The organism is Pseudomonas sp. LBUM1643 (assembly GCF_059716215.1).
In genome coordinates, this window is record NZ_CP166813.1 from 1889085 (window position 1) to 2004427 (window position 115343).

The 115343-nt window shown below is 58.7% G+C and carries 105 protein-coding genes, 1 tRNA gene and 1 pseudogene (2 of these 107 cut by a window edge); 77 read left to right on the forward strand and 30 right to left on the reverse strand.

Features of this window, described 5'->3' with window-relative positions; genetic code table 11:
• From rfbD to rfbB, 3 genes are all read right to left on the reverse strand, one after another.
• On the reverse strand, positions 1-244 hold the start of the coding sequence (rfbD, locus tag ACA063_RS08505) for a dTDP-4-dehydrorhamnose reductase (protein ID WP_497665488.1). 629 nt of this gene lie to the left of the window's left edge; 244 of the gene's 873 nt are visible here — the first part of the coding sequence; the start codon lies at positions 242-244; its stop codon lies off the left edge, out of view.
• Positions 241-786 (reverse strand): dTDP-4-dehydrorhamnose 3,5-epimerase, encoded by a 546-nt coding sequence (gene rfbC / locus ACA063_RS08510; RefSeq protein WP_497665489.1) that lies wholly within the window; start codon positions 784-786, stop codon positions 241-243. Before rfbC ends, rfbD begins: the two co-directional genes overlap by 4 nt.
• Before the next feature lie 133 nt (positions 787-919).
• Complete coding sequence (rfbB, locus tag ACA063_RS08515; protein ID WP_497665490.1) at positions 920-2002, reverse strand: dTDP-glucose 4,6-dehydratase; 1083 nt, start codon at positions 2000-2002, stop codon at positions 920-922.
• Between the two features lie 226 nt (positions 2003-2228).
• On the opposite strand from rfbB, the gene kdpF reads away from it, so the two are divergent.
• From kdpF to ACA063_RS08545, 6 genes are all read left to right on the forward strand, one after another.
• Positions 2229-2318 carry a K(+)-transporting ATPase subunit F gene (gene kdpF, locus ACA063_RS08520; protein ID WP_007899818.1) on the forward strand — a complete coding sequence of 30 codons (90 nt, stop codon included), beginning with the start codon at positions 2229-2231 and terminating at the stop codon, positions 2316-2318.
• A gap of 8 nt (positions 2319-2326) precedes the next feature.
• The gene (gene kdpA / locus ACA063_RS08525; RefSeq protein ID WP_497665491.1) at positions 2327-4021 is read left to right on the forward strand and encodes a potassium-transporting ATPase subunit KdpA; all 1695 of its coding nucleotides are present in this window, start codon (positions 2327-2329) and stop codon (positions 4019-4021) included.
• 25 nt (positions 4022-4046) lie between these two features.
• The gene (gene kdpB / locus ACA063_RS08530) at positions 4047-6104 is read left to right on the forward strand and encodes a potassium-transporting ATPase subunit KdpB (protein ID WP_497665492.1); all 2058 of its coding nucleotides are present in this window, start codon (positions 4047-4049) and stop codon (positions 6102-6104) included.
• 223 nt (positions 6105-6327) lie between these two features.
• Positions 6328-6873: a potassium-transporting ATPase subunit KdpC gene (gene kdpC / locus ACA063_RS08535; protein ID WP_162436137.1), complete on the forward strand. Its 546-nt coding sequence runs from the start codon at positions 6328-6330 to the stop codon at positions 6871-6873.
• A 174-nt stretch (positions 6874-7047) separates the two neighbouring features.
• A complete protein-coding gene (locus ACA063_RS08540; protein ID WP_497665493.1) occupies positions 7048-9699 on the forward strand; it encodes a DUF4118 domain-containing protein in 2652 nt (883 codons plus the stop codon).
• A gap of 49 nt (positions 9700-9748) precedes the next feature.
• Positions 9749-10447 carry a response regulator gene (locus ACA063_RS08545; RefSeq protein ID WP_497665494.1) on the forward strand — a complete coding sequence of 233 codons (699 nt, stop codon included), beginning with the start codon at positions 9749-9751 and terminating at the stop codon, positions 10445-10447.
• Between the two features lie 472 nt (positions 10448-10919).
• Here ACA063_RS08545 and ACA063_RS08550 read toward each other — a convergent pair whose 3' ends face one another.
• Complete coding sequence (locus ACA063_RS08550) at positions 10920-11966, reverse strand: patatin-like phospholipase family protein (RefSeq protein WP_497665495.1); 1047 nt, start codon at positions 11964-11966, stop codon at positions 10920-10922.
• A gap of 222 nt (positions 11967-12188) precedes the next feature.
• Between ACA063_RS08550 and ACA063_RS08555 the strand changes: the two genes are divergently transcribed.
• From ACA063_RS08555 to ACA063_RS08565, 3 genes are all read left to right on the forward strand, one after another.
• A complete protein-coding gene (locus ACA063_RS08555; protein WP_497665496.1) occupies positions 12189-12467 on the forward strand; it encodes a hypothetical protein in 279 nt (92 codons plus the stop codon).
• Between the two features lie 45 nt (positions 12468-12512).
• Positions 12513-13280, forward strand: coding sequence for a CHAD domain-containing protein (locus ACA063_RS08560; protein WP_497665497.1), 768 nt, complete (start codon positions 12513-12515; stop codon positions 13278-13280).
• Positions 13281-13554: 274 nt separating this feature from the next.
• The gene (locus tag ACA063_RS08565) at positions 13555-14352 is read left to right on the forward strand and encodes an acyl-CoA thioesterase (protein WP_497665498.1); all 798 of its coding nucleotides are present in this window, start codon (positions 13555-13557) and stop codon (positions 14350-14352) included.
• Here ACA063_RS08565 and ACA063_RS08570 read toward each other — a convergent pair whose 3' ends face one another.
• Both ACA063_RS08570 and ACA063_RS08575 read right to left on the reverse strand, forming a co-directional pair.
• Positions 14353-14718 (reverse strand): Mpo1-like protein, encoded by a 366-nt coding sequence (locus tag ACA063_RS08570; protein WP_497665499.1) that lies wholly within the window; start codon positions 14716-14718, stop codon positions 14353-14355.
• A gap of 303 nt (positions 14719-15021) precedes the next feature.
• Positions 15022-16503, reverse strand: coding sequence for a methyl-accepting chemotaxis protein (locus ACA063_RS08575; protein WP_497665500.1), 1482 nt, complete (start codon positions 16501-16503; stop codon positions 15022-15024).
• Positions 16504-16680: 177 nt separating this feature from the next.
• On the opposite strand from ACA063_RS08575, the gene ACA063_RS08580 reads away from it, so the two are divergent.
• The 7 genes from ACA063_RS08580 (at position 16681) to ACA063_RS08610 (ending at position 22127) form a co-directional block, all read left to right on the forward strand.
• Complete coding sequence (locus ACA063_RS08580) at positions 16681-17211, forward strand: hypothetical protein (protein WP_497665501.1); 531 nt, start codon at positions 16681-16683, stop codon at positions 17209-17211.
• 81 nt (positions 17212-17292) lie between these two features.
• Positions 17293-17484 carry a PLDc N-terminal domain-containing protein gene (locus tag ACA063_RS08585; protein WP_028622263.1) on the forward strand — a complete coding sequence of 64 codons (192 nt, stop codon included), beginning with the start codon at positions 17293-17295 and terminating at the stop codon, positions 17482-17484.
• A 220-nt stretch (positions 17485-17704) separates the two neighbouring features.
• The gene (locus tag ACA063_RS08590) at positions 17705-17938 is read left to right on the forward strand and encodes a hypothetical protein (protein WP_162440601.1); all 234 of its coding nucleotides are present in this window, start codon (positions 17705-17707) and stop codon (positions 17936-17938) included.
• A 212-nt stretch (positions 17939-18150) separates the two neighbouring features.
• Positions 18151-18492 (forward strand): ribonuclease E inhibitor RraB, encoded by a 342-nt coding sequence (locus tag ACA063_RS08595; RefSeq protein ID WP_162440592.1) that lies wholly within the window; start codon positions 18151-18153, stop codon positions 18490-18492.
• Between the two features lie 456 nt (positions 18493-18948).
• Positions 18949-20358, forward strand: a complete 1410-nt coding sequence (locus ACA063_RS08600; RefSeq protein ID WP_497665502.1) for a circularly permuted type 2 ATP-grasp protein — start codon at positions 18949-18951, stop codon at positions 20356-20358.
• A gap of 12 nt (positions 20359-20370) precedes the next feature.
• Positions 20371-21321 (forward strand): alpha-E domain-containing protein, encoded by a 951-nt coding sequence (locus ACA063_RS08605; protein WP_162440590.1) that lies wholly within the window; start codon positions 20371-20373, stop codon positions 21319-21321.
• Positions 21318-22127 carry a transglutaminase N-terminal domain-containing protein gene (locus tag ACA063_RS08610; RefSeq protein WP_490145630.1) on the forward strand — a complete coding sequence of 270 codons (810 nt, stop codon included), beginning with the start codon at positions 21318-21320 and terminating at the stop codon, positions 22125-22127. The genes ACA063_RS08605 and ACA063_RS08610 overlap by 4 nt, the downstream gene beginning before the upstream one ends.
• A gap of 181 nt (positions 22128-22308) precedes the next feature.
• On the opposite strand, the gene ACA063_RS08615 is transcribed toward ACA063_RS08610, so the two are convergent.
• On the reverse strand, positions 22309-23130 hold the full coding sequence (locus tag ACA063_RS08615; RefSeq protein ID WP_497665503.1) for a c-type cytochrome: 822 nt from the start codon (positions 23128-23130) through the stop codon (positions 22309-22311).
• A gap of 684 nt (positions 23131-23814) precedes the next feature.
• On the opposite strand from ACA063_RS08615, the gene ACA063_RS08620 reads away from it, so the two are divergent.
• The 3 genes from ACA063_RS08620 (at position 23815) to ACA063_RS08630 (ending at position 28011) form a co-directional block, all read left to right on the forward strand.
• Complete coding sequence (locus ACA063_RS08620; protein ID WP_497665504.1) at positions 23815-25020, forward strand: acetyl-CoA C-acetyltransferase; 1206 nt, start codon at positions 23815-23817, stop codon at positions 25018-25020.
• A 24-nt stretch (positions 25021-25044) separates the two neighbouring features.
• Entirely contained in the window at positions 25045-27189 is a 2145-nt protein-coding gene (locus ACA063_RS08625) for a 3-hydroxyacyl-CoA dehydrogenase NAD-binding domain-containing protein (RefSeq protein ID WP_497665505.1), read from the forward strand.
• Positions 27190-27282: 93 nt separating this feature from the next.
• Positions 27283-28011 (forward strand): amidotransferase, encoded by a 729-nt coding sequence (locus ACA063_RS08630; RefSeq protein ID WP_162440585.1) that lies wholly within the window; start codon positions 27283-27285, stop codon positions 28009-28011.
• 46 nt (positions 28012-28057) lie between these two features.
• Here ACA063_RS08630 and ACA063_RS08635 read toward each other — a convergent pair whose 3' ends face one another.
• From ACA063_RS08635 to ACA063_RS08645, 3 genes are all read right to left on the reverse strand, one after another.
• Entirely contained in the window at positions 28058-29032 is a 975-nt protein-coding gene (locus ACA063_RS08635) for a magnesium and cobalt transport protein CorA (protein ID WP_162440584.1), read from the reverse strand.
• Positions 29033-29179: 147 nt separating this feature from the next.
• Positions 29180-29902: a 1-acylglycerol-3-phosphate O-acyltransferase gene (locus ACA063_RS08640; protein WP_497665506.1), complete on the reverse strand. Its 723-nt coding sequence runs from the start codon at positions 29900-29902 to the stop codon at positions 29180-29182.
• A gap of 402 nt (positions 29903-30304) precedes the next feature.
• Positions 30305-30994, reverse strand: coding sequence for a crotonase/enoyl-CoA hydratase family protein (locus ACA063_RS08645; RefSeq protein ID WP_497665507.1), 690 nt, complete (start codon positions 30992-30994; stop codon positions 30305-30307).
• 308 nt (positions 30995-31302) lie between these two features.
• On the opposite strand from ACA063_RS08645, the gene ACA063_RS08650 reads away from it, so the two are divergent.
• The 9 genes from ACA063_RS08650 (at position 31303) to ACA063_RS08690 (ending at position 35959) form a co-directional block, all read left to right on the forward strand.
• Positions 31303-31392, forward strand: a tRNA-Ser gene (locus ACA063_RS08650).
• A gap of 338 nt (positions 31393-31730) precedes the next feature.
• Entirely contained in the window at positions 31731-32003 is a 273-nt protein-coding gene (locus ACA063_RS08655; protein WP_497665508.1) for a BrnT family toxin, read from the forward strand.
• A complete protein-coding gene (locus ACA063_RS08660) occupies positions 31963-32244 on the forward strand; it encodes a BrnA antitoxin family protein (RefSeq protein WP_497665509.1) in 282 nt (93 codons plus the stop codon). The genes ACA063_RS08655 and ACA063_RS08660 overlap by 41 nt, the downstream gene beginning before the upstream one ends.
• Before the next feature lie 244 nt (positions 32245-32488).
• Entirely contained in the window at positions 32489-33820 is a 1332-nt protein-coding gene (locus ACA063_RS08665) for a serine hydrolase domain-containing protein (protein ID WP_497665510.1), read from the forward strand.
• A gap of 143 nt (positions 33821-33963) precedes the next feature.
• Entirely contained in the window at positions 33964-34152 is a 189-nt protein-coding gene (locus ACA063_RS08670; RefSeq protein WP_162440578.1) for a hypothetical protein, read from the forward strand.
• Positions 34153-34461: 309 nt separating this feature from the next.
• Positions 34462-34833 carry a bacteriocin gene (locus tag ACA063_RS08675; RefSeq protein WP_497665511.1) on the forward strand — a complete coding sequence of 124 codons (372 nt, stop codon included), beginning with the start codon at positions 34462-34464 and terminating at the stop codon, positions 34831-34833.
• Between the two features lie 113 nt (positions 34834-34946).
• Positions 34947-35408, forward strand: coding sequence for a glycine zipper domain-containing protein (locus ACA063_RS08680; protein WP_497665512.1), 462 nt, complete (start codon positions 34947-34949; stop codon positions 35406-35408).
• Positions 35409-35435: 27 nt separating this feature from the next.
• A complete protein-coding gene (locus ACA063_RS08685) occupies positions 35436-35651 on the forward strand; it encodes a hypothetical protein (protein ID WP_497665513.1) in 216 nt (71 codons plus the stop codon).
• Positions 35652-35746: 95 nt separating this feature from the next.
• Positions 35747-35959, forward strand: coding sequence for a hypothetical protein (locus ACA063_RS08690; RefSeq protein WP_497665514.1), 213 nt, complete (start codon positions 35747-35749; stop codon positions 35957-35959).
• Between the two features lie 643 nt (positions 35960-36602).
• Here ACA063_RS08690 and ACA063_RS08695 read toward each other — a convergent pair.
• Positions 36603-36998: a hypothetical protein gene (locus ACA063_RS08695; protein WP_497665515.1), complete on the reverse strand. Its 396-nt coding sequence runs from the start codon at positions 36996-36998 to the stop codon at positions 36603-36605.
• Positions 36995-41860 carry an RHS repeat-associated core domain-containing protein gene (locus ACA063_RS08700; protein WP_497665516.1) on the reverse strand — a complete coding sequence of 1622 codons (4866 nt, stop codon included), beginning with the start codon at positions 41858-41860 and terminating at the stop codon, positions 36995-36997. Before ACA063_RS08700 ends, ACA063_RS08695 begins: the two co-directional genes overlap by 4 nt.
• A gap of 261 nt (positions 41861-42121) precedes the next feature.
• On the opposite strand from ACA063_RS08700, the gene ACA063_RS08705 reads away from it, so the two are divergent.
• Entirely contained in the window at positions 42122-42817 is a 696-nt protein-coding gene (locus ACA063_RS08705; protein ID WP_497665517.1) for an HAD-IA family hydrolase, read from the forward strand.
• A 364-nt stretch (positions 42818-43181) separates the two neighbouring features.
• Here the strand turns inward: ACA063_RS08705 and ACA063_RS08710 are convergent, their stop codons facing one another.
• Entirely contained in the window at positions 43182-43928 is a 747-nt protein-coding gene (locus tag ACA063_RS08710) for a 3-oxoacyl-ACP reductase family protein (RefSeq protein ID WP_497665518.1), read from the reverse strand.
• A 125-nt stretch (positions 43929-44053) separates the two neighbouring features.
• Between ACA063_RS08710 and ACA063_RS08715 the strand changes: the two genes are divergently transcribed.
• The gene (locus ACA063_RS08715) at positions 44054-44977 is read left to right on the forward strand and encodes a LysR family transcriptional regulator (RefSeq protein WP_497665519.1); all 924 of its coding nucleotides are present in this window, start codon (positions 44054-44056) and stop codon (positions 44975-44977) included.
• Positions 44978-45183: 206 nt separating this feature from the next.
• On the opposite strand, the gene ACA063_RS08720 is transcribed toward ACA063_RS08715, so the two are convergent.
• The 3 genes and pseudogenes from ACA063_RS08720 to ACA063_RS08730 all read right to left on the reverse strand — a co-directional run bounded on the left by ACA063_RS08720 (position 45184) and on the right by ACA063_RS08730 (position 48779).
• Complete coding sequence (locus ACA063_RS08720; protein ID WP_497665520.1) at positions 45184-45912, reverse strand: aspartate/glutamate racemase family protein; 729 nt, start codon at positions 45910-45912, stop codon at positions 45184-45186.
• A 59-nt stretch (positions 45913-45971) separates the two neighbouring features.
• Positions 45972-47514 (reverse strand): annotated as a pseudogene (locus ACA063_RS08725) (NCS1 family nucleobase:cation symporter-1).
• 524 nt (positions 47515-48038) lie between these two features.
• A complete protein-coding gene (locus tag ACA063_RS08730; protein WP_150800675.1) occupies positions 48039-48779 on the reverse strand; it encodes a phosphoadenylyl-sulfate reductase in 741 nt (246 codons plus the stop codon).
• Between the two features lie 173 nt (positions 48780-48952).
• Between ACA063_RS08730 and thrH the strand changes: the two genes are divergently transcribed.
• Complete coding sequence (gene thrH, locus ACA063_RS08735; RefSeq protein ID WP_497665521.1) at positions 48953-49570, forward strand: bifunctional phosphoserine phosphatase/homoserine phosphotransferase ThrH; 618 nt, start codon at positions 48953-48955, stop codon at positions 49568-49570.
• Positions 49571-49739: 169 nt separating this feature from the next.
• Here the strand turns inward: thrH and pabB are convergent, their stop codons facing one another.
• The 4 genes from pabB to rloA all read right to left on the reverse strand — a co-directional run bounded on the left by pabB (position 49740) and on the right by rloA (position 54366).
• Complete coding sequence (gene pabB / locus ACA063_RS08740) at positions 49740-51077, reverse strand: aminodeoxychorismate synthase component I (RefSeq protein ID WP_497665522.1); 1338 nt, start codon at positions 51075-51077, stop codon at positions 49740-49742.
• A 225-nt stretch (positions 51078-51302) separates the two neighbouring features.
• A complete protein-coding gene (locus ACA063_RS08745; protein WP_497665523.1) occupies positions 51303-52289 on the reverse strand; it encodes an alpha-L-glutamate ligase-like protein in 987 nt (328 codons plus the stop codon).
• Positions 52289-53824, reverse strand: coding sequence for an osmotic stress tolerance membrane protein RloB (gene rloB / locus ACA063_RS08750; RefSeq protein WP_497665524.1), 1536 nt, complete (start codon positions 53822-53824; stop codon positions 52289-52291). The genes ACA063_RS08745 and rloB overlap by 1 nt, the downstream gene beginning before the upstream one ends.
• A gap of 5 nt (positions 53825-53829) precedes the next feature.
• Positions 53830-54366, reverse strand: coding sequence for a retropepsin-like aspartic peptidase RloA (gene rloA, locus ACA063_RS08755; protein WP_497665525.1), 537 nt, complete (start codon positions 54364-54366; stop codon positions 53830-53832).
• A gap of 301 nt (positions 54367-54667) precedes the next feature.
• Here rloA and ACA063_RS08760 point away from each other — a divergent pair, with 301 nt between their 5' ends.
• From ACA063_RS08760 to prpD, 6 genes are all read left to right on the forward strand, one after another.
• Positions 54668-55390, forward strand: coding sequence for a GntR family transcriptional regulator (locus ACA063_RS08760; RefSeq protein ID WP_162438308.1), 723 nt, complete (start codon positions 54668-54670; stop codon positions 55388-55390).
• On the forward strand, positions 55387-56277 hold the full coding sequence (gene prpB, locus ACA063_RS08765; RefSeq protein WP_162438309.1) for a methylisocitrate lyase: 891 nt from the start codon (positions 55387-55389) through the stop codon (positions 56275-56277). The genes ACA063_RS08760 and prpB overlap by 4 nt, the downstream gene beginning before the upstream one ends.
• A gap of 178 nt (positions 56278-56455) precedes the next feature.
• Complete coding sequence (gene prpC / locus ACA063_RS08770; protein ID WP_497665526.1) at positions 56456-57583, forward strand: bifunctional 2-methylcitrate synthase/citrate synthase; 1128 nt, start codon at positions 56456-56458, stop codon at positions 57581-57583.
• Between the two features lie 207 nt (positions 57584-57790).
• Positions 57791-60388, forward strand: coding sequence for a Fe/S-dependent 2-methylisocitrate dehydratase AcnD (gene acnD / locus ACA063_RS08775; protein WP_497665527.1), 2598 nt, complete (start codon positions 57791-57793; stop codon positions 60386-60388).
• 55 nt (positions 60389-60443) lie between these two features.
• On the forward strand, positions 60444-61634 hold the full coding sequence (gene prpF, locus ACA063_RS08780; protein ID WP_497665528.1) for a 2-methylaconitate cis-trans isomerase PrpF: 1191 nt from the start codon (positions 60444-60446) through the stop codon (positions 61632-61634).
• 290 nt (positions 61635-61924) lie between these two features.
• Positions 61925-63409 carry a 2-methylcitrate dehydratase gene (gene prpD / locus ACA063_RS08785; protein WP_497665529.1) on the forward strand — a complete coding sequence of 495 codons (1485 nt, stop codon included), beginning with the start codon at positions 61925-61927 and terminating at the stop codon, positions 63407-63409.
• Positions 63410-63526: 117 nt separating this feature from the next.
• Here prpD and ACA063_RS08790 read toward each other — a convergent pair whose 3' ends face one another.
• The gene (locus tag ACA063_RS08790; protein ID WP_497666491.1) at positions 63527-64414 is read right to left on the reverse strand and encodes a DMT family transporter; all 888 of its coding nucleotides are present in this window, start codon (positions 64412-64414) and stop codon (positions 63527-63529) included.
• A 135-nt stretch (positions 64415-64549) separates the two neighbouring features.
• Here ACA063_RS08790 and ACA063_RS08795 point away from each other — a divergent pair, with 135 nt between their 5' ends.
• Positions 64550-65959 (forward strand): aminotransferase-like domain-containing protein, encoded by a 1410-nt coding sequence (locus ACA063_RS08795; protein WP_497665530.1) that lies wholly within the window; start codon positions 64550-64552, stop codon positions 65957-65959.
• A 77-nt stretch (positions 65960-66036) separates the two neighbouring features.
• On the opposite strand, the gene ppsR is transcribed toward ACA063_RS08795, so the two are convergent.
• Positions 66037-66855, reverse strand: a complete 819-nt coding sequence (ppsR, locus tag ACA063_RS08800; RefSeq protein WP_162438315.1) for a posphoenolpyruvate synthetase regulatory kinase/phosphorylase PpsR — start codon at positions 66853-66855, stop codon at positions 66037-66039.
• 175 nt (positions 66856-67030) lie between these two features.
• Between ppsR and ppsA the strand changes: the two genes are divergently transcribed.
• The 8 genes from ppsA to ACA063_RS08840 all read left to right on the forward strand — a co-directional run bounded on the left by ppsA (position 67031) and on the right by ACA063_RS08840 (position 75212).
• A complete protein-coding gene (ppsA, locus tag ACA063_RS08805; protein ID WP_497665531.1) occupies positions 67031-69406 on the forward strand; it encodes a phosphoenolpyruvate synthase in 2376 nt (791 codons plus the stop codon).
• 213 nt (positions 69407-69619) lie between these two features.
• Complete coding sequence (locus ACA063_RS08810; protein ID WP_497665532.1) at positions 69620-70609, forward strand: alpha/beta fold hydrolase; 990 nt, start codon at positions 69620-69622, stop codon at positions 70607-70609.
• Positions 70610-70730: 121 nt separating this feature from the next.
• Entirely contained in the window at positions 70731-71222 is a 492-nt protein-coding gene (gene rraA, locus ACA063_RS08815) for a ribonuclease E activity regulator RraA (RefSeq protein WP_194690527.1), read from the forward strand.
• Positions 71223-71257: 35 nt separating this feature from the next.
• Positions 71258-72253 (forward strand): divalent cation transporter CmaX, encoded by a 996-nt coding sequence (cmaX, locus tag ACA063_RS08820; protein WP_497665533.1) that lies wholly within the window; start codon positions 71258-71260, stop codon positions 72251-72253.
• A gap of 63 nt (positions 72254-72316) precedes the next feature.
• Positions 72317-72565 carry a CrfX protein gene (locus ACA063_RS08825; protein WP_162438320.1) on the forward strand — a complete coding sequence of 83 codons (249 nt, stop codon included), beginning with the start codon at positions 72317-72319 and terminating at the stop codon, positions 72563-72565.
• A gap of 2 nt (positions 72566-72567) precedes the next feature.
• Positions 72568-73392 carry a mechanosensitive ion channel family protein gene (locus tag ACA063_RS08830; protein WP_162438321.1) on the forward strand — a complete coding sequence of 275 codons (825 nt, stop codon included), beginning with the start codon at positions 72568-72570 and terminating at the stop codon, positions 73390-73392.
• An 87-nt stretch (positions 73393-73479) separates the two neighbouring features.
• Positions 73480-74070 carry an RNA polymerase sigma factor SigX gene (sigX, locus tag ACA063_RS08835; protein ID WP_028621383.1) on the forward strand — a complete coding sequence of 197 codons (591 nt, stop codon included), beginning with the start codon at positions 73480-73482 and terminating at the stop codon, positions 74068-74070.
• A gap of 107 nt (positions 74071-74177) precedes the next feature.
• Positions 74178-75212 carry an OmpA family protein gene (locus ACA063_RS08840; protein WP_162438322.1) on the forward strand — a complete coding sequence of 345 codons (1035 nt, stop codon included), beginning with the start codon at positions 74178-74180 and terminating at the stop codon, positions 75210-75212.
• A gap of 173 nt (positions 75213-75385) precedes the next feature.
• On the opposite strand, the gene cobA is transcribed toward ACA063_RS08840, so the two are convergent.
• The 5 genes from cobA to ACA063_RS08865 all read right to left on the reverse strand — a co-directional run bounded on the left by cobA (position 75386) and on the right by ACA063_RS08865 (position 81284).
• Positions 75386-76147, reverse strand: a complete 762-nt coding sequence (gene cobA / locus ACA063_RS08845) for a uroporphyrinogen-III C-methyltransferase (RefSeq protein ID WP_497665534.1) — start codon at positions 76145-76147, stop codon at positions 75386-75388.
• Between the two features lie 51 nt (positions 76148-76198).
• Entirely contained in the window at positions 76199-77869 is a 1671-nt protein-coding gene (locus ACA063_RS08850) for a bifunctional protein-serine/threonine kinase/phosphatase (protein WP_497665535.1), read from the reverse strand.
• A gap of 7 nt (positions 77870-77876) precedes the next feature.
• Positions 77877-79088 carry a nitrate/nitrite transporter gene (locus ACA063_RS08855; RefSeq protein ID WP_162438325.1) on the reverse strand — a complete coding sequence of 404 codons (1212 nt, stop codon included), beginning with the start codon at positions 79086-79088 and terminating at the stop codon, positions 77877-77879.
• 393 nt (positions 79089-79481) lie between these two features.
• A complete protein-coding gene (locus tag ACA063_RS08860; protein WP_162438326.1) occupies positions 79482-80057 on the reverse strand; it encodes an ANTAR domain-containing response regulator in 576 nt (191 codons plus the stop codon).
• A 15-nt stretch (positions 80058-80072) separates the two neighbouring features.
• Positions 80073-81284 carry a CmpA/NrtA family ABC transporter substrate-binding protein gene (locus ACA063_RS08865; protein ID WP_497665536.1) on the reverse strand — a complete coding sequence of 404 codons (1212 nt, stop codon included), beginning with the start codon at positions 81282-81284 and terminating at the stop codon, positions 80073-80075.
• Positions 81285-81538: 254 nt separating this feature from the next.
• Here ACA063_RS08865 and ACA063_RS08870 point away from each other — a divergent pair, with 254 nt between their 5' ends.
• The 28 genes from ACA063_RS08870 (at position 81539) to ACA063_RS09005 (ending at position 105272) form a co-directional block, all read left to right on the forward strand.
• A complete protein-coding gene (locus tag ACA063_RS08870; protein WP_497665537.1) occupies positions 81539-82252 on the forward strand; it encodes a helix-turn-helix domain-containing protein in 714 nt (237 codons plus the stop codon).
• Between the two features lie 4 nt (positions 82253-82256).
• Positions 82257-83912, forward strand: a complete 1656-nt coding sequence (gene sctC, locus ACA063_RS08875; RefSeq protein ID WP_497665538.1) for a type III secretion system outer membrane ring subunit SctC — start codon at positions 82257-82259, stop codon at positions 83910-83912.
• Positions 83909-85024: a type III secretion system gatekeeper subunit SctW gene (sctW, locus tag ACA063_RS08880; RefSeq protein ID WP_497666492.1), complete on the forward strand. Its 1116-nt coding sequence runs from the start codon at positions 83909-83911 to the stop codon at positions 85022-85024. The genes sctC and sctW overlap by 4 nt, the downstream gene beginning before the upstream one ends.
• 6 nt (positions 85025-85030) lie before the next feature.
• Positions 85031-87085: an EscV/YscV/HrcV family type III secretion system export apparatus protein gene (locus tag ACA063_RS08885; RefSeq protein WP_497665539.1), complete on the forward strand. Its 2055-nt coding sequence runs from the start codon at positions 85031-85033 to the stop codon at positions 87083-87085.
• Between the two features lie 13 nt (positions 87086-87098).
• A complete protein-coding gene (locus tag ACA063_RS08890) occupies positions 87099-87506 on the forward strand; it encodes an InvB/SpaK family type III secretion system chaperone (protein WP_497665540.1) in 408 nt (135 codons plus the stop codon).
• Positions 87503-88789: a type III secretion system ATPase SctN gene (gene sctN / locus ACA063_RS08895; RefSeq protein ID WP_497665541.1), complete on the forward strand. Its 1287-nt coding sequence runs from the start codon at positions 87503-87505 to the stop codon at positions 88787-88789. Before ACA063_RS08890 ends, sctN begins: the two co-directional genes overlap by 4 nt.
• On the forward strand, positions 88773-89228 hold the full coding sequence (locus ACA063_RS08900; protein ID WP_497665542.1) for a SpaM family type III secretion system protein: 456 nt from the start codon (positions 88773-88775) through the stop codon (positions 89226-89228). The genes sctN and ACA063_RS08900 overlap by 17 nt, the downstream gene beginning before the upstream one ends.
• Positions 89225-90112, forward strand: a complete 888-nt coding sequence (locus tag ACA063_RS08905) for a hypothetical protein (RefSeq protein WP_497665543.1) — start codon at positions 89225-89227, stop codon at positions 90110-90112. Before ACA063_RS08900 ends, ACA063_RS08905 begins: the two co-directional genes overlap by 4 nt.
• Positions 90109-91020, forward strand: a complete 912-nt coding sequence (locus ACA063_RS08910; RefSeq protein ID WP_497665544.1) for a FliM/FliN family flagellar motor switch protein — start codon at positions 90109-90111, stop codon at positions 91018-91020. The genes ACA063_RS08905 and ACA063_RS08910 overlap by 4 nt, the downstream gene beginning before the upstream one ends.
• Positions 91013-91672: an EscR/YscR/HrcR family type III secretion system export apparatus protein gene (locus ACA063_RS08915; RefSeq protein WP_497665545.1), complete on the forward strand. Its 660-nt coding sequence runs from the start codon at positions 91013-91015 to the stop codon at positions 91670-91672. Before ACA063_RS08910 ends, ACA063_RS08915 begins: the two co-directional genes overlap by 8 nt.
• Positions 91673-91681: 9 nt before the next feature.
• Positions 91682-91936: an EscS/YscS/HrcS family type III secretion system export apparatus protein gene (locus tag ACA063_RS08920; protein WP_194690514.1), complete on the forward strand. Its 255-nt coding sequence runs from the start codon at positions 91682-91684 to the stop codon at positions 91934-91936.
• Positions 91937-91940: 4 nt separating this feature from the next.
• On the forward strand, positions 91941-92741 hold the full coding sequence (sctT, locus tag ACA063_RS08925; protein ID WP_497665546.1) for a type III secretion system export apparatus subunit SctT: 801 nt from the start codon (positions 91941-91943) through the stop codon (positions 92739-92741).
• Positions 92716-93750 carry an EscU/YscU/HrcU family type III secretion system export apparatus switch protein gene (locus ACA063_RS08930; RefSeq protein WP_497665547.1) on the forward strand — a complete coding sequence of 345 codons (1035 nt, stop codon included), beginning with the start codon at positions 92716-92718 and terminating at the stop codon, positions 93748-93750. Before sctT ends, ACA063_RS08930 begins: the two co-directional genes overlap by 26 nt.
• 120 nt (positions 93751-93870) lie before the next feature.
• Positions 93871-94353 carry a type III secretion system translocator chaperone SicA gene (sicA, locus tag ACA063_RS08935; RefSeq protein ID WP_497665548.1) on the forward strand — a complete coding sequence of 161 codons (483 nt, stop codon included), beginning with the start codon at positions 93871-93873 and terminating at the stop codon, positions 94351-94353.
• Between the two features lie 2 nt (positions 94354-94355).
• Positions 94356-96125 (forward strand): type III secretion system translocon subunit SseC family protein, encoded by a 1770-nt coding sequence (sctE, locus tag ACA063_RS08940; protein ID WP_497665549.1) that lies wholly within the window; start codon positions 94356-94358, stop codon positions 96123-96125.
• A gap of 20 nt (positions 96126-96145) precedes the next feature.
• A complete protein-coding gene (locus tag ACA063_RS08945; RefSeq protein WP_497665550.1) occupies positions 96146-96688 on the forward strand; it encodes an IpaC/SipC family type III secretion system effector in 543 nt (180 codons plus the stop codon).
• 162 nt (positions 96689-96850) lie between these two features.
• A complete protein-coding gene (locus ACA063_RS08950) occupies positions 96851-97246 on the forward strand; it encodes a hypothetical protein (RefSeq protein ID WP_497665551.1) in 396 nt (131 codons plus the stop codon).
• A gap of 12 nt (positions 97247-97258) precedes the next feature.
• Positions 97259-98344, forward strand: coding sequence for an IpaD/SipD/SspD family type III secretion system needle tip protein (locus ACA063_RS08955; RefSeq protein ID WP_497665552.1), 1086 nt, complete (start codon positions 97259-97261; stop codon positions 98342-98344).
• Positions 98345-98444: 100 nt separating this feature from the next.
• Complete coding sequence (locus ACA063_RS08960) at positions 98445-98702, forward strand: acyl carrier protein (RefSeq protein ID WP_497665553.1); 258 nt, start codon at positions 98445-98447, stop codon at positions 98700-98702.
• A 272-nt stretch (positions 98703-98974) separates the two neighbouring features.
• Positions 98975-100537: a winged helix-turn-helix domain-containing protein gene (locus ACA063_RS08965; protein ID WP_497665554.1), complete on the forward strand. Its 1563-nt coding sequence runs from the start codon at positions 98975-98977 to the stop codon at positions 100535-100537.
• On the forward strand, positions 100534-101070 hold the full coding sequence (locus tag ACA063_RS08970; RefSeq protein WP_497665555.1) for a transglycosylase SLT domain-containing protein: 537 nt from the start codon (positions 100534-100536) through the stop codon (positions 101068-101070). Before ACA063_RS08965 ends, ACA063_RS08970 begins: the two co-directional genes overlap by 4 nt.
• A gap of 42 nt (positions 101071-101112) precedes the next feature.
• On the forward strand, positions 101113-102276 hold the full coding sequence (locus tag ACA063_RS08975) for a PrgH/EprH family type III secretion apparatus protein (RefSeq protein ID WP_497665556.1): 1164 nt from the start codon (positions 101113-101115) through the stop codon (positions 102274-102276).
• A gap of 10 nt (positions 102277-102286) precedes the next feature.
• Positions 102287-102556, forward strand: a complete 270-nt coding sequence (gene sctF / locus ACA063_RS08980; RefSeq protein ID WP_497665557.1) for a type III secretion system needle filament subunit SctF — start codon at positions 102287-102289, stop codon at positions 102554-102556.
• 55 nt (positions 102557-102611) lie between these two features.
• Complete coding sequence (sctI, locus tag ACA063_RS08985) at positions 102612-102920, forward strand: type III secretion system inner rod subunit SctI (protein ID WP_497665558.1); 309 nt, start codon at positions 102612-102614, stop codon at positions 102918-102920.
• Positions 102917-103639 (forward strand): EscJ/YscJ/HrcJ family type III secretion inner membrane ring protein, encoded by a 723-nt coding sequence (locus ACA063_RS08990; RefSeq protein ID WP_497665559.1) that lies wholly within the window; start codon positions 102917-102919, stop codon positions 103637-103639. The genes sctI and ACA063_RS08990 overlap by 4 nt, the downstream gene beginning before the upstream one ends.
• Positions 103623-104192 (forward strand): OrgA/MxiK family T3SS sorting platform protein, encoded by a 570-nt coding sequence (locus tag ACA063_RS08995; protein ID WP_497665560.1) that lies wholly within the window; start codon positions 103623-103625, stop codon positions 104190-104192. The genes ACA063_RS08990 and ACA063_RS08995 overlap by 17 nt, the downstream gene beginning before the upstream one ends.
• Positions 104164-104841, forward strand: coding sequence for an oxygen-regulated invasion protein OrgB (locus ACA063_RS09000; RefSeq protein WP_497665561.1), 678 nt, complete (start codon positions 104164-104166; stop codon positions 104839-104841). Before ACA063_RS08995 ends, ACA063_RS09000 begins: the two co-directional genes overlap by 29 nt.
• Before the next feature lie 11 nt (positions 104842-104852).
• A complete protein-coding gene (locus tag ACA063_RS09005; RefSeq protein WP_497665562.1) occupies positions 104853-105272 on the forward strand; it encodes a hypothetical protein in 420 nt (139 codons plus the stop codon).
• A 54-nt stretch (positions 105273-105326) separates the two neighbouring features.
• Here the strand turns inward: ACA063_RS09005 and ACA063_RS09010 are convergent, their stop codons facing one another.
• On the reverse strand, positions 105327-106865 hold the full coding sequence (locus tag ACA063_RS09010) for a hypothetical protein (protein WP_497665563.1): 1539 nt from the start codon (positions 106863-106865) through the stop codon (positions 105327-105329).
• 165 nt (positions 106866-107030) lie between these two features.
• On the opposite strand from ACA063_RS09010, the gene ACA063_RS09015 reads away from it, so the two are divergent.
• Positions 107031-108050: a quinone-dependent dihydroorotate dehydrogenase gene (locus ACA063_RS09015; RefSeq protein WP_497665564.1), complete on the forward strand. Its 1020-nt coding sequence runs from the start codon at positions 107031-107033 to the stop codon at positions 108048-108050.
• A gap of 320 nt (positions 108051-108370) precedes the next feature.
• On the opposite strand, the gene rmf is transcribed toward ACA063_RS09015, so the two are convergent.
• Positions 108371-108586 carry a ribosome modulation factor gene (gene rmf / locus ACA063_RS09020; protein ID WP_003223300.1) on the reverse strand — a complete coding sequence of 72 codons (216 nt, stop codon included), beginning with the start codon at positions 108584-108586 and terminating at the stop codon, positions 108371-108373.
• A gap of 529 nt (positions 108587-109115) precedes the next feature.
• Between rmf and rlmKL the strand changes: the two genes are divergently transcribed.
• Both rlmKL and ACA063_RS09030 read left to right on the forward strand, forming a co-directional pair.
• Positions 109116-111386 carry a bifunctional 23S rRNA (guanine(2069)-N(7))-methyltransferase RlmK/23S rRNA (guanine(2445)-N(2))-methyltransferase RlmL gene (gene rlmKL, locus ACA063_RS09025; RefSeq protein WP_497665565.1) on the forward strand — a complete coding sequence of 757 codons (2271 nt, stop codon included), beginning with the start codon at positions 109116-109118 and terminating at the stop codon, positions 111384-111386.
• A gap of 226 nt (positions 111387-111612) precedes the next feature.
• Positions 111613-114003, forward strand: a complete 2391-nt coding sequence (locus tag ACA063_RS09030) for a sensor domain-containing diguanylate cyclase (protein WP_497665566.1) — start codon at positions 111613-111615, stop codon at positions 114001-114003.
• Positions 114004-114122: 119 nt separating this feature from the next.
• On the opposite strand, the gene dacB is transcribed toward ACA063_RS09030, so the two are convergent.
• Positions 114123-115343, reverse strand: the 3' portion of a protein-coding gene (gene dacB / locus ACA063_RS09035; RefSeq protein WP_497665567.1) for a D-alanyl-D-alanine carboxypeptidase/D-alanyl-D-alanine endopeptidase. 240 nt of this gene lie beyond the right edge of the window; only the last 1221 of its 1461 coding nucleotides appear in the window; its start codon lies off the right edge, out of view; it ends in the stop codon at positions 114123-114125.

Sequence of the window (115343 nt, forward strand, 5' to 3'; positions counted from 1 at the left end):
CTGGTGCGACACCGTTGATGGCATACGCAACTTCTGGCTCGCTTTCCGCCAGGTCCACCGCCGTGTGGGCCGCCGCGTTGATGATCAGGTCGGGACGCACCCGTTGAACCTGGTGCCGAATCTGATCCGGTTGTGCCAGATCCAGCTGATCTCGTCCCAATACGACCAACTCACCCACTGCTCCAACGCGCTGCTGCAATTTCCGGGAGACCTGACCGTACTGGCCAATGATGAGTATTCTCATGGGAACACGTCAGCCTCTAGAAAGAGGTGGCCATTTTGATCCTTGGACGACAGCTGAGGGGCTTCGTCCAGCTGCCAATCGATTGCAAGGGTTGGATCGTCCCAACGAATGCAGCGTTCGGCGGAGGGCGTGTAATAGTCCGTGGTCTTGTAGAGAAACTCGGCAAATTCGCTCACTACCAAAAACCCATGGGCAAAACCTTCAGGTACCCAGAGTTGCCGATGGTTTTCGGCGGACAAACGCACGGCCTCCCATTGACCGAAGCTCGGCGAGCTGCGACGTATATCCACCACGACATCGAGCACTTCACCGGCAGTCACACGCACCAGTTTTCCCTGCGTGTTTTGCAGTTGGTAGTGCAAGCCTCGCAGCACTCCCTTCTGGGAGCGGGAGTGGTTGTCTTGAACGAACCGGGTGTTCAAACCGGTCGCTTTATGAAACGCCTGGGCGTTGTAGCTTTCGTAGAAAAACCCGCGTTCGTCACCGAACACTTTCGGTTCGATGATTAATACACCGGGCAGTGTGGTTTCAATTACATTCATTGTTCTTTCCCTGCGAACATGGAGGGGGGCTGGCTGTAGCCCGTTTTGCCGAAGTAACCGGAGTTCGAGCAGAAACTCACGACTGATCCGAATCGGGCGTCGGCGGACCCGCCAGCCAGAACGATTCCTACCATCATGCCAGTAGCTCCCGAGGACTGATGGCGCCGAGGCGTTCACCCTGATAGCTGCCATCTTGAACGCGGCGGCACCATTCCAGATTGTCCAGATACCACTGAACGGTCTTGCGCAGACCGGTTTCGAATGTCTCTTCAGGCACCCAGACTAACTCGCGTTCGATTTTGCTGGCGTCGATTGCGTAACGCTGGTCGTGCCCCGGGCGATCCCGGACGAACGTAATCAAGTCTGCGTACTGCGCAACACCTTCAGGTTTATGCGGCGCCAGTTCTTCGAGCAGGGCGCAAATGCCACGCACCACGTCAATGTTCTTTTGTTCGTTATGCCCACCGATGTTGTAGGTCTGACCGACTGTGCCTTCGGTTACGACCTTCAAAAGTGCGCGTGCGTGATCCTCGACAAACAACCAGTCTCGTACCTGCAGACCGTTGCCATACACCGGGAGTGGTTTGCCGGCCAGGGCGTTCAGGATCACCAGCGGAATCAGTTTTTCCGGAAAGTGGAACGGTCCGTAGTTGTTAGAGCAGTTGGTCAGCAATACCGGCAGCCCGTAGGTCCGCTGCCAGGCGCGGACCAGATGATCGGAGGCTGCCTTGCTGGCAGAGTAGGGGGAGCTGGGGGCGTAGGGTGTCGTTTCCGTGAAAAGGTCATCGACGCCATGCAGGTCGCCATAGACTTCGTCGGTAGAGATGTGATGGAAGCGGAACGCGCTTTTTTCAGGTTCCGCGAGGGACTGCCAGTAAGCGCGGGTAGCTTCCAGCAGGCTGTACGTGCCGACGATGTTGGTCTGGATGAAATCCGAAGGACCGTCGATGGAGCGGTCGACATGAGACTCCGCCGCCAGGTGCATGATTGCGTGAGGCTGGAAGCGCAAAAGTATTGCACTCACGGTCGCCTGATCAACGATATCGGCCTGAACGAATTCGTAGCGCGTGTCTGTAGCAATGCTGCTCAGCGATTCGAGGTTGCCGGCATAGGTCAGCTTGTCCAGGTTGAGCACTTCATGTCCGGTGTGCCGAATAAGCTCGCGAATCAGTGCCGAGCCAATGAAACCGGCGCCGCCGGTGATGAGGATACGCATGTAAGCCAGCCTTTTTCCTGTAAATCGAAGACGCGAATGCGCATAGCTTGTCGGCAGGAGCGAGGTGGCGCAAGCGTGCAGTGGGGCGCAGCTGTGTAACACCCCCATAAACCCACTCTTTACACCTTCTTTACGCCCCGCCACACCCCTCGATCTCGCACCTTTACACCCTCCCTCCCGACAATACCTCCACACGCGGCAATACGCCGTAACACGGAGAATTTCCATGAGCGTTCTGGACGGAGTGTCGCTGCTGCTGGCAGTGGGACTGTTCATTTATCTGTTGGTTGCGCTTTTGCGCGCGGACCGGAACTAGGAGCGGCTATGCACAGTTATGACTATTGGCTGATCCTCGCCTTCTTCGCCATCGTGCTGATACCGGCGCCGTTTCTGGGGCGTTTCTACTACAAGGTGATGGAAGGGCAGCGTACCTGGCTGACTCCGATTCTCGGTCCGGTGGAGCGCGGCTGTTATCGCGTGGCGGGCGTTGATCCGCAGGTCGAGCAGAGCTGGCAGAAGTACACCCTGGCCTTGCTCGCCTTCAACCTCGCAGGTTTCTTGCTGTTGTTTGCGATTCTGTTGTTCCAGGATTACCTGCCACTCAACCCTCAGAACCTGCCGGGCCAGGAGTGGACGCAAGCGTTCAATACCGCCGTCAGCTTCATGACCAACACCAACTGGCAGTCGTACAGCGGTGAAGCCACGCTCAGCTACCTGAGCCAGATGGTCGGCCTCACCGTGCAGAACTTCGTCAGCGCCGCCACCGGTCTCGCTGTGCTGGTTGCGTTGTGTCGCGGTATCGGTCGCAAGTCGGCTCAAACCCTGGGCAACTTCTGGGTCGACATGACCCGCGCCACCCTCTACGGCCTGCTCCCGCTGTGCCTGCTGCTGGCGCTGTTTCTGGTCTGGCAGGGCGTGCCGCAAACCTTCGCTCACTACGTGAATGCCGTGACGATGCAAGGTGTCGACCAAGTGATTCCGCTCGGTCCGGCTGCGAGCCAGATTGCGATCAAGCAACTGGGTACCAATGGCGGTGGCTTCTTCGGGGTCAACTCGGCGCACCCGTTCGAGAACCCGACGGCGTGGAGCAACCTGTTCGAGGTGTCGTCGATCATCCTGATTCCGGTCGCGCTGGTGTTCACCTTCGGTCATTACGTGAAGGACCTGCGTCAGAGCCGCGCGATTATCGCCTGCATGCTGGCGCTGTTCCTGATCGGTGGCGCCACGTCGTTGTGGGCGGAGTACCAACCCAATCCAACCCTGAACAACGTCGCCGTCGAACAGACTGCGCCGCTGGAAGGCAAGGAAGCACGCTTTGGTACAACCGCTACGGTGCTGTGGTCGGTGACCACGACGGCGGCATCCAACGGCTCGGTCAATGGCATGCACGACAGCCTCAACCCGCTGAGCGGCATGGTTGCGATGGTCAACATGATGGTCGGCGAAGTGATCTTCGGCGGCGTTGGCGCCGGGCTCTACGGCATGTTGCTCAACGTACTGATCGCGGTGTTTCTCGCCGGCCTGATGATCGGTCGCACGCCGGAATACCTCGGCAAGAAACTGGCGGCCCGGGAAGTCCAGTTACTGGTGGTGACCTTGCTGGTAATGCCGGTGGGTGTGCTGGTGCTTGGCGCTATCGCGGCGAGTCTGCCGGGTCCGGTCGCTGCGGTGAGTAACCCTGGCGCTCACGGATTCAGCCAGTTGCTTTACGCCTACACCTCGGCCAGTGCCAACAACGGCTCTGCATTTGGCGGTTTTGGAGCTAACACCGCGTTCCACAACCTGATGCTTGGCCTGGGCATGTTGATCGGTCGTTTCGGCTACATCCTTCCGGTGCTGGCGTTGGCTGGCAGCCTGGCGATGAAGAAATCCGCCCCGATCGGCCAGAACAGCTTTCCGACCCATGGCCCGCTGTTCGTGACCTTGCTGACGGTGACCATTTTGCTGGTGGGCGGCCTGACGTTCCTGCCAACCCTGGCGCTGGGCCCGATTGCCGAACACTTGAGCATGGGCTTCTGAGCCTGGTTTTTTTAAGGAGCTGATGATGAATATGCCCGCAATCAAACCGGCCGCCGCCAAGGCACCGGAACAACCGAAAACCGCGATCTCGGCCCTCTGGCGCCCGGCGCTGGTGCAAGCTTTCGTCAAGCTCGACCCACGCCAGCTGCAGCGTGCGCCAGTGATGCTGGTCGTCGAACTGACCGCGATCCTGACCACCTTTCTGTGCTTCATTCCAGATGCGGCGGTGCCCACTTTCGTCGCGGCGCAAATCGCCTTGTGGCTGTGGTTTACCGTGCTGTTCGCCAACTTCGCAGAAGCCTTGGCTGAAGGACGCGGCAAGGCCCGCGCCGACAGCCTGAAAGCCGGCAGCGAAGGTTTGAGCGCTCGACGCAAGACCGCCAATGGCACCTTCCAGGTCGTGCCCGCCACCAGCCTGCGCAAGGACGACGTGGTACGCGTCGAAGCGGGGGAAATGATCCCCGGCGACGGTGAAGTCATCGAAGGCATTGCGGCGGTCAACGAAGCGGCGATTACCGGTGAATCCGCACCTGTGATTCGAGAGTCCGGCGGCGACCGTTCGGCGGTGACCGGCAACACTCGTCTGGTTTCGGACTGGCTGCTGGTGCGGATCACCGCCAACCCCGGTGAGTCGACTCTGGACCGCATGATCGCCTTGGTCGAAGGCGCCAAACGCCAGAAAACCCCGAACGAAGTAGCGCTCGACATCCTGTTGATCGGCCTGACGCTGATCTTCCTGCTGGTGGTCGTCACCCTGCAACCGTTCGCCCACTTCGCCAATGGCAGCCTGCCGCTGGTGTTCCTGGTGGCGTTATTGGTCACGCTGATTCCGACGACCATTGGCGGTCTGTTGTCCGCCATCGGGATCGCCGGCATGGACCGACTGGTGCGCCTGAACGTGATCGCCAAGTCCGGTCGTGCCGTGGAAGCGGCGGGGGACGTACACGTTTTGCTGCTGGACAAGACGGGCACCATCACCTTCGGCAACCGTCGCTGCACCGCTGTGTATGCGGCGCCAGGGGTGAGCAGCAAGGAACTGGCGGAGGGTGCGTTGTTCGCCTCCCTGGCGGACGACACGGCGGAAGGCAAGTCCATCGTCGAGTACCTGCGCGGCCTTCACCCACAACCAGAGCCATCCGCTGAAACCCTGACGGCGGTGCCCTTCAGCGCCGAGACTCGCCTGTCCGGTGTCGACTATCAGGGCCGCGTGTATCGCAAAGGTGCAGTGGATTCGTTGCTGGCATTCGTCGGCCTGAAACGCGCTGATCTTGCACCGGCGCTGTCCCGGGAAATCGACAAGATTGCCCAGAGTGGCGGCACACCGTTGCTGGTCTGCGCCGACGGTAAATTGCTCGGTGCAATTCACCTCAAGGACGTGGTCAAGCCCGGTATCCGTGAGCGTTTTGCCGAGTTGCGCAAACTGGGAATTCGCACGGTCATGGTCACCGGCGACAACCCGTTGACCGCTGCGGCGATTGCGGCAGAGGCGGGCGTCGATGACGTACTGGCCGAGGCCACACCTGAGAAAAAACTGGCGCGCATTCGTCACGAGCAAAACGACGGCCGACTGGTCGCCATGTGCGGCGACGGCGCCAACGATGCACCGGCGCTGGCCCAGGCGGACGTCGGCATGGCGATGAACGACGGGACACAAGCGGCTCGCGAGGCGGCGAACATGGTCGACCTCGACAGCGACCCGACCAAGCTGCTGGACGTGGTGCAAATCGGCAAGGAGCTGCTGGTGACGCGCGGTGCGCTGACAACGTTTTCCATCGCCAACGACGTGGCCAAATACTTCGCGATCTTGCCGGCGTTGTTCGCTTCGATCTACCCGCAACTGGGCGTGTTGAACGTCATGCACCTGACCAGCCCGCAGAGCGCGATTCTGTCGGCGATTGTGTTCAACGCCTTGATCATTGTGGTGCTGATACCGCTGGCGTTGCGCGGCGTGCGGGTGCAAGCGGCGAGTGCGGCGGCGCTGTTGCGACGCAACCTGTTGATCTATGGCTTGGGCGGATTACTGGTGCCGTTCGTGGGGATCAAGGCGATTGACATGTTGCTGACGGCATTGCATCTGGTTTGACCGTGACTGGCCGGTGCGGTGGTGTTTTTGTGGCGAGGGAGCTTGTCGAATCGTCGCACCGTCCCGCTGGGCTGCGAAGCAGCCCCTATCCCAGTCCACCGCATCTGTTCAGGCTCACCGCGCTTGCCGTTTTGACGACTGCTTCGCAGTCGAGCGGGAGCAAGCTCCCTCGCCACAGGATGTGTGTCCCTGATAAATGCTTTTAAATTTCGAGGATTTTGAAATGTCCACAATGATACGTCCGGCCCTGAGCCTGTTGGTCCTCATGACCCTGATCACAGGCGTCGCCTACCCACTGGTTGTCACCGGCGTGGCCCAGGTCGCTTTCCCCGACCAGGCCAACGGCAGCCTCGTACGCGACGAGGCCGGCAAGGTCCGGGGCTCTTCGCTGATCGCTCAGGATTTCACCGGTGACAGCTGGTTCCATCCACGTCCATCCGCGGGTGCCTTTGCCACAATTTCGAGCAGCGCCAGCAACCTCTCGCCAAGCAATCCGGCCCTGGCCACTCGGGTGATCGACGACGCCAGCAAGCTGCTGGTGCCGGGGCAGGGACCGGTGCCTTTGGCGCTGCTCACTACTTCTGGCAGCGGCCTCGACCCGCACTTGCCACCGGCAGCGATTAGCTATCAACTGGCGCGTGTTGCGGCGGCGCGGAATCTGCCGGTGTCTACGCTTGAGCAATTGATGAATGCAAACATCGAGCAGCCCCTGGTAGGACCGCCGGTGGTGAATGTGTTGGCGCTGAACATGGCGCTCGAGAACCTGTAGATCGTGGTGCCGTCATCGCGAGCAGGCTCGCTCCTACATTGGATCTGTGGCGGACAAAGGATCCTCTGTCACATAGGATTCATGTGCACTGAAGATCCCATGTGGGAGCGAGCCTGCTCGCGATGACGGCTGGACAATCACCACATCCTTACCTGAAAAAAGAGAAATGAAAGCATGAGCGACTCCGGCCGAGCCGACGCACTGTTAGCCGATTTACCCCGCGATGGCCGTGGCCGGCTCAAAGTATTCCTCGGCGCCGCACCCGGTGTCGGCAAGACCTACGCCATGCTGCAAGCGGCGCATACCCAGTTGCGCCAGGGCGTGAAAGTCATCGCGGGCGTGGTTGAAACTCACGGTCGCGCCGAGACCGAAGCGCTGCTCGGTGGCCTGCCTCAACAGCCGTTGGTGCGCTCGGAGTACCGGGGCGTCATGCTCGAGGAAATGGACCTCGACGGTTTGCTCGCGGCCAAGCCGAAACTGGTGCTGGTTGACGAACTGGCCCACAGCAACGCCCCCGGCAGTCGCCACGCGAAACGCTGGCAGGACATTCAGGAACTGCTCGCTGCCGGCATCGACGTGTTCACCACGGTCAACGTCCAGCACTTGGAAAGCCTCAACGATCAAGTGCGTGGTATCACCGGCGTGCAGGTTCGCGAAACGTTGCCGGACTGGGTGCTGCAGGAAGCCTACGAGCTGCTGCTGATCGATCTGCCGCCCCGCGAGTTGCTGGAGCGTCTGCGCGACGGCAAGGTCTACGTGCCGGAACAGGCCCGCGCCGCCATCGATGCCTTCTTCACCCAGACCAACCTCACCGCCCTGCGTGAACTGGCCATGCAAACCGCTGCCGCCCAGGTCGACGACGATCTGGCCCAGGGATATCGCCAGCTTGGCCAGGCAGCGCCTGCCGTGCGCGGGCGTTTGCTGGTGGGTGTCGACGGTGATCAACAGGCCGAGCGCCTGGTGCGTCACGCCAGCCGGGTCGCCCAGCGGCGGCATCTGCCGTGGAGCCTGGTGCATGTGGACAACGGCAGCGTGCGCGACGAGCAGTCACGCCTGCGCCTGCAAAGTGCCCAGCAACTGGCCGAACGCCTGGGCGGAGAGGTGGTGCTGCTACGGGCTGGAGAAGTCGCGAAAACCCTGATCCAGCATGCTGCCGAGCGCCGCGCCAGCCTGGTGCTGGTCGGTCAATCCCGGCAACGTTTGCGTCGACGTTTGTTCGGCGGCGGTCTGGCTTCACGCTTGTTGCGCGATGCCCGTGGATTGGAAATCAATGTCCTCGACAGCGATCACGAACTGCACGCGCCACGCCAGCGATCGCCACAGACGCTGGTGTGGTTTGATTACGCATTGGCGCTGGTGGCGACGTTGCTCGCCAGTGCGCTGGCCTGGGGCGTGGCAAGCGTGTTGCCGCTGCCGAACATCTCGCTGGTGTTCCTCGCGGCGGTGTTGCTGGTGGCGGTGCGCAGCAGCCTCGGCCCGGCGCTGGCTTGCGCGGCCATGTCGTTTCTGACCTATGACTTCCTGTTCATCCCGCCCAATTTTTCCTTCAGCATCCAGCGCGAAGAAGACGTGCTGACCTTGCTGTTCTTTCTGCTGATGGCCGCGCTCACGGGCAATCTCGCGGCGCGCCAACGGCGACAGCTGCAGGCGCTGCGCGACACGCAGGAAGAGACCAGCGAATTGCTCGACCTGTCGCGCAAATTGACGGCCGCAACCGATCGCCAGGCAGTGGTCAGCGCGGCGGCGCAGCACCTCAATGGCTGGAGCGATGTTCAACTCTGCCTGCTCAATCAGGACGGGCAGGGCGGCTGGAAGGTCGAAACCGGTGGCCCGTTGACCTTCTCCGAGGCCGAACGCGCGGCGGCTGATTGGGCCTGGCAGCACGATCAACCGGCAGGCGCGGGCACCGGCACGCTGCCATTTGGGCGCTGGTGGTGGTGGCCGCTGTCGGTGGAAGACGGTCCGCTGGCGTTGCTCGGCGTCTGCGCCAAAGAAGGTCAGACCTTGAGCGGCCAGCGTCGGCGTTTGCTCACTGCATTGAGCCAGCCCCTGGCTCAGGCGCTGGCCCGGGCGCAACTGGCTGAGGACCTGGAAGCCGCACGCCTGCACGGCGAAACCGAGCAACTGCGCAGCGCCTTGCTGGCCTCGGTGTCCCATGATTTGCGCACGCCGCTGACGTCCATGCGCGGCAGCATCGACAGCCTGTTGGCGCTGGGTGAAGCCATCCCGCTGGAGGATCGTCGCGAACTCCTCGAAGGCACGCGCGATGAAGCCGAGCGTCTGGATCGCTACATTCAGAACCTGCTCGACATGACCCGTCTCGGCCACGGCGCGCTGAAGCTGGCGCGGGATTGGGTGTCGCCGGCGGACATTGTCGGCAGTTCGCTGAACCGCCTGCGCGCCGTTCTGGCGCCGTTGCAGGTGAGCACCGAAGTGCCGGCGCAGCTGCCTCTGTTGTTCGTCCACGCCGCGCTGATCGAACAGGCGCTGGTCAATGTGCTGGAAAATGCCGCGCGTTTTTCACCGGCTCACGGGCGACTGTTGCTGCGTGCCGGTGCCGACGACAGTGAATTGTTTTTCTCGGTCAGCGATGAAGGGCCCGGTATTCCGGAAGAAGAGCGAGCGAAGATTTTCGACATGTTCTACACCGCCGCACGCGGTGATCGGGGCGGGCAGGGGACCGGTCTGGGATTGGCGATTTGTCAGGGGATGGTCGGTGCCCACGGTGGGCGCATCAGTGTCGCCGACGGGATAGAAGGGCGCGGCACCTGCATCACCCTGCACTTGCCTCTGCAAGAACAGCCTTCATTTGAAGCTGAGCGCTGAAGATGAAGCCTGATACCCTTTGCACATTCCCCTGCTGCGATCAGAAACCATGAACCAGACCGCGACCATTTTGGTCATCGACGACGAACCGCAGATCCGCAAATTCCTGCGTATCAGTCTCGTGTCCCAAGGCTACAAAGTGCTGGAAGCCGGTACCGGTACTGAAGGGTTGGCGCAGGCTGCATTGAACAAACCGGACTTGCTGGTGCTCGACCTTGGCCTGCCGGACATGGACGGTCAGCAGGTGCTGCGCGAGTTTCGCGAGTGGTCGGCGGTGCCGGTGCTGGTGCTGTCGGTACGCGCCAGCGAAGGGCAGAAAGTCGAAGCGCTGGACGGCGGTGCGAATGATTACGTGACCAAGCCCTTTGGCATCCAGGAGTTTTTGGCGCGGGTGCGTGCGTTGCTGCGTCAGGCGCCGGCGGGTGAAGCACAGCAAGCGGCACTGACCTTCGGGCCGTTGACCGTGGACCTGGCGTATCGCCGGGTGTTGCTCGATGGCGTCGAAGTCGCCCTTACCCGCAAGGAATACGCGGTGCTCGCACAGCTGGCACGGCATCCAGGGCGGGTCATTACCCAGCAGCAATTGTTGAAGGATATCTGGGGGCCGACGCATACCGAAGACAGTCACTATTTGCGCATTGTCGTCGGGCATTTGCGGCAGAAGCTGGCGGATGATCCGACACAGCCAAGGTTCATCCTGACCGAGGCAGGGGTTGGGTACCGACTGTTGAGTGAAGATAGCCTTTAGATTTTGCAATGAATGATCCGGCCCCATCGCCAGCAGGCTGGCTCCCACAGTGAATCTTCAGTGCTCAAAAATTCCCTGTGGGAGCCAGCCTGCTGGCGATGAGGCCCAGTCATTCACCGAGGATCTTCAGTGCTCAAAAAATTTCCTGTAGGAGCCAGCCTGCTGGCGATGAGGCCCTGACATTCACCGAGGATCTTCAGTGCTCAAAAATCCCCTGTAGGAGCCAGCCTGCTGGCGATGAGGCCCTGACATTCACCGAGGATCTTCAGTGCTCAAAAATCCCCTGTGGGAGCCAGCCTGCTGGCGATGAGGCCCAGTCATTCACCGAGGATCTTCAGTGCTCAAAAATCCCCTGTGGGAGCCAGCCTGCTGGCGATGAGGCCCTGACATTCACCGAGGATCTTCAGGGCTCAAAAATTCCCTGTGGGAGCCAGCCTGCTGGCGATGAGGCCCTGACATTCACCGAGGATCTTCAAGAATCCCGCGACTGCTCAGCCTCATACCGATCCATCGTATCCCGAGCAATCTCCCGTCCCAGGGCGATCAATTCCGGCGCCTTGTAGAACTCGAAAAAACGGCACACCCGCTTCGGCACGTTGATCAGGATATCCGGCGGATAGCCGGCAATCTTGTACTGCGCCAGCGACGTCTGCATCACTTCGAAACTCTGGTTGATCAAATCCAGCAGGGAAGCCGGCCCCACGTTATCGATGATGAAAGAACCGGTAGCCGACTTCGGCGCGCCCGTGGATTCCGGTGCCGCAGCCGGTTGCTGCGCTTCCGGCTCGGCGGACTCGATCCACGGATTGATGTCCGCCCCTTCCGCTTTCAGCGCTTCCTGTTCCAGCGCGAGCAATTGCTCCGCCTGCTTACGGCGGAACGGCAGCTTGGAACCCAGGGAATTGATCAAACTGTCGAAGCGACTTTTGAACGCTGCCGGCCGCTGGATCACGGGCAGTTTATAGTGACCCTGGTTGGTGGAGTTGAGGTTGACCGCAATGATCAGATCACAATGGCTCGACACCACCGGTACGATCGGTAAAGGGTTGAGAATGCCGCCGTCCACCAGCATGCGATTGCCCTGCATGACCGGCGTGAACAGGCTGGGGATCGCCGCTGACGCCCGCATCGCCTGATGCAGGCAGCCTTCCTGGAACCAGATTTCCTGCTGATTCGTCAGGTCGGTGGCCACGGCCGTGTACGGAATGCGCAGGTCTTCAATATTGATCTCGCCGACGATCTTGCGGATCTGCCCGAACACCTTCTCGCCACGAATTGCTCCCAGGCGGAAACTGACGTCCACCAGCCGCAAGACGTCGAGGTAATCCAGGCTCTCGATCCAGTCGCGGTAATCGTTGAGTTTGCCCGCTGCGTAGATCCCGCCAACCACTGCTCCCATGGAGCAACCGGCGATGCACGCGATGTCATAACCCCGTCGTTCGATCTCTTCGATGACACCGATATGGGCATAGCCCCGGGCGCCACCTGAGCCCAGTACCAGTGCGACACGCTTTTTCATGAATCGCCCTCGTCTGACAAGGTTCAACAATGCACCCAACGGGGGGCAGGCTACAATCGCCAAGGTCGCTCGAGAGGGTGAAGACGTCGTTTTTTCGACACCCCATGGCGCCAGATAAGTATCCTCGCCAGCGCTGCAGTTTCAGCAGTGGGGCCAAGGCACTTTTCCCGCGCCAGACCGTCTTACCTGCACGACTGTTTACCTATCTTTGAGGTGTGAGTAATGAAAGCCTGGATCTGTGTGCCCCTGATTGCCCTTGCGCTCGCCGGATGTGCCGGCAAAACCGCATACCGCGAAAGCTGCGGTAGCGGTATCGATGCGGCGTGGCATGAGCTGGACCTGGCCAAGGCCGAGGGTTTCGCCGGTACGGTCAGTTACTCCAAGGCGCTGTCCCTGCTGACGGGCGCCAAGACTCAGCAGCAGTTCGAGGCGTACGAAGGCTGCACCAAAAAGGCCGAGAAAGCGCGCTTCTACATTCGTGAGTCACGCGCCGGGCGTTAAGGCATGACGTGATGATCGGGGGCCATTCGATTCAGGGAGAAAGCGATGTCTGCATTGGTTGATCGGTTAGTGGCTCAGGTACTGGGCATTGAAATCCGTCTGATGGCCTGTCAGGCGCGCTTGAATGCCCGAACGGATCCGGAAGCGTTGCATGACCTGCGCACCACGGTGCGCCGTTTGCGCAGTTTATTGCGACCGCTGCGCGGATTGCCGGGTGTCGAGCAGCTGGAAGTGCCGGCGTCGGGGGTTGGCGACCTGACCACACCGCTACGTGATCGGGAAGTGCTGGCGGCCTATCTGCTTGAGCATGATCAACCGGAAGCGGCGCAGCGGCGCATGGCGCAGATGGCCGAAGCCTATCCCGCCGTGGCTGCGAGTCCCGAGCTTGCGCAGCTGCTGATGATCATCGATGCGTTTTCGCGCTTTCTTCGGGCCTCCCAACGTCAGGGTTTGCTCAAGGGATTGCGCACACGCGTTGAAAAACGCCTGGCCAAACAGTGGAAGAAGCTCGATGAAGCGCTGCACGATCCGGCCCATGACCGTCATCGGTTGCGCTTGCTGATCAAGCGCGTGCGCTATGGCATCGAATCCTATCCCGAGCTGGATCGCCTGCCGAAAGCGGCGATGCCGCGCCTGAAATCGGCTCAAGGAGCGTTGGGCGATTGGCACGATTGCTGGCAATGGCTGGCCCGTGCCGAAGAGGAAGCGGATCTGCAACCGTGCGTTGCGACCTGGCACAAAACCATGGCCGAGGCTGAACGTCGCGCAGACCGGGTGCTCGACAAACTCAGCGCTGCCTGCTTCAAATCCTGAAACCACACGGTTTCTTGTAGGAGCATGGGCTGCGTTCGAACGATCTTATACACGCGGTCCCTGTAGGAGCTGCCGAAGGCTGCGATCTTTTGATCTTCGACGTATTGGATGGCGCACAAGATCAAAAGATCGCAGCCTTCGGCAGCTCCTACAGTTGGTCTGCGCTCGAGCTGCATCTAAGGCTCATCTGTCAGTGCTTTTGGCCGGTATAAGCGCTGTATCGCCATCTCTGGCTGGTTAACATTCCTCCATTCTTTTCTGCTCCGAGGTCTTCATGCGTTTTTCCGATCTGCTCGACGCCGTCCGCAGCCAGCCGCTGGAGCTGTCTATTCCGGCTGAATGGGCTCAAGGGCGCGCCAGTTTCGGTGGCCTTGTCGCCGCGCTGCAATATGAAGCCATGCGCGCCAAGGTGCCGGCCGATCGCCCGGTACGATCGCTGGCAATCACCTTTGTCGGGCCGGTCGAGCCAGACGTGCCGGTCAGTTTTGAAGTGGATGTCTTGCGCGAAGGCAAGGCTGTCAGTCAGGTGCTGGGCCGGGCCATGCAGAAGGGGCAGGTCGTGACGCTGATCCAGGGCAGCTTCGGTGCGTCGCGCCCGTCGGAAGTGTCGGTACTCGCCGAACCTGCTCCGGAAATGAAGCACTGGGACAACTGCCAGGAGTTACCGTATATCAAGGGGATCACCCCGGAATTCATGCGCCATCTGGCGATGCGCTGGAGCGTCGGTGGCCTGCCGTTCACCGGCAACACATCGCGCGAAATGGGCGGTTGGGTACGGTTGCGCGGGGACGTGAAAGAAGAGCCTGTCAGCGAGTCGCACATCCTGGCGCTGGTCGATGCCTGGCCGCCGGCATTGTTGCCGCACCTGAAAAAACCGGCGATGGGCAGCACGCTGACCTGGACCATCGAATTCGTCCAGCCGATCCTTGAACTGAGCACGCTGGACTGGTGCAAGTACCTCGTTGACATCGAATACGCCGCCGACGGCTACGGTCATGCGGCCGCGAAACTGTGGAGCGCGGAAGGTCAGTTGATCGCAATGAGCCGGCAGACCGTGACGATTTTCGCCTGATCAATGGCGGCGGTGGCGCTCACGCCAGGCGCGCCACCAGCCGCCACTGAGGAAAAACCTCGGGAAGGTCACGAACTGCTCGACAAACAGACGCGACAGCGCATCTTTGCGATCACTGAAAGGTTCAGCGGCTTGCTCTTCGAGCTTGTGGCCATGGCGCTGAAGGGCCAGCGCTGCCAGCAGGCCGATGACGCCAATGGCGATGTTCACCAGGCTCAAGCCGAAGACCCCGGAAACAATCAGCAGAAACGCCACGATAAACAGCGGCACGGCAATCAGGTGCAGCACCAGATTGGTCGGGTGCTGATGATTGTTCGGGTACGCACGCCATTGCCAGGCAGGAAGGTTGGGATGACGTTTACCCATGATGTTTCTCCTCAATCCGTGTTGAACACATGATTGAAGGATAGGCCCGCCGGAGAGGGGCGGCGAATCGAGGTTGGCTATCGATGTGATAGCTATCATGGGCAGGGTAGATTCTGATCGCGCCCGTCAACACAAAACAAACTGTAGGAGCGAGCCTGCTCGCGATGGCGTCCTGTCAGTCGACAACATCTTTGCCTGACCCTCCGCCATCGCGAGCAGGCTCACTCCTACAAGATTCGTGGCGTTTTCATGTATTGCAGTCGACACAAAACAAACTGTGGGAGCTTGCTCGCGAAGGGCCCCTTACAGCTTGAGCTGCCCTATAGCCTTACTCAATTCCCCCGCCAATGCCGCCAACTCATTGCTGGTAGTCGCCGAATTGACGGTCTGCGCCACCGTGTTCTCGGTCACGTCCCGGATACTCACCACCGCCCGGTTCATTTCCTCCGCCACCTGGCTCTGCTGCTCGGCCGCCACTGCGATCTGCGTATTGCTTTCACGCATCTGCGCCACGGCGCTGGTGATTTGCGCCAGTGCCGCGCCGGCCTCCAGCGCTTGTTGCACGCACTCATCAGCCTTGAGCGAACTGTCCTGCATGAAATCTACGGCGTCGCGGGTCCCGGCTTGCAGCGCCGAGACCATGATCGTGATCTCGTCTGTCGAAGACTGGACACGCTTGGCCAGGTTACGCACTTCGTCCGCGACCACCGCAAAACCGCGGCCCATTTCACCGGCGCGGGCCGCTTCAATGGCGGCGTTCAGTGCTAACAGGTTGGTCTGCTCGGCGATGCTGTGAATCACCCCGACCACGCCGTTGATCTTCTGACTGTCCTCGGCCAGGCGCTGAATCATCCCGGCGGTTTGCTGCACCCCTGAAGACAACCCGGCAATCGATAGCTGCACCCGACTGACCACGGCCTGACCGCTGCCGGCCAGGGTGTCAGCGGTTTGCGAGAGGTCGCGGGTTGCGCCGGCGTGCTGGGCGATGTGATAAACGGTGGCGGTCATTTCGTTGATTGCGGTGGCGGCCTGATCAGTTTCACTTTGCTGGCCGAGCATGCCGTGACGCACCTCGTCCATGCTCGACGCCAGACGCGCTGCGCCGTCATCCAGGTGCCGAGCAGTGCTGGCAACGGTGGTGACCACGCGCTGATAACCGGCCTGCATCGCGTTGAACGCACTAGCCATCTGCCCGACCTCATCGGTGCAAGCCAGTGGTACACGCGCGGACAGGTCGCCGGTTTTTTCGACATGCAGCATCACGTCTTTCAACGTATTGAGTTGGCTGAGCAGGAAGCGGATCAACAACTGCGACGCGCCCAGCATGGCCAGCATCAGGATGAACACCGCCACCGCATAGTTGGCGAACCGTTCGCCGAACACCTGGGTCAGGCTCGGGCCATACGCAACCAGCGCCACGGATTGGCCGTCGGCCCGGGTGAAGACGTCGGCGCCCATCAGTGGATTATCGCCAAGCACCGGCATCGAATTGATTTCGACCCAGCCATTGGCGCCGGCCAGTTCATGTACGGGTTGGCTCTCCAGCATCGGTGTTTCGCCACGCTTGAACGTCAGCAGGTTATCGACCTTGGGCAGTGGTTGCCCGGCAGGCCAGGCATTAAGCAATTGAGCCTGTGCCTGGGCTGACGCCTGGGCGGCGTGACTGCGCGCCTGTTGTTCGAGTTGTACGGCATACAACACCAGCAACAGGGTGGTGACAAAGGCGACGGCGTTGACCGCCCAGAATTTGTACTTCAACGAGATGTTGCTAAGCCAGGCACCCATGGAGGTCTTCTCTGATAGCGGAAACAGTTTCGGCAAGGTGCCATTATTGTGCCGCTACTGAGGCCGACGAATCTTGATGTGCGTCAAGGTTCCCTGCGAGGCCGTGTACGGGAATTGCCGGGCGTTATGCGCTATCCTTCGCGCCTTCAAAACTCCCTCGCTACAGGATTCCATCCCATGAAAGCCGCACTCGTTGAACTCATCACTAAAATCAGCTCCGGGTGCATGAGCGATGACGAAATCCTCAAGGTGGCAGACGAAGCGGCCCAGGCCTACGCCGATCCAGAGGCGTTTCTGACGGCCAATCCGGACATCAACTACGACGACACCTTCCCGATTTCGTTGGGCGAATGGGTGGTGGTGGGCAGTCTGCCGGAGACCGTGTTGTTTCAGGCAGACACCTACATGGATCTGTTCGCCCAGATCGTCGCCTCGTTCGGCCCGGGTGTGGATTTCAATATCAAGCCCAAGCAGCTCGCAAAAACCGAGGCCCTGACCGCGCTTAATCGCATTCAGGTGCAAATGGGCAGCATGAACAAAGAGAATGGCGGCTATGTGCTGATGAACTTCAGCCAGTTGCTCGATGACGAGCTGCAAGTGGTGCTCGTGTTCGGCAATGATGTACCGCGCGTGCTTGAGCTGTGCGCCAAAATCGGCATTACCGCCGCGCCATCCCTGGAAGCGCTCAAAGTCGCCATCCACGTTTAAGTCAGCAAACGGCTAATAAAACGGAACCCTCGTGAGGGCCGGCTATCCTAAGAGTGCAAACCACTCTTAGGGAGCGTCACCATGGGTTCCACGTTCAACGGTCTGATTGGCCTGATTATTCTCGCCCTGGACATCTGGGCCATCATCAACGTACTGAAAAGTGGCGCATCAACCGGCATGAAAATCGTCTGGGTGCTGCTGATCCTGCTGCTGCCGGTTCTGGGCCTGATTATCTGGGCCATCGCCGGGCCACGGGGTAACGTGCGGATCTGATCGAACATTCGATCCCACACCTGGCCCCTGTAGGAGTGAGCCTGCTCGCGATCGCGATCTGTCTGTCACATGCTTGCTGAATATACCGCCGTCATCGCAAGCAGGCTCGCTCCCACACGTTCTATTTTTTCATGTCGGCGCGCATCCGTTTGAACGATCACTCAGCGTAAAAGTCCAGATACATGTAAGCCCACTTGCGGGTTTTATCGAGGAGGCAGTGATGCAAAAGTGGAAAATCACTTTCGTGGATGATCACGGTGAAACAGTCGACGAAGTCTTTGAGTGCGACGAGTGCCCGGACAACGAGCACGCCGCCAAACTCATCAAGGCCCGTCTCCTACCTGTCGCTGCCGAACTGGATCTAAACGATCTGGAAGGGCGAACCGATGATGCGAGCGTCAAAAGTCTCAAAACCCAGAACAGCATACAAATCCTCGGCATTACTCCCGTCTGATACATCTCCTGTCACATTCATAACAGGCCTTGGCAGCTGCTCGGTCAAAGGGCTACTCTGCAAGCGAGATCAGCGATTGGATCGCTAAGGTCTGGTCTTGTCAGCTACATGCTTGTTCCCATCGGCAACCTGGTTGCCGTATCGCCCTCACCAATCGGCTGAGGGCGTCGGGAGTACGGAAAGTCTATCCATCGGATTCAGGAGGACGTTTCATGAGCACAGCCTATCAAGAAGACATCAGCAGCAGCGTGCTGCGCCGCATGAAAGAAGGCGGTTTCGACTTTTCAAAATTCCATCCCATCGAGTTCTACGCCATTTTTCCCGACGAGGAGCGGGCTCGCAGAGCAGCAGGTCACTACCGTGGTGAATCCTTGAATGCGCAAATCAGTGTGCGCGATGACGGCGCCTGGGCGCTGGAACTGAGCAAGGTCATGTACGCCACCTACGATGACATTGGCGATTTCGAGCAGGGTTTCGAGGCGGTGGTTGAGCCTCTGGGCGGCATCATCGAAGGATGGGGCGTGAAGCAGGAGGTACGAGGGCTACTCGCATAACACTATGAACAGCAACATTACTCAGCAACGGCTGACCTTTGGGTTGGCCGTTTTCGTTTTCGGGATTTAAAGATCAAAAGATCGCAGCCTCGTTGCACTCGACAGCTCCTACAGGGTGCGGCGCGTTTCTTTTGATCTTGTCTTTGATTCATAACATTTCAAAAGGCAAAAAAAGCCGCCCAAAACAGGCGGCTAAAAGGGAAGTTCGGTGAGCTTTTCCAGCGAATGCGCCAATTATCCGCGGCCTCAGCCAAGCAGTGAAATCAACTCTGACTATGCTGGTGATAGCGACAGCATTGCTTCGCAATGGAGCGGGGGCGATCAGGTTGGGGCATTTGCCGCACAGGATTGGTGCGGTATGGCCGGGGCGTTTATCCAACCGATTGATATCAAAGCGTTTATGCCGATGGCACGGGCCTTGCGATGCCTAGATGTCCGGGTGACAAGGAGTACGGCATGATCCGCACCTATTTTGATGAAATGTACGATGCCGGCGGCCAGGTCCGCCCGCATTATCGGGAGTTTGCCCGCTGGCTTGCCGAGACGCCTGAAGAGCTTCTGGCGCAACGTCGACGCGAGGCCGATCTGTTGTTTCACCGCGCCGGAATTACCTTCACGCTCTACGGTGACGAGCAGGGAACAGAGCGTCTGATTCCTTTCGACACCATCCCGCGCAGCATTCCTGCCAGCGAGTGGCGCGTCGTGGAGCGCGGCTGCATTCAGCGGGTCAAGGCGTTGAACATGTTCCTCGCCGACCTCTATCACGAGCAGCGCATCATCAAGGCCGGCATTATTCCGGCCGAGCAGGTGCTGGCCAACGAGCAGTACCAGTTGGCGATGCAAGGGCTGGATCTGCACCGGGATATCTATAGCCACATCTCCGGCGTCGATCTGGTGCGTGACGGCGACGGCACCTACTACGTACTCGAAGACAATCTTCGAACGCCGAGCGGCGTCAGCTACATGCTCGAAGACCGCAAGATGATGATGCGACTGTTCCCGGAACTGTTTTCGGCCCAGCGCATTGCCCCCATCGACCACTATCCCAACCTGCTGCTCGACACGCTGAAAAGCTCCAGCCCGATCGATAACCCGAGCGTCGTGGTGCTGACGCCGGGGCGCTTCAACAGTGCATTTTTCGAGCATGCGTTTCTGGCGCGGGAAATGGGCGTTGAGCTGGTGGAAGGCGCGGACCTGTTCGTACGGGACGACAAGGTGTTCATGCGCACCACCGACGGACCAAAAGCCGTCGACGTGATTTACCGTCGTCTCGACGATGCGTTTCTCGATCCGCTGGCGTTCAACCCGGACTCGATGCTCGGCGTGCCGGGGCTGCTGTCGTCCTACCGCTCGGGCAACGTGGTGCTGGCGAACGCCATCGGCACCGGGGTGGCGGACGACAAGTCGGTGTACCCCTTTGTCACCGACATGATCCGCTTTTATCTGGATGAAGAGCCGATCCTGAAAAATGTGCCAACGTTCCAGTGCCGTAATCCTTCTGAACTTTCCCACGTGCTGACCAATCTTCCAGATCTGGTGGTCAAGGAAACCCAGGGGTCCGGCGGCTACGGAATGCTGGTCGGGCCAGCGGCGACCGCGGCGGAAATCGAGTTGTTCCGCGCACGCATCAAGGCCAAGCCCCATGCGTACATCGCGCAGCCGACCTTGTCGCTGTCGACCTGTCCGACCTTTGTTGAAAACGGCATCGCTCCACGCCACATCGACTTGCGTCCATTTGTATTGTCTGGCCGGGAAACCCGGGTCGTGCCCGGTGGTTTGACCCGTGTCGCCCTGCGCGAAGGCTCTTTGGTGGTGAATTCCTCCCAGGGCGGCGGAACCAAGGACACCTGGGTAGTCGAGGATTGAAGGAAGCTTGCCATGTTAAGTAGAACTGCCTCGGATCTGTATTGGATGTCGCGTTACCTGGAGCGGGCGGAGAACCTCGCACGGATGCTCGACATCAGTTACTCCCTGTCACTGATGCCGCAGGATGGCCGCGGTGACGGGTTGCACGAACTCGCGATGCCGCTGCTGATCACCGGCACCCTGGACGATTACCTCGAGCGCCACGGCGATCTGCATGCCGAACGCTTGCTGCACTTCTTCGCCCTGGACGCTGCCAACCCGGCGAGCATCTACAGCTGCCTGGGCGCGGCGAGGGCGAGTGCCCATGCAGTGCGTGGCCGAATCACCGCTGACATGTGGGAAAACATCAACGCCACCTGGCTGGAAATTCGCGGGATTGCCGATCAGGGCTTGAGTCGCTACGGCATGAGCCGTTTCTGCGAATGGATCAAGGAGCGTTCTCACCTGTTTCGCGGAGCGTCCTACGGCACGATCATGCGCAACGATGCCTTCCGGTTCATTCGCCTGGGCACCTTCATCGAACGGGCGGACAACACGCTGCGCCTGCTCGACGCCCGATACGAAATGGCCGGTGATCAGGCAGAAGCTGTCAGCGACGGCACGGCCCACGCGTATTACCAGTGGAGCGCATTGTTACGGGCCTTGTCGTCCTTCGAGGCGTACACCGAAATCTACCGCGACGCACCCGGTGCCCGGCACGTGGCCGAGTTGCTATTGCTGCGTGCGGACGTTCCACGATCCCTGCGCGCCTGCACTGAAGAAATCGACCAGATCCTTGCCCAGTTACCGGGAGCCAACGGCCGCCCCGCGCAACGCCTGGCCGCGGAAATGGATGCACGCCTGCGCTACACCGGCATCAACGAAATTCTCGACGAAGGCCTGCACGCCTGGCTGACCGAGTTCATCCCTCTGGTGCGCCAGTTGGGTAATGCCATACACACTTCTTACCTGGAGGCTGCATGAGACTTTCCATTAGCCACGAGACCACCTATCACTACGAAGATCAGGTGCGGGCGAGCATCCAGTACCTGCGGCTGACACCCCACGACAGCGAGCGTCAGCACGTGCTCAGCTGGCAACTCGACCTGCCGCGCCCGGTGCGTGCGCAACTGGATCCGTTCGGCAATATTCTGCACGTGCTGACCATGGACGAGCCCCATGAGGCGATCATCATTGGCGCCCGTGGCCAGGTCGATATCGACGAGCTGCGAGAAGCCGAACACGAGAGTCAATCGGCGCTGCCGTTCCTGCGATTCACGCGCTTGACCGAGCCTGACGAAGCCTTGCGTGCTTTCGCTGACAAAGAGTGCAAAAAGCGTCGGGATCGCACGGCGTTGATCGACCTGATGCATGGCTTGAACGCCTACATGACGTACACGCCAGGTTCTACCGAAGTCGACACCAGCGCTGCTCAGGCCTTCGCCGGACGTTCTGGCGTTTGCCAGGATCACACCCACGCTTTCCTCGCCTGCGCCCGTAGCCTGGGCATTCCGGCGCGTTATGTCTCGGGATATCTGTACAGCGAGAACAGCGAGCACCTGGCGAGTCACGCCTGGGCGGAAGCCTGGCTGGATGACGCGTGGTACAGCTTCGACGTGACTAACGAGCTGGCACGACCTGAACGGCATTTGAAACTGGCGGTAGGGCTGGATTATCTGGACGCGTGCCCGGTACGCGGAATGCGCCGGGGCGGCGGGAGTGAACAGATGCACGCGAAGGTGTTTGTATCGCCGACGCCGATGCCGTTTATCTCGGTGCAGGAACAGTAATTTCTGACGCAATTGCACGGTGCACACCTAACTCTAATGTTCACCGACGATCCCTTGTAGGAGCTGACGAGTGAAACGAGGCTGCGATCTTTTGATCTTTTTTTTAAAGATCAAGGTCAAAAGATCGCAGCCTTTCCCGAAGGTGTCTGCTCACGAGGACGCCGGCCCAGGCAACCTGATATCAGGGCTTAACCTTGCGCCCGACCATGTGCTTCAAATACCCCACCAACATCTCAAGATCCCCGTCCGGCAACACCTGCGTCGTAAATCCGGGCATCTTCGCCTGCGGCCACTGCCGCAGACTCTGTGGATCACGGATATACCGTTTCAGGAAATCAGCCCCAAAGTACTCGGTAGGGTTAAACGGAATGTTCAGGTCCGGCCCAAACTGCGAATCCCCGGCGCCGTTCAATCGATGACAGGCCAGGCAGTTTTTCTGAAACAACGCAAACCCCTGGTTCACCGGGTCGTCCGCTTTCAACGCAGGATCAGGTAACAGGGCAGGGAAGCGCTCGGCCACAGTTGCCAGTTGTTTGATGCTTGCCACCTCGAATGGCCACTGTTCAGGGCTGATATTGCCGGCCTGCGGATCCGTCCAGACCAGATAAAACGGCCCCGCACTGTGCTTGCCCTCCGACAGCGCCGGCCAGGGCTTGGTCGGGTCTTCAATCGCCAGCCACGCCCTGGCGCCCTTGTCATTGAGCAACGGCCCGGCGGCCAACTCAGCGGCGAAACCGTCCAGCGCCACGGCTTGCAGATGGTCGTCAGGCTTGATGCCTGTCAACAACGCCGCCAGTGGCACCGCGCGATAGGTCATCTCACGCTTGTAGGAAACGTCGCTGGCGATTGTGATGGTCTGGACCTTCGGGTGCTGGAGCAGCTCCTCGGTTTGCCAGGTACGACGGTTCGCGCCCAGCTGCAGATCCAGCTGTGCGGCGAAGAGGGGCGTGCTGAGCAGCAAGGCCCCGAGCAGAATAAGCGGTTTCAAAAGATCGCCGTCCATGTCGTGGGAGTGCCGCAAAGGTTGGCACACCCACGTCGGCCCGGGTAGGGAGCCATTCACATTTTCATGAGGCGATAAAATAGTTGCGCCGTATTTTAAAAACTTTCTAGCCAATCACCTTGGTCAGGTTCGGCAAGATCAACAACAGCGTGGTGGCGAAAAGAATGAGCCCGGCTTGACGTACTTTCGATTGTTTGAACATGGCTTGACCGCCTTTATTGTTATTTCCTGATGCCTGCCTGCATTGCTTCCATGACGGCAGAGCGATTCACTTCCTGTCTGACGAGCGCCTCGGCAAAACCCGACGACAACTTCGTACATGTTCACCTTAGGGCCCGCGTCACCCGTGGCTTAGATCCATTTCATATGAATATATCGCCCAAGGCTTTTAAAAAGATATGAGGCGCATTGCCAGCTTCTTTGCCGCCCTTTTGCTAGACAGCTCGCTGACCTGAAACGGTTAATCCGGTAGCTCACTACCGTCCGTCTGAGCGTGTCCGTCAATCTCGCTGAGCGTTGTGGTCATTGAATCCATGGCTGCTCGGCATAAGGTGAAGGCTCGTTAAAAGATCAAAAGATCGCAGCCTGCGGCAGCTCCTACATGAAAACGCGATCCCCTGTAGGAGCTGCCGCAGGCTGCGATCTTTTGATCTCCCAAACCAACAACAAAAAAACGAGGACGTCATGACCGAAGCTTTGATTTTCGACGCGTTGCGCACGCCCCGGGGCAAGGGCAAGGCTGATGGCGCCTTGCACAGCGTCAAACCGGTGAATCTGGTGGCCGGGTTGCTGACGGCGTTGCAACAACGCACGTCCCTGGACACCAGTCAGGTCGACGACGTGGTTCTGGGCTGTGTGACGCCCATCGGTGATCAAGGCTCGGACATTGCCAAGACCGCGACACAGGTGGCGGACTGGGACGTGAGCGTCGCGGGTGTGCAGATCAACCGCTTCTGCGCATCGGGACTGGAAGCCGTGAACCTCGGCGCAATGAAAGTGCGTTCCGGTTTCGAAGACCTGGTGGTGGTCGGCGGCGTCGAGTCGATGTCTCGCGTACCGATGGGCAGCGACGGCGGCGCCTGGGCCCTGGACCCTGAGACCAACCTGCACAGCCACTTCACGCCGCAGGGCGTAGGGGCTGACCTGATCGCGACGCTAGAAGGTTTCAGCCGTCAGGATGTCGATGCCTACGCGCTGCATTCGCAGCAGAAGGCTGCACGGGCTCGGGCGGACGGTTCCTTCAACAAGTCACTGGTGCCAGTGCGCGATCAGAACGGAATCCTCCTGCTGGATCACGACGAATTCATCCGCGCCGAATCGACGCTGGAAGGCCTTGGCAAGCTCAAGCCAAGCTTCGAAATGATGGGGCAAATGGGTTTCGACGCCACGGCGCTCAGGGTCTACAGCCATGTGGAGCGGATCAATCACGTTCACACGCCGGGCAACAGTTCCGGGATCGTTGATGGCGCAGCGCTGATGCTGATCGGTTCTGAGGCGAAGGGCAGGGCGTTGGGCTTGCAACCGCGGGCGCGAATTGTCGCCACAGCGGTCACCAGCACCGATCCGACGATCATGCTGACAGGACCGGCGCCGGCCACGCGCAAAGCCCTGGCCAAGGCCGGGTTACGGGCCGAAGACATCGACTTGTACGAGGTCAACGAAGCCTTCGCGTCCGTGGTGTTGAAATTCATCAAGGACATGGCCATCGATCCGCAAAAGGTCAACGTCAACGGCGGTTCCATCGCCATGGGCCATCCCTTGGGCGCCACTGGCTGCGCGATTCTCGGCACCTTGCTCGATGAACTGGAAGCCCGGCACTTGCGCTATGGCCTCGCGACGCTGTGCGTCGGTGGCGGCATGGGCATTGCCACCATCATCGAACGCCTCTGAGCCCCGAATTCAAGGAAAATTGCCATGACCGAAGCCATCCGTTACGACAAGGGCCAGGACCAGATCGTCGTCCTGACCATCGACATGCCGGGCCAGAGCGCCAACACCATGAACGCGGTCTACCGCGAAGCCATGGCCGCCTGTGTCGCCCGATTGGTTGCTGAAAAAGACTCGATTGCCGGCGTCATCATCACCTCGGCCAAGAAAACGTTCTTCGCCGGTGGCGACCTCAATGAACTGATCAAGGTCGGCAAGCCCGAAGCCAAGGCTTTCTACGACATGGTGCTGACCCTCAAAGGCCAGCTGCGCACCTTGGAAACTCTCGGCAAACCGGTGGTCGCGGCGATCAATGGCGCGGCCCTGGGTGGCGGCTGGGAAATCTGCCTGGCGTGTCATCACCGCGTCGCGCTGGACGACTCTTCCGTACAACTCGGTTTACCTGAAGTCACCCTCGGCCTCCTGCCGGGTGGCGGCGGGGTAGTGCGTATGGTGCGCATGCTGGGGATCGAAAAGGCTTTGCCGTACCTGCTCGAAGGCAAGAAAGTCCGGCCGCAACAGGCGTTGCAGGCCGGTTTGATCGACGAGTTGGCAACGGACATTCACGAGTTGATGAGCAAGGCCCGCGCCTGGATTCTGGCCAATCCGGCCGTTGTGCAGCGCTGGGACGTGAAGGGCTACCAGATTCCCGGCGGCACGCCTTCGCATCCAAAAGTCGCGCAAATGCTGGCCATTGCGCCGTCGATCCTGCGCAGCAAAACCCAGGGTTGCTTGCCCGCACCGGAAAAAATTCTCTGCGCGGCAGTCGAAGGGGCGCAGGTCGATTTCGATACGGCGCACCTGATCGAAACCCGCTACTTCACTGAATTGACCACCGGCCAGGTTTCGAAAAACCTGATCGGCACGTTCTGGTTCCAACTCAACGAAATCAACGCCGGCGGCTCGCGACCTCAGGGTTTCGCGCCTTATGTGACGAAAAAAGTCGGTGTGTTGGGTGCCGGGATGATGGGCGCCGGTATCGCGTTCGTCAGCGCCTCGGCGGGGATAGACGTGGTGCTCAAGGACATCACGCTGGCAGCTGCGCAGAAGGGCAAGGATCACTCGGCGGCCTTGCTCGACAAGAAGGTCGCTCGCGGGCAGATGCTCCCCGAGCAACGGGAAGCGATTCTGGCGCGGATTCTACCGACGCAAAACGATGCTGATCTGGCCGGTTGCGACCTGATCATCGAAGCAGTGTTTGAGGATCGTGAGCTCAAGGCCAAGGTTTCCAGCGCCGCGCAAGAAATCGTCGGGGTGGACGCGGTCATCGCTTCCAACACTTCGACCTTGCCCATCAGCGGCCTCGCCACTGCCGTTGCGGACCAGACGAAGTTTATCGGCCTGCACTTCTTCAGCCCTGTCGAAAAAATGCCCCTGGTGGAAATCATCAAAGGCCTCAACACCAGCGATGAAACCCTGGCCCGCGGCTTCGATTTTGTCCTGCAAATCAAAAAAACCCCGATTGTAGTGAACGACAGTCGCGGCTTTTTCACCTCTCGCGTCTTCGGTACGTTCACCAACGAAGGCATCGCCATGCTCGGCGAAGGTGTCAGCGCGCCGATGATCGAAACCGAGGCGCGCAAAGCCGGGATGCCCATCGGGCCGCTGGCGATCTCCGATGAGGTGTCCCTGAGCCTGATGAGCCATATTCGCCAGCAAACCGCCAAGGACCTGCAGGCCGAAGGGAAGCCTCTGTTCGAGCACCCGGCGTTCGCGGTGATCGACCTGTTGCTTAATGAATACAAGCGTCCTGGCAAAGCCGGGGGTGGTGGTTTCTATGAGTACCCCGCCGGCGGACAGAAGCACCTGTGGCCAGAACTGAAATCGCGTTTCGAGAAAGCCGACGGGCAGATTTCACCCAAGGACGTGCGTGATCGGTTGTTGTTCGTGCAGGCCCTGGAAACGGTGCGTTGCGTGGAAGAGGGCGTGCTGACCTCCACGGCGGATGCCAATGTCGGTTCGGTGTTCGGTATCGGCTTTGCAGCATGGACCGGAGGCGCGCTGCAGTTCATCAATCAGTACGGCGTGAAGGACTTCGTCGCCCGTGCGCAATACCTGGCCGAGCAGTATGGAGAGCGTTTCGCGCCACCGGCATTGCTGCTGGAGAAGGCGGCGCAGGGAAGGAAGTTCTAAGGGAGGATGACGCTTACGGGGCTTGCCTTGTTGCCGTGTTTCGAGGCAGGCTCTGGGGTGTGCATTATTCCCATCACGTGTCAGGTATTTTTTATGTCGTTACGCATCTGCATTCTGGAAACCGACATCCTGCGTCCGGAACTGGTCGACCAATATCAGGGTTACGGGCAGATGTTCCAGCGTCTGTTCACGCAGCAGCCTATCGCGGCCGACTTCACGGTCTACAACGTCATGCAGGGCGAATACCCCAGTGACGACCTGACCTTCGACGCGTATCTGGTTACGGGCAGCAAGGCTGACTCCTTCGGCACCGACCCGTGGATCGAAACCCTCAGGACGTATCTGCTGAACCGCTACGAGCGCGGCGACAAATTGCTGGGCGTGTGCTTCGGTCATCAGTTGCTGGCGCTGTTGCTGGGTGGCAAGAGCGAGCGAGCCACCCAAGGCTGGGGCGTCGGCACGCACAACTACAAACTGGCGGCCAAGGCGCCGTGGATGAGTCCGGTGGTGGAAGAGCTGACGTTGTTGATCAGTCACCAGGACCAGGTCACTGCACTCCCGGAAAATGCCACCGTGATCGCGTCCAGCGACTTCTGCCCGTTTGCGGCGTACCACATCAACGATCAGGTGCTGTGCTTCCAGGGCCATCCGGAATTCATTCACGATTACTCCCGGGCCTTGCTGGATATCCGTCAGCAAGCGCTGGGCGAGCAGATTTACCAGAAAGGTGTAGCGAGTCTTGAGCATCAGCACCACGGTGCCACTGTGGCGGAATGGATGATGCGGTTTGTGGCGCACAAGCCTGAAGCCAAAGCAGTTTAAAGCGGTCTGAGCAGCTGTGGCGAGGTCCCTCGCCACACGCGCTTTTTCAGAGCCAACCCGATTTCTTGAAACTCGCCCACAAACTCACGCACCCCACGGCAATAAACCCCAGCACCGCAAAATATCCGTAGTGCCAGGTCAGCTCCGGCATGTTCTGGAAGTTCATCCCGTAAATCCCGGCCACTGCAGTCGGAAACGCCAGGATCGCCGCCCACGCTGCGAACTTGCGCTGCACCACGCTTTGGCGCGACGCCTCCAGCAGTACCCCCACCTCAATCGTCTGGCTGGCAATGTCCGCCAGGGTGGTCAGGTCTTCCATCTGACGCGTGACGTGGATCTGCACATCGCGAAAATACGGGCGCATGTTCTTGTCGATGAATGGAAAACTCAGCTTCTGCAACTCCTCACCGATCTCCACCATCGGCGCTGCATAACGACGCAGGCGAAGTACATCGCGGCGAAGGCCGTGGAGCTTCTGGATATCGCGCTCGTTCAGCGCACTGCACAACACGTTACGCTCCAGCTCATCGATCTCGGCATGAATCGCTTCGCCCACGGGCTGATAGTTCTCGATCACAAAGTCGAGGATGGCATAGAGGACGAAATCCTCGCCATGCTCCAGCAGCAACGGGCGTGCTTCGCAGCGCTGCCGGACATAGGCGTAGGAAGCCGAATGGCCGTTGCGTGCAGTGATGATGTAACCGTTGCCGGCAAAGATATGGGTCTCGATGAACTCGAGTTTTCCCTGATCGTCACGGATGGGCGAATAGGTGACGATAAACAGCGCATCGCCAAAGCTCTCGAGCTTCGGGCGGCTGTGTTTTTCCAGGGCATCTTCGATGGCCAGTTCGTGCAGGTTGAACTGCCGTTGCAGGTTGGTCAGTTCCTGAGCGCTGGGCTCTTCAAGGCCGATCCAGACAAAGTGGTCAGGCTTTGCAGCCCAGGCAGCGCCTTCGTCCAGGGTGATATTAGTGACTTTCTTACCCGCGCTGTAAACCGCAGCAGCAACAACTCTACCCATGATGTTTGTTCACTTCTTCTTGGCAGTTTTTTAGTGGCAAATGGCCGTGGCAGGCAGTGATCAGCTTAGCCTTGTCTGCAGGTTGAGAGTCAGCAAAATCGGGAGAGTTCGCGGGCAAAAGAAAACCCGCACAGGGCGGGTTTGTTTTCAGACGGCTTGCAGTTGCCGGTCCATCGTGGCGATGCACTCGCGCATCTGCTCCCGGCATTGGGCGATCAGTAGGGGCATGTCATCCAGGCTCATTCCCGCTGTAGGAATGGCCGGCAACGAGCGAATCAGAATCTTCCCACTGTTCCAGCGGTTCAATCGCATGTGCTTGACGTAACTGCTGACGCACACCGGAATGATCGGCACACCGGCAGCGATCGCCATCTGGAAAGCGCCTTTTTTGAACGGCAGCAGGTCTTCGCCCAGATTGCGCGTGCCTTCCGGAAACACCCAGATCGAGGTGTCCTTGTTTTGCAGGGTATGGGTAGTGGTCAGCATCGACTGGCGCGCCTTATGCGCATTGCCGCGATCGATCAACACATTGCCGGCCAGCCAGAACAACTGGCCGAACAGCGGCACCCACTTCAGGCTCTTCTTGCCGATACACACGGTGCGACGGGGCACCACGTTGCCGAGCACAAAAAGATCATAGTTGGACTGATGGTTGGCGATGATCACGCAACTGTCTTGCTTGTCCATCAGGGGGCCAACTTCAGCCTTCACCCGCAGGCGCAAAATGCACATGGCCGGCCACGCGTATAAACGCGCGCACAAGCGGCTGTTGTCCGGATTGAACGGGCGGCACACACCGAGCATCACACCCAGCACACCCGCCAGGATAAAGTGCAGGCCCATCAATAACATACGAAACACAAACAGCATCTACAGGCCCACCGCGACGAAAGGTGGCGCAGTGTACGGATGTGCACTCTATTCAGCAATTGCCGCTATAGAGGTAGGAGATAGGCGATGTTTGAGCGCATGTTTCCGACTTATAGGTCAGACGTGTTCTAGAGCGGTGGAAGGCTTTTCAACACAGGGTGTAAGAAAAAGCCCGACACGACGGTCGGGCTTTTCTGTGGAGCATTCGTTCCCGGAATAACCTGCCACCTGTAGGAGCTGTCGAGTGAAACGAGGCTGCGATCTTTTGATCTTTTCTTTAAACAAGATCAAAAGATCGCAGCCTCGTTTCACTCGACAGCTCCTACAAGGGGGCGGTGGTGCTCCGGGCGTCAGGGTGGACCAGCTGCAAACCTGTTTCAGGACTAGACAGCAGCGTTGGACTTAACCCAAATGCTCCTGATCCTGAACGATCGCGCTGTCCAGCGTATCGAGCAACGCTTTGCGCACTTTGAGCTTGGTGTTCTTGTGCGCGGTCATGTTGATCTTCTTCAACTGACGAGCCGCCGCCAGTGCGGTGGTCTGCAATTCATCCGCCGAGACCACCACGTCGAGGAAACCTGCATCAACCGCGCTCTGCGGATTGAACATCTCGCCATTGATGACCGAGCGATGGAACGCCGACTTACGCAGGCGATCACGAGCGAGTTCGATGCCGGCGTGGTGCATCGTCATGCCGATCTGCACTTCATTCAGACCAATGCTGAAGGCGCCTTCGACGCCAATGCGGTAATCCGCCGACAGCAGCAGGAACGCACCTTTAGCCACAGCATGCCCTGGGCACGCCACGATCACCGGGAAAGGGTGCGCCAACAGGCGACGGGCCAATGTTGAACCTGCGGTCACCAGCGCCACGGCTTCTTTCGGACCCGATGTCATCACCTTCAAGTCATAACCGCCCGACAGAATGCCGGGTGTACCAGTGATGATCACCACAGCGCGATCAGTCACGGCCTGATCCAGCGCAGCGTTAAACGCAGCAATCACGTCCGGCGAGATGGCATTGACCTTGCCATTGCTCAAGGTCAGGGTCGCGATACCGTCTTCGAGGTGGTAGGAAATCAACTCACTCATGACGCTATTCCTTGTATGAAAGTTGAAGCAGACGTTACCCACCGTCGCAGGCCAGGTAAAGCGCCGTGACTGACTCGCCAGTCACCCTTTACCCACGCGCCAGGCTTGGCCAGCCACACCCGGCAGACCTTCGCCTCTATATAGGGGAGCGTGCCGAGCCGGAGAATGGCAGGTTTGCCATGGCGTGCAGACAGCCGGAACCACTAAATCGCTAACCGCATGAAAATTCTGAAAAAAATATTTGCCATCGGAAAAGCTTTCGACTACATTAGCGCGCCTCGACAGACAGAACTTGTTTGAAGAGATACGGTGAAGTGTCCGAGTGGCTTAAGGAGCACGCCTGGAAAGTGTGTATACAAGAAATTGTATCGAGAGTTCGAATCTCTCCTTCACCGCCACATTAAGTAAACACAAACCCCTGATTTTCCTAGAGAAAGTCGGGGGTTTGTGGTTTCTGGCGTCTGAAAAAAGGCCGTATGGGAACAAGCTGCAAATGAAGTGCTAGTTGGGATTGGACTGCCCTGACCTGGTTCGTGGCGTTACGCGAAGTTCGCCCGTTGGTTCACTACCAAAAGGGCTGCTTTTAAATGTCCGTGACTTACTGACCGCTTAAAGTCCGGAACCTGCACTGGGCCCTCGACGGCCAGTGATGCGCTGTCGGCATTGTGGAGTGAGTCAGAATTAGTGTCATGACAGAAACCTTGCAGGCATAAATTGTTGTGCATACAATAAATCCATGCAAATAACCTTCGACCCTGCCAAGCGTGACAAAACCCTGATCGAGCGCGGCGTTGATTTTGCAGACGCGGGTGCCGTTTTTTCCGGGCATCACTTCACTGGCGAAGACACCCGACAGGAATACGGGGAAGTCCGCTTTATCACCGTGGGGCTGCTGATCGGTCGCATGGTTGTCATTGTCTGGACACCTCGCGGCGAGGCCCGCCGCATTATCTCTATGAGGAAAGCGAATGAACGCGAACAAGCTCATTACCGAAGCCGACTGGGTTGACCCCGACGATGCGCCAGAGCTTACAGATGCTTTCTTTAAGCATGCTGACGAGTTCAAAGGCACCCAGCTTGTCCGGCGCGGCAGGCCCAAGTCCGACGTGGTGCGCGAGCGGATCACGATACGGTTGGAGTCGGACGTGCTGGCTCAATTCAAGGCATCTGGTCCAGGCTGGCAAACGCGGATGAATGCCGCACTGGCTGACTGGCTGAAGACACATAGTCCAAGTGAATTGAAAGCTTAGGCACCGACCGACTCAGACTGGAGAAAGTCTGGCGTTGTTACAGATCGGGACAATAGCGCGGGAACGGTGATAAGCCGTTACCCGCGTTTTTTTTAGTGCGCTGTTTGTGCGATCCTCTTTGATCGTGATCTGCTATTGCAATTGGATTGATCGGTACTGTCGCTACCGTCACTGCAGTGTTGATCAAACTGCTTTGACGCCGGCCTGAAACGCCGCCAAGAATTTACCGAATGGACTCGAACTCATGCCCAGCTTTTCAAACTCACACCCCTTCATTATCAAATCAGCGGCCGTTCTGTTGATCGCCTTTTTTTCATCGACTGCCACCGCGTCCACGCCCACGACTTTTCCCGACGCCGCAGCCACCGACCCCGCGAAACTGGGCTGGATGGTCGGCTCACCACCGCCCGCCGATCGCACTGTGCGTTTCGAAGATGGCAGCTATTTCCAGTTTCCGGCAATGCGCTGGAGTGTCTCGAATTTCCGACAGTTGATGCCAACGATCAACGTTTCTCGCGGCCTTGGCGCGCCTGTTGCGATGGAAAGCGCGCTGCGCAAGGACATTGACGCGATCAGCTTTACGCCGCTGGGCGCAAAGGAGGCGATGACCTGGGAGCAATCCCTTGCCGCCACTTACACCGACGGCATTGTGGTGATGCACCGTGGGAAAATTGTCTACGAGCGTTATTTCGGCATCCTCAAGCCGGACGGTCAGCACGCCGCGATGTCCGTGACCAAGTCCGTAGTCGGCACCCTGGGTGCCATGTTGGTAGCAGAGGGGCGGATCGACCCCAATAAGCGTGTGGCCGAGTATGTGCCCGAGTTGGCGAGTTCTGCGTTTGGTAACGCCACGGTGCGCCAGGTGCTCGACATGACCACGGGCCTCAAGTACAGCGAGGATTACGCCGACCCGAACGCGGAGGTCTGGGCTCATGCAAACGCCGGGAGTCCGTTGCCCAAGCCCAAGGATTACACCGGTCCGAGAAGTTACTACGAGTTCTTGCAGACGGTAAAACCGCAGGGCGAACACGGTGACGCCTTCGCTTACAAGACCATCAACACCGACGTCCTGGGCTGGGTGATCGCTCGGGTGACCGGGCGCAACGTCGCGCAGTTGCTGTCGGAACGAATCTGGAGTCGCCTGGGAGCGGAGCAGGATGCGTATTTCACCGTGGATTCAATCGGGACGCCTTTCGCCGGTGGTGGATTGAATACTGGTTTGCGCGATCTGGCCCGCTTCGGCGAGATGCTGCGCAACGATGGTCAATTCAATGGGCAGCAAATCGTCCCCAAGGCGGTGGTCGAGGATATCCGTCGCGGAGCCGATAAACAGGCTTTCGCCAAGGCGGGCTACGACCTGTTGAAAGGTTGGAGCTATCGGTCGATGTGGTGGGTAACGGACAAGAAGGGCGGAGCATTCATGGCGCGAGGCGTCTATGGGCAGCGCATCTATGTGGACCCTAAGGACGAGCTGGTCATCGTTCGCTACGCCTCCCACCCAGTGGCGGCTAACTCGGCCAATGATCCGGTGACGTTGCCGGCATTCGAGGCGCTGGCTCGACATTTGTCCAAATAAAAAAGTGGTCCATTCGTCGGGCATGAAGCCATCTGAATGACAGGTCCAGTAATGACCGGCTAGTCTCAAAATCCTTGGTGGTCGATATTTTTCGGGCAGATAGGGCTTGCCGGTGTCGATCCCGCTTTTGAAGGGGCGAGAAGATGACTGAACCGTATATCGAAGACGACGGGTCCGAGTTTCCGATCAACAATTGCGTGCAGTGTGGCCAGACGGAGTACGTAGCGAGCTTTGGTGAAGATCAAATCAAAGTCGGCAAGATGAAAGCCATGGTGCGGCCCGGGCCTAAGGCCAAGTTTTTACCCAAGGTAGCGGCACCGTCCAGGAAGTAAGCAACCATTCGCCAAACCCCGTCATCGAGCGGGGTTTTTTATAACTTAAGAAAATGTCACAGAGCGTGTTTCAGCCAGGATCTTTCACAAACTTTTCACACGACCCTACGTACTCTCAGCTCATCCGTTAGAAAGCAACACCTAGCCCGTTCCCCAGCGGGCTTTTTTTTGCCTGTCATAAAACCTTTTCAAAAAATGCTGTCCAACCGTCGCCTATTTCGAAGAACGGAGGATATGTGTGGACGTTTCCTCCGCTGAGGCATTCAATGCCCGGCTTTCGGTTCCCCCCTATTTTTTGAGGTTTTCGTCATGCGTTTAACACTGCCCGCTCTGGTTATGGGTCTTTTGGTTGCTCAAGGCGCAATGGCGGCCGGTGACGGCACCGCTGCAATCGGTGGTGGTCTGGGCGGCGCGCTGGGCAACGTAGTAGGCCAAAGCATGGGCGGCAGCACCGGCGCAGCGATCGGCGCGGGCGTCGCAGGCGCAGCCGGCAGCGCCGTTGCCGCGCGTAAAGGCAGCCGCACCAAAGCGGCCATTGGTGGCGGTGTCGGTGCAGCAGGCGGCTCGGTGATCGGCAACAGCCTCGGCGGCAAGACCGGTTCCACCATTGGCGCAGGTTTGGGCGGTGCGTTGGGCGGCGGCGTCGGCAGCAACCTCGCCAAGGGCCACAAGCGTCACTGATCCTGATCGATCAAAACAAAAACCCGGCCTTGTGCCGGGTTTTTGCGTTTATGAACGTTTCGCTCGTCAGAGCCTCGAATGCTCTATAACCCCAAGCGAACAAGAGGTGCACCATGTCCACCGAAGGCAAGGAAGTGGGCGGCTTTAGCCGTCATCGTTTGACGTTGTCTGCATTTGTACTGGGAGTGTTCTTCGCTCAAGGGGCGCTGGCGGCCGGCGACGGCACTGCGGCGGTTGGCGGTGGTCTTGGCGGAGCACTGGGTAATGTCGTCGGTGGGCAGATGGGCGGCAGCACCGGGGCGGCGATCGGTGCCGGTGTCGGCGGCGCGGCCGGTAGTGCTGTCGGCGCCCCCAAAGGTAGCCGAACTGAAGCGGCCGTTGGCGGTGGCTTGGGCTCGGCGGGCGGCTCAGTGATCGGTAACAGCCTGGGCGGCTCCACCGGTTCGACCATTGGCGCGGGCCTCGGCGGCGCGGCGGGTGGCGCGGTCGGTAATAACCTGGGCAGTGATAACGGCAGCTCCCATTCCGGCGGCGGCCACAAAAATAAACATAAACACAAGAACAAGCATCGCTAATTCACGCCGATCCGTGCGAGGTATGACATGACGCCTGAAACCGAAGGTAGAGAAGAGAAAGGCCCAAGCGGTGTTCCCTACATCAACGATCCGAATAAAGGGCAGGATCTCAATGACCCTGGTAACGAAGATCCGGGATCACTCATGGACGACGCTACCGTACCGCTTAACGATTCCGATGATGCGGGCGATGTAGGAAATACAGAGTATGAAGAAGAGGATTTAGACGAAGACGAGCAGTAGTTAGCAGACCGATCGTCCGCCTGATCGAACCCCGCGCTGCGCAATCTTCTCGAACTTTCAGGGCCTGTTCCTTCAGGCCCCTTGAGAGGTGCTCCATGAACTCAGACCCGAATGTCTCCGACGTCGACGAAACCCCCGAATACCCATTGCCATCTCCCACTGACTCATTAAGCCGTGATCAACGTCCACCGGACGATGAAACGGCCGTTGAGCAAGTCCCGAATGACGATGTCAAGCGTGGCGACGTGGAAGCCAGCCCCGATGATCCCGATATAGCCGGTGATGATGCCTCTGGTGAACCCAGCTGAAACGCGCAGGATCTTAGTGCCGCTCGTCGATTGAGTGGCACCTTTAAAAATCGAACGCTGCCAGACATCAGGACAGTGTCTTTTAAAGGAGATGCATCATGAACAGGTCAACGTTGACAGCCATGACAATGGCCGGCGTGTTGTCGGTCAGTTCGTTGATGGCGTTTGGTCAATCTTCCGGCAACGATGCGCCGGTCGATAAAGGCGGCATGCCACCGTCTACTGAAATGAACGCGGGTTCTGCGAGCGGAAATGCCTTGCCACCCGGCAGTATTGATAGTGGGAATGCAGGGGATGCGAATGGGAGTAGTACAAGTCCTGGGACCGGAAGTGGGTCGATGAGTGGTGGGAGTTCGATGGGGAGTGGGGCTGGGAGTGGGTCTGAGGATTCGAGTGGTTCTGGAGCCAGCGGTAGTAGTTCTGGCGGTGCAAGTAGTGGTGGTGGGGCGGGTGGATGAATGAGGCCGACTAAGTAGTCCGGCTTCTGCTGGGCTAGCCTGCCGAGATTTTGCCTTTTTAATTATGCATTGTCAGAATTCATCCAGCGCATGTAAAAGGCTTTCTGTAATGAGGGTCGTAGATCAAGTCGCTTTCTTCATAATCGATAAGGATATTGTTGTATCGAATAAAACTCTTGATATTATTATTGTTTGGAAAGTGATTCGATCCATTTTTTATAAAACTTTCTTTGTTCTTCAATGTTATTTGTGATATCGGTATCTTCGTAGTCGAAAATGTTGACTATATCTTCATCATCTGTAGATTTCCCGAATGCGACCTCATAGGCTAAAACGCCAGCGGACATTTGCGAGGACATACGGGAGGTGTGAACATTTATTTTTGCGCCTTTGCATAAAAATTTTATGTTCGGGAAATCGGCTCGTAACAGACCAAAGCATTCATAAATATCTTCTTCTTTGTAAGTTTTTCTTAAATTGTCCTCCATTAAAAAAGTCAGTTCGCGATTTTTTCGATCGCACATAATTAACGCTTTTTCTAGTTTTCCGTTGACTATTATTGATATTTCTATTGTTTTCATGGTTTCTTCCTGTAGGGGTTAATGATTGAGTATCCTTTGTAGCTACCATCCTCATTGACTGGAGTAGCACCTACAATGTCCCTGCTATCTATTCCAGCAGGGACAGCGATTTCCACCTCATTTTTGTGTGGTGAAATTAAGCCAAGCTTTTTATTAACATCTATGCCGTGAACGTCTTTCAATACATAAATAAATCCATCTTCCATTCCTTGGCCCGTTGCAAAATTTCTGGCCTGATTTATTGAGGGTGTTGTACTGATATAGATACTCGGAGGATTTCTGTTGTTTCGAGCGTGTAAGTAGAGGTCCATACTCATTCCTAGGGGTTCAAATCCGGTTTCGAATATCTCCTTCGGGTCACGGGTGTCCCCTCGGTACGTATATCGACTCTTTGGTTTAGGCGATGGACGCTTCGGCCCACCCTCATCAACCCCAACCTTCCCAGCCGGATCCTCATCCCCAAACGACGGCTTCTTACACCCATCCCGTCCCGGACAGTCGTTCAACCCCAGCGGATCAACCCATCCCGTCGGATTCCTCGTGTACTGATACCCGTTCAGCCCGCCCGCCAACCGTTTCGGGTCCGGAGTGAGGTATCGCCCGACATCCGGATTGTAGTAGCGATGCCGGTTGTAGTGCAGGCCGGTTTCGGCGTCGAAATACTGGCCCTGAAACCTCAGCGGTTGATCGAGAACCTGATGCGTGTCGCGGTTCAGTCGGGTCAGGCGGCCGTAAGCGGTGTATTGGGCGGCCCAGACGATTTCGCCACTGTAGTCGGTCAGTTCCTGCGGTGTGCCGAGGTGGTCGAGTTGGTAGTAATACGGGCAGGCTTTGCGCGGGCCTTTGCCGTCGAGCATCGCCAATGGCCGGAAGGTGCCGGGTTCGTAGACGTAGCTGCGGTAGTGCCCGGCGCTGCTTTCGGCGACGAGGTTGTCGCCTTGCCAGAAGAATTCGGTGGTGTTGCCATCGACGGTCTTGCTGATCCGGCGGCCAAAGGCATCGTATCGATAGGTGGCCTCCGTGCCATTGGGCAGGGTGATGCCAATCAGTCGATGCTGGCAGTCGTAGCGGTACTCGGTCACCAGTGTCGGCGCAGTACCCCGGCGCTTGCGGATCAAATTCCCGAAGGCGTCGTAGGTGTATTGGCGATTGCCTTGCTTGAGCAGGCGGTGGCTTTTGACCGTGATCGGCCCTGGACGATCGAGCATCAGCAGGTTGCCTGCCGGGTCGTGAACGAAGCTTTCCGGTTGGTGCTCGCGGGAGTGGTGGACGCGGATCAGGCGGTCAAGAAAGTCGTGTTGATAGCTGCGCTTGCCGTTTCGGGTGTCAGCAATGCTGTCGAGGTTGCCGTTGGCGCTGTAGGAATAATCTCGGCGGTAAAGAGGGCGTGATGGCTGGCCGATAGCGTGAGCGGTCAATCGACCCTGGTCGTCGTACTCGTAATCGCTAGTGAGCAAACCTTGCTGGCGCTGCCGTTCACGCCCGGCAACAAATGCGTGGGACGACAACCGCGATCCGTTGAGATCAATGGCGGCGAGTGCGCCACCTTTGGCAAGATGAAAGTCGAGTTTGCTGTGGTCCGGCAGGCGTATGTGATTGAGTTGGCCGCAGGCGTTGTAGCGGTAACGCAACGTGCCCCAGCCCTGATGCTCGGTGACCAGGCGATCCTGTTCGTCGTACTCGAATTCCAGCGGGTGATCGTTGTCGTCGACACGGGTCAGTCGGCCGAGCGCGTCGTAGTGGTACTCGATCTTGTTCCCGTCCGGCAACGTCTTGACCAGTAGCCGGCCAGCGGAATTGCGGTGATAGCCGGTCACTAGTTGCGAGTCGTCGTCGCCGAACTCGGTTTTTTGCAGTAAGTGCCCACTCAGGTCATAGGCATAGGCGGTGCGTCGACCATCGAACCCGGTTTCCTGTCGGATCAATCCGCCAGGCCAGTAGTCCAGCTGATACTTTTCGCCTGATTCGTTTTCGATCTCGGTCAGCAGCAGTCGGGCATTGTCATAGCGATACTTGAGTTGCGATCCGTCGGGATTGATCCGGCGACTGACCCGATGCAAATCTGCGGCGTACTCAAAACGCGTGACGCGGCCCAGCTCGCAACGTTCCCCGGTGATCTTGCCGTACGCGTTGTAGGTGAAAGCGCGGCTGGCACCTGAAGGGAAGGTGGTTTGCAGCAGACGTCCTACAGCGTCCCATTCATACCGGGTGACGCCGCCGTGTTCGTCCTGATCGGTAATCCGACGCCCCAGGCAGTCGTAGGAAAACTGTCGTTGGCCTCCTGTTGGCAAGGTCTCTTCAACCAATTGCCCCAAGGCATTTCGTACAAAGGTATGGCCGCTGCTGTCCGGGTAGCGGATCAACAACAACTGTCCCTTTATGTCGTAGTGGTAATAGGTGGAGTGCCCCCCGGGATCGGTCGCCCGGGTCACATCGCCCTGAGCATTGCGCTGATACCTCCAGACCGCGTTTGCGCGATGGTGTGCGTGCAGGAAGCCGTTCCGGTATTCGTAGGAAGTGGGTTCGTCTTCGGGGGGAATATGAGCAATCAGCCGTCCGACTTCGTCATAGCGGTATTCGGTTATCGCGCCGAGTGGGGTCTGTTCGGCCGTGAGCCGTCCTTTGGCGTCATAGGTGTTCAGATGCTCGCCGCCATCGGCCTCAACCCGGCGTATCAGCCGAGCCTGTTCGTCATGCCGGTAAATCTCTTCGCTACCATCGGCGTTCTTAACCACTACCTCGCCGTTGTCGTCCCAGAGGTAACGCGTGTCCATCTGGGAAAAGCTCGCCCAATGCCTGATGCATCGCGCCGCCTTGCCGGATCTTTCCCACTCCCAAAAGAAACTTGCCCCACCGGCCAATTGCCGTTGAAGAATGACGTTGTGGTCGTCGTAGTCGTACCGTTCGCTTTCGTTGGCCGCGTTGTTTGCAGTCACCAGGCGATGACAAGCGTCATAGTGGTACGTCGCCAGAACTTGTTCGGTGCGCCACGCGTCTTGCAGCGTGGGTGCCGGATGAAAGCTCTGATAGTCGACGGCGATCAGGTGTCGACGGTCCCAGCGCAACCGCAGTGAGCGGCCGGCTCCATTGTCCAGGCGTTCGATTCTGTTCGCGAAATCGCGCTGCACCGTCAGACGGTTGCCATAAGCATCGCTGATCGTCGCCAACTGCCCTGCACGGAAATGGAAAAAGCGCGTGGTCTCACCGGCCAGGGCGAGAATCAGTTCCTGCGAATCGTCCCCTTTGTAAATGGCGGCACGGGACAGGCTGTTGTGAATCGCCGGACGTTCGGCATTTGGCAGGGGAAACGTCGTGCGCCGGTTTTCGTGGTCGGTCCAGATGACATGGTCTGCATCGATGTGCAGCGAATGGGACAGGGAATGACTCCAGCCGAAGCCGAGCCCGCAATCGATGTCTGCTGCGCTGGTGCGATAGAGCCGGGTGAAGTCGAACGGCAAAATGCCGTCCAGCGAACCATCGATCAGCGTGAGCAACTCTTCGCCGGTGACCATCGACACGGGGCAGCCATTGGTGCACGTCAGCGGCCCACAATCAGCGCTGTCACCATTGGGGTTTTTCGCTTGGTCGGGGGCGTCGTCCTGGCGTTCTTGTTTGCTTAATCGGGTTTTGGCGACGGAGGTGTGGCGGGCGATGACTAACGGATTTTCCACCCGAACAACCTTTGAGTCGGCAGCGCGAATTGTTAGCGGCATCGAAGCCGCGGGCTTCAATGGGAAATTTCGCGCATTGACCATCAAGGGTTTGAGTGCGTCTGCGTGAGCACTCAGGTCGGACCGGTTAGTGAGTTCCGTCAGTCGCAGACTGGCTGCTGCCAGCCATTGCCTGGCGCGTGGTGACTCGACCTTGCCCAGCACTTTGCTGCTGATGCCGACGTTTAAACCTGCCGGGCCTGTTAAACAGGTCAGCAGGAAGCCAATCAATAGTTCGGTGCGAATTTGCGCGACGACTTCGGCGATGTATTGCGGCGGCAGCATACGCAGCCAACTGGTGAACGCGGCGAGATGTATGAACATCAACGGCTCGTCACTCAGCATCAACAACAGGCTGGCGATGGCCTCTGCAGAGGCGTTGAGCAGGGTATCGAGTTCGCCCTCGGTCAGGTATTCGAGCAGCTTCTGACTGTTGGTTTGCAGGTCGGCGATCAAGCCATAGACCTGCTTCACGCCATCCCATAAACCGAAAAATGACTGCTCGAAACCACGCCAGTCGGCCTGTTGCAGCATGCCGTAACGCTGGCTGAAACCCGCTTCGGAAAACCCTGCCCATAAGGGCTCGAACTCCGCTGTCCACTCGTTGCGCAGCCAACCTTCCAGATTGCTGATTACGTTCTGGTAGGAGGCATAAAGTGCTTTGACGTGTTGCGTGGAAACGTTCGGGAAAAAAGTGATGCGGTAACGCTCGCCGCGCCAGCATTCAGGTATTTCGAGGATGCCGCTGGGGCCGATGGTGTGGTGAGTCGGCGCGCCATAGCTGATCTCACCGTCTCGCCCCAGGATCATCAGTTCGAGCGTCAATGGCGTATTGCCGATCGGGACAAAGCGCACAGTTTCGAACCGGTGCACCAGAGTCAAAGGACCGCTTGCGGGGCAGGTGGTGACGGTAGAACTGACCGTTGAATGAGTCGGCGCGCTGAGCTGAAGCTCTTCACCTAGCTCGAAGACTTGCTCGACCTCCAGTGCAGAGCCTGTCCAATAACTTTCCGCCCAGGACTCGTAGTCGTTGAGACAAAGTCGAAAGTCAGCGATCAGCGCTTCGACGTCGGGTTGCGCGGGGTTCATGGCGGCAACGACCAGAAGGCCGATGGCGTTGTTCAAGGCCAAAACCTTGTCAGGATCGAACATTCGCAGCCTCTCGCGCCTACTGATTAAATTTCGCGAGACTTTGCGTGGGATGCGGGAGGAAAGAAGTCGGGGAAAGCGACGGGTGCTGTAGGGGGAATCGCCAAATGACGTCGTCAAAGTGGTGAGCGATTCTTCACCCGTCTGTCATTGTTCGTTGCTCTATGCCGCCCACGCTCGATATGCTGCTGAACCCTTTAATCAAATCCGGATCCGGCCGTACGTTTGCCGCATTGGGATGTCATTGAAAACGGATCAGATGCGATGAATGCACCGCTGAACGACATCGGCCCGATCAAGGCCGTGATTTTCGATATGGACGGCTTGCTGCTGGACACCGAGGGCATTTACACCGAAGTCACGTCCATCATCGCGCAGCGTTATGGCCGTACCTTCGACTGGAGCGTCAAACAGAACATCATTGGCCGTGGTGCCGGTGATTTGGCGCGTTACGTGGTCGAGGCGCTGGACCTGCCGATCACCGCCGAAGAGTTTCTGCAGATTCGCGAGCCACTGATGCGCGAGCGTTTTCCGACCGCGCTGGCGATGCCGGGTGCGCAGGAACTGGTTCGGCATTTGAATGCCAACAACATTCCTATCGCGGTCGGCACCAGCTCTTCGCGTCAGTCGTTTGGCCAGAAAACCACTCTGCACCGTGAATGGTTTGCGCTGTTCGATTTCATCGTGACGGCCGATGACCCGGAAGTCGGCGCAGCCAAACCGGCACCGGACATTTTCCTGACCGCGGCGCGGCGCTTGGGTGTCGCACCGGAGGATTGCCTGGTGTTCGAGGATTCGCCCTTCGGTGTCACCGCGGCGAAAGCGGCGGGGATGAGCGCCATTGCGATTCCGGATGAGGCGATGGCCGACGAAAAATACGCACACGCTGACGGGATTCTTCGTACGTTGAAGGCTTTCAGACCGGCCGACTGTGGTTTGCCGGCGCTTGAGTGGGCATAAACCCGAGTGTTTAGTCCTGAAATAGGTTCACCTGTTTCAGGGCAAGACACTGCGTTCAGCGCATACACGTAGAACGATTCCAGCTGATGAATGCAACAGGTCCGCACGTCCGTGCATTGGCCTCGTACTCTCCCCACCGCACTACCGTATTGGAACTGCACCTCACCCCCCCCTGTAGGAGCTGTCGAGTGCAACGAGGCTGCGATCTTTTGATCTTGTTTTGTCACGGGCGAGGTCAAAAGATCGCAGCCTCGTTGCACTCGACAGCTCCTACAGGTTCGGGGCTATTGTGAGACGAGACGGCGCATAAAAAGGCCGGCGACCTGATCAGGGGCGCCGGCTTTTTTTTGTGCGGTTGAAACGATCAGGCGCCGAAACCACCGTCGATGGTCAGGCTGGCACCGGTGATGTAGCCCGCTTCAGGTCCCACCAGATAGGCGACGAAACTGGCGATTTCATCCGCTTTGCCGTAACGGCCCACCGCCATCAACGGGATCAGGCTTTCAGCGAAGTCACCGCTGGCGGGATTCATGTCGGTGTCCACCGGGCCTGGTTGCACGTTGTTGATGGTGATGCCACGTGGACCGAGGTCGCGCGCCAGGCCTTTGGTCAGTCCGACCAGTGCCGATTTGCTCATCGCGTAGGGACCGCCACCGGCGAAGGGCATGCGGTCGGCGTTGGTGCTGCCGATGTTGATGATGCGACCACCTTCGGTCATGTGTTTGGCGGCGGCCTGCGTGGCAATGAACACGCTGCGCACGTTGATGGCCAGTGTCTGGTCGAAGTCTTCAAGTTTGAAATCTTCCAGCGGCGCAACTGCCAGTACGCCGGCGTTGTTGACCAGAATATCCAGGCGGCCAAATGCTTTGACGGTCTGGTCGACAGCGCTGCGAATGGCTTCGGCATCGGCGCTGTCGGCCTTGATGGCGAGGGCCTTGCCGCCGTTGGCCGTGAGGCTGTTCTGCAATTCTTCGGCTTTTGCGGTGGAGCTTACGTAAGTGAAGGCAACGGTCGCGCCTTCAGCGGCCAGGCGTTTGACAATGGCTGCGCCGATGCCGCGAGACCCGCCTTGAATCAAAGCCACTTTGCCGCTGAGGTTCTGAGTAGTCATGTTGATCTCCAAAGTCCCGAGGCGAGATGTCTCGGTTGATGGAGCCTAGTATCGATTCATGATTACAGTCTGAGTAGACGGTAATTGCGATAGTCTGTGTAAACCAGAAGTTTATAGTGGCGCCTATGGAAACCTTCAGCAGTATCGAATGCTTCGTGCGTAGCGCCGAGGTCGGCAGCTTTGCCGAAGCCGCTAGACGCTTGAGCCTGACCCCGGCGGCAGTGGGCAAGAGTGTCGCCAAGCTTGAAGCGCGGCTGGGAGTTCGGCTGTTCCAGCGCAGCACCCGAAGTCTGACGTTGACCGAGGCCGGTCATCTGTTTCTCGGCGAAGTCAGCGCCAGTTTGCACACCATCCAGAACGCCGTCGCCAATCTTGCCAGTGCTGAAGGGCGGCCGGCCGGCACGCTGAAAGTCAGCATGGGCACCGTGTTCGGTCGGCTGTACATCGTGCCGATGCTGGGTGAGTTTTTGCGACGCTTCCCGGCGATTAATCCGGACTGGCATTTCGATAACCGTCAGGTCGATCTGATCGGCCAGGGATTCGATGCGGCAATAGGCGGCGGCTTCGAGCTGCCGCAGGGGGTGGTGGCGCGCAAGCTGACACCGGCCCATCGGGTGCTGGTGGCCTCAGCCGACTACCTGGATGCGCATGAATTGATTGGCGAGCCTGATGATCTTAAACATCACGACGGCATCCTGATTCGTTCACCGCAAACAGGTCGCGTGCGCTCATGGCAGTTGACCAGTCGCACCCAGCAACACAGCCCGCTGACGCTCAAGGCGCGGATGACGATGAGCGATTCGGAGGCCGCATGCGCCACGGCGACCCAGGGTTTGGGCATCGCGCTGGTGAGCATGCCGTTTGCCACCGGGTATCTGGAAGCAGGCACCTTGCGGCGGGTGTTGCCGGATTGGTACGTCGATGATGGCAACATCTCCCTTTATTACGCGGAGCACAAACTGCTACCGGGCAAGACCCGGGCGTTTGTCGATTTTGTGATCGAGCAGTTTGCGGAGCAAGGGTTAGGGCAGCGGTTTAGTGCGGTTTAAGACTGGCTAAAGACCGAGGCGCTGCCATCGCTAGCAGGCTAGCTCCCACAGGGGATTTGTGAACGACGCAGATCCAGTGTGGTAGCTCCCATACAGAGGATTTGTGAGCGACGCAGATCCAGTGTGGTAGCTCCCACACAGGGGATTTGTGAGCGATGCAAATCCAGTGTGGGAGCTAGCCTGCTAGCGATGAACGATCACGCGGTCTACCGAGCAAACCGCCCCGGCCAGCCAATGATGGTTTTCGGCCGCGGCGTCGCATAAGTCCGTACCTTCGACGTCGACAACCCCAATCGCACCAAAGATTCGGCGATGGTCACCGCCGCCGTCACGCCATCAATCACGGGCACTCCGGTGCGTCGACGAATCTGCTCATCCAGCCCGGCCATGCCGCCGCAGCCCAGGCAAATCACTTCAGCCTTGTCTTGAGTGACCGCCAATTCGGCCTGATGCACGATGGCTTCCAGCGCCCGTTGCGGCTCGTGTTCCAGCTCCAGGACCGCCAAACCACTGGCCCGTACGGACGCGCAGCGGTCCCAGAGCCCCGACAGTTTCAACCGATCCTCGATCAGCGGCACGGTGCGGTCGAGGGTGGTGACTACCGAATAGGCATGCCCAAGGAACATCGCAGTACTCGCCGCCGCGTCGGTGATGTCCACCACCGGTACGTTGAGCAATTCCTGCAAACCTTCGCGCCCGTGCTCGCCGTAACCGGCCTGGATCACTGCATCGAAGGGTTCGTCGTAGGACATCACCCGGTCCATGACCGCGATGGCCGCGAGGTAACTCTCGAAATTGCCCTCGACCGAGTCGGCACCGAAATACGGGGTCAGGCCGATGATTTCAGTACCCGGGGCAGCCACGGACTGCGCCGAGCGCGTGATGGCCTGGGTGATGGATTCGGTAGTGTTGACGTTGACCACGAGAATTCGCATGAGAAGTCCTTAAAGCGGGGCAGTTCTGCGGCCCGATGCTGTCGGGCCGCCGGGGGGATTTAGTGGCTGACGTTGTCGACCGCGATGGATTCACCGCTGACGTCGGCGTAATGAGGCTGACGTTTGGCGATGATCAGGTAGAGCATTCCGGCGATCCCGGCACCGATCAGCCAGGAGAAGGGCGACACGCTGTGGAATCCCGGTACCAGCGCCAGCACGATGGCGATCAGTGCCGCAGGAATGAACGCCGCCACTGCGCGTAAATTGACGCCGCGGCTGTAGTAATAAGCGCCGTTGGGGTCTTCGCTGTACAACTGCGGCACGTTGACCTGACCTTTTCGTACAAGCCAGTAGTCGACCATGATCACCCCGTACAACGGGCCGAGCAGGGCGCCCAGACCGGAGAGGAAGTACACAATCACCAGCGGACTGTTATAGAGGTTCCACGGCAGGATCAGCACGGCGATGGTCGCGCTGATCAATCCGGCACGGCGAAAGGTCAGGTATTTAGGTGCCAGATTGCTCAGCACGAACGCCGGGGCCACGAAGTTGGCCATGATATTGACCGCCACGGTCACGATCAGGAATGCCAGGCAGCCCAGCACCAGGAAGAAGGTGTTGGGGATCGAGGCGATGATCTCGGTCGGGCTTTTCGATGACCCGGCCATTGATCTGAAATTGCGCACCGCAGAGCAGGACGGTGATGGCCGCGAACACCAGAATATTCACCGGCAATCCCCAGAAGTTTCCTACCTTGATCGTCTTGCGGCAGGGCGAGGAGCGGGCGAAGTCGCAGAAGTTGAGGATCAGGGTGCCGTAGATGGCCAGCCACAGTGCACCGCCAGCGAAGATGTTGCGCCACATCTCGCTGCCGGTCAGAGGCTCGCGGATGGACCAGGCAATGGTCGCGTCGGCCTGGGTGTACATCCACGCCGCCAGCGCTGCAACCGTCAGCAGAATCACTGGCCCGGCAAACGCCTCGTAGCGTCTAACCATCTCCATCCCGTAAGCCAGAATGCCCAATTGCACCAACCAGATCGCGACGAAACACACCCAGCCCAGGCTCGACAGGCCGAGGAACAGGTTGTGATCGTAGTCGGCAAAGCCAGGGTGTACGGCGGTCAGCAACACACGCAAGACCACCGACGCCAGGTAGGTCTGAATTCCGAACCAGGCGATGGCGATAACGGCGCGGATCAATGCAGGAATCTGCGCCCCGTGAATGCCGAAACTGATCCGGCTGATCACCGGAAATGGCACACCGGTTTTCTGGCCCATGTAGCCGGAGAGGTTCATGAAGCTGTACACGAGCGCCGCACCGATACCCAGGGACAACAAAATCTGCCAGCCACCCAGCCCCAGCGCATACAGCCCGATGGCGAAGGAGTAGTTGGCGATGTTGTGCACGTCATTGGTCCACAGGGCGAAAATACTGTAGCGACCCCAGCGTCGACCTTCGGCCTTGGTCGGGGCGAGGTCCTTGTTGTGCAAGCGCGGGCTTAGCACGACCGGGTCCTGAAACGTCTGATCGTGGGTAGCAGGAGTGGGGGGAGAGGAGGGTAGATCCAGCGCGATGTTCTTGTTTAAGAGGCTAGTACGCATTCCGGCAGGCTCCTGAAGCTTGGCGTCGCGATGACTGTGCTTGAGCGTTGGCTCGACAAATCTTCGTCGCGTGCAATAAGCATCATTGGTTACGGGGCATCTGCAGCCTGTACGGGATAGGGCGCTTCAGGCGTGCGGATCTAGAGTGTGTGTATGTTTTGATTTGTGTTGTATACAAAACATGTATGCACTCAAGCCAGATCTATGCCAGTTAGCGATATATAAAAAGTCGTTGTAATTTCGTTTTGTTATCTGATTTTGATAAGTGCAGGAAATTAAAGAAAAATAAATTGACCGATTGAACAGGTATTTATTTTTTTAGTGCGGGATATGGGAAAAGCCGACGGGGAAGGTCAGTCAGGAGGGATGTAACTTTTCAGGGCGCTAAAACAAAAAGTGCACACATAAATGGCACCGATGGTGACATTCGTGTGTACACATTTATAAGATCAAAAGATCGCAGGCTTCGCCAGCTCCTACAGGGGGCGATGTACATCTGTAGGACCTGTCGCAGGCTGCGATTTTCAGGCTTTCGATTTGCTGATGATGTTCCCCGCATGCAATCCGCATTCTTTCTGCGTCGCTTCTTCCCACCACCAGCGGCCTTCTCGCTCGTGCTGGTTCGGGAGGACCGGGCGGGTGCAGGGTTCGCAGCCGATGCTGATAAAGCCGCGTTCATGCAGGCTGTTGTATGGCAGCTCAAGCATGCGGATGTAGCCCCAGATCTCTTCACTGGTCATTTGCGCCAGCGGGTTGAATTTGTACAGGGTGCGTTCCGGGGTGGAAAACGCGGTATCGATTTCCATCACGGCGACAGCGCTGCGCGTGCCGGGGCTCTGATCGCGACGCTGGCCGGTCGCCCAAGCGGTCACGCCAGACAGTTTGCGCCGCAGCGGCTCGATCTTGCGGATGCCGCAGCATTCGCCATGGCCATCCTTGTAGAAGCTGAACAGGCCTTTTTCCTTCACGAACGGTTCAAGTTTCGTGTAGTCCGGCGAGACCAGTTCGATGTCGATCTTGTAGTGCTCGCGCACCTGATCGATAAAGCGGTAGGTCTCGGGGTGCAAGCGGCCGGTGTCGAGGCTGAACACTTTGACGTTCTTGTTCAGCTTCCAGGCCATGTCCACCAGCACCACGTCTTCGGCGCCGCTGAAAGATATCCACAGGTCATCGCCAAACTCGGCGAACGCGAGTTTCAGGATGTCCTGTGCAGATTTATTGGCATAGGTCGTGGCGAGTTCCACGACATCGAACGATGGGCTCATCAGGGCGGCTTCCTACAGGTCGGTGGCGCTGGGCGCTCTATATGGGCCAGATGGTAACAAAATCCGGCAGCCGCTGGCGCGCCCTCTGCGTTGCGCCGGCCCGTGCGAGTCGCTAGAGTTCGGCAGTCTTTTTACTCGCTCGACTCAATAAACAATACAAATGGGAGTGTCTTGTGGAAATTGCCTGTCTGGATCTTGAAGGTGTATTGGTCCCGGAAATCTGGATCGCCTTCGCCGAAAAAACCGGGATTGAATCCCTCAAGGCCACTACCCGGGACATTCCCGACTACGACGTGCTGATGAAGCAGCGCTTGCGGATTCTCGACGAGCACGGCCTCAAGCTTGCCGATATCCAGGAAGTGATCGCCACGCTCAAGCCGCTGGACGGCGCTGTCGAGTTCGTCAACTGGCTGCGTGAACGCTTTCAGGTGGTGATTCTTTCGGATACGTTTTACGAGTTTTCCCAGCCGCTGATGCGTCAACTGGGCTTCCCGACCTTGCTCTGCCACCGTTTGATTACCGACGATACCGGTCGGGTGACGAGCTACCAGTTGCGGCAGAGAGACCCCAAGCGCCAGTCGGTTCTGGCCTTCAAGAGTCTCTACTATCGCGTGATCGCGGCGGGAGATTCGTACAACGACACCACCATGCTGGGTGAAGCGGATGCGGGGATTCTGTTCCATGCGCCGGATAACGTGATTCGCGAGTTCCCGCAGTTCCCGGCGGTGCATACCTTTGAAGAGCTGAAGCAGGAATTCATCAAGGCGTCGAACCGGGCGCTCAGCCTGTAGCTGTCTGGGAGCTGTGTAAGAGCCCCGTTGGACCCCTGTTGAACACCTGTAGGAGCTGTCGAGTGAAACGAGGCTGCGATCTTTTGATCTTAAAAAACAAAGTCAAAAGATCGCAGCCTCGTTTCACTCGACAGCTCCTACATGACTCCTGCAGATTCTTGCAGGTCTCTTACAGGTTTCGCAGGGTGTCGAGCAGCACCTTCACCTTGGTAATCGACTCCTGATACTCCGCTTCCCACTGCGAATCCGCGACGATCCCGCCACCGCCCCAGCAACACACCTGTCCATCCTTGACCAACAAACTGCGAATCGCGATGGAGCTGTCCATCTCGCCACGCACGTCCAGGTACAACAAAGAACCGCAGTACAACCCGCGCCGGGTGGGCTCCAGCTCATCGATGATCTGCATCGCGCGTATTTTCGGTGCGCCGGTGATCGAGCCGCCGGGAAAGCTGCCGGCGATCAGGTCCAGCGCGTCCCGGTCGTCCGCCAGCTCGCCGGTGACGCTGCTCACCAGGTGATGCACGTTCGGGTAGCTTTCGAGGCTGAACAACTCCGGCACCCGCACCGAACCGATGCGACAGGTTCGCCCGAGGTCGTTGCGCAGCAGGTCGACGATCATCAGGTTCTCTGCCCGGTCCTTGGGGCTGGCCAGTAGTTCGGCGGCATTGGCTGCGTCTTCAGCGTCAGTCAGGCCCCGTGGACGGGTGCCTTTGATTGGACGGGTTTCTACCTGGCGTTCGCTGACTTTAACGAAGCGTTCTGGCGACAGACTGAGGACCGCGCCACCGTCGGGCAAACTCTGGAACCCGGAAAAAGGCGTCGGGCATGCCGCGCGCAACGCGCAGTAAGCCGCCCAGGGGTCACCTGAGCACTGTGCGCGGAACCGCTGGGCGAAGTTGACCTGGTAGCAGTCACCGGCCTGGATGTAGTGCTGGATGCGCGCCAGCGCCTGGCGATATTCGTCGGCGCTCAGGTCGGCGCTCATCGGACCGTTTAGCTTGAAGGGCTCGACTGCATGAGCCGCATGCTGGCTGAACAGCGCGATCAACCGTTGGCGCTCGGTGTCGCCCAGTTTCGGGTGAAACACCAGTTGGCTGGTTGCGCAATCGTGGTCGCTAATCAGCGCCCATGCATATAAACCAAATCGCGCGTCGGGCAGGTTCAGGTCGTCCTGGGCCTGGCTTGGAAGGTTTTCCAGGTGCCGGCCGAAGTCGTAGCTGAGGTAACCGATCAGGCCCCCGGCGAAGGGCAGGTCCAGAGGCGCAGTCGCTGCACCGAGTTGTGCCAGCTGGTCGCGCAGGCGTTGCAGGAAATCGCTGCCGCTTTCGTCAGGCAGCACCGCCAATTCTTCCAGCGGCCAGGCGCTGAGCAGATCATAGCGACCGCGATCAGCGATGGGCCGGCCACTGTCGAGCAGCACGGCACCGGGGGCGTGACGAATCACCGCGAAGTACTCGGCGGGGTTGGCGCAATAGGGCAGCGGGTGTACGGAACAGGTCAACATGGGAGGGGCAGATCAGCCATCGAGGCGGGGTGGCGATTGTAGTCCTCTCGGGGAATTGCTCCTAGAGGGGATGTCGGGGATTGGCAGATTGAGCGCCCGTTCGTTCCCGGGTGGAGTGCTTTGGTGGCTGTCAGGCAGCCATCGCGAGCAGGCTCACTCCTACAAGGATTGCGTGAACCTTTGTAGGAGTGAGCCTGCTCGCGATAGCCGCGCCACGGTCACGGATCAGCCTTCTACCGGGGGAATATGCCCGAACATCTCCTGAACGAACGCAACCCGCTCTTCGACAGTTTCAGTCACACCGCGGGCCTTCAGGTCTTCCAGCCGCGCCTCGACCGCATGGGTACGCAGCGTCAGGCCGCAATCGTTGGCAATCTGAATGTTCAACCCAGGCCTGGCATTCAGCTCAAGAATCAGCGGACCCTTTTCCTGATCGAGCACCATGTCCACACCGATGTAACCTAGCCCGCAGAGCTCATAGCAACCGGCCGCGAGCTTCATGAAACCGTCCCAGTAGGGCAGTTGCACGCCGTCCACCGCGTTGGTGGTGTCGGGGTGTTTGGTGATGATGTTGTTCAGCCAGGTACCGCGCAAGGTCAGGCCTGTGGCGAGGTCGACACCCACGCCGATGGCGCCCTGGTGCAGGTTGGCCTTGCCGCCGGACTGGCGAGTTGGCAGGCGCAGCATGGCCATGACCGGGTAGCCCATCAGCACGATGATGCGGATATCCGGCACGCCTTCGTAGCTGATGCTTTTGAAGATCTGGTCCGGGATCACCCGGTATTCGATCAGCGCACGGTCACGGTGGCCACCCAAGGAGTACAGGCCGGTGAGGATGCTGGAGACATGGTGCTCGATTTCCTCGTGACTGATGATCTTGCCGGACACCGTGCGATAGCGGCCCTCGAAGCGGTCGGCAATCACAATGATGCCGTCACCGCCCGCGCCTTGGGCCGGTTTGATCACGAAATCGCTGCGTCCGCCGATGATCTCGTCGAGCTTGTCGATTTCTTTCTCGGTGGAAATCACGCCATACAGTTCCGGCACATGAATGCCGGCAGCACTGGCGCGTTCCTTGGTGATGATCTTGTCATCGACAATCGGGTACAGGCTGCGCTTGTTGTACTTGAGTACATAGTCCGCGTTGCGCCGATTGATCCCCATGATGCCCCGGGCTTCCAGGGCCTTCCAGGTCTTCCAGAAACCGAACATCAGGCGTCAGCCTTCTTCAGGAACGCCTTGAAACGCACCAGTTCAGTCAGGCGGTAGCCGCGATAGCGACCCATCGCCAGCATGAAGCCCACCAGGATCAGCAGGATCGCCGGGAAGGTGAACACGAAGTAAACCAGTTCCGGCACGCTCATGATCAGGTGCGCCAGGGAGGCGGCGAACAGCGTGCCGATCGCTACTTTCATGGCATGACCGCCGCCACGTTCTTCCCAGGTGATCGACAGGCGTTCAATGGTCATGGTCAGGATCACCATCGGGAACAACGCCACCGACAGCCCGCGTTCGAGGCCCAGCTTGTGACTGAACAGGCTGATGGCCGCGATCAGCACCACCACGAACGTCAGGACCACGGACAGCCTCGGCAACATCTGCAGCTTCAGGTGTTCAAGGTAGGAACGCAGGGACAGCCCCAGCGCCGTGATGATGGTGAACAGCACGATCCCGAAGCCGAGCTGCGTCTCCCGGAAGGCGAGGGCAATCAGCACCGGGGTAAAGGTACCCAGGGTCTGCAGGCCGATCAGGTTGCGCAGGATCAGGATCACCAGCACGCCGATCGGGATCATCACCATGATCATGAACGTCTGCTGGGTCTGCAGCGGCAGGCCGTATAGCGAATATTCGAGGAAGTTGGCGTCGGTGTTTTCGTCCGTCAGCTTGGCCAGGCGAATGGCGTTCATTTCACTGTTGTTCAGGCTGAACGTCACGTTGGCTTTTTTGCCGCCATCGACGGTGATCAGGTTTTCGTCACCGGTCCACCACAGCAGGCGATCAGTCGGCAGGCCCTGTTCGCCGGTTTCCGGGTTGAAGTACAGCCAATCGGTGCCATTGAAGCTGCGCAGCCACAGTTCAGGGGTTTGCGGTTGGTCAGCCACCAGGCGAATGGTGTGGACTTTTTCTATCGGTACATGGGCGATGGACAGCAGCAATTCGACGATACGCGCCTTGTGCACGGTGGACGGATCGCCACCCAGCAGCAGTTTCACGTTGTCGTCATTGAGGTTGTTGACCCGCTTGATCGCTTCGCCAATGAAGGTTTCGACGTCGGCCGAGTGCTGGCGAATCGGCGCGAGCAGGGCTTCGGCGGCGATTTTTTCCGGGCCTTCCACCACGATGCTGTCGCGGAACGTCGGGCCTTTGATCTTGGCTTTCTCACCGGTGTAACGCTTGGTCAGCACCAGACGGTAATACAGCGTCTGGTTGCCCTTGGCCCGGCGTGCCGACCAGGTGACCTTGCGGTTACCGTCGACACGGTTCACGGCCACGCCGTAGTTATTGGAGATGAAGCTCTCGTTGAGGCTGACGTAATCGCGGCTCAGCGGCGGCACGAACATCTGGATCTTGACCGGGTCTTTGGCACTGGCGACGAACTCGACCTTGGCGTCGATGTTCCACAAGTCGTCGGTAGCGTCTTCGGTCACGGGAATGCCGAGCACGAAAATCTGATAGGCCGTAACTGAAATGCCCAGCACCACCAGGATGGCGATCAGGATTTTCAGATGGAGGGTAAGAGAGCGCATTGGAATTACTCTGCGGTATGTGCGTCGGTGGCGCAGGCGGGTTTGCCAGCAGCGTATTTAAGACTGGGGTCGACCAGCGCATCGAAGCGCTTCAAGGCTTCGGAGCCGATCAAGAGCGGGTATTGGAAGGCGCTGCGGTCGGTTAGGTTCACTTCGATGCTGCGTAAAGCCGAGCCCATGCAGATATCCAGCTCGATCACCGGACGAGCGGTGTACTTCTTGCCCTCTTCGGGGTCGTAGTCGCCGGCGCGTCGTTTGATCTTGCTGACGCGTGCCAGCGGTCGCTCGATCGGGTGCGAATGTGCGGCATCGATGGCCAGATAGAAGCGCACCCAGGACTCGCCATTGCGTTTGAAGCGCTTGATGTCGCGGGCACTTAATGAGGCGGTTTTCGCGCCGGTGTCGAGTTTGGCGGCGACTTCCAGGTCGATGCCATCCAGAGACGCGTATTCATTAAGGCCGTACACGGTCTTCTCTCCCGCCACAGCGAAACCGGGCAGGCAAAGAAGATAAAGGAATGTCGGGAAGGGCTTGAGTCTCATAAATCCTGGTGCGCAGCGGTCCGTGTTTCGATTCAAGGCCCTGGCATCGCTGCGCAAGCTCCCTCGTATGCCTGTCAGCCAATGATGACAGGCAGTGCAGATGTCACAAACAAATGCGGGCGGCATTCTAGCACGGTGGTTTTATGGCGCCACCGCTGGCAGGGGGCTATAACCTTCCTTGTGCCGGTTTGGCATGCTAGAGGCGTTTATTAGACGATTGTCGACAATCTCTATTTTTCCTTTGACTGTTAGTCCTGTTTTCGCTAGTTTTTGCGGCATCCGCTTTCAAGGTGTCGACAATATGCTGGATCAACTCGATCCCCCGGTCATGGCTCAAGACGATTCGGAGACGCTCTCCGAGAACGTCTTCCGGCGCATTCAGGCGGCCATCGTCAAGGGCGAAATTGCCCCCGGTAGCAAAATCTCCGAGCCAGAGCTGGCGCGCACCTATGGCATCAGCCGCGGCCCGCTGCGTGAAGCCATCCACCGCCTGGAAGGCCAGCGCCTGCTGGTGCGCATACCGCATGTCGGGGCGAGGGTGGTGTCGCTCAACCATGCCGAGCTGGTGGAACTCTACGAAATCCGCGAATCCCTGGAAGGCATGGCGTGCCGGCTGGCAGCCGAGCGCATGAGCGTTGAAGAAATCGACGAACTGCGCCGGGTGCTGGAAACCCATGAACGCGACGCAGCGTTTCAGGCCGGTGTCGGCTATTACCAGCAGGAAGGCGATTTCGACTTTCACTACCGAATCATTCAGGGCAGCGGTAACCGCACCCTGACCCAGATGCTGTGCGGCGAGCTCTATCAGTTGGTGCGCATGTACCGCATCCAGTTCTCCACCACGCCCAACCGTCCGCGGCAGGCGTTCGCCGAACACCACAGAATTCTCGATGCCATCGCCGACCGTGACGGTGAACTGGCCGAATTGTTGATGCGCCGTCACATCGGCGCCTCCAAACGCAATATCGCCCGTCACTACCAGGACGGCGCTAACCCGACAGCCACAGAACGAGGTGAGTCATGAGTTCCAACAAGAGCACTCCAGGCCAGCGTTTCCGCGATGCGGTCGCCAGCGAGCATCCGCTGCAAGTCGTTGGCGCGATCAACGCCAACCACGCATTGCTGGCCAAGCGCGCCGGCTTCAAGGCGATTTACCTGTCGGGTGGCGGGGTGGCTGCCGGTTCCCTGGGCGTGCCTGACCTGGGCATTACCGGCCTGGATGATGTGCTGACCGACGTGCGTCGTATCACCGACGTTTGCGATCTGCCGTTGCTGGTGGACGTGGACACCGGTTTCGGTTCCTCGGCGTTCAACGTGGCGCGCACCGTGAAGTCGATGATCAAGTTCGGCGCTGCAGCGATCCACATCGAAGACCAGGTCGGCGCCAAGCGCTGTGGCCATCGTCCAAACAAAGAAATCGTGTCCCTGCAGGAAATGGTCGACCGCATCAAAGCCGCCGTCGATGCGCGCACCGATGACAGCTTCGTGATCATGGCACGTACCGACGCCCTGGCGGTGGAAGGCCTGGAGTCGGCACTGGATCGCGCTGCGGCGTGCATTGAGGCGGGCGCCGACATGATTTTCCCGGAAGCCATCACCGAGCTGGACATGTACAAACTGTTCGCCAACCGCGTGAAAGCGCCGATCCTGGCCAACATCACAGAGTTCGGCGCAACGCCGCTGTACACCACCGAACAACTGGCTGGCGCCGATGTGTCCCTGGTGCTGTACCCGCTGTCGGCCTTCCGCGCGATGAACAAGGCCGCGGAAAACGTCTACACCGCGATCCGCCGCGACGGCACGCAACAGAACGTCATCGACACCATGCAGACTCGCATGGAGCTTTACGATCGCATCGATTACCACACCTTCGAGCAGAAGCTCGATGCGTTGTTTGCTGCGAAGAAGTAAGGATCAAAAGATCGCAGCCTCGTTGCACTCGACAGCTCCTGCAGGGATGTTGTCAACCGCGCTCCTGTAGGAGCTGTCGAGCGGAGCGAGGCTGCGATCTTTTCGGCATTACCCGAACAACCTGATGAATCAAAATTTGCCGATTCCTAAACAAATTCAAAAAATACTGGAGGCAGAAATGGCCGAAGCAAAAGTACTCAGTGGCGCCGGGCTCCGTGGCCAGGTTGCCGGACAAACCGCACTGTCCACCGTGGGCCAGTCCGGTGCAGGTCTGACCTATCGTGGTTACGACGTTCGTGAACTGGCGGCAGACGCGCAGTTTGAAGAAGTCGCTTACCTGCTGCTCTACGGCGAGCTGCCGACCAAGGCGCAACTGAACGAATACATCGCCAAGCTGAGCAAACTGCGCGACCTGCCGCAAGCACTGAAAGAAGTGCTGGAGCGCATCCCCGCTGACGCCCACCCAATGGACGTGATGCGCACCGGTTGCTCGTTCCTCGGCAACCTGGAACCTGAGAAAGACTTCTCCGAGCAACACGACAAGACCGACCGTCTGCTGGCCGCGTTCCCGGCGATCATGACCTACTGGTATCGCTTCAGCCACGAAGGCAAGCGCATCGATTGCGTGAGCGACGAGCAGTCCATTGGCGGTCACTTCCTGCACCTGCTGCACGGCAAGAAGCCGAGCGAGTTGCACGTCAAGGTGATGAACGTTTCGCTGATCCTGTACGCAGAGCACGAGTTCAACGCTTCGACCTTCACTGCACGTGTTTGCGCGTCGACCTTGTCCGATCTGTATTCCTGCATCACCGCTGCCATCGGCTCCCTGCGTGGTCCGCTGCACGGCGGCGCCAACGAAGCTGCGATGGAAATGATCGAACGCTTCAGCTCGCCGGAAGACGCAGTCAAAGGCACCCTCGGCATGCTCGAGCGCAAGGACAAGATCATGGGCTTCGGTCACGCGATCTATAAAGACAACGATCCGCGCAACGAGGTGATCAAGGGCTGGTCGAAAAAACTCGCTGACGAAGTGGGCGACAAAGTGTTGTTCCCGGTTTCCGAAGCCATCGACAAGACCATGTGGGAGCAGAAAAAACTGTTCCCGAACGCTGACTTCTACCATGCCTCGGCGTACCACTTCATGGGCATTCCGACCAAGTTGTTCACCCCGATTTTCGTTTGCTCGCGCCTGACCGGCTGGGCAGCGCACGTGTACGAACAACGTGCCAACAACCGCATCATCCGTCCGAGCGCCGAGTACATCGGCGTCGAACAGCGCAAGTTCGTGCCAATCGAACAACGCTGAATGGTGAGGAGCGCACTGGCTGCTGAATGAACCGGGAACCCTGTAGGAGCTGTCGCAGGCTGCGATCTTTTGATCTTCAGCGATTTTGAATCGCCAGAGCTCAAGATCAAAAGATCGCAGCCTGCGGCAGCTCCTACACGGATCGGTGTCAGATCAGCATCAGTAGCAGGCTCCACCTCGTAAAACCACCGTGACCGAGTCCTGACGATGAACACTGAATTCCGCAAACCACTGCCTGGCAGCCATCTGGATTACTTCGACGTCCGCGCGGCTGTCGAAGCCATTCAACCTGGCGCCTACGACACCCTGCCGTATACCTCCCGCGTGCTAGCGGAAAACCTGGTGCGTCGCTGTGACCCGGCCACGCTCACCGAATCCCTCAAGCAATTCATCGAGCGCAAGCGCGACCTCGATTTCCCCTGGTTTCCTGCTCGCGTGGTGTGCCACGACATTCTCGGCCAGACCGCTCTGGTCGACCTCGCCGGCCTGCGTGATGCCATCGCCTTGCAAGGCGGTGATCCGGCGCAAGTTAACCCTGTGGTGCCGACCCAACTGATCGTCGACCACTCCCTGGCCGTTGAGCGCGGTGGCTTCGATCCAGAGGCGTTCGAGAAAAACCGCGCCATCGAAGACCGTCGCAACGAAGACCGTTTCCACTTCATCAACTGGACCAAGAAGGCGTTCAAGAACGTCGACGTGATCCCGCCGGGCAACGGCATCATGCACCAGATCAACCTGGAGAAAATGTCTCCGGTGATCCAGGTGCGTGACGGCGTAGCATTCCCTGATACCTGCGTTGGCACCGACAGCCACACCCCGCACGTCGATGCGCTGGGCGTGATCGCCATCGGCGTGGGTGGTCTGGAAGCCGAGAGCGTCATGCTCGGTCGTGCATCGTGGATGCGTCTGCCAGAAAGCGTCGGCGTTGAGCTGACCGGCAAGCTGCAACCAGGCATCACCGCCACCGACATGGTGCTGGCACTGACCGAGTTCCTGCGCAAGCAAAAAGTGGTCGGCGCATGGCTGGAATTCTTCGGTGAAGGCGCTTCCGCGCTGACCTTGGGCGACCGCGCAACCATCTCCAACATGGCCCCGGAATACGGCGCCACTGCCGCGATGTTCTACATCGATCAGCAGACCATCGACTACCTCAAACTCACTGGCCGTGAAGACGAGCAGGTGCAGCTTGTAGAGCACTATGCCAAGACCACAGGCCTCTGGGCTGACAGCCTGAAAGGTGCGCAATACGAGCGCGGGTTAACTTTCAACCTGTCCTCGGTGGTGCGCAACATGGCAGGCCCGAGCAACCCGCATGCCCGCGTCGCGACGTCCGATCTCGCGGCTCAAGGTATTTCCGGGCAATGGGATGACGTGCCGGGCCAGATGCCGGATGGCGCGGTGATCATCGCCGCCATCACCAGCTGCACCAACACCAGTAACCCGCGCAACGTGATCGCCGCCGGCCTGCTGGCGCGCAATGCCAACAAGCTCGGCCTGACCCGTAAGCCATGGGTGAAATCGTCCCTGGCGCCGGGTTCGAAAACCGTCGCGCTGTACCTCGATGAAGCCGGCCTGACCGACGAACTCGAGCAGCTCGGTTTCGGCGTGGTGGCGTTCGCGTGCACCACCTGCAACGGCATGTCCGGTGCACTGGATCCGGTGATCCAGCAAGAGATCATCGACCGCGATCTGTACGCCACAGCCGTACTGTCCGGTAACCGCAACTTCGATGGCCGGATTCACCCGTACGCCAAGAATGCGTTCCTCGCTTCGCCACCGTTGGTGGTGGCTTACGCCATCGCCGGGACCATCCGTTTCGATATCGAAAAAGACGTGCTGGGTCTGGATGCCGAAGGTCGGGAAATCCGCCTGAAAGACATCTGGCCGAGCGACGAAGAGATCGATGCGGTGGTCAAGGCATCGGTCAAGCCGGAGCAGTTCCGCCAGGTCTACATCCCGATGTTCGCCATCCACGAAGACACCGGCCCGAAAGTGACGCCGCTGTACGACTGGCGCGAGATGAGCACCTACATCCGTCGTCCGCCGTACTGGGAAGGCGCATTGGCCGGCGCACGTCCGCTCAAGGGCATGCGCCCGCTGGCGGTACTGCCGGACAACATCACCACCGATCACCTGTCGCCGTCGAACGCGATCATGCTCGACAGCGCCGCGGGTGAATACCTGGCGAAAATGGGCTTGCCGGAAGAGGACTTCAACTCTTACGCGACTCACCGTGGTGACCACCTGACCGCCCAGCGCGCGACCTTCGCCAACCCGAAACTGTTCAACGAAATGGTCGTGGAAAACGGCAAGGTCAAGCAGGGCTCGCTCGCTCGCGTCGAGCCGGAAGGCCAGGTCATGCGCATGTGGGAAGCGATTGAAACCTACATGGAGCGCAAGCAGCCGCTGATCATTATTGCCGGCGCTGACTACGGTCAGGGTTCGTCCCGCGACTGGGCCGCCAAAGGTGTACGTCTGGCGGGTGTGGAAGCGATTGCCGCCGAAGGCTTCGAGCGCATTCACCGTACCAACCTGGTGGGCATGGGCGTGTTGCCGCTGGAGTTCAAACCGGGCACCAACCGTCACACCCTGGCCATCGATGGCAGCGAAACCTACGATGTGATCGGCCAACGCACGCCGCGCGCCGAGCTGACGCTGGTGATCAATCGCAAGAACGGCGAACGCGTCGAAGTGCCGGTGATGTGCCGCCTCGACACCGCCGAAGAAGTGTCAATCTATGAAGCGGGCGGCGTGTTGCAACGCTTCGCCCAGGACTTCCTCGAAGAGTCGGCGGTCGCCGTCTAACACACGCAGTGCTGACACGGGACTTCAGGTCCCGTGTCTGCTCAAAGGGAACACTATGGCTCACGCACCTCAGATCAAGATTCCTGCCACCTACATGCGTGGCGGCACCAGTAAAGGCGTGTTCTTCAGCCTGCAAGACTTGCCGGAAGCGGCACAGGTTCCGGGCCCTGCCCGAGACGCATTGTTGTTGCGCGTGATCGGCAGCCCGGACCCGTATGACAAGCAAATCGACGGCATGGGTGGCGCAACGTCCAGCACCAGCAAAACCGTGATCCTGTCGAAAAGCATGAAGGCCGACCACGACGTCGACTATCTGTTTGGTCAGGTGTCCATCGACAAACCTTTCGTGGACTGGAGCGGCAACTGCGGCAACCTGTCGGCGGCAGTCGGTTCGTTTGCTATCAGCAACGGTCTGGTGGACGCCAGCCGCATTCCGCATAACGGCGTTGCCGTGGTTCGCGTGTGGCAGGCCAACATCGGCAAGACCATCATCGCCCATGTGCCGATCACCAACGGTGAGGTGCAGGAAACCGGCGATTTCGAACTCGACGGCGTGACCTTTCCGGCCGCCGAAGTGCAGGTCGAATTCATGGACCCGGCGGCGGAAGAAGAGGGTGGCGGCGGTTCGATGTTCCCGACCGGCAACCTCGTGGATGACCTGGAAGTACCTGGTGTCGGGACCTTCAAGGCGACCCTGATCAACGCGGGCATTCCGACCATTTTCGTCAATGCCGAAGACATTGGTTACACCGGCACCGAATTGCAGGGCGCCATCAACGGTGACCCGAAAGCCTTGGCGATGTTCGAAACCATTCGGGCCTATGGCGCGTTGCGCATGGGGCTGATCAAGGACCTGGACGAAGCGGCCAAGCGTCAGCACACGCCGAAAGTCGCGTTCGTTGCCAAACCCGCCGAATACGTTTCTTCCAGCGGCAAGGCGATCAAGGCTGGAGATGTCGACCTGCTGGTGCGCGCATTGTCGATGGGCAAGTTGCACCACGCAATGATGGGGACTGCAGCAGTCGCCATCGGCACGGCTGCCGCGATTTCCGGCACGTTGGTGAACCTTGCAGCGGGCGGCACCGAGCGCAATGCCGTGCGTTTCGGTCATCCGTCGGGCACCTTGCGCGTCGGCGCCGAAGCCAGTCAGGTCAACGGCGAATGGACCGTGAAAAAAGCCATCATGAGCCGCAGTGCGCGGGTGTTGATGGAAGGTTACGTCCGGGTGCCGGGTGATTCTTTCTGACTGACACATCCCTGTAGATCTGTAGGTCTGCAGACCTGTAGACCTGTAGGTCCGTAGGTCCGTAGGTCCGTAGGTCCGTAGGCCCGTAGACCTGTAGGAGCTGTCGAGTGAAACGAGGCTGCGATCTTTTGATCTGGTTTTTTTTAACAGCAAGATCAAAAGATCGCAGCCTCGTTTCACTCGACAGCTCCTACAGGCCTACAGGGAATGGCATTTCGATAATAAGAATGATGTAACCGTCTACCTGAACCGAGGTCCCATCAACGAACCACTTCACGAGTGAATCGAACATGAGCGCCAACGTCGACCAGAACAACCGCCCCGACTACGACACTGTCCTGCAGGACATTGCCGACTATGTCCTGAACTTCAAGATCGAGTCCAGAGAAGCACTGGACACTGCCCGAAATTGCCTGATCGACACCCTCGGTTGCGGCCTCCTGGCCCTGCGTTTCCCCGAATGCACCAAACACCTGGGCCCCATCGTGGACGGCACCGTCGTGCCTTTTGGCGCTCGGGTGCCCGGCACCAGCTACCGACTCGACCCGGTGAAAGCCGCATGGGACATCGGCTGTATCGTGCGCTGGCTCGATTACAACGACACCTGGCTCGCTGCCGAATGGGGCCATCCGTCCGATAACCTCGGTGGCATTCTCGCGGTCGCCGATCACCTCTCGCAAAAGCGCCTGGCCAATGGCGACGCACCGCTCACCGTCCGTGCCGTGCTCGAAGCCATGATCATGGCTCACGAAATTCAGGGCGTGATCGCATTGGAAAATTCCTTCAATCGCGTGGGTCTTGATCACGTCATTCTGGTGAAAGTGGCATCGACCGCCGTCACCGCCAAGCTCATGGGCGCCAATCGCGAGCAACTGTTGTCGGCGTTGTCCCATGCGTTCGCCGATGGTCAGGCCCTGCGCACTTATCGGCACGCGCCGAACGCCGGTTCACGGAAATCCTGGGCAGCCGGCGACGCCACCAGTCGGGGTGTGCGCCTGGCCGATATCGCCATGCGCGGCGAGATGGGGATTCCCGGTGTTTTGACCGCCCGGCAGTGGGGCTTTTACGACGTACTGTTCAGTCACACCAACAATGATCTGGCCGTTAAACCGCAAGACAAGCGCGCCTTCAGTTTCTCGCGCCCGTATGGCAGCTACGTCATGGAAAACGTGCTGTTCAAGATCAGTTTTCCCGCAGAGTTTCACGCGCAGACGGCCTGTGAAGCGGCCGTGACCTTGCATCCGCACGTGCGAAATCGCCTGCATGAAATCGACAGGATCGTCATCACCACCCATGAATCGGCGATCCGTATCATTTCCAAGGTCGGCCCGCTGGCCAACGCGGCCGACCGCGACCATTGCATTCAGTACATGACCGCAGTGCCGTTGGCGTTCGGCAATCTGGTGGCCGAGCAATACGAAGATGATTTTCACGCGGCGCATCCGATCATCGATGTGCTGCGCGACAAGATGGTCATCGTCGAAAACCCGCAATACACCCGCGAGTACCTGGAGCCCGACAAACGCTCCATCGCCAATGCGATCCAGGTGTTTTTCAAGGACGGTTCGAGCACCGAAAATGTGCTGGTGGAATACCCGATTGGCCACCGCCGCCGACGCACCGATGGCATCCCGCTGCTGGAGGACAAGTTCAAGGCCAACCTGGCGACGCGGTTTACTGCTCAGCGCAGTGCCGAGATCTTTGCCTTGTGCAAGGATCAGGCTGCGCTGGAGAAAACCCCCGTCAACCGTTTCGTAGATCTGTTCGTCCTTTAGCCGAACAACACATCCCCTGTAGGAGCTGCCGCAGGCTGCGATCTTTTGATCTTGATTTATAAGATCAAAAGATCGCAGCCTCGTTTCACTCGACAGCTCCTACAGGGGGAGACGTGTTCAGGTTTTCAGCCACTTTTCCACAGGCATTTTGGTGATGGCGAACCCGGTCAGCAGGATCGCCGAATACAGCATCAATTCCCGCGAAATACTCTGCCCTTCGTACCACGCGCCGATGATTACGGCGAACACCGGGAAGATGATGAACACAAACGACAAAATGATCGGGCTCAGCCGTTTGAGCAGCAGGAAATAAACAATGAATCCACCCACCGACGCCACCAGTCCGAGGTAGAGCAGGGCGCTCCATGAGCGCAGGCTTATGTCAGCAAATACGGGGGTTTCAAATTGCAGGCCCGCCACAAACAGCATCAACCCGGCAATGCCGATGGGCAATGTGTTGTAGGTGATCACGCTGATGGCGTTGCCGTGTTTTTTGGTCACCACGTAGCACAGCGCATGCATCACTGCCGCGCCGAGAATTGCCAACACACCAAACAGCTCCGCGTGATCCAGGTGCAGGCCCTGGCCGCGAATGATCATGAACAGGCTGCCAAAGCCGATGGCGATCCCCAACACTTGTGATGGGTAGATTTTCTCCCGCAGAAACAGCGCGGAAAAGATCAGGATGAACACGGGCATGCAACTGAACAGCAGCGCTGTCAGGCCGGACGAAACGTGCATCTCGCCGTAGTTCAGCAAGTAGTAGGGCAGGCTGAAATACGCCAGCGTGACGAACACGAAAAACCAGCGACTTTTCTTCGGAAACAGCAGCGGTTCACGACGTATCAGCGCAAAGCTCAAAAACAACGGAAAGGCAATCAGGAAGCGAAGGCCCGCGGCTGTCAGCGGCGGCACACTTTCGACCGCAATTTTAATCCCCAGCCAGGTGGTGCCCCAGCTCAGGCAAACAATCAGGAACAGCGCACTGGTGACCCATGCGGCCATCCGCTGTTTTGCAGTGCTTGAAGCGGCGGGAATGGCAATGGACATGATGTAACTCCTGGAAGCTGGAATTGACCTGATGGTGGAATAGGTCTATCCCTGATTGAACCTGTTTCAAGCACGCTATTCGGGGCTGTAATGACTGTCAAAGTAAGTATTGCCATGGTGTCAATCCTGCGCGACGGCCTCGCCAATGGCGTGGGCGTGAAATACAAACGCCTGGCTGACGCCGTTCAGAAAGGAATCGAAGAAGGGTTGATCGATGCGGGTAGCAAGCTGCCGCCCCACCGGCTGCTGGCCGATAGCCTGGGTGTCACCATCGGCACGATCAGCCGAGCTTATGGCGAGTTGGAACGTGTGGGATTGGTCGTGGCCCGTGTAGGAGACGGCACTTACGTCCGTCAACGCGGGATGGAGCGGCCGAGAGACAGCGGGTTTCGCAATGTCAGCGATGAGCCGCAAGCCTTCCTCGATATGAGTCGGAATCAACCGATCCCGGGGCAGGAAGCTGGCTTCCTGAGCCAAAGCCTGCAAGCGCTGGCCAGTGATCCACGCACCTTGCAGCAGTTGACCGGGTATACCGCTGAGAGTGGACTACTGAGGCATCGGGAGGCGGGTGCGCGGTGGCTGAGTCATCAGGCATTTGTCCCGAGCGCCGAACAAGTCGTGTGCGTCAACGGTGGCCAGCACGGCCTGTTATGCGCGCTGATGGGCTTGCTCAAGGCTGGCGACACCTTGGTGACTGAGCATCTGACTTACCCAGGATTGATTGGTGTCGCTCGCCAACTGGGGATCAAGCTGATGGGTGCCGAGATGGATGGCGAAGGATTGCTGCCCTCGTCGCTGGAGGACATTTGCCGTCAGCATCGGGTGTCTGCGTTGTACTGCACGCCGACCCTCCAGAATCCTACCGCTGCAGTGATGTCCGTCCCACGAAGGGAGGCGATTGCCGAGGTGTGTCGGCAGCACAATTTATTGATTTTCGAAGATGAGGCTCACGCCGTTTTGGCACGGCAACGTCCGTTGCCGCTAAGTGACTTCGCCCCGGAGCGCTCGGTGTTGATCGGCAGCCTGAGCAAGGCGGTTTCGGCGGGTTTACGGATCGGTTTTTTACATGCGCCACAACCGTTGATCGGGCGTTTGCACGCGGCGGTTCGTGGGACAAGCTGGATGGCGAATCCATTGGCAATGGAGGTGGCGAGCCGATGGATAGAAAACGGGACCGCCGAGCAGCTGTTGGGTCAGCAGATTGCGGAAATTACCCGGCGCAAAGAGCTGGTCAGTGGCGCACTGGAGGGGCTGGTCTATACGTCCCATGCCCACAGCCCGCACTTCTGGATCGAGTTGCCCGAGCCTTGGCGGGCCTCGCAAATCGCCGCTGAGCTTAAGGAAAAAAATTATCTGGTGGCGACCGCGGAGGCGTTTGCAGTCGGGCATGCGGCGGTGCCGCAATGTATTCGGGCGAGTGTGTGTAATTCGGCGGGGGATGACCGGTTGCTGGTAAGTGGATTTCACGCGTTGGCAGCGGCACTGACGGAGACCGTGTAATCGTTCATCGTCGGAATGCCGCCCGGGCTTGCCCCGGGCGGCGCTCCGACGATGGCGGTTTTGCAGGCGCTAAAGAACTACTTGAACCGCCGCTCCACCCCTTTCTCCACCAGAATTTTCGCCGATATCTCCTCCACCGAGAAATGCGTGGAGTTGATGTGCGGGATGTTCTCGCGGCGGAACAGGTTTTCCACTTCGCGCACTTCGAATTCGCACTGGGCGTAGCTCGAGTAACGGCTGTTGGGCTTGCGCTCATTGCGGATCGCGGTGAGGCGGTCCGGGTCGATGGTCAGGCCGAAGAGCTTGTGCTGGTGGGCGCGCAGGGCGGCCGGAAGTTGCAGGCGTTCCATGTCGTCTTCGGTCAGCGGATAGTTGGCCGCACGGATACCGAATTGCATGGCCATGTACAGGCAGGTCGGCGTCTTTCCGCAACGCGACACGCCGACCAGAATCAGGTCGGCCTTGTCGTAGTAGTGCGTGCGGGCACCGTCATCGTTGTCCAGGGCAAAGTTCACGGCCTCGATGCGCTCCATGTAATTGGAGTTGGTGCCGATCGAATGGGATTTGCCGACGGTATAGGAAGAATGCTCGGTCAGTTCCTGCTCGAGCGGCGCCAGGAACGTCGAGAAAATGTCGATCATGAAACCATTGGAGGTTGCGAGGATCTCACGGATGTCCTGATTGACGATGGTGTCGAAAATGATGGGCCGGAAGCCGTCGGTTTCGGCGGCTTTGTTGATTTGTTGTACCATGGCCCGCGCTTTATCCACGTTGTCGATGTACGGTCGCGTGAATTTGCTGAAGGTAATGTTTTCGAACTGCGCCAGAAGGCTTTGGCCGAGGGTTTCGGCTGTGATGCCGGTGCCGTCGGAAATAAAGAAAGCAGATCGTTTCATTTGCACCTTGGGCCTTAAGCTAATGAGCATTCTTGGATATGATAGGCGCGATTTGCTGGCCGCCAGTGGTCAGCATTCTCACTTATTTTCCAGGTCCAGGCCATATAGCCCGCAAACGCTCCTTTTGAGCAGCCGGCTTCTGAGCTTTTCCAACACAGTTAGTGGAGAGATCACCTTGGTAGAGTACGTAGTTTCCCTCGACAAGCTCGGCAAAGACGACGTTGAGCACGTGGGGGGCAAGAACGCATCCCTGGGCGAGATGATCAGTAACCTTGCAGGTGCCGGTGTATCGGTGCCCGGTGGCTTCGCCACGACAGCTCAGGCTTATCGTGATTTTCTGGAACTGAGCGGCCTTAACGATCAGATCCATGCCGCCCTCGACGCCCTGGACGTCGATGATGTCAACGCCCTCGCCAAGACCGGTGCCCAGATCCGTCAATGGATCATGGAAGCCGAGTTCCCCGAGAAGCTCAACGCCGAGATCCGCACCGCGTTCGCCACGCTGTCGGCCGGCAACCCTGACATGGCTGTGGCCGTGCGCTCTTCCGCTACTGCAGAAGACTTGCCGGACGCTTCCTTTGCCGGTCAGCAGGAAACTTTCCTGAACATCCGTGGCGTCGAAAACGTCATTCGCGCCGCCAAGGAAGTGTTCGCGTCGCTGTTCAATGACCGCGCCATTTCCTACCGTGTGCACCAGGGCTTCGACCACAAGCTGGTGGCCCTGTCGGCCGGTGTGCAGCGCATGGTTCGTTCCGAAACCGGCACCGCCGGCGTGATGTTTACCCTCGACACCGAGTCGGGCTTCCGTGACGTGGTGTTCATCACCGGCGCCTACGGCCTGGGTGAGACCGTTGTTCAAGGCGCGGTGAACCCGGATGAGTTCTATGTCCACAAAGGCACGCTGGCAGCCGGTCGTCCGGCCATCCTGCGTCGCAACCTGGGCAGCAAGGCCATCAAGATGATCTACGGCGAAGTCGCCACGGCCGGCAAATCGGTCAAGACCATCGACGTCGACAAGGCTGATCGCGCACGGTTCTGCCTGAGCGACGCCGAAGTCAGCGAACTGGCCAAGCAAGCGATGATCATCGAGAAGCACTACAAGTGCCCGATGGACATCGAATGGGCCAAAGACGGCGACGACGGCAAGCTCTACATCGTTCAGGCCCGTCCTGAAACCGTGAAGAGCCGCACCCAGGCCAACGTCATGGAACGTTACCTGTTGAAAGAAACCGGCACCGTACTGGTTGAAGGTCGCGCCATCGGCCAGCGCATCGGCGCCGGTAAGGTCCGCATCATCAAGGACGTGTCCGAGATGGACAAGGTCCAGCCAGGCGACGTACTGGTTTCCGACATGACCGACCCGGACTGGGAACCGGTCATGAAGCGCGCCAGCGCCATCGTCACCAACCGTGGCGGCCGTACCTGCCACGCGGCGATCATCGCTCGCGAGCTGGGCATCCCGGCCGTGGTCGGTTGCGGCAACGCTACCCAACTGTTGAAAGACGGCCAGGGTGTCACCGTTTCCTGCGCTGAAGGCGATACCGGCTACATCTTCGAAGGCGAACTGGGCTTCGATATCAAGAAAAACTCCGTCGATGCCATGCCTGATCTGCCGTTCAAGATCATGATGAACGTCGGCAACCCGGATCGCGCCTTCGACTTCGCGCAACTGCCGAACGCGGGTGTGGGCCTGGCCCGTCTGGAATTCATCATCAACCGCATGATCGGCGTGCACCCCAAGGCGCTGCTGAACTACGCCGGGCTGCCGCAGGACATCAAGGACAGCGTCGACAAGCGCATTGCCGGCTACGACGATCCAGTCGGTTTCTACGTCGAGAAGCTGGTTGAAGGCATCAGCACCCTGGCTGCTGCGTTCACACCGAAAAAAGTCATCGTGCGTCTTTCGGACTTCAAGTCCAACGAATACGCGAACCTGATCGGCGGCAAGCTCTACGAGCCGGAAGAAGAAAACCCGATGCTGGGCTTCCGTGGCGCTTCGCGTTACATCAGCGAATCGTTCCGTGACTGCTTCGAACTCGAATGCCGCGCCCTCAAGCGCGTGCGCAACGAGATGGGTCTGACCAACGTTGAAATCATGGTGCCGTTCGTCCGCACCCTGGGCGAAGCGAGCCAGGTCATCGATCTGTTGGCGGAAAACGGTCTGAAGCGTGGCGAGAACGGCCTGCGCATCATCATGATGTGCGAACTGCCGTCCAACGCGATCCTGGCTGAAGAATTCCTCGAGTTCTTCGACGGTTTCTCCATTGGCTCCAACGACCTGACCCAACTGACCTTGGGCCTGGACCGTGACTCCGGCATCATCGCGCACCTGTTCGATGAGCGTAATCCGGCGGTCAAGAAGCTGCTGGCCAACGCCATTGCCGCTTGCAACAAGGCTGGCAAGTACATCGGTATCTGCGGTCAGGGTCCTTCGGACCATCCGGACCTCGCCAAGTGGCTGATGGAGCAGGGCATCGAAAGTGTTTCGCTGAACCCTGATTCCGTACTGGAAACCTGGTTCTTCCTGGCTGAAGGTCAAGCTGCAGTCTAATGGTTTGATTGGGTAATCTGTGGCGAGGGAGCTTGCTCCCGCTTGAGTGCGCAGCACTCACATTAACCGGCACTGGCTGTCGGATTTTGGGGTTGCTGCGCAGCCAGGCGCGAGCAAGCTCGCTCGCCACAGGTGAACAATCGTGTGGTCATCTTCAGATAATCAAGTAGGGCGGGCTCCTCTGGATGCCGCCCTTTTTTGTGCAAGAGCATTATGCAAAGCAGCAGCAACCTATTTCCTGTCGCCCTGATCAGCGCCGAGCGGCGCGGTGATCTGAGCGAAGACGTCTATCGTTTGAAACCCGCCAACAGCCCTGACGGCACCGTCGAGCTGGCTGTGACACGGCTTGGCATGGCGGACGAGTCATCCGTGCGCGGCGTGCCGGTCATTTTGCTGCATGGCAGCTTTTCCAATCGACGGTTCTGGTTTTCCCCGAAAGGGTTGGGCCTGGGTGCTTATCTGACGCGCCTCGGTTTTGATGTATGGATTCCGGAGATGCGTGGTCACGGCCTGTCTCAGCGCAACCAGAGCTATCGCAAGAATCGTGTTGCCGACTACGCCCGTTACGATCTGCCTGCCATCGGTGCCTTCGTGCACGAGCAGAGTGGTCAGGCGCCTCACTGGATCGGCCATTCACTGGGCGGCATCACCCTCGCAGCGGCGCTGGGAGGGCAGTACATTGACGAGTCTGTCGTGGCTTCGGCGGCGTTCTTTGGTACTCAGGTCAGCCGTACCTACTGGCCGCTGAAGATTCCGCCAGTGGAGTGGAGCGGACGCTTCATTCTCAAGCGTTTTGCCCAACTGTCGGGTTCTCGCCTCAAGCGCGGCCCGGAAGACGAGCCCATTGGTCTGGCCCTGGAAAGCATGCGCTGGTATGGCCTGTTCGGGCGTTTTGGCGACGCGGACAAGGACTGGTGGGCAGGGCTGGCCGACGTTCACGTGCCGGTGCTGACCGTCAGTGCCGCGGGCGATCATCAGGACCCGACGTGGGCGTGTCGCAAGCTGTTCGATCAGATCGGCTCCGAGAACAAGCAATTTATCAACCTGGGACGTGAACAAGGCTTCGGTGACAATTTTGGTCATGTCGAGATGCTGGTCAGCAAAGCGGCCCAGACCGAGGTCTGGCCGCTGGTGGCGCGATGGCTGGCGGATCAGCAGGCACCTTTACTGAGTCAGAACCCGGATCTGGCCACGGCAAGCTGACGCCAATGCTCTAACAAGGGCATTTCGCTCTGATCGGCTTGCGGCTAAGATATGACGCATCAAGCTGTTCCGGTCACTTTGCGACATCCTCGATTGTCTTCCTCTTTACAGGAGTTTCTCGATGAACCATTACATCACGCCTGACTTGTGCGACGCCTATCCAGAGCTGGTACAGGTGCTGGAACCGATGTTCAGCAATTTCGGAGGCCGTGATTCCTTCGGCGGCGAGATCGTTACCGTCAAGTGCTTCGAAGACAACTCGCGGGTGAAGGAACAGGTCGAACTCAAAGGCGATGGCAAGGTGTTGGTTGTCGACGGTGGCGGTTCCCTGCGTCATGCGCTGCTGGGCGACATGCTGGCTGAAAAAGCCGCCAAGAACGGTTGGGAAGGGCTGGTGATCTACGGTTGCATCCGCGACGTCGATATCATCGCGCAGACCGATCTGGGCGTGCAGGCGCTTGCCAGCCACCCGAGAAAGTCCGACCGACGCGGCCTCGGCGACCTCAATGTCGCGGTGACGTTCGCTGGCGTCACCTTCCATCCAGGCCACTACATCTATGCGGACAACAACGGCGTGATCATCTCGCCAAGCCCGCTGAAAATGCCTGAATAGGCACCGTTGGTTCTGGTTTCGAGGCTGGGGTGAGGATGTTCGAGGAAGAAAACGCGCAATGGGGGCTGGTGCATGCTCTGGTGCTGGATGGAAAAGGCGGTGCGCGTTCGATAGCCCGGACTGAGCTCGACGAGTTGCAGCTGCAGGCCCATGAAAGCCTGTGGCTGCACTGGGATCGCAGTCACCCGCAAACCCAGACCTGGCTACGCAAAGACAGTGGCCTGAGTGAATTCAGTTGTGACCTGCTGCTCGAAGAAAACACCCGGCCGCGGCTGTTGCCGTTGCCGGATTTCGAGTTGCTGCTGTTTTTGCGCGGGGTCAACCTCAACCCGGGTGCCGAGCCGGAAGACATGGTCTCGGTACGGATTTTCGGATCGGCGCAACGGGTCATTTCTCTGCGTCTGCGTCCTTTAAGAGCCACTGACGAATTGCTGGTGCAGCTGACGGAAGGCAAAGGTCCGAAAACCGCTTCCGAACTCATCCTTTATATGTCGCAGTACCTCACCAACAAGGTGCAGGATCTGGTCAGTTGCCTCTCGGAAGTGGTCGATGAGGAAGAGGAAAAACTGGATGCCGACGAACGGTACACTCCCGAACACGGCGCCATTTTGCAGATCCGTCGCAGGGCTGCAGCGTTGAAGCGATTCCTTGCTCCGCAGCGCGATATTTTCGGTCAGCTGACGCGTATAAAACTGCCCTGGTTTGTCGACGACGACGGTGATTACTGGAACGAACTGAACAATAGCCTGACCCGTTATCTGGAAGAGCTGGAATTGACGCGGGAGCGGGTGGGCCTGGTCCTGGAGGCTGAAGACAGGCGATTGAGCGTGCGCATGAATCGCACGATGTATCGCTTCGGGATCATCACCGGGATCTTTTTGCCGATGAGTTTTCTGACCGGTCTGTTGGGTATCAACGTTGGCGGAATTCCATTCTCCGCGAGCCCTTATGGCTTCCTGATTGCTTGCCTGATGATGGTCTCGGTAGCGCTCGGGCAATGGTGGTTATTCCGACGTTTGCGTTGGGTCTGACTATGCGTCATGTGACCCGGCCAAATTTGATCGCGTCTTTCACAGACATCACGAGAGGTGCGTATGCACGATCCGTTTGAACAGTCTTTGCGCGACATGCTCAAGGCATCACCGTCCACCCGGGACGACGATGCGTGCCTTGGCCGTGTACTGAAAACCGCCAACCGCCAGGTCGGTGCCGGTGATCTGTTCAGCCTGCTGGGCCGCTGGTTGCCCGCGCTGATGATCGCCCTGAATAACGGATCGGCCCACATTTCGCCGGTTTCCCGTCACCGCAAACCTACTGTTCGCACTGCTGATAAGGCTGATTGAATATGGAACTTGATCTCTGGACTCAGAGCCTCGTCACTGCAATGACTGCGTTGTGGACCAAGATTGCGAACTTCATCCCGAACCTGTTCGGCGCACTGGTTGTGCTGCTGTTGGGTTTCGTGGTGGCCAAGTTGCTGGACACTTTGCTCTCCAAATTGTTGGCCAAACTGGGCCTTGATCGCCTGATGGGAGGCACCGGGCTGACCAAGCTGCTGTCCCGCGCCGGCCTGCAGGTACCGATCTCCACACTGATCGGCAAGATCGTCTATTGGTTCGTTCTGCTGATTTTTCTTGTTTCTGCTGCGGAATCTCTTGGACTTGAGCGAGTCTCAGCTACGCTGGATATGCTTGCGCTGTATTTGCCGAAGGTATTCGGCGCCGCGCTGGTGTTGCTGGTAGGGGTTTTGCTGGCGCAACTGGCCAATGGCCTGGTGCGTGGCGCGGCTGAAGGTGTAGGGCTGGATTATGCGTCGGGCCTGGGGCGAATCGCTCAGGGCTTGGTCATCATCATCAGTATTTCGGTCGCGATCAGCCAGTTGGAGGTCAAGACTGACCTGCTCAACCATGTGATTGTGATTGTATTGATTACCGTTGGTCTGGCTGTAGCGCTGGCCATGGGATTGGGAAGCCGGGAAATTGCCGGTCAGATTCTTGCGGGAATCTATGTGCGTGAGTTGTATCAGGTTGGGCAAGAAGTGCGTGTTGGCGAGGTCGAAGGTCAGATCGAAGAGATCGGCACGGTTAAAACCACATTGCTGACCGACGAGGGTGAGCTAGTCTCTCTCTCCAATCGGATTCTCCTGGAGCAGCATGTGAGTAGCCGCTAATCCGGCAAACCCTGCTAATGTATGCCGCCGCGAAATGTCCTGAAAAGGCTGCGGCGGACATTGACCTGACTGTCGGCCCGACTTGTTTTGAATAAAGCTCAATCGCTCTCCACGCGCTACGACCCCCGCGAGCTCTCTGATGAGGAGTTGGTCGCGCGCTCGCATACCGAGCTGTTTCACGTAACGCGCGCCTATGAAGAATTGATGCGGCGTTACCAACGAACATTATTTAACGTCTGTGCACGATATCTTGGGAACGATCGCGACGCAGACGATGTCTGTCAGGAAGTGATGTTGAAGGTGTTGTATGGACTGAAGAACTTCGAGGGGAAATCGAAGTTCAAGACATGGCTATATAGCATCACGTACAACGAATGCATCACGCAGTATCGGAAGGAACGGCGAAAGCGTCGCTTGATGGATGCTTTGAGTCTTGACCCCCTCGAGGAAGCGTCTGAAGAAAAGGCGCCGAACCCTGAGGAAAAGGGCGGACTTGATCGCTGGCTGGTGTATGTGAACCCGATCGACCGCGAAATTCTGGTGCTACGATTTGTCGCAGAGCTGGAATTTCAGGAGATCGCAGACATCATGCACATGGGTTTGAGTGCGACAAAAATGCGTTACAAACGTGCTCTAGACAAATTGCGTGAGAAATTTGCAGGCGTCGCTGAAACTTAGTTCAGCGCAAATATCTCTTACGTGTAGGCAAGTTCTGATAGACTTGCCGCCGAGTTGTCCCCCGGTTTGCGGGACTGCTTCACAATCACCAGATGGGGATTTAACGGATGAAACTGAAAAACACCTTGGGCTTGGCCATTGGTTCTCTTATTGCTGCCACTTCGTTCGGCGCTCTGGCACAAGGCCAAGGCGCAGTTGAAATCGAAGGCTTCGCTAAGAAAGAACAATTCGACAGCGCTCGTAACTTCAAGAACAACGGCAACCTCTTCGGCGGTTCCGTAGGTTACTTCCTGACCGACGACGTTGAACTGCGTCTGGGCTACGACGAAGTGCACAACGTTCGTTCCGATAGCGGCCAGAACATCAAGGGCGCCAACACCGCTCTGGACGCTCTGTACCACTTCAACAACCCAGGCGACATGGTCCGTCCATACGTCTCGGCTGGTTTCTCCGATCAGAGCATCGATCAGAACGGCTCGAACGGTCGTAACCGTTCCACCTTCGCCAACGTTGGCGGCGGTGCCAAGCTGTACTTCACCGAGAACTTCTACGCCCGTGCTGGCGTTGAAGCTCAATACAACATCGACCAGGGCGACACCGAGTGGGCTCCTAGCGTCGGTATCGGTGTGAACTTCGGTGGCGGCTCCAAGCCTGCTGCTGCTCCAGTTCCAGCGCCAGCTGAAGTCTGCTCCGACAGCGACAACGACGGCGTGTGCGACAACGTTGACAAGTGCCCGGACACCCCAGCCAACGTAACTGTTGACGCTGATGGCTGCCCAGCAGTTGCTGAAGTTGTTCGTGTAGAGCTGGACGTTAAGTTCGATTTCGACAAATCTGTTGTTAAAACCAACAGCTACGGCGACATCAAGAACCTGGCTGACTTCATGAAGCAGTACCCATCCACCACCACTACTGTTGAAGGTCACACTGACTCCGTCGGTCCTGACGCTTACAACCAGAAACTGTCTGAGCGTCGTGCAAACGCCGTTAAGCAAGTTCTGACCAACCAGTACGGTGTTGAATCGTCCCGCGTTCAGTCTGTTGGCTACGGCGAATCCCGCCCAGTTGCTGACAACAAAACTGAAGCTGGTCGCGCTGTAAACCGTCGCGTAGAAGCGCAGGTTGAAGCTCAAGCTAAGTAATTAGCTCGCAGCTCTGAGAAAAGCCCGGCTTAGGCCGGGCTTTTCTTTGCCTGCGATTTGGGTTTTCGGCGTCGGCTGGACGCTTGGGGTGGCGCGAAAAGATCGCAGCCTCGGTGCCCTCGACAGCTCCTACAGGGTTTTATGTCAGAGCCGGATTGCATCCCAAACTTGCCTCAATCTGCTTGTAGGAGCTGTCGAGTGAAACGAGGCTGCGATCTCTTGATCTGATCACAACCCGCTACAGCACCGATGACCAAGATAGCCGGGCTCCTGAGCTCGAACGCCAGGGCGTCGCCCTCCATTGCTGTCAGATCGCTCCGACATTCCCGCTGTTCTGGCAATGACGCATTTTCAATCATCGCCACCGGCGTCGCCGCCGCCATTCCCCCTGCGAGCAATTGCTCCCGAATCTCGCTCAGCTTCGCCACCCCCATGTAAATCACTAGCGTTGTTCCCCCTTGTGCCAGTGCCTGCCAGTTCAATCGGCTGCCGTCCCTGGTATGGGCAGTCACCAGTGTCACGCCTCGAGCCACTCCGCGCAGGGTCAACGGAATGTCGCATTGCGTCGCTCCGGCGAGTCCCGCTGTGATGCCATTGACCAACTCAACCTCTACACCCTGTTCACGTAGCCACCGGGCTTCCTCGCCGCCTCGACCAAAAATGCACGGATCACCGCCTTTTAGCCGCACCACGCATTTACCTTGTCGCGCATAACGCAGCATCAAACGATGAATGAATGCCTGAGGCGTCGAGCGACAGCCACCGCGCTTGCCCACGGGGATAATCCGCGCGCCTGCGCAATGCTCCAGCACAGCGACATTGACCAGATCATCGATCAGCACCACATCCGCTTCCCTCAATGCCCTTACGGCCTTGAGCGTCAGCAATTCCGGATCGCCCGGGCCTGCACCCACCAGCCAGACTTTTGCGTTCATAGGGTTATCCTCAAGAAAGTGAAAGTGATCGGCTGCGACAAGACATCGGCGTTAGCCATGCAGCGTCCACAAAAGAATCGCCAGATTCACAGCCAACGAGACCAGTGCCAACGTGCGCCAGACCTTCAACGGCTCGCGCTCCAGTAACGGCCTGGGCCGCACGCTCAAGCTGTGCCGTTCTCCCTGTTCCAGCAGCAACAACCATTCTTCTGCTGTTTCAAACCGATGTTCCGGGTCCTTCGCGACGGCGCGTTCAAGACTTTGCGCGATCCACTCAGGCAGATCGGGCCGATAGCGGCTGGCGCTGACCGGCGCGCCAAAACGCGGACGCTGAAACGCTTCGATTTCACCGTAGGGGTGGTGTCCGGTGAGCAGGAAGTACAACGTCACGCCCACTGAATAGAGGTCCTGTTGCGGCGTCGGAGGTGTTCCACCAAAGGCTTCCGGCGCGATGTAACTTGGCGTTCCTGGCAGCGCTGAAGGCAGGTCTTCGGACAAACCCGAACAGTAGGCGAGGCCGAAATCCAGCAAGCGCAATTCCCCATCGTCCCCCAGCAGCAGGTTTTCGGGCTTGATGTCGCGGTGCAGGATCTGCCGCCGATGCAGCATGCCGACCGCTCGCAGCAGCCGCTCAGCCAGTTCCAGCCACTGGGCCAGCGGTAGGGGGCCGACCTCGGCGTGCAGTTTTGCCAGGGTAGATCCGGAATATTCGCGCATCACGTAGTACAAATGCTGACGCTGGCTGACCCCATGGACTTCAGGAAAATGCCGCCCGGCGACGCGCTTCAGAAACCATTCTTCCGAGAGCAACGCCTGACCGGCCTGGTGATCATCATGCAGTCGCCCCGGCAAGGTTTTCAGCAGCCAGGGCTGGTGTTGCCCATCACGTACCCGATAGAGCAGCGACTGCTGGCTCTGGCCAATGACCCCCTCGACTTGCCAGCCCTCAAACGTCTGCCCCGGCTTGAGTGCCGGCGGCAGGGGCCATTGCTGCAAATGAATCAGCGCATCGCCAATGCTGGTTTCACCCAGGGCATCGACACGCACCACCAGGGCGCTGGCATTGTCCTGGCTGCCGGCCAGGTGCGCAGCGTTGACGAGGGTTTGCGCAGCGCTGTGCACATCCGGTTGATCGCGCAGAATCGCAGCGATCACGGTGTCACCGAGCACAGCCCAGACACCATCGCTGAGCAACACAAAGCACTCATCAAGGCGCAGTTCACCGTCAAGAAAATCAACAACCAGATGCTGATCAAGCCCCATGGCGCGCTTGAGCACATGCTGCATGCCCGGTTGATCCCAGACATGATCCTCACTGATCCTCTGAATCTGCCCAGCGTGCCAGCGGTAAACCCGACAGTCGCCGACGTGGGCCAGGGTAAAGCGCCTGCCGCGCAGCACCAGCGCACTGACAGTGGTCAGAAGCGGTTGGCCCCCACCATTTGCCTGTAGCCACCGGTTCTGCGCCAGCAATAGGCGATCCAAGGACTCGGCGACGCCCCAGGTTTCGGGGGTGGCGTAGTAATCCAGCGCCAGGGCCTGCAAGGTAGAGCGCGCCGCGAGACCGCCGTCGAGGCACTGGCTGACCCCGTCAGCAATCGCGAACAGATACCCCTTGCTCGCCGCCAGCGTCGGGTCCGGCGTGACCAGGCGCACGGCGTCCTGATTCTCCTCGCGAGGGCCGACGGCGCTGGCTTCGGCGAAACTCAATTGCAGGCTCATGAAGACGTCAGACCCGCGCAGCCGTCACTGCGGCAGAACCCCAGGTGGTTCTCCAGCGACGTTTCACCCCGTGCAGACCAAACCAGGCCAGCACGCCCAGGCTGGCGAACAACCACAACGCCAACTGATAGCTGCCGGTGCTCTGCTTGATTGCGCCCATGCCGGCTGCCAATGCAAATCCACCAATGCCGCCGGCCATGCCGATCAAACCGGTCATCACGCCGATTTCCCGGCGAAAACGCTGCGGCACCAATTGGAACACTGCGCCGTTCCCCGCACCCAAACCGAGCATGGTGCAGACGAACAGGGCCAGGGCCGCATAGGAGCTGGGCAAATTGAATCCCACTGCCGCAATACAAATCGCGGCCACCGTGTACATCCCCAGCAGGGTGCGAATACCGCCGAAACGATCCGCCAGAGCGCCGCCCAACGGACGCATCAAACTGCCGCCGAATACGCAGGCGGCGGTGTAGTACCCGGCAGTGACCGGGCTGAGGCCGTATTGGTCGTTGAAGTAGCCGGGCAGGGCGCTGGCCAGGCCGATGAAGCCGCCGAACGTCACGCTGTAGAAAAACATGAACCACCAGCTGTCCCGGTCACCCAAGGCTTTGAAATAGTCCGACACCGACTTGGCTTTCGGCCGCTCTGGCGCGTTCTTCGCCAGCCACGCAAAGACGATGAGCGTCAGGATCAGCGGGATCAGTGCGAAACCGAAGACATTGCTCCAGCCAAACGCCGCCGCCAGCACCGGGGCGATCAGTGCGGCGAGCACCGTGCCGGAGTTGCCCGCACCGGCAATGCCCATGGCTTTGCCTTGATGCTGAGGCGGATACCACTGCGAGGCTAGCGGAAGGGCCACGGCGAAAGACGCGCCGGCCATGCCGAGAAACAGGCCCAGGATCAGCGCTTGCTCGTAGCTGTGAATACCCAGCTTCCAGGCGCCAAATAACGCGCAAATGACGATTACCTGTCCGATCAGTCCGGCGGTTTTGGGTGACAGCCGATCAGCCAGCAGGCCCATCACAAAGCGCAATACCGCCCCGGCCAGAATCGGTGTTGCAACCACGAGCCCGCGCTGTTGAGTGGTCAGGTGCAAGTCTGCGGCGATCTGTACGGCCAACGGGCCGAGCAGGTACCAGACCATGAAGCTCAGATCGAAATAGAGAAAGGCCGCGAACAGTGTCGGGGTATGGCCTGATTTCCAGAAGCTTGAATTCATCGCGCACCTCAGCTGTTAAAAGGAGTCATGAGCTAACAGATGGCACGCCGCAAAACGGCCGCACCACCGGCCCGTTTTTAAGGGGCCAAAACAAAAAAACGCCGCCACCGGATTTGCCATGGGCAAACAAGGTGAGCGACGTCTTTGTCGTAGGTGGGGCAACCGCCGTTGGTTACCTGTGAGGATTACTTAGCGAGATTTGTGCCAATAGTTCGTAGTGATGGCTGTAGAAGGTTCGTTGTGGCGAGGGAGCTCGCTCCCGCCGGCGACGCCGTCGTAACTCCAGCCATCGTGTTTACCTGAATCCACGCGGAGGCTTGTTTTGGGGCCGCTACGCAGCCCAGCGGGACGGTGCGGCGATCCGATAAACTCCCTCGCCACAGGGGCGGTGAGTCAACCCAACAACTCACTCATCGCGATAATCTGCTCCGCCACCTGAATCAGCTTCTGCTGTCGGCTCATGGCCTGACGGCGCATCAGGGTGTAGGCGTCCTCCTCGTTACAGTCCTTCATCTTCATCAGCAGCCCTTTGGCCAGCTCTATACGCTTGCGCTCGGCCAGTTGCTGGTCACGCGCATGCAGTTGAGCACGCAACGCCTGATCGCTCTCAAAACGCGCCATGGCCACGTCCAGGATGGGTTGCAGGCGTTGTGCGTGAATGCCTTCGACAATGTAGGCGCTCACACCGGACTTGATCGCCTGACGCATTACGCCGGGGTCGTGCTCGTCGGTAAACATCACAATCGGCCGCGGTTGGTCACGGCTCACCAGCACCACTTGCTCCATGACATCGCGGCTCGGTGACTCGGTATCGATCAGAATCACATCCGGGCGCACCGTTTCGACGCGTGAAGGCAAGTCAATGGTCAGCCCCGACTCGTCGATCACCTCGAATCCGGCTTCAGTCAGGGCAGCTTTCAGGCGGCCGACTTTTTTTGCGGTGTCGTTGATCAGCAGGATACGCAACATGTTCGCACTCTCCTGTCAGCGGCTGGCGAATCGGTGCGAGCGGTCGCTCATGGCGTGCAGTTTGAAGCTGCGGGCATAACCCGCCGGGTCCGAGCCGTCCCAGTGCTTGCCGTCGATCAACTGGCTGCTGCGCATGTCGTTGTCCCCGACCGCGACGCCAATCCCCATGGCCGCCTCGCGATACACGTCCAATTGCTGCACCTGACGCGCCACCGCCAGGTAATCCGGGTCGTCGTGCAACAAGCCCCAGCGACGGAACTGGGTCATGAACCACATGCCATCGGACAGGTACGGCAGATTCACCTCACCCCCGCCATGGAAACGCAAGGCATGCGGGTCTTGCCAGCGATGACCGAGCCCGTCGTCATAGTCGCCAAGCAAACGCGGTTCGATGCAGTCCAGCGGTGCATCCAGATACTGCGGGGCACTAAGCAATTGCGCGGTACTGCGGCGGTTTTCGGTGCTGGCCTCAATGAAACGGCTGGCCGCCAGAATCGCCCTCACCAAAGCCCGGGCCGTATTGGGGTATTGCTCAACGAACGCGCGGGTGCAGCCGAGGACTTTCTCCGGGTGATCGGGCCAGATGGTCTGGGTCGTCGCCAGGGTGAATCCCAGGTTCTGGTTGACCGCACTGGCGGACCACGGCTCGCCCACGCAGAACCCGTCGATGCGTCCCGCTTGCAGATGCGCAACCATTTGCGGTGGCGGCACCACCACACTGTCGACGTCCCGCAAGGGATGAATGCCCTGACTTGCCAGCCAGTAATACAGCCACATCGCGTGGGTGCCGGTTGGAAATGTCTGGGCAAAGGTGAGTTTTGGGCGACTTTGGTGCACGTGTCGATCCAGTGCCTCAGGACTGGTCACGCCCAAGGCTTGCAGGCCATGGGAAAGATTGATGCTCTGACCATTTTGATTAAGGCCCATCAGTACCGCCATGTCGGTCGGCGCCACGCCACCTATCCCCAGGTGCACCGCATAAATCAAGCCGTACAGGCTGTGCGCGGCATCCAGTTCACCGCTGACCAGTTTGTCGCGAAGGTTGGCCCAGGATGATTGGCGCTTGAGATTCAGGGTCAACCCGAACGGCTGCGCGAAGCCCTGAGTGGTGGCGACCACCACTGAAGCGCAGTCACTCAGCGCCATGAAACCGAGGTTGATGTCGGTTTTTTCCGGGGCGTCGCTGCCGTTGACCCAAGCCAGCGGGCCAGCTGATGGTTCATTCATCGATTGTGCACCTTCCAAAAAAATGGCGTCGTCCAGGCTTCCTGCGCAAGCAAAGCCGGGTAACGACGCCATTGTCCTTCCACTCATTCCGACGTTGGCATGAGCGCTGATGAATGTGTTGGTGCAAGGCATATGCCAGCGAGCCCACCATCAGCTTTCCATCAGGATTTAACGCGCCGCGTCTCGCATCCTGCCGCCCATTCCAACGCTACGTTGCAAAGGAGGCCGGTGTGCAGATCCAGAGCGATTGCCCCATGACATTGCCCGATGTTCGCCTCAATGATCGGGTGCTGCACCTGCGTGTCGCCGATCGCCCTGTTCGCCTGACGTCCACCCACTGCCCGTTGTCCTGCTCGCTGCCCGCGGGTTGGCAGGGATTGATCGTGCTGGACGGTGCGATTGAGCTGAGCGGCGGCACCGTACAGATGCGGACAATGGCAGAGGCAACCCTGATGAAGCTGCAGGTCTTTATCGACCTGGGAGATACGCTGATCGCCAAGGTCTCGCGTCCGTTTCCCTGGGCGGTGCTGGCGGTGGCCGATGAAACCGTCCGATGCGACAAGGCGCTTGAGCGCTGGTACATCGAACAGGCCCTGGCCGGGAGTTCCGCTTACCAGGCTTTTGCCCGCCAGCTACGAAACAACGAGAGCTACGGGCTGGTTCGATTCCTGGTCGAGCAGGGCACCCACAGCGAAAAACTGTCTGCACTGGCGCAGCGTTATGGCGTCTCGGTATCGCACTTTCGACGGTTGTGCCAACACGCGCTGGGGAGTGCGGCCAAGCCTGCATTACGCGGCTGGCGAGCGGCTCAGGCGTTATTGAACATGAGTCTTGAAGACGGTTCGCTGACAGATGTGGCACTGGAATTCGGCTATGCCTCGTCTTCGCATTTCTCCAAGGAAATCCGCGAGCTGGTGGGTTTCTCACCCAGCAGTCTGGCGGACATCACCGACCTTTCAAGCAAGTGAACCGATGATTTCCCGTTTCTTTGTCGTGCTGATTTTGCCAGCGCTAATAAGCGCTGCACTGACCCTTGCACCCGTGACCGCGCTGGCCCAGGGCGGTGCGTACGTCGCTCGCGAGCAAAGCGTTCGGACTTTCTTTACCGAGTTATCGGGCCCGCTGGGTAAAACGGTTGTGGTGAGCAAGGCCGCCGCCGCGAAGCGGATTTCCGGTGAATTCGAACTGGGCTCGGCGCAGAAGACCTTCGAAAGAATCACCGCTCAGATGGGGCTGATCTGGTACAGCGATGGCCAATCGATTTACGTGTATGACGGCTCGGAAGTCAAAAGCTCGATGGCGTCTTTGCAAACCCTGACCGTCAGCAGGCTTCAGGGCTTCCTGAAACAGTCCGGGCTGCACGATGCCCGCTATCCAATGCGTCATGACGGCCTGCGCACGTTCCACATTTCCGGGCCTCCGATCTACGTTGACCTGGTGATGCAGGCCGCGCAGCTGATGGATAACCAGCGTTCGGATTTGCTACTGGGCAAACAGCAGATCGGCGTTATCCAGGTGCATAACACGTTTGTGGGTGACCGTAAATATGAACTGCGTGATGACAAGGTGATCATCCCCGGCCTCGCAACCGTCATCGAGCAGCTGCTCAGGGGTGAGAAGAGTGATGTCGAGCCCTTGGTGGCGCAAAACCCTGCACAAACATCGCAAGTTCTGATGCCGGCCTTTCCCCTCGAAGGCCTGGCGACTTCGCCTTCAACTGATGACCCCACGGCACCACGCATTTTTGCGCGGGAGATGTCCGCCGGGAACATCCGGGTGGTGGCCTACCCCGACACCAACAGCCTGCTGGTCAAGGGCCTGCCGGAACAGGTGCGCTTCATCGAAAACCTGGTGACCGCGCTGGATACGCCGAAACGACACGTGGAGTTGTCACTGTGGATCATCGATCTGCACAAGGACGAACTCAATCAGCTGGGCATCGAATGGCAAGGCGCGGTGAAAGTCGGTAGCCAGTTTTCCGCATCGCTCAATGCCGGCTCGGCGACCACGCTCGACGGCGTGTCGTTCGTCGCGCAGATCATGGCGCTGGAGCGCACTAGCCGCGCCAACGTGGTCGCACGGCCCGTGATCCTCACCCAGGAAAACGTCCCGGCGATCTTCGACAACAACCGCACTTTCTATGCCCCCTTGATTGGCGAACGCAACGTCGATTTACAGCACGTGACTTACGGCACCTTGATTAACGTGTTGCCGCGTTTCGCCAAAGCTGACGAGATCGAGATGTCGCTCGATATCGAAGACGGCAACGAAGTCGAAAGTGCCGGCGACAGCGAGCGCCCGAATGCTTTGCCAACGGTTGGCCGCACGCGCATCAGTACCGTGGCAAGAGTCCCACATGGCAAGAGCCTCTTGGTCGGCGGGTTTACTCGCGACGACCACAGCGAACAGATCGGACGCATCCCGGTGTTGGGTTCGATTCCATGGATCGGAAGGCTCTTCAGTTACCGCCAGAACCGCTCGGCGAATACCGTGCGGGTGTTCCTGATACAGCCCAAGGAAATCACCAGCGAACTGCAACCTGACAGCATCGATCCCGCCACGCGCCTGATGACACCCGAGCAACATGAGCGCTTGCGGCGTTCATATCTGCGCGCAGGGCAGAACTGATGCTGCCGGTTGGATCCTCAGGCGGGCGGGCCGCGCAAGCTCGACTGAACAGCGAAAAAGCCGCTGAACACCCTCAGCCTCAGGCCAATGCCGACGTGGAGGCAGACGAAACCGGCACGGCCGCCGCTACCCAGCGATTTGTGCAGATGAGCGATGAAATGTCGGCAGCATTGGCGCAGTTTCGAGGCCGGCGACATTTTGAGCTCAAGTCCGAGTCGCTGACAGAAAGCTTTGAACGGGTGCTGGAAGACGACACCGTCGCCAAGGCTCGGCAGTTGTTCAGTCTGGCGCGGCTGGGGGACAAACCCGTGGCGTGGTTGCTGCAAATGGCGCGCAGCCTGTTCCCTGATGACAGTGATCTGGCCTTGGTGTTGCGTGAGTTGCTACGTCGTAAAAAGCTCGATGTAAGCACGCGTCAACGGCTCGAAACGCTGTTGCAATCGGTGCTCGAACAGAGCTCGCCCAAGCGCATGAAAGCCGGCATCAACGCTGCCTTGAAAGCCCGGATGTTCGGCAAGGCGATTGCCGTGCGGGCGGGAGTTCTGCGCGAAACCTACCGGGATTTTCTGGAGTCCGACGAAGGCCCGGTCAGTTGTTACCAGGACTGGATCGCGATGTATGGCGAGGCCCGGCGCATGACGGTCCTGGCGTTTATCGAGGCGGCCTTGCTGACCGATATCAGTGCTCAGGACCCCAGTTGTTCGCGCAGGGAATTCGGCGAGTTGCTGACCCGGCTGACGGCACTTAAGCGCCTGCGCTCAGCGGAAGCGGGGTTTATCGCAAGCGTGCTCGGTGATCGCCTGATCCGCCAGCACAACGCCGAGGAACGCGATTGGCTGGTGTTCCTGCTCGGCCTGCTGACCTATCCCGATGAGCTCGACCAGTTGTTGCTCGGTGCGCTGGGTGAAAGCGTTCTGCTGAGCCTGCACCGCGAGCGCTCGTCGCTGCTACAGGTGGTGCGTCTGCACAGCCTGCTGCTGCCGCCCGAGCTGTTTTGCGATGAGGAAGCACCGCAGCGTCTGGCGCGCCTGTTCAGTCAATTGGCGGACATCGCCTTCGCCCACGAATGCATTGAACGACGTCGCCTCGCCGCCGGTTTTCAAGGACTCTGATTTTCCATGCTCAATCAATTTCTGCGCAGCGTCAGCGCGCGCCCGGAACTGCTGATCCTGACGTTGATGGTGATGATCATCGCCATGCTGATCATCCCGTTGCCGACCGCGCTGGTGGATTTTCTGATCGGCCTGAACATCGTTATATCGCTGCTGGTGTTCATGGGCTCGTTCTACATCGAACGCATCCTCAGCTTCTCCACGTTCCCGGCCTTGCTGCTGTTGACCACGCTGTTTCGCCTGGCACTGTCGATCAGCACCAGCCGGTTGATCCTGAGCCAGGCCGACGCCGGGGACATCATCGCCTCGTTCGGCGAGTTCGTGATCGGCGAAAGCCTGGTGGTCGGCTTCGTCATCTTCTCAATCGTCACCATCGTCCAGTTCATCGTCATCACCAAGGGCTCGGAACGGGTCGCCGAAGTCGCCGCACGCTTTTCTCTCGACGGCATGCCCGGCAAGCAAATGAGCATCGACGGCGACCTCAAGGCCGGCGCCCTGACCGCTGAAGAAGCCAAGGAAAAACGCAGCGTGCTGGAGCGCGAAAGCCAGCTATATGGCTCTTTCGACGGCGCGATGAAGTTCATCAAAGGAGATGCGATCGCCGGCATCATCATCATTTTTGTCAACTTCATTGGCGGCATGGCCATTGGCGTCGGGCAGATGGGTATGGACATGTCCACGGCCTTGTCGACCTACACCTTGCTGACCATCAGCGATGGTCTGGTGGCGCAGATTCCTGCATTGCTGATCGCCATCGGCGCCGGTTTCATCGTCACCCGGGTCAATGGTGATGACAGCAATCTGGGGCGCAACATGCTCGCGCAGATGCTCGGTAACCCGTTTGTGTTAGGGGTGACGGCGGTGCTGGCGGTGGGCGTGGGGTTGTTGCCGGGCTTTCCGTTGATGACTTTTCTACCGATCGCGGTGGTGTTGGGGTTGGTGGTGTTTTTCCGGCATCGCAAGGCTTCACGACTTGCCGGACCACCGGTTGAATCCAATGCCACTGTCGCCACGCCGGGGGAGGCGCCAACCGAACTGGGCCTGCTGGAGGACATCGACAGTATTGCTACGGAAACCGTCCCGTTGATGTTGTTGGTGCCCACTTCACGCCTGCACGAGCTCGACACCGCTCGTTTGGCAGCGCGCTTTCGCAGCCAGTTTTTCGTCGACTACGGACTGCGAATTCCCGAGCCGCAGATACGCGGCAGTGACGCTTTATCCGCGCATCAGGTGGCGGTGCTGATCAATGAAGTGCGCGCCGACCAATTCGATATTCATTTCGATCACTGGCGGTTACTCGACTATTCGCCAGAACTGGAGCCGTTAGGTTTTTCACTGATACGAGGTGCCGACGGCCATCAGCGAGGGGGCATCTGGATCACGGCCGATGACAAGGATCGGGTGCAGCAGTTGGGCTATCAACTGCGACCGGCTTACGACGAATGCTACCGCTGCCTGGTGACGTTGCTGGCGCGCAACATCCAGGAATTTTTCGGCGTGCAGGAAACCAAGCAGCTGCTCGACGAAATGGAAAGCCGTTACCCCGATCTGCTCAAGGAGGTCTACCGCCACGTCACCGTGCAGAAGATCGCCGAGGTCCTGCAACGGCTGATTGGCGAACGCATTTCAGTGCGCAACATGAAGCTGATTCTCGAATCGCTGGCCCATTGGGCCTCGCGGGAAAAGGACGTGTTGGCCCTCGTCGAGCACGTCCGTGGCGCGATGGCGCGCTACATCAGCAACAAATTCGCCCATGGCAATGACCTGCGTGTGTTGCTGCTGTCGCCGGAGTTTGAAGACGTGGTGCGCAAGGGCATTCGGCAAACCTCGGGCGGCAGTTTCATCAATCTCGAACCCGCCGAAGCGGAGGAGTTGATGGACCGTCTGAGCGTCGGCCTGGACAGCCTGCACATTGCGCAAAAAGACATGGTGGTGCTGTGTTCGATCGATGTGCGGCGCTACATCAAGAAGCTGATCGAAGGAAAGTTTCGCGAACTGGACGTGATGTCGTTCGGCGAAATTTCCGAAACGATCTCGGTCAATGTTATCAAGACGCTGTAAGGAAACGATCTTTATGAAACACCTGGATATTGCCGAACTGTTGCGCGAAGCACTGCGGCACAGCGGCTGCACGGACCAGCAATTGGGGCAGTTCGACAGCCACAGCACCATCGAAATGCACATGAAGGATTTGCCCGCTATCAACGTCGGCCATGTGGAGGAAGAGGTGTGGGTCTGGGCCAGTGTGACGGAGATCGGGCCTCAGCTATTGAGGCATGCGGCCGCCGATTTGTTGCAGATTCTACTTCAGGGCTGTCCCTGGTCCCGCAGTGGGCAATTGCATCTGTGCGAGGTGGAAGGGCAGCTTGAACTGCGACTCTTGAGTAATGAAAAAGCCCTGAGCGATGCCGTGCATTTCGCCCAGGCCCTGGACCACTTTGTGGCAGTGCTGGAAGAACTGTGCGGCATCCTGCGTTTATGAATACCTGGCTAGAGCGACGAGCCGCGCACCCTTTGCGCCTGAGCGGACCCTTGATTGAGGCGGCATTGGTCGACGTGGTCATCGGCGAAGTGTGCGAGGTGCGTCAACACTGGCGATCACCGCAATTGGCCGCTCGGGCGCAAGTCATCGGCTTCAAGCCTGGGGCAGTACTGCTCAGTCTGCTGGGGGATGCCCGAGGGCTTTGCCGGGAATCGATGATTGTGCCGACAGGCTCTGTGCTGCGCCTCGCCTGCAGTGATGCGTTGCTCGGCAGCGTGGTGGATCCTCACGGCAACATCGTCGAGCGCCTGGCGCCGACCTCTGCTGTTCACGAGCAGGACTACCCGGTAGACGCCGAGCCGCCTGCGTACCAACAGCGTCGGCCAGTAGCCGTGCCACTGACCACAGGCATCCGCGTCATCGATGGTTTGCTGACCTGTGGTGTCGGTCAGCGCATCGGCATTTTTGCGGCCGCTGGATCGGGCAAGACATCGTTGATCAACATGCTGATCAGCCACACCGAAGCAGACGTCTTCGTCATTGGCCTGATCGGCGAGCGCGGGCGTGAGGTGACCGAGTTTGTCGAGCATCTGCGCCAGTCCGACAAGCGCGCACGCTGTGTGGTGGTGTTCGCGACCTCGGATTTCTCCTCGGTGGATCGTTGCAACGCAGCCCTTCAGGCGACGACCATCGCCGAGTATTTTCGTGACAAGGGACAGCGCGTCGTCCTGCTGCTGGACTCGTTGACCCGCTACGCCCGGGCTCGCCGCGATCTGGCGTTGGCCGCTGGCGAAGCACCGGCTCGACGCGGCTACCCGGCGTCGGTGTTCGATGCCCTGCCGCGTTTGCTGGAACGGCCCGGTGTGACCGCTGAAGGCAGCATCACTGCCTTCTACACGGTACTGCTGGAAAGCGACGATGAACCGGATCCGATGGCCGAGGAGATTCGCTCGATTCTCGACGGACACGTCTACCTCAGCCGTGATCTGGCCGCCAAGGGACATTTTCCAGCCATCGATGTGCTGCGCAGCGTCAGCCGTGTCGCGACACAAGTGACCAACGCGCAGGTCCAGCAACTGGCGTCTTCAACGCGGGACGTTATGGCGCGCCTTGAGCAGCTGCAGATTTTCCTCGACCTGGGGGAATACACCCCGGGCGCCAATGCAGCCAATGACCACGCCATGCAACGCCGTGATGCTTTGACTCAGTGGCTGCGTCAGCCGACGGGCGAATGCACCGAACCAGACGCCACCCTGCGGAGCCTGCATGAACTCATTGCCTGATACGCGCCGCCTGCTGAGTTTCAGCGAGATGCGCCAGCACCGTTGCGAACAGGCGTTGATGCGCACGCAACGACAGGCACAGCCGCTGCGCCAGGAGTTGGCAGATTTCACTGAACAGACCGTCGCGCTGCATAACCTTTTGGCGAGTCATCGCGCTGAAGCTTGCATTCTGGATCACGGGCAACTGCTGGCGCTGTTGCGACGTCAGGCCATCATTCGCCGGCAGATTCATATGCTGCAGCTGGACCGCGACCGTGTGGAGGAGCAATGCAGGCAGATCGATCAATCGTTGCAAACGCAACGCGAGCAACTGCGTGTCGCAGGGCAAAAACACGACAAATATAAACGGGTTGTTCAGCAGATGACGCGTGCACAAAGGCTTGAACGTGTACGCCGGGAAGAACGGGAAGTGGAAGACATGGCCGGAGTGCAGCGATGAATGAGGTGTCGACGGTTTCACGGCTGCCGGTCCGGCCTGTTGAGTCGGGTGCGCAGGGGCGCGTGGACGAGCTTGCAGACAAGCTTGTTCCGGTTGAGGAGGAGCAACTGCCACAAGGCGTGGCGGATCTGGTTGCAACAATGATCTGGCATCAGCGGCCACTGATGGGGATGGGCCGTGGGGAAACCTTTCAACGCCGAGCGCCTGATCAAGGTATGGATGAGCGTTCTTTGCAAGAACCGCGCATTCGGTCGGCGGTCCTTGATCAGTTGCTACACGTGCAACGTCTGCAGGTTGCCGTCTCGCAGATGGGCAAGAGCGTGATGCCAATACCCACTCCAACGGCGACTCCGTTACCAAAATCTGAAGTGGCTTTGCCGTTGCTGTCAGCGATCGAGCGCAGCGCAACTCAAATCGACCCGGTGGCGCTTGATCAACCATTGCCGCCCGTCGAGCCGGCAGCCCCCGACCACCCCATTGAAACCCACCCCAAAACGCTGCCCGTCGCTTACGGCGTGACCAACATCCCCTCACTTGCTTTGCCAGTCACAGTGTCAGCCCCGGCCCCGGCATCACCACCGGTGCCCATGCTCGACCTCGCCCTGGAAGAAGCCGCAGCGCCGACCCGTGAGTTTCTCCAGGTTCCGTTCAACAAAGGCGCTGCCCACGGTCAAGTCACGATCACCCGACTGCCGGGCGAATCGATCCAGAACCTGGTGCTCAGCCCCAGCAGCTCTCAAGTCTTCGAACAGTTGCGCGAACCTTTCGAGCAGGTTCCGGACGCCCATTGGCGGCTAAATGATCATCGGGATGAGCAACAGCATCAGGGCTCCCGACAATCGCCGGACGATGAACAGGAACAACCACAGGAAACGGTACCTTGAAGCCGCTGGCTTTACGCCGTGTCGATGAACGGCTGCATGCGCGCACTCAGGCTGTCTATCGCTGGCAGGGCGCTGGCCATTGCGCGGGGTTGAGCTTGCCGCAGGCGCAGACCGGGTATCTACGGTTTAGCGCCAAGGGCGAGCGGGGCGACTGGCAAGGTCTGATTCTGGCCCGTGACTGGCTGCATTGTTCGCTGCCGCAACTGGCGTCACTGCTGACCGTCGAGTGCTCGCTCACAAGCATCGTCTCTTTGTTTCGTGCTGTCCCTCGACCGCTGCCCCAGACACAGGATGAACTGCACTACGAGCGTCTTGCAGGCATCGAGTTGATCGACTCACAGGTCTTGCCGACGCAGGCGTTGCCCTGGATCGACACCCCTGCGGGTCGGCTGTGGTTGTTGATTCTGCCCTCTGAGCACTGGCCAGAAAAATCGTCGCAATCACGTGCATGGCTGAGCGATTTACCGCTGCGCCTGCAACTGATTCTGGGAGCCAGCAACATCAGTCGCTCAAGCCACGCACGCCTCGCGCAGGGCGATGTGCTGCGGATCACTGAACTGACTCGCCAGTGCTGGCTGGCGAACCGAAGCATCGGCGTTTTCTCGTTCACCAAAGAGGGTTTACACATGGAATCAACGGTTGACGATTCAAGTCAGCAATCCGGCTGCGATACCGTGCTGGAGAAATTACCGGTTCGTCTGGAGTTTGTTCTGGCCACCCACGATATCGAACTGGGCACCCTGCAAAACATCATTGCCGGCCAACTTATCCCGCTGGCCGCTGACACCGAAATGCACATCGAGGTGCGCTCCCACGGCAAGCGGGTCGCGCGAGGAGAACTGGTCCAGCTGGACGGTCAATTGGGTGTCGAATTGCTCGAGGTTTATCGGAACGTCACCGATGAATGACGTCTCACTGATTGCGTTGCTGGCCTTTGCTTCGCTGCTGCCATTCCTGGTGGCGGCGGGCACCTGCTACATCAAGTTTTCCATCGTGTTTGTCATCGTGCGCAACGCGTTGGGATTGCAGCAGGTGCCGTCGAACATGTCCCTCAATGCCATTGCGCTGATGCTCGCGATTTTCGTGATGACGCCGGTGTTGAAGCAGGGCTACGGCTATTACAAGGACGAGCAGGTGGCCTTCACCGACATTGAATCCGTGGTGAATTTTGCCGAGAACGGCCTGGGTGGCTACAAGGATTACCTGCGCAAATACACCGACCCGGAACTGGCGCTGTTCTTCGAACGAGCGCAAAGGGTGCAGGGTGAAACCGAAGAGCGCCTGCCGGATGATGACGAGCTCGAACCCTCGCTGTTCGCCTTGTTACCGGCCTATGCGCTGAGTGAAATCAAAAGCGCGTTCAAGATTGGCTTTTATCTTTACCTGCCCTTCGTGATCGTCGATCTGGTGATCTCCAGCATCCTGCTGGCGCTGGGCATGATGATGATGAGCCCGGTGATCATCTCGGTGCCGATCAAGCTGGTGTTGTTTGTGGCGCTGGATGGCTGGGCGCTACTGTCTACCGGGCTGGTCAAGCAATACCTGACCCTGCTGACATAGGCGCGCGCGATGAACGATCTGGTTTATGCCGGCAATAAAACCCTGTACCTGATTCTGCTAATGGTGGCCTGGCCGATCATCGTCGCGACGGTGGTCGGGCTGGTGGTCGGTCTGGTTCAAACCGTCACTCAGCTACAAGAGCAGACGCTGCCGTTCGGCTTCAAATTGATGGCGGTCGCCGGGTGTCTGTTTCTGTTGTCCGGGTGGTACGGCGAGACTCTGCTGGATTTCAGCCGCGAAGTCATGCGCCTGGCCTTGAGTTAGACCCATGACGGTGACGCTGTTTTTCGATCTGTACGCGTTAATGGCTGCAGCCGTGCTGGGCGTTGCGCGGCTGGCTCCGATTTTCTTCATGCTGCCGTTCCTGAACAGTGGCGTGCTGACCGGGGCGCCGCGTCAGGCGGTCATCGTGCTGGTGGCGCTGGGGTTCTGGACGTACGTCGGCGTACCACTGCCCGCGCTCGATGGACTGGCGTTCTTTGGTCTGATACTGCGCGAGGCCGGTATCGGCGTGTTGCTGGGATGTCTGTTGTGCTGGCCGTTCTGGGTGCTGCATGCCATGGGTAACCTCATCGACAACCAGCGCGGTGCGATGCTCAGCAGCACGGTGGACCCGGCCAACGGCGTCGATACCTCGGAGCTGGCAAACTTTCTTCAGCTATTTGCCGCGGCGGTCTACCTCGAAGGCGGGGGCATGCTGTTGATGCTCGAAACAGTCGGTCACAGTTACCGCATCTGCGCGCCGGTGAACGGCTGTGAGATGAATCTACCCTCGATCATCAATTTGCTCGATGCCTTGGTCAGCAAGACATTGGTGATCAGCTCCCCGGTGGTTGCCACGCTGCTGATCAGTGAAGCGCTGCTGGGTTTGCTCTCGCGCTATGCGCCACAAATGAACGCCTTCTCCGTGTCACTGACGGTCAAGAGCCTGGTGGCGCTGGTGGTGTTGATGCTGTATTTCGGTGCGCACCTGCCGGATGAAATCCTGCGCATGGGGGTTAAATCCCACTCGCTGGAGCACTACCTGGAAGCGGAGGGCCGTGATGTCGTCCAGCGCCTCGAAGACTGAAAAGCCCACCAACAAAAAGTTGCGGGATGCCGCGCGCAAGGGGCAGACATTCAAGGCCAAGGACCTGGTGGTTACCTGCCTGACGATGTGTGGCATCACCTACATGGTGTTCAACAGCTCGCTGCTGGAAGTCATGGAAGTCTATCGGCGCATCATCGCCAGTGACTTTGACGCCGACCTGCAAAAGTACTCGGCGATGCTGGTGCTCGTTGGTCTGAAAGCGTTATTGCCCCTGCTCCTGGTGTGCGTCCTGACCAGTGCGTTACCCGCGTTGCTGCAAAGCGGTTTTGCGCTGGCCAGTGAAGCGTTGAAACTCAACCTGGGCGCATTGAACCCGATCAATGGGTTCAAGAAACTGTTCAGCCTGCGCACGGTCAAGGACACCGTCAAAGCGCTGCTGTACCTGGGCAGTTTCGCGCTGGCGCTGTGGATTGTGTGGGTCACCCAACGGCAACTGCTGTTCGCCCAGTTGTATGCCCAGGCACCGGATCTGTTCGCGATCTGGGGGCGTTTACTGCTGGTGCTGCTGCTGGCGTTTCTGGGGTGCGCGCTGCTGATCGTGGTGCTCGATGCGCTCAGCGAATACTGGCTGTTCATGAAAGACCAGATGATGGACAAGGACGCGGTCAAGCGCGAGCGCAAGGAGCAGGACGGCAATCCCGAGATCAAGAGCCGTCGGCGTGACCTGCACATGGAGTTGCTGTCGGAACAGGTCAAGTCCGATGTGCGCAACTCACGCATGATCATCGCCAACCCGACGCACATCGCAATCGGTGTGTATTTCCGCCCCGAAATTACCCTGCTGCCCTTCATCTCGCTGATGGAAACCAACCAGCGCGCGCTCGCCGTGCGGGCGTATGCCGAAAAAGTCGGGGTGCCCGTCATCAACGACGTCGCCCTGGCGCGGCGGATCTTCAAAACCCACCAGCGTTACAGCTTCCTCCAGGTGCAGGAAGTCGAAGAAGTACTGCGCCTGCTGATCTGGCTCGAACAGGTCGAGCAAGCCTGAGCCCATCCCTTTTTCCTTCCATCCGAACGCCGACATGAGCGCTATTTGGCAGCGTGCAGGTTGGCGCTTTGGCTCAATGCAGGCGTCAGCGGCGCTGACGTTTTTTCAGGAGTGTGGCTGATGAGTCGCGACAAACAACAAGATGAAGAAGTGGCCCTGCAAATCGTCGATGCGGTGCTCGCAGGCGCGCCGTTGAAGGACGTGCAGGGCATCAGTGACGAACACATGGATGGCCTGTATGCCTTTGCCTACCAGTTCTATGAACAGGGGCGGCTGGACGATGCGGAAAAGTTCTTTCACTTCCTGTGCATCTACGACTTTTACAACAGCCATTACTGGATGGGACTGGCCGCAGTGCACCAACTCAAACAGAACCATCAGAAAGCCATCGACCTGTACGCCATTGCGTTCGCTCAAGGCAAGAATGAGTACCGGCCAATGCTTTACACCGGCCAGTGTCAACTCGCCTTGGGCAAGGTCGGCAAAGCCCGGCTGTGTTTTGAGTACGTACTCGAGCAGGCCCCTGAAGACGATCTGCGAAAACAGGCACAGGTCTATCTGCAAGCCCTGAGCCACATTGAAAAGGACTGTTCGGAGGACTGAACATGAGTGAAATCAGAACTACATTTAACCCATTTTCAACCGGTACGCTCAGCCGTGCCGAGGCGTTCGAAATCTACGGAAAGGCCGCCAGTCAGGCGGCCAGAACAGTCGATTACCAGAAGGCAGGGCAGGAGGCGCTGGCCGGTTTGATGTCGGTGAACTACGCCGGTGAACACGGTCACTCCGCCGCAGGTTCCGGGCGCCCCCAGTTATACGCACCACCACCGCGCGCGGACGGCAACAAACCGGAAACCAACGGTGACCTGTTCACCTTGTTGATGGCGATGATCAGCGAGTTGTTCAGCGAGGTTGACGTCAACAAACTGAAAAATCGCCTGGCCATGCTGCAAACCATGGCCGGCGCCCGGCAGCAGGGTCATGAAAAGCTGGGCGCTGAATATCAGGCCGCTGTCGACGCTTTGGCGGCCGCTGAAGAAGTCGTCGGCGGCAGTCAGGAGAAACTTGAGAAGTTGCGCGAGCGGGTTCAGCATTTCCAGGGCCTGCTGGATGACAGCGAAGCCCGACTGGCCGAGCTTGATCCGGAATCGCCGGAGTATGCGAAGGAGTTGGCGCTGCGCGACTTGCTCAAAGGTGATCTGGCCGCACACAAAGAGGTCTTTCAAAAAGCCACCGATGCCCATCTGAAACTGATCGAGATCGCTAACGCGGCCGCCAAAACACTGCTGGTCGTGGCTACAAAAGTGCAGGAAACGGGGCTCGGTGTTCCAGGGATCAAAGAGACGCAAGAGAAGGCACTGAGCAGCAGCGCACTGGCATTGCTCAACAGACTGAAGATCATCGAGTTACTCGGCGAGTCGGCCCAGAACAAAGAGGAGTTGAACCAGGCGCTCTTTCTCGAGTTGCAGGCCAAACTTCAGGAACACATGAAGCTGGAGTCGGAAAAGTACCTGGAAGAAGTGCGCAAGGCCGAGGCGTTGCAAAAAACCATGGGCTGCATCGGCGTGATTGTGGGCGCCTTGTTGACCGTCGCCACTATTGCCGCTGGAGTGTTGACCGCCAACCCGGTATTGATCGCGGTGGGTGTCATCGGTGCTGCAGTGATGATTGCCGATGCGGTGGTCAAGGAGGCCACCGGCGTGTCGTTCATGGCCGAAGCCATGAAGCCCTTGACCACAGTGATGCAGGAAGCCATCAAGCTGTTTACGGATCTCTATACCAGGCTGTTGATCGGGTTGGGCGTAGACCCTGAAACGGCGAAGGACATCGCGCAAATCGCCGGCATGATCCAGGGCATTGCCGCCACCCTGGCGGCCGTTGTACTGGTTGCCATCGTCGGGGTCCAGGTGATCGGGCCGATCGTCAGCGCCGTCGCTTCGAAACTGGCGTCAGTGATTGCCCAGGCCGCCCCTGCGGCAATGCAGGCACTCAAGCAGGTGGCGTCATCGGTCGGCAATTCGCTGACCCAAATGCTGACGCAATTGCGCAGTTTGATCACCAACGGCGCTGATCCGGTCACCCTGGCTCGCTATGCGGCCAACCTCGAAATCGCCCAGGCACTGACCGAGTTCGGCAGCGTAACCGTGCAGGGCGGGTTGCAAGTGGCCAGTGGCAATCATCAGGCCCAGGCAGCGTTGCACTTGGCAGACGTGAAGGTGCGCATGGCGATCAGCGAAGAGATCACCGGCTACCTCACGCGACTGGTCGAGGACTACGGCACTGCGATGCGCGACAGAACCCGGCAGATCGAACAGGTGTTTGCTGATATGCAACGCAGCCATTCGGTGAACCTGCAGATGGTCCGGCACGTTTGAAATCATAGAAGGAGTTCGTCATGTTTTCGATTAACGCTGCACAGCCTTCGGCTCATCCCAGAGAAATTGATCCACTGGATGCTGGTCTCAATGAGCTGGTCGCCCAAGAGCAGCATTCGAATGATCGCAAAAGAAAAGCGTTGAGTGACCCGGCGTTGCTCGGGGGCATCGCGAAGGACCAAGTTCTTGAGCACCGCGGCGTCACCCCGACAGCGGCCCAACTGGAAAGCGCTATCGATGCGTACCAACCCTCGGCGTCCGATTGGCAAGACTTCGTCGCGGCCACACTGATGCAAAAGGAAGAGGTGCGCGACAGTCTGGCGTTCGATCCGGGTGCATGGGAGAAGCACGCCAATGTATTGGTTGCCGCCATCATCGCGCTGAACATCGCACGGGTGACCAATGCCGAACTGCGCGGGCATTTCAGCATCATGGCCGCCGATGCCGCCAAGTCCCAGGGCGCTGCCATCGTGGAGTCGGGCAAGGCCGCGCTGTACAGCGCGATCACTGCCGCGGTGGTGTCTGGTGCAATCGCCGGATTCGCCATGCTCAAAACCTTTTAGGGACAAGGGCTCAAACATGCGGATATCGACCTGCACAAGCGAAATTCCCTTGATGCCAACAACATCGAGCGAGACCTGAAAAGCGATCGCACGCGCGATGATTGGGATCCCGAGACGACTTACAAAATAACGGTATTCGATGATTTCGGCAGGTCCAAAACGATGGACTTCAAACCCAAGGGCACAACGCTGAACCCACAGGAACAAGCCTGGTTCGACGGTGAAATCCTGAAAGCCCAAAAGGTCAGCCAGACGTCGGACTGGCTGAGCCTGGGCGGCATGAAGGGCATCGAAAAGAAACTCGAGATCGGTCGAGCACTCAACGCAATGTCCATGAGCATGAGTCAGGTGGTGTCCAGTCTGGTCCGCATGAAGGAACACGCCGCGAGGGAAGAAGAAGTGCTGCAGCAAAGCGCGCAGAACACCCAAAAGAGCCTGAGTGACGAAGTCGGACAGAAAGACTCGGCCGATGCGGCGTTGCTGCAAAAGCTGATGGACATGGTGATGCAGCTTTTCCAATCGCGGATTGAAGTCATTGGCTTGCCGGCGCGCGGCTAATCGGGGGATGAAATGAGAATAACGGACTCCACCGCACCCTCTGGCCGCCCGCCTGACGATCCCAACGAAGGAATGAACGCTGGCGTAGCGGCTGAAATTCCGTCTGAAGTTCCGGTGGCAATGGCGCTTGTTCAATCGCTTGATCGTTCATTGGCAGTGCTGGCGCGTTATCTGGAAAACATGCTCAGGTGCCAGCCGAACCCCACTAAGGTAGTTGATGAACTGTGGAACGGCGGATCAGCACAAAGTCTTATCGCAGAGTTTGTTGAGCAGGTTGAGATCAAGCGTATGCGATCTCAACTGTGGGCTCAGAAGTTCCAGGACTGCTGTTTGGTGATGAGGGATGTGATCGGCACGCTAACTGATGAGCAACGACAGCAAGTGGTACTCGAGCAAAGCCGTATTTTGGGTGAGCTGGGCAGCGGACCCGTTCCCGCAGAAATGGCCGATGCATTCGATGCCGTTATTAACTCGCCGAATGACTTCTTCGACAAACTGCTCGAGCTGATAGACCTGATCAAAAACGGTTACCTGGCCGGTTATGAACACCTGATAAAAGCGTACTCGGATTTCTTTGCCGGCTTCAATAAAGAAATCACCGCCAAGATGCAAGAATGGATCGAAGGGGCGAATGAAGGGAAAGAGGTCAAGGTCAATGCCGGAGAAATCAGGCTGGCGCTGGACGCACTTATCCGCAAGTACTCTCACCCCAATCCAGCTTCAGTGCTATTTCCGGCACCTGGCATGGACGGTGCGAGCAGGGAAGAAGCGGACAATTGGCGCAAGGCGTTGGGCTTGCCTGAAAGCTGCCTCATGCAAAACGCCGACGGCACGTTTAGCGTTGTCATGGACTTGGGGCCTCTGACGATCATGAGAGACAGCCTTCCACCCAATCTGGGTTGGGTCATCTGGGACACTGCAAGATTTCAGGGATGGCAAACCGGGTTTAACGCTCAGGAAGAACGGCTGAAAAACATGCTGCAGTCGTTCACGCAGAAGTATTCGAATGCCAACTCGTATCATGACAATTTCAACAAGACGTTGTCGTCGCACCTTAATCAGTTTGCGGACATGTTGAAGGCGATGTTGAATTTCTAAAGTGCGAATAGAAATCCAGTGAGCTAAATGAAAAAGGGGGCGCTGCGCGGGTTCATTCGAGCCGGTGTGGCGTCTTTCTTGGCGTTGGAGATGACACGTGATGAACATGAAAGTTGCTGAACTGAATATCGAATCGCAGGTGATAAAAGTAGTCTCGGACTACTTTTCGGTTGGCCGTCGAAACATAGAGAGCGGCTCGCGTTTAGTAGAAGATTTGTATGTCGATTCCATGAGTCTGGTCGAAATAGTCATGGCACTTAACGAGACATTTGAAGTGGAGCTGCCTGCCGCAGGGGTCGAGCAATGGAAAACAGTGGCCGACATCGTCAGTTTGGTGCGGGCCCACTGCGAACGCTGAAAGATCGACGTTTGATAGTGGCGGGTGGTATCTGATCCTACAAAACGGGTTGTATTTTCCCCCTGCATAAAGCTCTTTGTCCTACGGAATACTTTTTACCTACTTTCTATAGTCCTGCCGCTTGTCATCATCAAGCCTGGTTACACCCAGGCTTGATCGCGATTCAGTACCTTCCTATAGAGATTTTTCCAAGTATGGACAGTGCAACTGATCAAACGCCGTTCAGGTCGTTCGTTTTTGGCGAATGGCTGCTGCAAAGCGATGGAACGCTGATGCAAGAAGATAAAGGAATACACGTCCCTCCTAAAGAATTGAGTGTACTGCGGCTGCTGCTCGGATCGGCCGGCACGGTGATCAGCAAGGATCATCTGCTGGATGTCGTATGGCCCGAGGCCGATGCCGCCGAGGAGTCGTTGACGCGGTGTATCTATGCATTACGCAAGTTGTTCAAGGAAAACAAAGGCTTTATCGCCACGGTGTACGGTCAGGGTTATCGGTTCACCTGCCCTGTGGTTGAGCTCGATTCACCTGCCGAGTCAATACTCCCAGTGCCAACGCTCGCCGTATTGCCTTTTCGAGGCATGGACGAGGCTGACGCACTGGACTTGCAAGACGCGATGATTTGTCAATTTGCGACGGCGTTTGCCGACGTCGTGCAGGTCATGCCTTCCAGCCTGACGGCCGCCTATGACTATCCGATCGACGTGCAGCATTGGGTGTCACGGTCATCCCCGGACTATTACCTGAGTGGCCGTTGCGCTGGACAGGGGGAGCATCAGCAATGGTCGATCGAGCTGATTCGTGGGTGTAATCACATGCTGATTCATAGCCAGGTCTTAGCCGGCGACGGGTTGGACGCACGTCTTGACGAGCTGACTTGCCTGATCGCGCAGCGTCTGACAGGGGGGCGTGTTGCAGGCAGTTCGTGTTCTTCGTATCCGGCGGCCGTGGCCTACCTGGGCGGTGTATGCAGCGTGCAGCGGCACACCCCTCAAAGCCTGCGCGATGCCGTTGTTCAATTCAGGCAGTGCAGGCAGCTGGCGAGTCGTTATGCGCCGCCGCTTTGTGGTTTGGCCGACGCTTGGCTGGGGCAGGCGATGCTGGGCGCCTGTGAGGTGCAGCGCGCTGTAGAAGAAGCTGACTCGGCGATCTCCAAGGCGGTGTCGCTGGACCCTTGCAGTACGCCGGCGTTGATCCGGTTGGCCTTGTTGACCAGTTTGCATGGTTGCGAGGAGGCGGCGCAGGTGTTGTTTCGCCGATGCCTGTTGGCGTCCGATGAGGCTGACGTGCATTACTTTCACGCCTGGCATCACTGGTTTTGGCGACGTAACGATCAAGCGACCCTGTCCATTGAGAAATGCCTGCGGCTTGACCCGGATTGCGTGCGTGCGCAGGTGCTACAAGTGCGTATCGCGCTGACAGGCAACCCGCAAAACGCGGCGCTGATGGCGCGCCAGCGTCTGCAGCAAGGCGCATCGGGGCATCCCTTGCTGGTGATGTTGCATGCGGCGACATTGGCGTATTTCGGTCAGTACGAGGCCGCCTGGTATGAACTTGAACAGGCCGCATTAACGGACATCGCGGTCGGAGAGCAAGGCCTGGCCGCCTGGAACGTGCTCTTTGGGGTCAACCCGCTCACTGCCCGCAATCAGTATGCAAACTGGCTGCGGTCGGGACGCTCTCGGGTCGCTGTGTTGTCTTCGCCACTACGACCTGGCGGGGTGGAGGGAGCGCTGGTCTCACCACGCTGGAGATCGTTGCAGCGACAAACGCCGGTATGCAGTTCACCTGTACGCAACGTGCCTTCGTTCGGCAGTGGATTGCGTCAGGCATGACATGGCAGCGAGCACTGGGGTTGGTGGTGTTTGCCTGTCTTGGAATCGGGCAGGCGCACGCGTTCTGTTGGGGGAGGGCCGGTCAGTTGCACGGGATCGAGCCTGAACTGCTTCAGGCCATCGCCGACGTGGAATCGGAGCAACGCGCGGACGCGATAAACACAAACGCCGACGGCAGTCGCGATATCGGTCTGATGCAGATCAATAGCTGGCACCTGCCTGGTTTGCGTACCCAAGGGATTACCGAGCAGCGGTTGCTGGATGAGCCCTGCCTCTCGGTTGAAGTCGGCGCTTCAGTGCTGGCCGGTTTCATTTCCCGATACGGCTACAACTGGACAGCCGTCGGCGCGTACAACGCCGGCAATGCCCCGGAGCGCCAGACAGCACGACTTCGCTACGCGCGAAAGGTATGGGCGCGTTACCAGGTGCTGACCCGCAAAGTTCCTGCACGGTCGCAACGAGAGGAGCGCAGGGGTCATTCTGATCGAGAGCATTCGCGATCAGCAGAATTCGATCAGGATCATCCCGGGTGATGTTTTTAGGATGGGGCTCACTCACGGTCTGGAACTTGATAGGTGACGGATATGTCGGCCCCCCCATTGCAACCCTGTGTACTACGGATCCTGAACGGTCCGCTGCAAGGGTGCGAGTTCCCGATCAGTGAGCCATGCACGTTGTTCATTGTGGCGCCGCTGGACCTCCTGGGAAACGCGACCTGCCCGGTCAGCGTGCCAGCGGATGCGATTTTCGTTCCTCTGGAACACGGGGGATGCAATTTCGAAGTGCTGCTGGATGAAAGCGGCGTGCAGTTGCGACGGCTCGATGAATCGGCGCAAACGCGGCAGTTTGTCTTTCAGCGCAGCGAACACGTGGGTGGGTTGCACATAGGTTTACATGCGCAAGACGAGCACTGGGCACCGGAGCCCATTGAGTCGCAGCCCAAGCCTTCACCTCAGGAAGTCGCTCGCCCGTGGCAGCGAAAGATCGTCGCCAAATGGCTCAGTGGCGGGTTGGCGCTGGGCTTGTTGGTGGCCTCGGTCGGCGTGTGGTCGGTGCCTGCACACACACCCGAGACCGATGTCCGCCAACTCATTGCCGGCGTCAGTGCCGAGGTAGAGGTGGTGCACGGACGCGACAAAACGGTTTACGTCTTTGTGGCATCCGAACGAGACGCTGGCTGGAGCCGGCAAGTGTTAATGCGCAACAACCTGCTGAGCGCGAAAGTGCTGGTGATGGATCAGGAACGTCAACGGCTGGAGAAACGCCTGGTCGACCATGATCCGCAACTGGCCTGGCACTCACTGGACCTGAAGAACCCCTCGATACCGCGGCTGCTGGTCAGCGCGCAACGCAATGTGCTCTCGCCTGATACTCAAAAAAGATTGCTCGATGTCCTGCTCCAGGCGGCGCCCTATGCCCGGGATGTGGCGGTACAGATACAGGACGACCATTTGCTGGCAGATCTTGCCGAGCAGGGTTTGCAACGTCTGTCGCTGGGGTTCAGCCGTGTTGAGTACGGTGACAGTGTCACGTTTGCCGTTGCAGGCAATTTGCAGGATTCCGAGTTGGCTGCCGCGCGCCACTACGTCGACGGATTTTACCGGCAGTGGGGTGATCGCTACGTGCACTTCACTGTCGAGCTCAAAGACGATTCGCTCAAGGGCAAGTCGTTCCAGACCGGCCCTCAGGGCTTCATCAAGATGACTTCATCGTCTTGGCATTTTCCGACAAAACTATAAAAGGTGACTTATGGCTGGTCCCGGTATTCCCGAATTCCCGATTCAATTCCCTGATGACTTCCTCGGTCGTCAATCCGAAGCCTTCGAAAACGGTGCAAGGAGCCTCAAGGATGCACTGGATCTGGCGCTTGAGGCACTCAAGGATGATGCCTCTGATCCGGCAAAGCTGGCGGCTTACCAGACGGCATTTTCGTCCTACACGGTATTCCGTAACGCCCAGACCAACACGGTCAAGGGCTTCAAGGACATCGACATGGCGATCATCCAGGCGGCTCGCTGATTTTTCCTGACGGGTCATTGTTGCCTGACGGTGTCCACTTTAATGAGTGCAGTGCATGACTATCCAAAGCCTCTCTTCTTCCGTTATCGAACGGACCGCAATCGTTGAGCTGCGCGGCCCCCAGGAAGGCCCGACGGTTTCGCTCGAGAGTCGATTGCTTGAAGCCTTCGCCAGTTCCGCGGTGAGCAGCGGCCAGGAGGTTGCGTCGATCAACTCGCTGATGCAAAGCCCTGATATCACCAGCCCTGAAGCGTTGGCCCGTCTGCAGGAGCAGGTTGGGCAATACAACGTGGACATCAATCTGCTTAACGTGCTGGTACGCAAGGCCGTGGGCACGGCCGAAACCCTGTTGCGTGCGTCATGAAGGCAGGCGCGCTGCTGATGTTTTTGTGTGTCGCGCTGCTGGGTTGCCGGCAGCCCAGCCTGCTTGAAGGGCTGGACCAGCAACAGGCGAACGAAGTGCTTTCGGTACTGCAGCGCAACAACATTACGGCGACAAAGGTGGACGCTGGGAAGACTGGTTATTCGGTGAAGATCAACCAGGTCGATTTCTCGGCAGCCGTCGATTTGCTCAACCTGTATTCATTGCCTTCAAGACCTCGGGTGCAGGTCGCGGAAATGTTCCCCAGTGACTCGCTGGTAGCCTCTCCCCGCGCCGAGAAAGCCCGGCTTTATTCGGCGCTGGAGCAGCGGATCGAACAATCGCTGGGGGTGCTGGAAGGTGTGGTGTCGGCGCGGGTACATGTCAGTTACGACCTGGATGCCGGAGAAGGAGGGCGCAAGGCTGCGCCCATTCATTTGTCTGCCGTGGCGGTTCATGAGCGAGACATCGATCCGCAACTGTTGATCACCGATATCAAGCGCTTCCTCAAAAACAGTTTTGCGGGCGTTGAGTACGAAAACATCTCGGTGGTTCTGACAAAGCGATCGCCGACGCAGCATGTAGCGCCGTTAGTCAGCGCTGCGGCGGATGATTCGCGCTGGTTGTGGGGAATGGCGTTGTTTGCGGCGCTGTTTTTTGCTGGCGCTGGGGTTTTTGGGTATCGACAGTTGAGTGGGGTGACCCGTGACATCGAGCGCTGAACGTTGGCAGCAAATTTTCGCCGAACCGCTGGACTATCTGCACGCTCAGCGCCTGTCTGTTCCGACAGGGTTCGAGGCATCTGATGCCAGGAGCGTGCTCAATCAGATCGTGCTCGAAGGCCTCGCGTTGCAAGGTCCGTGGCCAGCGATGCCGCTCAGTGGCGTTGCCAGCGTGTGGGTTCGGCAATGGCGACAAATGCCCCGGATCGCGTCGTTGATTGGCGCCTGGCGACTGTTTCCCCAGCTGGCCCGAGGCGGGCTCTTGCAGCAGTTGCCATTGTCGTTGCGCCGGTTCGCCAGTTGTAATCCCGGGCCCCGTATCAGCGGGCCGCTCCAATCGTCCCTCCCGCTGATGCAGCAAATCGACGCCGCGGGCTTCAATGCGTTATCGGGTTGGTTCGATGGTGTGCCGGCGCTGTTGCTTGAGCGCCTGTCGTTGCAGTTTTCTCCACAGGTGGTTGATCTGCACAGGCAATGGCCCGTCGCAGAGCCTGACCTGGCCCTTTTTTTTTTGGCGGTACAGCATGCTCGACTCCATCCGAACCCTGACTGACGTGCCCCATTCAAGCGATGCACGCACTGCACGCGAAGACATCGTCGCCGCGCGTCAGCGACGCGCTTTGCAACAGCAGGCCCAAGACTGGGCACGTGAATGCGTCGAACAGGCCGGCCGTGACGCCGATGCAATCCGTGCCCACGCTTTTCAACAAGGTTACGCCGAGGGCATCTTGAGAGCGGCTGAAGACTTGGCGAGTGGTCTGCTTGAGTCGCAGGCGCTGGGCGAGCAATTGCGCCGCGAACTCGCACAGGCTTCCCGCCAGTTGCTAGGCGATTTATTGAGTCGCGGCGAATGGCTGGACGAGATGCTGGAACGTTGGCTGGCGGAACAACCGAGCCAGCCCGATACGGTGCTGCAGGTCTTGCTGCCGGTGCGCTGCAAATCACAAGGCAATGAACTGCGCCAGCGCTTGCAAGCCCTCTGGCCCGGCGCACTGGTGCTTGAGTATCAAGCGCAGGAACGCTATGTGCTGCGCCTCGGCGATCAACTGCTCGAGTTTGATATCGAAGCGAGCTGCCAGCGATTGCATCCGCGATTGTTGTCTCTTTTGAAGAACCTGCCCGAGTCGGTTCGTGCGCTCGATGGGGCGTCGATTCAGCGACTCGGTGAGGTGTGTTCGAGCTTTGGTGGGCGTGCGCGATGAGGATCGACGCAATGATGAAATCGCCCCTGGTCGAGGACAGTCGGGTTTCGGGGGTTGAGGCGTTGGAGTCTCGTTTGTTGCGGGCCAGTGAGGAGGTGATGGGTAGCAAGCGACCCGATCCCGAGATTGACTTGCTTATTCAACAGCTATGGATAATGGAGGGGCAGGGCGAAAAAGCTATCTATGACTACCTCAGATCTTTACGGGGAGAGGGGGGCGACATGCCCGCGTATCCGACTACCAAAGCGCTGATGACAGTGACGAATCAGGTCATGGTTCGTTTGTTTCAGGAAGGGTTGCACAAGTCCAAATTGTACAAGGAGGTCTCAGGCGCCAACGGCCTGGCCTTCGCGTTGGATATGTTCGTCAGGAATACCCTGCGTGTGTTTGATCCACCAGATGAGGATTCGTGGGAAAAGAGTGAGTGGTGAAACACCGAATGCGTCCAGCAAGCACTAGTGGACGCATACGGTTGCCTGCGCTTCTTATTCTTCAGGCGGGTTGCCCTCGTGAGCGTATAGGAATCCGGGATATCCGGCGAAAGCAACGGCAGCGACTACCGCATTGACAGCGTGATTAGTGGCCGAAGCGGACAATCCCAAGCCGCCGAAGTATGTTCCTGCCGATATCGCGGCGCCCATGAGGAATTGGCCGAAAGAAGTACGTATCGCCCCCGTGGTCAATAATTGATCTGCCACCTGTGAAGCAGTGGGGATGCGTGGAGCGAAATGGATTCGATATCCATCGGCCGACTTTTCGCTTTGAAACGCATGCATTATTTCCCCCCCCACCACTTTGCTAACAACTTCTGCGGCGCCGTTGTAGGCACCACGTAAAACATCCTGTCCGAAAATCGGTTCAAGAGATTGAACGATCTGTTCGGGGCTGCGTTGAGTCACGTTTGACCTCAACTGCAAATCCGCGGAACGCTCCATCCAGGCCATTAGTTGAGCCCCTAGCCCGCTGTCTGCGACAGAGGGATCGGGAGTGCCTGACATGGCATAACCGGCACCAGAGTTGGGAGCAGTCCTGTCCATGGCAGTGCCCGCAAGGAACTGAAGCGCTGCGTACAAGCCTCCATTGGCCACCGTACCTGCACCCGTGGTCTGTGAGTTGTCGCTGGTTTTGAAGAACAGCTGTGACAGGTCGTTAGCCAAGGTATAAAGGGCCATCTGTGGACCAAATGAAGCAAGGGCGGGAAGGGCTTGCGGTACTGCCAATGCAGCCGCGAAAGCTGCCAGCGACAATGACAATGTGGCAAGGCGGGCTAGTCGCGTTTCGGTGTTCGCCGTTCCGTTGTATTCATCTCTGATCGCGCCAACAATGTTCATGGCTGGGCCAATCAGCAGGGAAATGCCGCCTATCATGCTGCGTGTCAATGGGGCGGTGCCGTTGGATTGCAAGCTTTTTTCAATAGCAAATCCGAGCAATTGCCTGGTCGTTGTAAGGATGCCTACGATCAGGCCTGTTTGAAGGCTGGCGATTGATAGGTTACTGGCCAGTCGTCCTGAAGTGCTTTCAAACTCGTTGTTTCCTAGCTTGCACAGCGTTGCACCTAGAGCGTCTAAAAGTATTTGGGCGCGTTGTAAATAGGTGCTGCTATCAGTTAAATGTTGCGAGTCTTCAAAAAAACCCAAGTCAATTTCCAGAAGGGTGCCGTCTGTTAACGATCCTGATTTTGTAAGGTTCTCTAAGCCCCTGATGTCACCTGAAAATGCTTGATCGAGGTTCTGCACCAACTCGTCGGTGACGACACGCTCTTCGGAATTGTCGAGCATATCGATAACGACATAATCCACTGCCTTGCGGGCGCCCTCAAGCAGGCTTAAATCGTTTCCCTGCAGTGCGTTATTAGGCGCGTTGATATCGGACACCTGGTCGCACATTGCAGCGTCGAGGTCTTGAGAGGAGACGCCCATCTCCACAATGGTGTGGTCTCTACGCTGCTGAACTACCGATTCCGGAGCGTCCAGTTGGCGAGAGCTTGCAGAAGAAATACTTGATCCGATGCGAATTTCAGACATCTTCTTTTCCTGTCGTGGCGATTGTGCTGGCGCTTGTATAGCCGTCTGAATCATCGACACTCGATGGCGTTGCCGCTATCAAATAACGCTCCTGTTCCTCGCGCACGCCCCTCCACCCCGGCTATAATCGTGGCCACTTTTCGTAGCCCAGAGTCAAACCCGCCCATGTACACCCTGGCCCGTCAGCTGTTGTTCAAACTTTCCCCGGAAACCTCCCACGATCTGTCCCTGGACCTGATCGGCGCGGGCGGGCGTCTGGGGCTCAACGGCTTGCTGTGCAAGGCGCCGGCGAAAAAGCCGGTGACGGTCATGGGCCTGGATTTCCCCAACCCGGTGGGGCTGGCGGCTGGCCTGGACAAGAACGGTGCGGCCATCGACGGTTTTGCCCAGTTGGGTTTTGGTTTCGTCGAAATCGGCACCATCACCCCGCGTGCGCAGCCCGGTAATCCGAAACCACGGATTTTCCGTCTGCCGGAAGCCGAGGCGATCATCAATCGCATGGGGTTCAACAACCTTGGCGTCGATCATCTGTTGGCCCGAGTGGCGGCCGCGAAGTACAAGGGTGTGCTGGGCATCAACATCGGCAAGAACTTCGATACCCCGGTTGAACGAGCCGTCGATGACTACCTGATCTGCCTGGACAAGGTCTACGCCCACGCCAGCTACATCACCGTTAACGTCAGCTCGCCGAACACGCCAGGCCTGCGCAGCCTGCAATTTGGTGATTCGCTCAAGCAATTGCTGGCCGATCTGGCCGCACGCCGTGCTGAACTGGCGTTGCGTCACGGCAAACACGTACCGCTGGCGATCAAGATCGCGCCGGACATGACCGACGAAGAAACCGTTCAGGTTGCGCAAGCGTTGATCGAAACCGGAATGGACGCGGTCATCGCGACCAACACCACCCTAAGCCGTGTTGGCGTCGAAGGCATGGAACATGGTGACGAGGCGGGCGGTCTGTCTGGCGCGCCGGTTCGTGAGAAGAGCACCCACACCGTGAAGGTACTGGCGTCGGAATTGGCCGGTCGCTTGCCGATCATCGCCGTGGGCGGGATCACCGAAGGCAAGCACGCAGCAGAGAAAATCGCCGCGGGTGCGAGCCTGGTGCAGATCTACTCGGGTTTCATCTATAAAGGCCCGGCGTTGATTCGTGAGTCTGTCGACGCAATTGCTTCCCTGAGATAACCGATTGATGGGGGCGCCCAATAAATCGCGGCCTGCTCGGTCAATGTAGGAGCTGCCGCAGGCTGCGATTTTTTGATCTTTTGGTTTTTGTGTTGGTGCGTGAATTATCCGAGAGCAAGATCAAAAGATCGCAGCCTGCGGCAGCTCCTACAGGAATTGTGTGAAGTCAGTGCCTTAACCGATGCGGATTTTTGAAAAACAGGCATAAAAAAGGGCTCCTCGAAGGAGCCCCTGGGCCGAAGCCCGCCGCCCGGATGGGGCGTGCGTGGTTAAGGTATTCAGTAATCAGATTGTCGTGTCGGAGTGTTAAGCCCTGTAAATTAGCCGACGGCGTGAAGTTCGTTGAGTCTGTGGATTCCCGCAGTGCCGGTCATACCGTCCCAGTTGTCGCCGCGTCCTTCTCGCCAGCCGTTAATCCAGGCTTGGCGTACCGACGGTAGAGTAAATGGGCAAAGCTCACGGGATTTGCCACCAACGCCATATTGATATCCGCGCAAAAATGCTCTTTCCAACGGATCACGCTTAAGTCTTCTCATAGGGTGTTGCCCTCACTTGTTGACTGTAGGTATCGCGTTGACCTCTATCGAGGTCTGGCAGAAAAAACTCCTGCCGTTGGGGGCTCGCTGCCGGCGTCGCGAGCCAAGTTGTTGACGTCGTTGCGGCGTCAACCTGTGTTGAGTTCTAACCAATGCGTCACATAGAGGGAATGATCGTTTTGTCATAAGGACGTAACCATTAAGGTGGTATGGCCATAAGTAACGCGATGTTTACACGCGTTTATTGACCAAACCCCGGTATGATCGGCCCCGCGCAGGATGACGGTGCTAATCCTTTAACGAGAACGCCTCGCGTTGCGATGAGGCATTATTCGACGAAGGGTCGCCTTATGACATTTTGTTTCCCCAACTTTTTTACCTGTCTTTGCATCTAAGCTCCTTTAACCGAGCAGCAAGGGTGGGACGGCACACCTTCGTGCCACGCGGGCGTTCTTTTAGAAAAACGCCTGATTGAAAACCGGACCGGCAATGCGTTGCCCGTTCACTCGCTAAAGGCTTTGAAATTCCAATGTCCGACCAATTTGAAATCTTCCTCACTTGCCCAAAAGGCCTTGAAGGCCTGCTTATCGAGGAAGCCGTCGGGCTTGGCCTTGAAGAAGCACGTGAACACACCTCTGCCGTGCGCGGCATGGCCACCATGGAAACCGCTTATCGTCTTTGCCTGTGGTCGCGTCTGGCGAACCGGGTGCTGCTGGTGCTCAAGCGTTTCCCGATGAAGGACGCTGAAGACCTGTACCACGGCGTGCTCGATATCGAGTGGCAAGACCACATGCTCAACGACGGCACCCTGGCGGTCGAGTTCAGCGGTCACGGCTCGGGCATCGACAACACCCACTTCGGCGCCTTGAAAGTCAAAGACGCCATCGTCGACAAACTGCGTACGCCGCAAGGCGATCGTCCATCGATCGACAAGCTCAACCCGGACTTGCGCATTCACCTGCGCCTGGACCGCGGCGAAGCGATCCTCTCTCTCGACCTCTCGGGCCACAGCCTGCACCAGCGCGGTTACCGCTTGCAGCAAGGTGCTGCACCGTTGAAGGAAAACCTCGCGGCAGCGATCCTGATCCGTTCCGGCTGGCCTCGCATTGCAGCCGATGGCGGCGCACTGGCTGACCCGATGTGCGGTGTGGGTACGTTCCTCGTCGAAGCGGCAATGATTGCCGCCGATATGGCACCGAACCTGCGTCGCGAGCAGTGGGGCTTTACGGCCTGGCTCGGTCACGTCCCGGCGCTGTGGAAAAAGCTGCATGAAGAAGCCACCGAGCGCGCGGCTGCCGGTCTGGCCAAGCCACCGCTGTGGATTCGTGGTTACGAGGCTGACCCGCGCCTGATTCAACCGGGCCGCAACAACGTCGAACGTGCCGGGTTGAGCGAGTGGATCAAGATCTACCAGGGCGAAGTCGGCACGTTCGAGCCGCGCCCGGACCAGAACCAGAAAGGTCTGGTCATCTGCAACCCGCCGTACGGCGAGCGTCTGGGTGACGAGGCGAGCTTGCTCTATCTCTACCAGAACCTCGGCGAACGTCTGCGTCAGGCGTGCCTGAACTGGGAGGCCGCCGTGTTCACCGGCGCCCCGGACCTGGGCAAGCGCATGGGCATCCGCAGCCACAAGCAATATTCGTTCTGGAACGGCGCCTTGCCGTGCAAGTTGCTGCTGATCAAGGTCACACCCGACCAGTTCGTCACAGGCGAGCGCCGCACGCCGGAGCAACGTCAGATCGAGCGCGAGCAGGCTGAAGTCGAAGTCGCCGGCAATGACGTGGTACCGGGCAAGTACGAGAAGTACAACAAGAACGGCAACCCGATCAAACCTGCCCCTGTGGTGATCGAACAGCCGCGCTTGAGCGAAGGCGGGCAGATGTTCGCCAATCGTCTGCAAAAAAACCTCAAGGCGCTGGGCAAGTGGGTCAAGCGTGAAGGTATCGACTGCTACCGTGTCTACGATGCCGACATGCCGGAATACTCCATGGCCATCGACCTGTATCAGGATTGGGTCCACGTCCAGGAATACGCCGCGCCGAAATCCATCGATCCGGAAAAAGCTTCGGCGCGCATGTTCGATGCCCTGGCTGCCATTCCGCAGGCCCTGAACGTCGACAAGAGCCGTGTCGTGGTCAAGCGCCGCGAACGTCAGAGCGGCACCAAGCAGTACGAGCGTCAGGCGGCACAGGGCAAGTTCGTCGAGGTCAACGAGGGTGGCGTCAAGCTGCTGGTGAACCTTACCGATTACCTCGATACCGGCCTGTTCCTCGATCACCGGCCAATGCGCATGCGGATTCAGAAAGAGGCGGCCGGCAAGCGGTTCCTCAACCTGTATTGCTACACCGCGACCGCCAGCGTTCATGCGGCCAAGGGTGGCGCGCGCAGCACCACCAGTGTCGACCTGTCGAAAACCTACCTCGACTGGGCGCGTCGCAACCTGTCGCTGAACGGTTTCTCTGACAAGAACCGTCTGGAGCAGGGCGACGTGATGGTCTGGCTGGACGCCTGCCGTGACGAGTACGACCTGATTTTCATCGACCCGCCGACCTTCTCCAACTCCAAGCGCATGGAAGGCATTTTCGACGTGCAGCGTGACCAGGTGCAGTTGATCGACCTGGCCATGGCGCGCCTGGCGCCGGGTGGGGTGTTGTACTTCTCCAATAACTTCCGCAAGTTCGAACTCGAGCCCAACCTGAGCGAACGCTACGCGGTAGAAGAAATCACGGCCAAGACCATCGATCCGGATTTCGCCCGTAACGGCAAGATCCACCGCGCCTGGAAAATCATGGCGCGCTGACACCTGGATTCACTGTAGGAGCTGCCGCAGGCTGCGATCTTTTGATCTTGTTTTAAAGAAAAGATCAAAAGATCGCAGCCTCGTTTCACTCGACAGCTCCTACAGGGGCATCCGCAGCAAAAGGTGCAGTTGCGAGTACAGCGCTGGTCAAATTAGTGGCTAATAGCTATAACTCAACTCAGGGCCATTGAGCTTTCCCGGCGCTTGGCGTTTTGAGTTTGCCTCTATGTCGTTGCACGTCATGCGCCCAAAGATCCTGGGTTTTATCAGTGAAGATGCTTCGGCCTGGCTGGTCGCGCTGCTGGTATTGCTCGTCGGCGGCATTCTCACGGGGCTGCTGGCCTGGTCGACACTGAATCTGTTTCACCATCAATTGCGGCAACGCTTCCAACTGCTCGCCAGTGAACGTTACAGCCGTATCGAAGAACGTTTTGAAGATCAGGAACAGCGCCTGGACGGGTTGCGCCGGTTCTTTGCCAATTCCGACACGGTATCCCGCGAGGAATTCGACGGTTACGCCAGGCCACTGTTGCATCGCACCCAAGCTTATTCATGGGCGCCGCGGATCTCCCGTGCCGCGCGGCCTGCGTTTGAGCGCGCGGTGCAGGAAGAAGGGTTGAGCGAGTTTCGTGTTCGCGAACTGGATGCTACCGGGCAGTTGCAAACGGCTGCTGAGCGGGACGAGTACGCTCCGGTGCTGTACACCCAGACTCAAAGCCGTCTTCCCACCCCCCTGGGATTCGATTTGCTTGCGCAACCGTTGCGCCGCGCCACGCTGGAGCGGGCCGACAGCCATGGTGGCATGGCGGTGTCGCAACCTCTTTATCTGCTGGGGATTGAGCCGACCTATGCCCGGGGAATCCTGCTGGTGGCACCGGTCAGCCGGCAGCCGGCGGCGGGGGTTATACCGGATGGTTACGTCATGGCCGTGATCAGCATGCGCCAACTGCTTGCGGATGGATTGCCGGAGGATAACCACGATTTTCTCTCGGTGCGCATTCTTGATCTGTCCACCGGGGATCAGCATGAAGTGCTGTACGAGTCGAGCAATACGCCCGCCGTCAGCGAACTGTCATCGACGCAGCTGATCCGTCTGGCTGACCATGATTATCAGGTTGAAATGCGGCCCAGTACCTCGTTTCTGCAAGCCAACCATTCTTCGGTGAGCAGCCTGGTGGTGTTGGGCAGCTTGCTCAGTCTGCTGCTCAGCGCCTTGCTTTATGTGTTGGTCAGCCAACGTCAGCGGGCGTTGAAACTGGTCGAGCAACGGACCCAGGAACTGCGCGCCCGCGAGCAGGAATTACGTGGCACCCACGGCCAGCTGCGTGGCGTGCTGAACGCCGCAACGCAGGTAGCGATCATTGCCACCGACCTGCGCGGCGTCATCACCACGTTTAACGCCGGTGCCGAATCCATGCTCGGCTATACCAATGCTGAAGTGGTGGGGCACATGACCCTGGAGAATTTGCATCTGCCCAGGGAGTTGGCGGCACGTTCGGCGGAGTTGAGCGCGCGATATGGCAAGCCGATTCCGACCTGTCAGGCGATGCTGGTCGAGGGCGGTGAGGAGGGTGGTCACGAAGCGCGGGAATGGACGCTGGTGCGCAGCGATGGCAGCTACCTTGCGGTGAATATGTTGGCGACGCCGGTGCTCGACGAACAGGGCCTGTGGGTCGGACACCTGGCGATCTGCATCGACATCACCGAACGCAAGCGCGTCCACGAAGCGCTGGCGGCGCGTGACCTGCTGCTGAAGAAACTCAGTGCCCATGTGCCGGGCGGGATCTACCAGTTCAAGATGGAATTCGACGGGCGTTTCAGTGTGATCTACGCCAGTGACGGGATTCGCGAGATCTACGAACTGGAACCGGATGTGTTGCTGCTCAATGCCGAAGCGATCTTCACCCGGATTCATCCGCAAGACACCACGCGGGTGCGCGCCTCGATCCGCGCTTCGGCGGACAACCTGAGCCCGTGGCGCGAGGAGTATCGCGTGCAGTTGCCCCTGCGTGGGCTGCGCTGGGTCCGTGGCGAGGCAACGCCTGAGGAACTGCCGGGCGGCGGCGTGCTGTGGCATGGCTACATTTCGGACATCTCCGACCTTAAACGCGTGGAAGAAGAACTGCGGGCGCTGTCGGTGACGGATTCCCTGACGGGTATTCACAACCGCCGCTACTTCCAGGAGCGCCTGACCACCGAAATGGCCAGGGTCGAGCGGGGTGGCGGCGAGTTGTCGGTGATCATGCTCGATGTCGATCACTTCAAACGGATTAATGACCAGCACGGTCACGCGGTCGGTGACCGGGTGCTGCAGGCCGTGTGCGAACGTATCGGTCATCGCCTGCGTCGCACGGATGTGTTTTGTCGTTTGGGAGGCGAGGAATTCATGGTGCTCTGCCCGGACATCGGTGGCGAGCACGCGCATGTGCTGGCATTACAGCTATGGCAGGAGCTGCGCAGTTCGCCGATTGACGGCGTCGGGATCGTTACGGCGAGTTTCGGTGTGGCCAGCTGGCGAGCTGGAGAGGGCGCGGATGCGCTGCTTTTGCGGGCGGATTCGGGCGTATATGCGGCCAAGCTTGCGGGGCGAGACAGGGTTGAGGCAGAAATGAATTAGGTGGATCAAAAGATCGCAGCCTCGTTTCACTCGACAGCTCCTACAGGGGTACGGATATACCGATGAACCTGTAGGAGCTGTCGAGTGAAACGAGGCTGCGATCTTTTGATCTTGGTCGATTAAAGAACCGAAGCCGTCTCTGGCAATTTCGGCTGGCGATACAAGTCCAGCAGCACCTGATCCAGCACCGACGATGCGCCAAAAGGAGCCTTGTCGTTGAGGATCGCGACCACCGCCCAGGTATTGCCGTTGATGTCGCGGCTGAAGCCGGAGATCGCTCGAACGGTGTTCAGGGTGCCGGTCTTGACGTGCGCTTCACCGCGCATCGCGGTGGTCTTCAAGCGCTTGCGCATGGTGCCGTCGGTGCCGGCAATCGGCATCGAGCTGATGAACTCTGCGGCGTACGGGCTGCGCCAGGCGGCCTGCAGCATCGCCGCCATTTCCCGGGCGCTGACTCGCTCGGCGCGGGACAGGCCGGAGCCGTTCTCCATGATGAGGTGCGGCGCGGTGATGCCTTTCTTCGCCAGCCACTGACGAACCACGCGCTGGGCAGCCTTGGCGTCGTCGCCATCGGCTTCGGTGCGGAACCGCTGGCCCAGGCTCAGGAACAGCTGCTGTGCCATGGTGTTGTTACTGTATTTGTTGACATCGCGGATGATTTCCGCCAGGTCCGGCGAAAAAGCGCGGGCCAGCAATTTGGCATTTTTCGGCGTAGGCGCCAGAACGTCCTTGCCCTGAATGCTGCCGCCCAGCTCTTTCCAGATGGCCCGGACCGCACCGGCGGTGTAGGTCGCGTGGTCCAGCAGCGACAGGTACGTCTGGGAGCTGCAGCCATCGCCCAACTGGCCGCCAACCGTCACGGTCACGCTGCCATCGGGTTGGGTCACCGGGTTGTAGCGTACGCCGCCGGTGCACTGCTTGGAGTTGATGGCCTTGACCTGGTTTTCGATACGGATCGAGGCAATCGGTGGCTCGACCGATACCAGTACCCGGCCGTTGTCATTGCGGGCCACAAAGCGCAGCGCCTTGAGGTTGACCATCAGCGAGTCAGGCTTAACCAGGAACGGTTTGTTCTCGTCGTTGCCGTCATCGTTGAACTCGGGCAGTTGCGGTTGCGTGAAGAAATTGCGGTCCAGCACCAGGTCGCCGGTGATCTGCGTGACGCCATTGGCGCGCAGGTCACGCATCAGCAACCAGAGTTTTTCCATGTTCAGCTTCGGATCGCCGCCACCTTTAAGGAAGAGGTTGCCGTTGAGAATGCCGCCGCTGAGGGTGCCGTCGGTGTAGAACTCGGTTTTCCACTGGTGGTTCGGGCCGAGCATTTCCAGCGCCGCGTAAGT

Bases quoted from the DNA above. Each gene is read 5' to 3' on its own strand.
- ACA063_RS08860 (WP_162438326.1), bottom strand. From the start codon at position 80,057: ATGTTGCGTATCCTGCTGATCAACGACACCGCAAAAAAAGTCGGCCGC.
- ACA063_RS08920 (WP_194690514.1), top strand. From the start codon at position 91,682: ATGAACGATCTGGTTTATGCCGGCAATAAAACCCTGTACCTGATTCTG.
- ACA063_RS08890 (WP_497665540.1), top strand. From the start codon at position 87,099: ATGAAACACCTGGATATTGCCGAACTGTTGCGCGAAGCACTGCGGCAC.
- prpD (WP_497665529.1), top strand. From the start codon at position 61,925: ATGAGCGCCAACGTCGACCAGAACAACCGCCCCGACTACGACACTGTC.
- kdpA (WP_497665491.1), top strand. From the start codon at position 2,327: ATGCACAGTTATGACTATTGGCTGATCCTCGCCTTCTTCGCCATCGTG.
- ACA063_RS08680 (WP_497665512.1), top strand. From the start codon at position 34,947: ATGTCCACCGAAGGCAAGGAAGTGGGCGGCTTTAGCCGTCATCGTTTG.
- ACA063_RS09010 (WP_497665563.1), bottom strand. From the start codon at position 106,865: ATGTCTGAAATTCGCATCGGATCAAGTATTTCTTCTGCAAGCTCTCGC.
- ACA063_RS08830 (WP_162438321.1), top strand. From the start codon at position 72,568: ATGGAACTTGATCTCTGGACTCAGAGCCTCGTCACTGCAATGACTGCG.
- ACA063_RS08625 (WP_497665505.1), top strand. From the start codon at position 25,045: ATGACCGAAGCCATCCGTTACGACAAGGGCCAGGACCAGATCGTCGTC.
- sctE (WP_497665549.1), top strand. From the start codon at position 94,356: ATGAGTGAAATCAGAACTACATTTAACCCATTTTCAACCGGTACGCTC.
- kdpC (WP_162436137.1), top strand. From the start codon at position 6,328: ATGTCCACAATGATACGTCCGGCCCTGAGCCTGTTGGTCCTCATGACC.
- ACA063_RS08915 (WP_497665545.1), top strand. From the start codon at position 91,013: ATGAATGACGTCTCACTGATTGCGTTGCTGGCCTTTGCTTCGCTGCTG.
- ACA063_RS08945 (WP_497665550.1), top strand. From the start codon at position 96,146: ATGTTTTCGATTAACGCTGCACAGCCTTCGGCTCATCCCAGAGAAATT.
- ACA063_RS08865 (WP_497665536.1), bottom strand. From the start codon at position 81,284: ATGAATGAACCATCAGCTGGCCCGCTGGCTTGGGTCAACGGCAGCGAC.
- ACA063_RS08970 (WP_497665555.1), top strand. From the start codon at position 100,534: ATGACATGGCAGCGAGCACTGGGGTTGGTGGTGTTTGCCTGTCTTGGA.
- prpC (WP_497665526.1), top strand. From the start codon at position 56,456: ATGGCCGAAGCAAAAGTACTCAGTGGCGCCGGGCTCCGTGGCCAGGTT.
- ACA063_RS08580 (WP_497665501.1), top strand. From the start codon at position 16,681: ATGAAAGCCGCACTCGTTGAACTCATCACTAAAATCAGCTCCGGGTGC.
- ACA063_RS08850 (WP_497665535.1), bottom strand. From the start codon at position 77,869: ATGAGCCTGCAATTGAGTTTCGCCGAAGCCAGCGCCGTCGGCCCTCGC.
- kdpF (WP_007899818.1), top strand. From the start codon at position 2,229: ATGAGCGTTCTGGACGGAGTGTCGCTGCTGCTGGCAGTGGGACTGTTC.
- ACA063_RS08655 (WP_497665508.1), top strand. From the start codon at position 31,731: ATGCAAATAACCTTCGACCCTGCCAAGCGTGACAAAACCCTGATCGAG.
- ACA063_RS08695 (WP_497665515.1), bottom strand. From the start codon at position 36,998: ATGAAAACAATAGAAATATCAATAATAGTCAACGGAAAACTAGAAAAA.
- sctN (WP_497665541.1), top strand. From the start codon at position 87,503: ATGAATACCTGGCTAGAGCGACGAGCCGCGCACCCTTTGCGCCTGAGC.
- ACA063_RS08660 (WP_497665509.1), top strand. From the start codon at position 31,963: ATGAACGCGAACAAGCTCATTACCGAAGCCGACTGGGTTGACCCCGAC.
- rmf (WP_003223300.1), bottom strand. From the start codon at position 108,586: ATGAGAAGACTTAAGCGTGATCCGTTGGAAAGAGCATTTTTGCGCGGA.
- ACA063_RS08665 (WP_497665510.1), top strand. From the start codon at position 32,489: ATGCCCAGCTTTTCAAACTCACACCCCTTCATTATCAAATCAGCGGCC.
- ACA063_RS08585 (WP_028622263.1), top strand. From the start codon at position 17,293: ATGGGTTCCACGTTCAACGGTCTGATTGGCCTGATTATTCTCGCCCTG.
- ACA063_RS08810 (WP_497665532.1), top strand. From the start codon at position 69,620: ATGCAAAGCAGCAGCAACCTATTTCCTGTCGCCCTGATCAGCGCCGAG.
- rraA (WP_194690527.1), top strand. From the start codon at position 70,731: ATGAACCATTACATCACGCCTGACTTGTGCGACGCCTATCCAGAGCTG.
- rlmKL (WP_497665565.1), top strand. From the start codon at position 109,116: ATGTCCGACCAATTTGAAATCTTCCTCACTTGCCCAAAAGGCCTTGAA.
- acnD (WP_497665527.1), top strand. From the start codon at position 57,791: ATGAACACTGAATTCCGCAAACCACTGCCTGGCAGCCATCTGGATTAC.
- ACA063_RS08600 (WP_497665502.1), top strand. From the start codon at position 18,949: ATGATCCGCACCTATTTTGATGAAATGTACGATGCCGGCGGCCAGGTC.
- ACA063_RS08540 (WP_497665493.1), top strand. From the start codon at position 7,048: ATGAGCGACTCCGGCCGAGCCGACGCACTGTTAGCCGATTTACCCCGC.
- ACA063_RS08705 (WP_497665517.1), top strand. From the start codon at position 42,122: ATGAATGCACCGCTGAACGACATCGGCCCGATCAAGGCCGTGATTTTC.
- cmaX (WP_497665533.1), top strand. From the start codon at position 71,258: ATGTTCGAGGAAGAAAACGCGCAATGGGGGCTGGTGCATGCTCTGGTG.
- ACA063_RS09000 (WP_497665561.1), top strand. From the start codon at position 104,164: ATGCTCGACTCCATCCGAACCCTGACTGACGTGCCCCATTCAAGCGAT.
- sctF (WP_497665557.1), top strand. From the start codon at position 102,287: ATGGCTGGTCCCGGTATTCCCGAATTCCCGATTCAATTCCCTGATGAC.
- sicA (WP_497665548.1), top strand. From the start codon at position 93,871: ATGAGTCGCGACAAACAACAAGATGAAGAAGTGGCCCTGCAAATCGTC.
- ACA063_RS08795 (WP_497665530.1), top strand. From the start codon at position 64,550: ATGACTGTCAAAGTAAGTATTGCCATGGTGTCAATCCTGCGCGACGGC.
- ACA063_RS08605 (WP_162440590.1), top strand. From the start codon at position 20,371: ATGTTAAGTAGAACTGCCTCGGATCTGTATTGGATGTCGCGTTACCTG.
- ACA063_RS08965 (WP_497665554.1), top strand. From the start codon at position 98,975: ATGCAAGAAGATAAAGGAATACACGTCCCTCCTAAAGAATTGAGTGTA.
- ACA063_RS08950 (WP_497665551.1), top strand. From the start codon at position 96,851: ATGGACTTCAAACCCAAGGGCACAACGCTGAACCCACAGGAACAAGCC.
- pabB (WP_497665522.1), bottom strand. From the start codon at position 51,077: ATGTTGACCTGTTCCGTACACCCGCTGCCCTATTGCGCCAACCCCGCC.
- ACA063_RS08745 (WP_497665523.1), bottom strand. From the start codon at position 52,289: ATGTTCGGTTTCTGGAAGACCTGGAAGGCCCTGGAAGCCCGGGGCATC.
- ppsR (WP_162438315.1), bottom strand. From the start codon at position 66,855: ATGAAACGATCTGCTTTCTTTATTTCCGACGGCACCGGCATCACAGCC.
- ACA063_RS08710 (WP_497665518.1), bottom strand. From the start codon at position 43,928: ATGACTACTCAGAACCTCAGCGGCAAAGTGGCTTTGATTCAAGGCGGG.
- ACA063_RS08630 (WP_162440585.1), top strand. From the start codon at position 27,283: ATGTCGTTACGCATCTGCATTCTGGAAACCGACATCCTGCGTCCGGAA.
- ACA063_RS08930 (WP_497665547.1), top strand. From the start codon at position 92,716: ATGTCGTCCAGCGCCTCGAAGACTGAAAAGCCCACCAACAAAAAGTTG.
- ACA063_RS08730 (WP_150800675.1), bottom strand. From the start codon at position 48,779: ATGAGCCCATCGTTCGATGTCGTGGAACTCGCCACGACCTATGCCAAT.
- rfbB (WP_497665490.1), bottom strand. From the start codon at position 2,002: ATGCGTATCCTCATCACCGGCGGCGCCGGTTTCATTGGCTCGGCACTG.
- ACA063_RS08620 (WP_497665504.1), top strand. From the start codon at position 23,815: ATGACCGAAGCTTTGATTTTCGACGCGTTGCGCACGCCCCGGGGCAAG.
- ACA063_RS08700 (WP_497665516.1), bottom strand. From the start codon at position 41,860: ATGTTCGATCCTGACAAGGTTTTGGCCTTGAACAACGCCATCGGCCTT.
- sctT (WP_497665546.1), top strand. From the start codon at position 91,941: ATGACGGTGACGCTGTTTTTCGATCTGTACGCGTTAATGGCTGCAGCC.
- ACA063_RS08565 (WP_497665498.1), top strand. From the start codon at position 13,555: ATGCGTTTTTCCGATCTGCTCGACGCCGTCCGCAGCCAGCCGCTGGAG.
- ACA063_RS08575 (WP_497665500.1), bottom strand. From the start codon at position 16,503: ATGGGTGCCTGGCTTAGCAACATCTCGTTGAAGTACAAATTCTGGGCG.
- ACA063_RS08640 (WP_497665506.1), bottom strand. From the start codon at position 29,902: ATGCTGTTTGTGTTTCGTATGTTATTGATGGGCCTGCACTTTATCCTG.
- sctC (WP_497665538.1), top strand. From the start codon at position 82,257: ATGATTTCCCGTTTCTTTGTCGTGCTGATTTTGCCAGCGCTAATAAGC.
- ACA063_RS08990 (WP_497665559.1), top strand. From the start codon at position 102,917: ATGAAGGCAGGCGCGCTGCTGATGTTTTTGTGTGTCGCGCTGCTGGGT.
- ACA063_RS09015 (WP_497665564.1), top strand. From the start codon at position 107,031: ATGTACACCCTGGCCCGTCAGCTGTTGTTCAAACTTTCCCCGGAAACC.
- ACA063_RS08840 (WP_162438322.1), top strand. From the start codon at position 74,178: ATGAAACTGAAAAACACCTTGGGCTTGGCCATTGGTTCTCTTATTGCT.
- ACA063_RS08570 (WP_497665499.1), bottom strand. From the start codon at position 14,718: ATGGGTAAACGTCATCCCAACCTTCCTGCCTGGCAATGGCGTGCGTAC.
- ACA063_RS08690 (WP_497665514.1), top strand. From the start codon at position 35,747: ATGAACTCAGACCCGAATGTCTCCGACGTCGACGAAACCCCCGAATAC.
- rloA (WP_497665525.1), bottom strand. From the start codon at position 54,366: ATGAGACTCAAGCCCTTCCCGACATTCCTTTATCTTCTTTGCCTGCCC.
- ACA063_RS08595 (WP_162440592.1), top strand. From the start codon at position 18,151: ATGAGCACAGCCTATCAAGAAGACATCAGCAGCAGCGTGCTGCGCCGC.
- ACA063_RS08960 (WP_497665553.1), top strand. From the start codon at position 98,445: ATGAACATGAAAGTTGCTGAACTGAATATCGAATCGCAGGTGATAAAA.
- ACA063_RS08635 (WP_162440584.1), bottom strand. From the start codon at position 29,032: ATGGGTAGAGTTGTTGCTGCTGCGGTTTACAGCGCGGGTAAGAAAGTC.
- rloB (WP_497665524.1), bottom strand. From the start codon at position 53,824: ATGCGCTCTCTTACCCTCCATCTGAAAATCCTGATCGCCATCCTGGTG.
- ACA063_RS08790 (WP_497666491.1), bottom strand. From the start codon at position 64,414: ATGGCCGCATGGGTCACCAGTGCGCTGTTCCTGATTGTTTGCCTGAGC.
- ACA063_RS08955 (WP_497665552.1), top strand. From the start codon at position 97,259: ATGAGAATAACGGACTCCACCGCACCCTCTGGCCGCCCGCCTGACGAT.
- ACA063_RS09030 (WP_497665566.1), top strand. From the start codon at position 111,613: ATGTCGTTGCACGTCATGCGCCCAAAGATCCTGGGTTTTATCAGTGAA.
- ACA063_RS08550 (WP_497665495.1), bottom strand. From the start codon at position 11,966: ATGAAAAAGCGTGTCGCACTGGTACTGGGCTCAGGTGGCGCCCGGGGC.
- prpF (WP_497665528.1), top strand. From the start codon at position 60,444: ATGGCTCACGCACCTCAGATCAAGATTCCTGCCACCTACATGCGTGGC.
- ACA063_RS08675 (WP_497665511.1), top strand. From the start codon at position 34,462: ATGCGTTTAACACTGCCCGCTCTGGTTATGGGTCTTTTGGTTGCTCAA.
- ACA063_RS08670 (WP_162440578.1), top strand. From the start codon at position 33,964: ATGACTGAACCGTATATCGAAGACGACGGGTCCGAGTTTCCGATCAAC.
- rfbC (WP_497665489.1), bottom strand. From the start codon at position 786: ATGAATGTAATTGAAACCACACTGCCCGGTGTATTAATCATCGAACCG.
- ACA063_RS08545 (WP_497665494.1), top strand. From the start codon at position 9,749: ATGAACCAGACCGCGACCATTTTGGTCATCGACGACGAACCGCAGATC.
- ACA063_RS08870 (WP_497665537.1), top strand. From the start codon at position 81,539: ATGACATTGCCCGATGTTCGCCTCAATGATCGGGTGCTGCACCTGCGT.
- ACA063_RS08855 (WP_162438325.1), bottom strand. From the start codon at position 79,088: ATGAATTCAAGCTTCTGGAAATCAGGCCATACCCCGACACTGTTCGCG.
- cobA (WP_497665534.1), bottom strand. From the start codon at position 76,147: ATGAACGCAAAAGTCTGGCTGGTGGGTGCAGGCCCGGGCGATCCGGAA.
- ACA063_RS08900 (WP_497665542.1), top strand. From the start codon at position 88,773: ATGAACTCATTGCCTGATACGCGCCGCCTGCTGAGTTTCAGCGAGATG.
- ACA063_RS08590 (WP_162440601.1), top strand. From the start codon at position 17,705: ATGCAAAAGTGGAAAATCACTTTCGTGGATGATCACGGTGAAACAGTC.
- ACA063_RS08715 (WP_497665519.1), top strand. From the start codon at position 44,054: ATGGAAACCTTCAGCAGTATCGAATGCTTCGTGCGTAGCGCCGAGGTC.
- ACA063_RS08720 (WP_497665520.1), bottom strand. From the start codon at position 45,912: ATGCGAATTCTCGTGGTCAACGTCAACACTACCGAATCCATCACCCAG.
- ACA063_RS09005 (WP_497665562.1), top strand. From the start codon at position 104,853: ATGATGAAATCGCCCCTGGTCGAGGACAGTCGGGTTTCGGGGGTTGAG.
- ACA063_RS08885 (WP_497665539.1), top strand. From the start codon at position 85,031: ATGCTCAATCAATTTCTGCGCAGCGTCAGCGCGCGCCCGGAACTGCTG.
- kdpB (WP_497665492.1), top strand. From the start codon at position 4,047: ATGAATATGCCCGCAATCAAACCGGCCGCCGCCAAGGCACCGGAACAA.
- sctI (WP_497665558.1), top strand. From the start codon at position 102,612: ATGACTATCCAAAGCCTCTCTTCTTCCGTTATCGAACGGACCGCAATC.
- ACA063_RS08825 (WP_162438320.1), top strand. From the start codon at position 72,317: ATGCACGATCCGTTTGAACAGTCTTTGCGCGACATGCTCAAGGCATCA.
- ACA063_RS08645 (WP_497665507.1), bottom strand. From the start codon at position 30,994: ATGAGTGAGTTGATTTCCTACCACCTCGAAGACGGTATCGCGACCCTG.
- ACA063_RS08905 (WP_497665543.1), top strand. From the start codon at position 89,225: ATGAATGAGGTGTCGACGGTTTCACGGCTGCCGGTCCGGCCTGTTGAG.
- ACA063_RS08610 (WP_490145630.1), top strand. From the start codon at position 21,318: ATGAGACTTTCCATTAGCCACGAGACCACCTATCACTACGAAGATCAG.
- ACA063_RS08760 (WP_162438308.1), top strand. From the start codon at position 54,668: ATGCTGGATCAACTCGATCCCCCGGTCATGGCTCAAGACGATTCGGAG.
- prpB (WP_162438309.1), top strand. From the start codon at position 55,387: ATGAGTTCCAACAAGAGCACTCCAGGCCAGCGTTTCCGCGATGCGGTC.
- ACA063_RS08560 (WP_497665497.1), top strand. From the start codon at position 12,513: ATGTCTGCATTGGTTGATCGGTTAGTGGCTCAGGTACTGGGCATTGAA.
- ACA063_RS08615 (WP_497665503.1), bottom strand. From the start codon at position 23,130: ATGGACGGCGATCTTTTGAAACCGCTTATTCTGCTCGGGGCCTTGCTG.
- ACA063_RS08685 (WP_497665513.1), top strand. From the start codon at position 35,436: ATGACGCCTGAAACCGAAGGTAGAGAAGAGAAAGGCCCAAGCGGTGTT.
- ACA063_RS08555 (WP_497665496.1), top strand. From the start codon at position 12,189: ATGAAAGCCTGGATCTGTGTGCCCCTGATTGCCCTTGCGCTCGCCGGA.